General features: G+C 52.2%; 106 protein-coding genes, 1 tRNA gene and 1 pseudogene (2 of these 108 only partly in view). 87 read left to right on the top strand and 21 right to left on the bottom strand.

Annotation, left to right across the window (positions count from 1 at the left end; genetic code table 11):
* From ACOZIO_RS07485 to ACOZIO_RS07435, 11 genes and pseudogenes are all read left to right on the top strand, one after another.
* A pseudogene (locus tag ACOZIO_RS07485) lies at positions 1-87 on the top strand (integrase core domain-containing protein) (its annotated part extends 207 nt beyond the left edge of the window); the annotation flags it as partial.
* Between the two features lie 623 nt (positions 88-710).
* Complete coding sequence (locus ACOZIO_RS07480; RefSeq protein WP_421595149.1) at positions 711-929, top strand: AlpA family phage regulatory protein; 219 nt, start codon at positions 711-713, stop codon at positions 927-929.
* Positions 930-934: 5 nt separating this feature from the next.
* A complete protein-coding gene (locus ACOZIO_RS07475) occupies positions 935-1789 on the top strand; it encodes a hypothetical protein (RefSeq protein ID WP_421595148.1) in 855 nt (284 codons plus the stop codon).
* 18 nt (positions 1790-1807) lie between these two features.
* Entirely contained in the window at positions 1808-2809 is a 1002-nt protein-coding gene (locus tag ACOZIO_RS07470; RefSeq protein WP_421595147.1) for a P2 family phage major capsid protein, read from the top strand.
* 9 nt (positions 2810-2818) lie between these two features.
* Entirely contained in the window at positions 2819-3340 is a 522-nt protein-coding gene (locus ACOZIO_RS07465; RefSeq protein WP_421595146.1) for a GPO family capsid scaffolding protein, read from the top strand.
* Between the two features lie 70 nt (positions 3341-3410).
* The gene (locus tag ACOZIO_RS07460; protein WP_421595145.1) at positions 3411-4247 is read left to right on the top strand and encodes an ash family protein; all 837 of its coding nucleotides are present in this window, start codon (positions 3411-3413) and stop codon (positions 4245-4247) included.
* A complete protein-coding gene (locus tag ACOZIO_RS07455) occupies positions 4234-4647 on the top strand; it encodes a hypothetical protein (protein WP_421595144.1) in 414 nt (137 codons plus the stop codon). The genes ACOZIO_RS07460 and ACOZIO_RS07455 overlap by 14 nt, the downstream gene beginning before the upstream one ends.
* Positions 4644-7328 (top strand): DUF927 domain-containing protein, encoded by a 2685-nt coding sequence (locus ACOZIO_RS07450; protein ID WP_421595143.1) that lies wholly within the window; start codon positions 4644-4646, stop codon positions 7326-7328. Before ACOZIO_RS07455 ends, ACOZIO_RS07450 begins: the two co-directional genes overlap by 4 nt.
* A 299-nt stretch (positions 7329-7627) precedes the next feature.
* Positions 7628-7966 (top strand): ogr/Delta-like zinc finger family protein, encoded by a 339-nt coding sequence (locus tag ACOZIO_RS07445; RefSeq protein ID WP_379671736.1) that lies wholly within the window; start codon positions 7628-7630, stop codon positions 7964-7966.
* A 519-nt stretch (positions 7967-8485) separates the two neighbouring features.
* Complete coding sequence (locus tag ACOZIO_RS07440) at positions 8486-9931, top strand: AAA family ATPase (RefSeq protein ID WP_421595142.1); 1446 nt, start codon at positions 8486-8488, stop codon at positions 9929-9931.
* A complete protein-coding gene (locus tag ACOZIO_RS07435) occupies positions 9928-10770 on the top strand; it encodes a hypothetical protein (RefSeq protein WP_421595141.1) in 843 nt (280 codons plus the stop codon). Before ACOZIO_RS07440 ends, ACOZIO_RS07435 begins: the two co-directional genes overlap by 4 nt.
* Positions 10771-10791: 21 nt before the next feature.
* Here the strand turns inward: ACOZIO_RS07435 and ACOZIO_RS07430 are convergent, their stop codons facing one another.
* From ACOZIO_RS07430 to ACOZIO_RS07420, 3 genes are all read right to left on the bottom strand, one after another.
* On the bottom strand, positions 10792-11964 hold the full coding sequence (locus ACOZIO_RS07430) for a tyrosine-type recombinase/integrase (protein ID WP_421595140.1): 1173 nt from the start codon (positions 11962-11964) through the stop codon (positions 10792-10794).
* A gap of 160 nt (positions 11965-12124) precedes the next feature.
* A tRNA-Arg gene (locus ACOZIO_RS07425) sits at positions 12125-12199 on the bottom strand.
* A gap of 89 nt (positions 12200-12288) precedes the next feature.
* Positions 12289-13206, bottom strand: coding sequence for a formate/nitrite transporter family protein (locus tag ACOZIO_RS07420; protein ID WP_129952270.1), 918 nt, complete (start codon positions 13204-13206; stop codon positions 12289-12291).
* A 247-nt stretch (positions 13207-13453) separates the two neighbouring features.
* Between ACOZIO_RS07420 and ccmA the strand changes: the two genes are divergently transcribed.
* The 10 genes from ccmA to mlaA all read left to right on the top strand — a co-directional run bounded on the left by ccmA (position 13454) and on the right by mlaA (position 21492).
* Complete coding sequence (ccmA, locus tag ACOZIO_RS07415) at positions 13454-14095, top strand: cytochrome c biogenesis heme-transporting ATPase CcmA (RefSeq protein WP_217139010.1); 642 nt, start codon at positions 13454-13456, stop codon at positions 14093-14095.
* Positions 14096-14116: 21 nt separating this feature from the next.
* Complete coding sequence (gene ccmB, locus ACOZIO_RS07410) at positions 14117-14776, top strand: heme exporter protein CcmB (protein WP_129952272.1); 660 nt, start codon at positions 14117-14119, stop codon at positions 14774-14776.
* A gap of 217 nt (positions 14777-14993) precedes the next feature.
* Positions 14994-15731 (top strand): heme ABC transporter permease, encoded by a 738-nt coding sequence (locus ACOZIO_RS07405; protein WP_129952273.1) that lies wholly within the window; start codon positions 14994-14996, stop codon positions 15729-15731.
* A complete protein-coding gene (gene ccmD, locus ACOZIO_RS07400) occupies positions 15728-15988 on the top strand; it encodes a heme exporter protein CcmD (RefSeq protein ID WP_421595139.1) in 261 nt (86 codons plus the stop codon). Before ACOZIO_RS07405 ends, ccmD begins: the two co-directional genes overlap by 4 nt.
* On the top strand, positions 15985-16479 hold the full coding sequence (ccmE, locus tag ACOZIO_RS07395; protein WP_015696400.1) for a cytochrome c maturation protein CcmE: 495 nt from the start codon (positions 15985-15987) through the stop codon (positions 16477-16479). Before ccmD ends, ccmE begins: the two co-directional genes overlap by 4 nt.
* Complete coding sequence (locus ACOZIO_RS07390) at positions 16476-18449, top strand: heme lyase CcmF/NrfE family subunit (protein WP_129952276.1); 1974 nt, start codon at positions 16476-16478, stop codon at positions 18447-18449. The genes ccmE and ACOZIO_RS07390 overlap by 4 nt, the downstream gene beginning before the upstream one ends.
* On the top strand, positions 18446-18997 hold the full coding sequence (locus ACOZIO_RS07385) for a DsbE family thiol:disulfide interchange protein (RefSeq protein WP_129991741.1): 552 nt from the start codon (positions 18446-18448) through the stop codon (positions 18995-18997). Before ACOZIO_RS07390 ends, ACOZIO_RS07385 begins: the two co-directional genes overlap by 4 nt.
* Positions 18994-19479, top strand: a complete 486-nt coding sequence (locus ACOZIO_RS07380) for a cytochrome c-type biogenesis protein (RefSeq protein ID WP_129952278.1) — start codon at positions 18994-18996, stop codon at positions 19477-19479. Before ACOZIO_RS07385 ends, ACOZIO_RS07380 begins: the two co-directional genes overlap by 4 nt.
* Positions 19476-20690, top strand: coding sequence for a c-type cytochrome biogenesis protein CcmI (ccmI, locus tag ACOZIO_RS07375; protein ID WP_421595138.1), 1215 nt, complete (start codon positions 19476-19478; stop codon positions 20688-20690). Before ACOZIO_RS07380 ends, ccmI begins: the two co-directional genes overlap by 4 nt.
* A gap of 34 nt (positions 20691-20724) precedes the next feature.
* The gene (gene mlaA / locus ACOZIO_RS07370; protein ID WP_129952280.1) at positions 20725-21492 is read left to right on the top strand and encodes a phospholipid-binding lipoprotein MlaA; all 768 of its coding nucleotides are present in this window, start codon (positions 20725-20727) and stop codon (positions 21490-21492) included.
* 67 nt (positions 21493-21559) lie between these two features.
* Here mlaA and fadL read toward each other — a convergent pair whose 3' ends face one another.
* Positions 21560-22837 (bottom strand): long-chain fatty acid transporter FadL, encoded by a 1278-nt coding sequence (gene fadL / locus ACOZIO_RS07365; protein WP_129952281.1) that lies wholly within the window; start codon positions 22835-22837, stop codon positions 21560-21562.
* A gap of 417 nt (positions 22838-23254) precedes the next feature.
* On the opposite strand from fadL, the gene ACOZIO_RS07360 reads away from it, so the two are divergent.
* The 4 genes from ACOZIO_RS07360 to sixA all read left to right on the top strand — a co-directional run bounded on the left by ACOZIO_RS07360 (position 23255) and on the right by sixA (position 28332).
* Positions 23255-23587 (top strand): YfcZ/YiiS family protein, encoded by a 333-nt coding sequence (locus tag ACOZIO_RS07360; protein ID WP_129952282.1) that lies wholly within the window; start codon positions 23255-23257, stop codon positions 23585-23587.
* A gap of 332 nt (positions 23588-23919) precedes the next feature.
* Complete coding sequence (gene fadI, locus ACOZIO_RS07355) at positions 23920-25233, top strand: acetyl-CoA C-acyltransferase FadI (RefSeq protein ID WP_421595137.1); 1314 nt, start codon at positions 23920-23922, stop codon at positions 25231-25233.
* Positions 25230-27431 carry a fatty acid oxidation complex subunit alpha FadJ gene (gene fadJ, locus ACOZIO_RS07350; protein WP_421595136.1) on the top strand — a complete coding sequence of 734 codons (2202 nt, stop codon included), beginning with the start codon at positions 25230-25232 and terminating at the stop codon, positions 27429-27431. The genes fadI and fadJ overlap by 4 nt, the downstream gene beginning before the upstream one ends.
* Before the next feature lie 412 nt (positions 27432-27843).
* Positions 27844-28332, top strand: a complete 489-nt coding sequence (sixA, locus tag ACOZIO_RS07345) for a phosphohistidine phosphatase SixA (protein WP_129952285.1) — start codon at positions 27844-27846, stop codon at positions 28330-28332.
* Between the two features lie 210 nt (positions 28333-28542).
* Here sixA and smrB read toward each other — a convergent pair whose 3' ends face one another.
* On the bottom strand, positions 28543-29082 hold the full coding sequence (smrB, locus tag ACOZIO_RS07340) for an endonuclease SmrB (RefSeq protein ID WP_129952776.1): 540 nt from the start codon (positions 29080-29082) through the stop codon (positions 28543-28545).
* A 203-nt stretch (positions 29083-29285) separates the two neighbouring features.
* Between smrB and prmB the strand changes: the two genes are divergently transcribed.
* The 6 genes from prmB (at position 29286) to ACOZIO_RS07310 (ending at position 34052) form a co-directional block, all read left to right on the top strand.
* Positions 29286-30218 (top strand): 50S ribosomal protein L3 N(5)-glutamine methyltransferase, encoded by a 933-nt coding sequence (gene prmB / locus ACOZIO_RS07335; RefSeq protein ID WP_129952286.1) that lies wholly within the window; start codon positions 29286-29288, stop codon positions 30216-30218.
* A gap of 73 nt (positions 30219-30291) precedes the next feature.
* The gene (gene aroC / locus ACOZIO_RS07330) at positions 30292-31377 is read left to right on the top strand and encodes a chorismate synthase (RefSeq protein WP_217139014.1); all 1086 of its coding nucleotides are present in this window, start codon (positions 30292-30294) and stop codon (positions 31375-31377) included.
* A gap of 8 nt (positions 31378-31385) precedes the next feature.
* On the top strand, positions 31386-32237 hold the full coding sequence (mepA, locus tag ACOZIO_RS07325; protein ID WP_165383708.1) for a penicillin-insensitive murein endopeptidase: 852 nt from the start codon (positions 31386-31388) through the stop codon (positions 32235-32237).
* Between the two features lie 45 nt (positions 32238-32282).
* Positions 32283-33083 carry a sulfite exporter TauE/SafE family protein gene (locus tag ACOZIO_RS07320; protein ID WP_129952288.1) on the top strand — a complete coding sequence of 267 codons (801 nt, stop codon included), beginning with the start codon at positions 32283-32285 and terminating at the stop codon, positions 33081-33083.
* Between the two features lie 97 nt (positions 33084-33180).
* On the top strand, positions 33181-33738 hold the full coding sequence (locus ACOZIO_RS07315) for an elongation factor P hydroxylase (protein WP_421595135.1): 558 nt from the start codon (positions 33181-33183) through the stop codon (positions 33736-33738).
* Positions 33739-33770: 32 nt separating this feature from the next.
* The gene (locus ACOZIO_RS07310) at positions 33771-34052 is read left to right on the top strand and encodes a YfcL family protein (RefSeq protein ID WP_129952290.1); all 282 of its coding nucleotides are present in this window, start codon (positions 33771-33773) and stop codon (positions 34050-34052) included.
* A gap of 71 nt (positions 34053-34123) precedes the next feature.
* On the opposite strand, the gene mnmC is transcribed toward ACOZIO_RS07310, so the two are convergent.
* Entirely contained in the window at positions 34124-36154 is a 2031-nt protein-coding gene (gene mnmC, locus ACOZIO_RS07305) for a bifunctional tRNA (5-methylaminomethyl-2-thiouridine)(34)-methyltransferase MnmD/FAD-dependent 5-carboxymethylaminomethyl-2-thiouridine(34) oxidoreductase MnmC (RefSeq protein WP_421595134.1), read from the bottom strand.
* A gap of 169 nt (positions 36155-36323) precedes the next feature.
* Between mnmC and fabB the strand changes: the two genes are divergently transcribed.
* The 4 genes from fabB to ACOZIO_RS07285 all read left to right on the top strand — a co-directional run bounded on the left by fabB (position 36324) and on the right by ACOZIO_RS07285 (position 40931).
* Entirely contained in the window at positions 36324-37544 is a 1221-nt protein-coding gene (gene fabB / locus ACOZIO_RS07300) for a beta-ketoacyl-ACP synthase I (RefSeq protein WP_129952292.1), read from the top strand.
* 205 nt (positions 37545-37749) lie between these two features.
* Positions 37750-38229, top strand: coding sequence for a DUF2946 domain-containing protein (locus ACOZIO_RS07295; protein ID WP_129991750.1), 480 nt, complete (start codon positions 37750-37752; stop codon positions 38227-38229).
* Between the two features lie 85 nt (positions 38230-38314).
* Positions 38315-39787, top strand: a complete 1473-nt coding sequence (locus ACOZIO_RS07290; RefSeq protein ID WP_421595133.1) for a PepSY-associated TM helix domain-containing protein — start codon at positions 38315-38317, stop codon at positions 39785-39787.
* Positions 39788-39803: 16 nt separating this feature from the next.
* Positions 39804-40931 carry an SLC13 family permease gene (locus ACOZIO_RS07285; protein ID WP_421595132.1) on the top strand — a complete coding sequence of 376 codons (1128 nt, stop codon included), beginning with the start codon at positions 39804-39806 and terminating at the stop codon, positions 40929-40931.
* On the opposite strand, the gene ACOZIO_RS07280 is transcribed toward ACOZIO_RS07285, so the two are convergent.
* Positions 40924-42411 carry a PLP-dependent aminotransferase family protein gene (locus tag ACOZIO_RS07280; protein WP_238483379.1) on the bottom strand — a complete coding sequence of 496 codons (1488 nt, stop codon included), beginning with the start codon at positions 42409-42411 and terminating at the stop codon, positions 40924-40926. The genes ACOZIO_RS07285 and ACOZIO_RS07280 overlap by 8 nt on opposite strands.
* 100 nt (positions 42412-42511) lie before the next feature.
* Here ACOZIO_RS07280 and ACOZIO_RS07275 point away from each other — a divergent pair, with 100 nt between their 5' ends.
* Positions 42512-42964 (top strand): rhodanese-like domain-containing protein, encoded by a 453-nt coding sequence (locus tag ACOZIO_RS07275; protein ID WP_129952297.1) that lies wholly within the window; start codon positions 42512-42514, stop codon positions 42962-42964.
* Positions 42965-42983: 19 nt separating this feature from the next.
* Here ACOZIO_RS07275 and flk read toward each other — a convergent pair whose 3' ends face one another.
* Positions 42984-44033, bottom strand: coding sequence for a flagella biosynthesis regulator Flk (flk, locus tag ACOZIO_RS07270; protein ID WP_129952298.1), 1050 nt, complete (start codon positions 44031-44033; stop codon positions 42984-42986).
* Positions 44034-44275: 242 nt separating this feature from the next.
* Positions 44276-45181, bottom strand: a complete 906-nt coding sequence (locus ACOZIO_RS07265) for a DMT family transporter (protein WP_129991754.1) — start codon at positions 45179-45181, stop codon at positions 44276-44278.
* A 128-nt stretch (positions 45182-45309) separates the two neighbouring features.
* On the opposite strand from ACOZIO_RS07265, the gene ACOZIO_RS07260 reads away from it, so the two are divergent.
* The 15 genes from ACOZIO_RS07260 to hisP all read left to right on the top strand — a co-directional run bounded on the left by ACOZIO_RS07260 (position 45310) and on the right by hisP (position 59900).
* Positions 45310-46101: an AraC family transcriptional regulator gene (locus ACOZIO_RS07260; RefSeq protein WP_421595131.1), complete on the top strand. Its 792-nt coding sequence runs from the start codon at positions 45310-45312 to the stop codon at positions 46099-46101.
* A 100-nt stretch (positions 46102-46201) separates the two neighbouring features.
* The gene (gene pdxB, locus ACOZIO_RS07255) at positions 46202-47335 is read left to right on the top strand and encodes a 4-phosphoerythronate dehydrogenase PdxB (protein WP_129952301.1); all 1134 of its coding nucleotides are present in this window, start codon (positions 46202-46204) and stop codon (positions 47333-47335) included.
* A 123-nt stretch (positions 47336-47458) separates the two neighbouring features.
* Entirely contained in the window at positions 47459-48469 is a 1011-nt protein-coding gene (locus tag ACOZIO_RS07250; protein WP_421595130.1) for an aspartate-semialdehyde dehydrogenase, read from the top strand.
* Between the two features lie 2 nt (positions 48470-48471).
* Positions 48472-49302: a tRNA pseudouridine(38-40) synthase TruA gene (truA, locus tag ACOZIO_RS07245; protein ID WP_129952303.1), complete on the top strand. Its 831-nt coding sequence runs from the start codon at positions 48472-48474 to the stop codon at positions 49300-49302.
* A 60-nt stretch (positions 49303-49362) separates the two neighbouring features.
* On the top strand, positions 49363-50031 hold the full coding sequence (locus ACOZIO_RS07240; protein WP_129952304.1) for a DedA family protein: 669 nt from the start codon (positions 49363-49365) through the stop codon (positions 50029-50031).
* A 262-nt stretch (positions 50032-50293) separates the two neighbouring features.
* On the top strand, positions 50294-51208 hold the full coding sequence (gene accD, locus ACOZIO_RS07235; protein ID WP_129952305.1) for an acetyl-CoA carboxylase, carboxyltransferase subunit beta: 915 nt from the start codon (positions 50294-50296) through the stop codon (positions 51206-51208).
* Between the two features lie 204 nt (positions 51209-51412).
* On the top strand, positions 51413-52699 hold the full coding sequence (folC, locus tag ACOZIO_RS07230) for a bifunctional tetrahydrofolate synthase/dihydrofolate synthase (RefSeq protein WP_129991757.1): 1287 nt from the start codon (positions 51413-51415) through the stop codon (positions 52697-52699).
* Positions 52689-53480 (top strand): cell division protein DedD, encoded by a 792-nt coding sequence (dedD, locus tag ACOZIO_RS07225; protein WP_129952307.1) that lies wholly within the window; start codon positions 52689-52691, stop codon positions 53478-53480. Before folC ends, dedD begins: the two co-directional genes overlap by 11 nt.
* Before the next feature lie 267 nt (positions 53481-53747).
* On the top strand, positions 53748-54239 hold the full coding sequence (gene cvpA, locus ACOZIO_RS07220; RefSeq protein ID WP_013574561.1) for a colicin V production protein: 492 nt from the start codon (positions 53748-53750) through the stop codon (positions 54237-54239).
* A 30-nt stretch (positions 54240-54269) separates the two neighbouring features.
* The gene (gene purF / locus ACOZIO_RS07215; protein ID WP_129952308.1) at positions 54270-55787 is read left to right on the top strand and encodes an amidophosphoribosyltransferase; all 1518 of its coding nucleotides are present in this window, start codon (positions 54270-54272) and stop codon (positions 55785-55787) included.
* A gap of 131 nt (positions 55788-55918) precedes the next feature.
* A complete protein-coding gene (locus ACOZIO_RS07210; RefSeq protein WP_129952309.1) occupies positions 55919-56491 on the top strand; it encodes a UbiX family flavin prenyltransferase in 573 nt (190 codons plus the stop codon).
* A 322-nt stretch (positions 56492-56813) separates the two neighbouring features.
* Positions 56814-57596, top strand: coding sequence for a lysine/arginine/ornithine ABC transporter substrate-binding protein ArgT (gene argT / locus ACOZIO_RS07205; RefSeq protein ID WP_129952310.1), 783 nt, complete (start codon positions 56814-56816; stop codon positions 57594-57596).
* A gap of 106 nt (positions 57597-57702) precedes the next feature.
* On the top strand, positions 57703-58389 hold the full coding sequence (locus ACOZIO_RS07200) for a histidine ABC transporter permease HisQ (protein ID WP_129952311.1): 687 nt from the start codon (positions 57703-57705) through the stop codon (positions 58387-58389).
* Positions 58386-59099 carry an ABC transporter permease gene (locus ACOZIO_RS07195; RefSeq protein WP_129952312.1) on the top strand — a complete coding sequence of 238 codons (714 nt, stop codon included), beginning with the start codon at positions 58386-58388 and terminating at the stop codon, positions 59097-59099. The genes ACOZIO_RS07200 and ACOZIO_RS07195 overlap by 4 nt, the downstream gene beginning before the upstream one ends.
* 27 nt (positions 59100-59126) lie before the next feature.
* Entirely contained in the window at positions 59127-59900 is a 774-nt protein-coding gene (gene hisP, locus ACOZIO_RS07190; protein WP_129952313.1) for a histidine ABC transporter ATP-binding protein HisP, read from the top strand.
* A gap of 72 nt (positions 59901-59972) precedes the next feature.
* Here hisP and pepT read toward each other — a convergent pair whose 3' ends face one another.
* A complete protein-coding gene (pepT, locus tag ACOZIO_RS07185) occupies positions 59973-61205 on the bottom strand; it encodes a peptidase T (RefSeq protein WP_421595129.1) in 1233 nt (410 codons plus the stop codon).
* Positions 61206-61364: 159 nt separating this feature from the next.
* On the opposite strand from pepT, the gene ACOZIO_RS07180 reads away from it, so the two are divergent.
* A complete protein-coding gene (locus ACOZIO_RS07180) occupies positions 61365-62960 on the top strand; it encodes an ABC transporter substrate-binding protein (RefSeq protein WP_421595128.1) in 1596 nt (531 codons plus the stop codon).
* 617 nt (positions 62961-63577) lie between these two features.
* Here the strand turns inward: ACOZIO_RS07180 and ACOZIO_RS07175 are convergent.
* Together ACOZIO_RS07175 and yfcG are read right to left on the bottom strand one after the other, a co-directional pair.
* A complete protein-coding gene (locus ACOZIO_RS07175) occupies positions 63578-64474 on the bottom strand; it encodes a TIGR01777 family oxidoreductase (RefSeq protein ID WP_421595127.1) in 897 nt (298 codons plus the stop codon).
* Positions 64475-64616: 142 nt separating this feature from the next.
* A complete protein-coding gene (yfcG, locus tag ACOZIO_RS07170; RefSeq protein ID WP_129952317.1) occupies positions 64617-65246 on the bottom strand; it encodes a GSH-dependent disulfide bond oxidoreductase in 630 nt (209 codons plus the stop codon).
* Between the two features lie 316 nt (positions 65247-65562).
* Here yfcG and yfcD point away from each other — a divergent pair, with 316 nt between their 5' ends.
* Positions 65563-66195: an NUDIX hydrolase YfcD gene (yfcD, locus tag ACOZIO_RS07165; RefSeq protein WP_217156826.1), complete on the top strand. Its 633-nt coding sequence runs from the start codon at positions 65563-65565 to the stop codon at positions 66193-66195.
* 37 nt (positions 66196-66232) lie between these two features.
* On the opposite strand, the gene ACOZIO_RS07160 is transcribed toward yfcD, so the two are convergent.
* On the bottom strand, positions 66233-67249 hold the full coding sequence (locus tag ACOZIO_RS07160) for a LacI family DNA-binding transcriptional regulator (RefSeq protein WP_129952319.1): 1017 nt from the start codon (positions 67247-67249) through the stop codon (positions 66233-66235).
* A gap of 351 nt (positions 67250-67600) precedes the next feature.
* Here ACOZIO_RS07160 and ACOZIO_RS07155 point away from each other — a divergent pair, with 351 nt between their 5' ends.
* The 5 genes from ACOZIO_RS07155 (at position 67601) to ACOZIO_RS07135 (ending at position 71771) form a co-directional block, all read left to right on the top strand.
* Positions 67601-68044: a PTS sugar transporter subunit IIA gene (locus tag ACOZIO_RS07155; protein WP_129952320.1), complete on the top strand. Its 444-nt coding sequence runs from the start codon at positions 67601-67603 to the stop codon at positions 68042-68044.
* A gap of 135 nt (positions 68045-68179) precedes the next feature.
* Entirely contained in the window at positions 68180-68461 is a 282-nt protein-coding gene (locus ACOZIO_RS07150; protein WP_129952321.1) for a PTS sugar transporter subunit IIB, read from the top strand.
* 50 nt (positions 68462-68511) lie between these two features.
* On the top strand, positions 68512-69888 hold the full coding sequence (locus tag ACOZIO_RS07145) for a PTS ascorbate transporter subunit IIC (RefSeq protein ID WP_129952322.1): 1377 nt from the start codon (positions 68512-68514) through the stop codon (positions 69886-69888).
* Positions 69889-69991: 103 nt separating this feature from the next.
* Positions 69992-70825 carry a transketolase gene (locus ACOZIO_RS07140; RefSeq protein ID WP_129991761.1) on the top strand — a complete coding sequence of 278 codons (834 nt, stop codon included), beginning with the start codon at positions 69992-69994 and terminating at the stop codon, positions 70823-70825.
* The gene (locus ACOZIO_RS07135; RefSeq protein WP_217156824.1) at positions 70818-71771 is read left to right on the top strand and encodes a transketolase family protein; all 954 of its coding nucleotides are present in this window, start codon (positions 70818-70820) and stop codon (positions 71769-71771) included. Before ACOZIO_RS07140 ends, ACOZIO_RS07135 begins: the two co-directional genes overlap by 8 nt.
* Before the next feature lie 76 nt (positions 71772-71847).
* Here the strand turns inward: ACOZIO_RS07135 and pta are convergent, their stop codons facing one another.
* Both pta and ackA read right to left on the bottom strand, forming a co-directional pair.
* Positions 71848-73992 (bottom strand): phosphate acetyltransferase, encoded by a 2145-nt coding sequence (pta, locus tag ACOZIO_RS07130; RefSeq protein ID WP_205951578.1) that lies wholly within the window; start codon positions 73990-73992, stop codon positions 71848-71850.
* Positions 73993-74173: 181 nt separating this feature from the next.
* Entirely contained in the window at positions 74174-75376 is a 1203-nt protein-coding gene (gene ackA / locus ACOZIO_RS07125; protein WP_129952326.1) for an acetate kinase, read from the bottom strand.
* Positions 75377-75895: 519 nt separating this feature from the next.
* Here ackA and yfbV point away from each other — a divergent pair.
* From yfbV to ACOZIO_RS07105, 4 genes are all read left to right on the top strand, one after another.
* Positions 75896-76351 (top strand): terminus macrodomain insulation protein YfbV, encoded by a 456-nt coding sequence (yfbV, locus tag ACOZIO_RS07120; RefSeq protein ID WP_129952328.1) that lies wholly within the window; start codon positions 75896-75898, stop codon positions 76349-76351.
* A 192-nt stretch (positions 76352-76543) separates the two neighbouring features.
* A complete protein-coding gene (locus ACOZIO_RS07115; RefSeq protein WP_129952329.1) occupies positions 76544-77038 on the top strand; it encodes a YfbU family protein in 495 nt (164 codons plus the stop codon).
* Positions 77039-77062: 24 nt separating this feature from the next.
* Entirely contained in the window at positions 77063-77716 is a 654-nt protein-coding gene (locus tag ACOZIO_RS07110; RefSeq protein WP_421595126.1) for a sugar phosphatase, read from the top strand.
* A 119-nt stretch (positions 77717-77835) separates the two neighbouring features.
* Positions 77836-79668 carry an SLC13 family permease gene (locus ACOZIO_RS07105; RefSeq protein ID WP_129952331.1) on the top strand — a complete coding sequence of 611 codons (1833 nt, stop codon included), beginning with the start codon at positions 77836-77838 and terminating at the stop codon, positions 79666-79668.
* Positions 79669-79676: 8 nt separating this feature from the next.
* Here ACOZIO_RS07105 and yfbR read toward each other — a convergent pair whose 3' ends face one another.
* Together yfbR and ACOZIO_RS07095 are read right to left on the bottom strand one after the other, a co-directional pair.
* Entirely contained in the window at positions 79677-80276 is a 600-nt protein-coding gene (yfbR, locus tag ACOZIO_RS07100) for a 5'-deoxynucleotidase (protein WP_129952332.1), read from the bottom strand.
* 117 nt (positions 80277-80393) lie between these two features.
* Positions 80394-81608: a pyridoxal phosphate-dependent aminotransferase gene (locus tag ACOZIO_RS07095; RefSeq protein WP_129952333.1), complete on the bottom strand. Its 1215-nt coding sequence runs from the start codon at positions 81606-81608 to the stop codon at positions 80394-80396.
* A gap of 985 nt (positions 81609-82593) precedes the next feature.
* On the opposite strand from ACOZIO_RS07095, the gene lrhA reads away from it, so the two are divergent.
* From lrhA to ACOZIO_RS06975, 24 genes are all read left to right on the top strand, one after another.
* A complete protein-coding gene (lrhA, locus tag ACOZIO_RS07090) occupies positions 82594-83538 on the top strand; it encodes a transcriptional regulator LrhA (protein ID WP_129952334.1) in 945 nt (314 codons plus the stop codon).
* 704 nt (positions 83539-84242) lie between these two features.
* On the top strand, positions 84243-84686 hold the full coding sequence (locus ACOZIO_RS07085) for an NADH-quinone oxidoreductase subunit A (RefSeq protein WP_129952335.1): 444 nt from the start codon (positions 84243-84245) through the stop codon (positions 84684-84686).
* Between the two features lie 22 nt (positions 84687-84708).
* Complete coding sequence (locus ACOZIO_RS07080; protein WP_129952336.1) at positions 84709-85383, top strand: NuoB/complex I 20 kDa subunit family protein; 675 nt, start codon at positions 84709-84711, stop codon at positions 85381-85383.
* An 83-nt stretch (positions 85384-85466) separates the two neighbouring features.
* Entirely contained in the window at positions 85467-87266 is a 1800-nt protein-coding gene (gene nuoC, locus ACOZIO_RS07075) for an NADH-quinone oxidoreductase subunit C/D (protein WP_129991767.1), read from the top strand.
* 2 nt (positions 87267-87268) lie between these two features.
* Positions 87269-87805, top strand: a complete 537-nt coding sequence (gene nuoE, locus ACOZIO_RS07070; protein ID WP_231576087.1) for an NADH-quinone oxidoreductase subunit NuoE — start codon at positions 87269-87271, stop codon at positions 87803-87805.
* A complete protein-coding gene (gene nuoF, locus ACOZIO_RS07065; RefSeq protein WP_129952338.1) occupies positions 87802-89163 on the top strand; it encodes an NADH-quinone oxidoreductase subunit NuoF in 1362 nt (453 codons plus the stop codon). Before nuoE ends, nuoF begins: the two co-directional genes overlap by 4 nt.
* A 140-nt stretch (positions 89164-89303) precedes the next feature.
* Positions 89304-92030: an NADH-quinone oxidoreductase subunit NuoG gene (gene nuoG, locus ACOZIO_RS07060; protein ID WP_217139030.1), complete on the top strand. Its 2727-nt coding sequence runs from the start codon at positions 89304-89306 to the stop codon at positions 92028-92030.
* Positions 92027-93004 carry an NADH-quinone oxidoreductase subunit NuoH gene (nuoH, locus tag ACOZIO_RS07055; RefSeq protein ID WP_129952340.1) on the top strand — a complete coding sequence of 326 codons (978 nt, stop codon included), beginning with the start codon at positions 92027-92029 and terminating at the stop codon, positions 93002-93004. The genes nuoG and nuoH overlap by 4 nt, the downstream gene beginning before the upstream one ends.
* A 14-nt stretch (positions 93005-93018) precedes the next feature.
* A complete protein-coding gene (gene nuoI, locus ACOZIO_RS07050; protein ID WP_013574596.1) occupies positions 93019-93561 on the top strand; it encodes an NADH-quinone oxidoreductase subunit NuoI in 543 nt (180 codons plus the stop codon).
* Between the two features lie 12 nt (positions 93562-93573).
* On the top strand, positions 93574-94134 hold the full coding sequence (gene nuoJ / locus ACOZIO_RS07045) for an NADH-quinone oxidoreductase subunit J (protein WP_129952341.1): 561 nt from the start codon (positions 93574-93576) through the stop codon (positions 94132-94134).
* Positions 94131-94433, top strand: coding sequence for an NADH-quinone oxidoreductase subunit NuoK (gene nuoK, locus ACOZIO_RS07040; RefSeq protein ID WP_004936014.1), 303 nt, complete (start codon positions 94131-94133; stop codon positions 94431-94433). Before nuoJ ends, nuoK begins: the two co-directional genes overlap by 4 nt.
* Positions 94430-96277 (top strand): NADH-quinone oxidoreductase subunit L, encoded by a 1848-nt coding sequence (nuoL, locus tag ACOZIO_RS07035; protein WP_129991769.1) that lies wholly within the window; start codon positions 94430-94432, stop codon positions 96275-96277. Before nuoK ends, nuoL begins: the two co-directional genes overlap by 4 nt.
* 97 nt (positions 96278-96374) lie before the next feature.
* Positions 96375-97904 (top strand): NADH-quinone oxidoreductase subunit M, encoded by a 1530-nt coding sequence (gene nuoM / locus ACOZIO_RS07030; protein ID WP_129952343.1) that lies wholly within the window; start codon positions 96375-96377, stop codon positions 97902-97904.
* Positions 97905-97910: 6 nt separating this feature from the next.
* A complete protein-coding gene (gene nuoN, locus ACOZIO_RS07025) occupies positions 97911-99371 on the top strand; it encodes an NADH-quinone oxidoreductase subunit NuoN (protein WP_015696468.1) in 1461 nt (486 codons plus the stop codon).
* A gap of 193 nt (positions 99372-99564) precedes the next feature.
* On the top strand, positions 99565-100080 hold the full coding sequence (locus ACOZIO_RS07020) for a DUF1097 domain-containing protein (RefSeq protein WP_129952344.1): 516 nt from the start codon (positions 99565-99567) through the stop codon (positions 100078-100080).
* Between the two features lie 112 nt (positions 100081-100192).
* The gene (elaB, locus tag ACOZIO_RS07015) at positions 100193-100501 is read left to right on the top strand and encodes a stress response protein ElaB (RefSeq protein WP_129952345.1); all 309 of its coding nucleotides are present in this window, start codon (positions 100193-100195) and stop codon (positions 100499-100501) included.
* A 230-nt stretch (positions 100502-100731) separates the two neighbouring features.
* Positions 100732-102069, top strand: coding sequence for an isochorismate synthase MenF (menF, locus tag ACOZIO_RS07010; RefSeq protein WP_421595125.1), 1338 nt, complete (start codon positions 100732-100734; stop codon positions 102067-102069).
* A 23-nt stretch (positions 102070-102092) separates the two neighbouring features.
* Complete coding sequence (gene menD, locus ACOZIO_RS07005; protein ID WP_421595124.1) at positions 102093-103766, top strand: 2-succinyl-5-enolpyruvyl-6-hydroxy-3-cyclohexene-1-carboxylic-acid synthase; 1674 nt, start codon at positions 102093-102095, stop codon at positions 103764-103766.
* Entirely contained in the window at positions 103727-104560 is an 834-nt protein-coding gene (menH, locus tag ACOZIO_RS07000; protein WP_370278355.1) for a 2-succinyl-6-hydroxy-2,4-cyclohexadiene-1-carboxylate synthase, read from the top strand. Before menD ends, menH begins: the two co-directional genes overlap by 40 nt.
* The gene (gene menB / locus ACOZIO_RS06995; RefSeq protein ID WP_129952348.1) at positions 104547-105404 is read left to right on the top strand and encodes a 1,4-dihydroxy-2-naphthoyl-CoA synthase; all 858 of its coding nucleotides are present in this window, start codon (positions 104547-104549) and stop codon (positions 105402-105404) included. The genes menH and menB overlap by 14 nt, the downstream gene beginning before the upstream one ends.
* On the top strand, positions 105404-106405 hold the full coding sequence (gene menC, locus ACOZIO_RS06990) for an o-succinylbenzoate synthase (protein ID WP_421595123.1): 1002 nt from the start codon (positions 105404-105406) through the stop codon (positions 106403-106405). Before menB ends, menC begins: the two co-directional genes overlap by 1 nt.
* Positions 106390-107763, top strand: a complete 1374-nt coding sequence (gene menE, locus ACOZIO_RS06985; protein ID WP_129952350.1) for an o-succinylbenzoate--CoA ligase — start codon at positions 106390-106392, stop codon at positions 107761-107763. Before menC ends, menE begins: the two co-directional genes overlap by 16 nt.
* Before the next feature lie 221 nt (positions 107764-107984).
* Complete coding sequence (locus ACOZIO_RS06980; protein ID WP_129952351.1) at positions 107985-108530, top strand: YfaZ family outer membrane protein; 546 nt, start codon at positions 107985-107987, stop codon at positions 108528-108530.
* 126 nt (positions 108531-108656) lie between these two features.
* On the top strand, positions 108657-109862 hold the full coding sequence (locus tag ACOZIO_RS06975; RefSeq protein WP_129952352.1) for a nicotinamide mononucleotide deamidase-related protein YfaY: 1206 nt from the start codon (positions 108657-108659) through the stop codon (positions 109860-109862).
* A 31-nt stretch (positions 109863-109893) separates the two neighbouring features.
* Here ACOZIO_RS06975 and yfaE read toward each other — a convergent pair whose 3' ends face one another.
* From yfaE to ubiG, 4 genes are all read right to left on the bottom strand, one after another.
* Positions 109894-110154, bottom strand: a complete 261-nt coding sequence (gene yfaE, locus ACOZIO_RS06970; protein WP_217220296.1) for a class I ribonucleotide reductase maintenance protein YfaE — start codon at positions 110152-110154, stop codon at positions 109894-109896.
* A complete protein-coding gene (gene nrdB / locus ACOZIO_RS06965; protein ID WP_129952354.1) occupies positions 110155-111285 on the bottom strand; it encodes a class Ia ribonucleoside-diphosphate reductase subunit beta in 1131 nt (376 codons plus the stop codon).
* Positions 111286-111357: 72 nt separating this feature from the next.
* Positions 111358-113640 carry a class 1a ribonucleoside-diphosphate reductase subunit alpha gene (gene nrdA / locus ACOZIO_RS06960; RefSeq protein ID WP_129991776.1) on the bottom strand — a complete coding sequence of 761 codons (2283 nt, stop codon included), beginning with the start codon at positions 113638-113640 and terminating at the stop codon, positions 111358-111360.
* Positions 113641-114217: 577 nt separating this feature from the next.
* On the bottom strand, positions 114218-114940 hold the full coding sequence (gene ubiG / locus ACOZIO_RS06955; RefSeq protein WP_129952356.1) for a bifunctional 2-polyprenyl-6-hydroxyphenol methylase/3-demethylubiquinol 3-O-methyltransferase UbiG: 723 nt from the start codon (positions 114938-114940) through the stop codon (positions 114218-114220).
* A gap of 248 nt (positions 114941-115188) precedes the next feature.
* Between ubiG and gyrA the strand changes: the two genes are divergently transcribed.
* A protein-coding gene (gene gyrA / locus ACOZIO_RS06950; protein ID WP_129952357.1) for a DNA topoisomerase (ATP-hydrolyzing) subunit A crosses the window boundary here: on the top strand, positions 115189-115343 show its start. The gene runs 2497 nt beyond the window's last position; only the first 155 of its 2652 coding nucleotides appear in the window; it begins with the start codon at positions 115189-115191; the stop codon falls past the right edge of the window.

Genomic DNA, 115343 nt, shown 5'->3' with positions numbered 1-115343 from the left:
AGCTCAGTGGGTGATATGCCACACGTTATCTATATCTATGCATCTATGCGAGGCAAAAACGGAGATCCTGATTGGCGATGTTACTAAAACCAGAGGGACGACACTAACTGAAGGGTACTCTAAAGGGACATTTTCGGTAGCACTACCCATCCTTTTTAATGGTTTTGATTGGAATTGAAATCAGGCTTCAAGCCTTGCTGTGTGCGGGTTTGGTGGGTTTTGGCAGGCATTGCAAAGGGTTGAAATGGTGTCCCCTACAGGAATGTATTTTGTGTTATATCCAGCTGTTTAATAAGTGATTGTTTATCTTTTAAGTGTTTTCCTATACATTTTTCTATGCGCATTTAAGTTTGCGCATAAGTCTTATGATCTTTTACCCAATATCACTTAAGCTAGGCTTTCTTAGATAGATGACTCTTGTTTACAATTCTTTACTTATTATTTTTACCACACCTCACCACTTATCAGTATTCCTCACCAGCATACAAATACGAAGAGATACTAACGAATACGAAGGGATACTAATGAATATTACTGAGCACCCTTAATAAGGACTCCTCACCCTTCAAGATATTTAATTGTCAATATTAAATCGCTAACTCCCCCTAATTATCCCATATTTACAACTCAAACTTATAATGGCAGTCTTAGCGCATCCGATAACATCTGAGAATGTCCAATATTAATTTATCTTCTAACTAGGGAGAGTCATGTCTATAAATAGTAGAAACGAATTTCAATCTAACTCATTAAGATTAATAAGGCTCGCTTCTGTACTTAGTGCTACAGGCTTGCCAAGGTCAACACTCTACAAAATGATGAAGTGTGAAAAATTTCCAAAGAACGTAATGATTGGAGAACGCTCTGTTGCGTGGGTTGAAAGTGAAATTGAAGATTGGATTAAAGAGAATATTAAAAGAAGGAGTTAGTTATAATGGGTAGTGAAGATTTAAATTTTTGTAAAGATAGCAATATTGATCAAGTGCTTAACTATAAATCTATCACTTTCAGTGAAGGGCACTCTGATGGTGGTTATGCTATTCGAACTATAGAGATTAAGCGCTTTAATGAAATAAAATCACTGCGTGAGGAATTTAAAAAATTGACAGGGTATGAGGTTCCTTATACTGAGTGTAATGCTTCAGAAATGAATCTATTAGTAGAGCGCGGGTTAAGTGTCATTAATGCAGCTAATAAAGCTTATAAAGATGCTTTGGCTGATGCAAAAAGTATCGATGACGATATTGCCCAAGCCCATAAAGGTAAACGTAGCGGACTTGGTGGCTATGAAAGCTTACGAGCTTATTTGCAGGATCTCGAATACAGAAAAGACCGTATCGATGGGTATATTGCATCTGCCGACAAGCTATTAAATGAGCGTCGAGAGCTTTTAGGCATGTTACGCAAGCAGGCTGAGATGCTATCTGCGAACAATGCGCCTGGTTTGATGCCGGTAATTCTTACGCGAATACCTATGGAATATCTTAAAGGATGTCCGATCAAAGAATCTTACTTTAATAAGTCAGATAGTCCAATTTTATATGCTTGGAAAGAGCTGGATATGCTGGAGACAGCATTGAGAAAAATTATTTCATTATGCACTGTACCTACAAGTAAATATGAAATAGCTAATGGTGGAGAAAGTAAGGCTCGATATTATCGTGAATACTTCAGCAATCTAAATGCCGAGCTACGTCAAAGAATGACGGCCATTGATTATGTAAATAGTAAATGTCTGCATGATCAGCGCATGCATAGAAAAACACACATGATGAATTCATCAATTTGAAATAAGAAGGTATAAGACATGGCAGTACATTTAATTCCTGATATGGCGAAGCAGTTTCATCAACTTTTCACTCGAGGTGCAGAATATTTCAGTAATAATAAAGAAGGGGAATTTACCATATCGACTCCCTCCGAAAATTCTTTGCATATAGCGATGTTAGAATCAGGTTGGATGATGGGAAGTATTACTCTGCGTGATATTGATAGTTCTACCGGGCAAGCTATTGAGATTGGTGATAACTCGTTGCATTCAGGGCGTGTGTTATCAGGGCGTTTTAAAAAGAAACTAACTGTTAATGGCACGCCTTTTGAATTAGTTGAAACAGATTCCTGTGTTTCATTATCTTACGAACAATTGGGGCAGCTCGCTAACATCAATAGCTTTGATAAATTTGTAAGCCTTCTCTCTGATTTTTTTGGTCGTGCTGTTTCTTTAGATATGCTGCGGATTGGGTTTAACGGTGAATATGCCGGACTGCCTACTAATCCCATTGAGAACCCTAAAGGAGAGGATATTAATACCGGCTGGCATGCTATAGCACGAGAGTTTAATAACGGCTCCCAGGTCATCACTGAAAAATTTAGCCTGGGCGAAGGTGGCGACTATCCGCATCTGGATGCTCTGGCTAATCAGCTTATCAAAGATAAAATCCCTGAAGCCTTCCGGGAAGACCCGCGTCTGGTGGTTTTGGTCGGTGCCGAACTGGCAGCAAAAGAACGTCTGTGTTTGTTTAATGCCGCAGATCGCTCACTTTCCGATACTGCTGCGGCGCAGTTGCTGACCAGCTCTATTGCAGGGCGCTTTGCTTTTGTTCCGCCATTCATGCCGGGTACACGTCTGGCTATTACAACGCTTGAAAATCTTCATATCTACACGCAGAAAGGCTCACGCCGCTTCCGCGCTGAGTTTGTGGATGATTCAGCTGAGTATCAGCACGCCTATCTGCGCAATGAAGGCTATGCACTGGGCAATGGATTTTTGTATGCGGCGGCGGATGAAAACGCCATCACGCTGCTGTAGGGGCTAACAATGGAATATTCACCGGTGTCGACGGGGTGGGTGTGTGTGGCTACAGAAGGAGACACAATGGATGGGCGTAAAATAGAACCCTCCTGGATCACTGATTTGGCTGAAACGTACAATCCTAAGTTATATACCGCATTAATTTGGGAAGAACATAATCGTGATCTAGATAATTTGGGTGAAGTCTTGGAAGCGCGTAGTGAGACTTCCGCAGGGTTGAAGAAGCTATATGTCAGAATTAGACCTACAGCAAAGCTAATGAGCTATAACGAACATGGGCAGAAGTTGTTTTGTTCGATAGAAGTTAAAGACGATTTTCCGGACGTTGGTCGTTTTTATCTCAGTGGATTAGCTGTGACTGATAGTCCAGCAAGTATTGGAACCGATCGACTAAAGTTTAGTGTTAATAAACGTTATTTTTCCCGTTTTGATGCCAAGACGCTTATTAGTAACCCTATAGTATTCTCTTTGAAAGATAGTATTACCATGGCCGGTAAAGGCTGGGTTTCTGCAATTTCAAACAATTGATTATATTTCATTTATCTTACCACCCGGTTGAATAAGATCGGGTTAGATAACTATTTTTCGGAAATGAATAATGAATATATTTAAGCGGAAGAATTGGTTTGCAACTAATGCTGTAGAGTTTTCTTTTAACTTTGTAGGTAACAAAAATAGTTTGCCTACAAAGATCTTCTCACGTTATAGTTTTGTTGCTGCCGCAAAATCGGCAGTCGGGCGTAGGAACCCGAATAAGTTACAGGCGACATACGACGCGCCAAGCGTCTTTTTTTGTGTCGTAGCCTCAGTGCACCTGTTTTTTGCGGGCTTGATCCGCGTAGAATCTATGGTGGGCTGGGCGGGGCTGACTTCGGTCAGGCCGGTATCCTGTAACGCCGGTATTCCTACCCCTGTCCAGCTCACCACCCAAGAGTGTAGGAACTCCCGTGGTGAGATTTCATCTCAGTTACAGGAGGTTGCCGCATGGCTTCTGCCCCTCAGTTTGTTTGCCCACAATTCACTTATCTGTTCCTGGCCGTTCGCCGCGCTGACCTTTGCGCCGTACCTTGCCGCCTCAAAATCACAGCATCTTCTGAACGGTATGCCCGGCGTACTCTGGCCAAAGACTTTGTGCTGGCCTTTGCGGGTCGACTGCCTTGCACAACACAGGAGGCGCGTCATGAGCAATAAAGCCCAAAACGTCTTTCCCTATGCCTTCTCAAATGAAGGTCATGACAAAATTCTTAGAGCACATCAGGCATCCGCCTGTCTGGCCGAGCTGTTGGCACTGGCCGCCAGTAACACGCAGTCGAGCATTTCTTTGCAAGGTATGGCCGCCCTTTTTGAGAGCCTGGCGGATCAGTTGGACGGGGCGATCGGATGCAGTGAAATGTTTCAGGGTGAAGCCAACGCGGGGAAAAATGATGCTGAATAAAACGCGGTTAACCTCGGCTGAATTTCGTGCGGCCTTATTACGGCATTATATTTCTCAGGCGTTTATTTCCCTGATGGTCTCTAAACATGGCAACCCGGTATTTATTGCTGATGGTGAAATTATTCCTCTCAGCCTGGATAAGGTCGCTGCCAATATTATTTATCACATTGAGCATCCCTTTATTCAAAAGCTGGGCGCAACTGAGGGCGGACGTTTAGCCGCGCAGGAATTGAATAAGATGCTCAAGCCGGGATTTATGAGCGAAGCCATGCAGCTTTCTTGTTACGGCACGATGCGCCTGAGCCGGGTTTATCAGGATATTATTTACGGTGCGCCGGACGGTGAATTTCCCGCAGGCAGTTGCATCATGGATGAACAGGACGGGGAGGCAACGCTATGAGCCACAAGCCGGTATCAGAGGCGATCAGCGCCGCGAAAGGCCGCTGGCCACACATACTTCCCGCGCTGGGTATCACCGTTCCCGCCAACGGCCAGCACGGAGCCTGTCCAAAATGCGGCGGGAAGGATCGCTTTCGCTTTGATGATAAGGGCGGTCGCGGCACCTGGATTTGTTCGCAGTGTGAACACGGCGACGGGCTGGATTTAGTGCGGCTGGTCAGCGGGACGACTGCGGCTGAAGCCGCCAAAGAAGTGGCGGCGGCGTTGGCGATGGCCTCACCGTCATTACCGACGAACACGCCCGCCAGGAAAGAAGCCTCCCCGGAGCAAAAGCGGGCGACGTGCCTGAAAGCGTATCGTGCGCTGCTGGATCAGTGTATTCAGGGCGAAAGTGAGTATCTGAAAGCGAAGGGGCTAGACAATACCGAGGGAATGCTTACGCAGGTCATGAAACCGTTCGGGGGCTTGGAATTTATCCCCGGATCTCTTTTGTTGCCCTTAACCAACGCGCAGGGGCAGCAAACCGGCGCGCAGCTTATTCACCCCAACGGTGAAAAACGATTGTTACCCCATTCCGCGCTGGCCGGCTCATTCATCAGCGTGGTTGAACCGGGCGATATCGCCCCTGAGCAGGTGACGATCACCGAAGGGTTTGCGACTGCGCTCACCGTGTCCAGGCTGACGGACGGGGTTTGCGTGGCGGCTGTCTCGGCAAATAACCTGCTTAACGTGGCGCAGGCCGTGCGTGAAATGTGGCCGGAGGCGCGGATCATCATTGCCGGGGACAACGACTTTGACGACGGCAAGGAAAACACCGGCAAGCTGTGCGCGCAGAAGGCGGCTAAAGCGGTCAACGGGTGGGTGACGGTGCCGCCCACACGGCATAAGGCCGACTGGGACGATTTCCGCCAGGAGCACGGCATGGATCGCGCTAAAGAGGCGTTTAAAGAAGAACTCGTGCTGTTTGGCAAAGGGAAAACCAAGTTGCCGCAGGGGTTCCGCCTGACGCAGGAATACCTGTGGTACGACAAACAGGTGCAGAAATCCGACGGTGATACGGAAATCCGCAACATCAAGCTGTGCAGCCCGGTGCGCGTCACGGCCATCACCTGCGACGAAGACGGCAGCAACTATGGCCGCCTGCTGGAGTGGGAGGATACCAACGGGATCAGCCGAAAATGGGCAATGCCGATGGAAATGCTGGCGAGTGCCGGGGAAGAGCTGCGCCGCACGCTGCTGGTTAACGGGCTGTCGTACATCAATATTAACGGCCAGGCGCGTGCGCACCTGATGGAATACATTTCTCTGTGCAAGCCAGAGCGCAAAGTCACCTGCGTGACCAAAACCGGATGGCACGGTTCGGTGTACGTTCTCCAGGATGAAGTGATCGGCGTCGGTTCGGAGTCCGTTATTTTGCAGACATCGAGCGTTCAGGGGCGGGATTTTAGAACGGCGGGCACGCTGGAAGACTGGCGGGAGCAGGTTTCACGCTACTGCGTCGGCAACGGGCGGGTGGCTTTTGCCGTGAGCCTGGCGTTTGCCGCGCCGCTGCTTAAACTGGTGGGCGTTGGCGGGGGCGGATATCACCTCAAGGGTGAATCCACGGACGGTAAAACCACTACCATGAAGGTGGCCGCGTCGGTGTGCGGCGGGGCTGACTTTTGGCACACCTGGCGTGCCACCGGCAACGCGCTGGAAGGCACCGCCAGCCGCCGAAACGACGCCACGCTGATGTTGGATGAAATTCGGGAAGTAGACGGCAGAGAGGCGGGAAACATTGCCTACATGCTGGCAAACGGCCAGGGGAAAGCGCGGGCGAGAACGGACGGCAGCGTGCGGGAAACTAACCGCTGGTGCCTGCTGTTCCTGTCCACCGGCGAGCTTTCCCTGGTCGAACACGCCGCCAACGTGGGGGAAAAGACCTACGCCGGGGTTGAGGTGCGGATGATCCAAATTCCCAGCGACACCGGCAAGCACGGCGTTTTTGAGGAGTTGCACGGTTTTGCAGGTGGTAAGGCGCTGGCTGAACACCTTGAGCAGTCCGTGATGCTGAGCCACGGTGCGCCGTTCAGGGAGTGGCTGCGCTGCCTAACGGCCGATCTTTCGGGCATGACCAGCAAAGCCAAGGCCATGTTGAAAGAGTTTACCCGCAGGCTGACGCCCGACAACGCCGGGAACCAGGTCGGACGCGCGGTGACGCGCTTTGCGCTGGTGGCGATGGCGGGCGAGTTGGCCACCGAGGCGGGGATCACCGGCTGGCAACCCGGAGAGGCCTACAACGCGGCCAAAAGCTGTCTGGATGCGTGGATGTATGACCGTGGCCACACGGCGAATCAGGAGGACGCCGCCGCGCTGGAGCAGGTCAGGGACTTCATGACGCGCAACCAGTACAGCCGATTTGCCGACTGGCACGATTCACACAGCCGCCCGGCCAATATGGTGGGCTTTCGCCGCGTAGAGAAAGGCAGCGGTCAGGAGGAAACGGTGACCACCTTCTACGTGCTGCCTACCGGCTGGAAGGAGGTCACCAAAGGCTTTGACGCCAAGAAGGTGGCCAGGCTGTGCGCGACGGCGGGCTATCTCGACGTGCCGGAGGAGGAAGCCAGAACCCAGAAAAGCCTCCGCCTGCCAGAGATGGGGGTTAAACGGGTCTATCAGCTAAACAGCACCGTCTTAGGGTAATACTCTCGCACGAGTCTTATTTATAACTGGTAACAGAGGTAACACTGGTTACAGCCACTCATAGCAAGGCCTCGGCCTGTTACCAGTAAAAAAGGGTCACTGGTAACACTGGTTACAAAGTGCAGAGCGTTACCAGTGGTTACCAGTAATAAACAGGACGAGGTAACAGAATATCTATATACAAAACAACGGGGTAACCAGTGTTACCCCTGTTACCAGTCAAAAACGATAAAGCAAACATGAAACCTCCGGCTTGAGGCTTTTTTCTGGCTGGCTGGGGTTAAGAAGGATAAAACAGGATGCGCATATTAAAAGTAGTTTGCCCAGAGTGTGAGGCGAACGCCACAATCAAAAAAACCAACCGAAAACATAAGCTCCTTTCAGACGTGTATTGTGCATGTGGCGATCTTGAGTGCGGGCATACGTTTGTTCTCACTTTGGCTTACTCCCACACGTTAAGCCCGAGTGCTAAAACTCACTTCGACACGGTTAAAAATTTGGTGGGGAGCATACAAACAGATGAACAAGAAGAAATGGTCAAATATCTCCAGGCATCTGTCATGGCATCCCGTAAAGCTGAGCAGCTCAGTAGGGAGGCAAGAATGCCTGTCGTGCGTAGAAGAAAAACATATGAATGAACTATTGGGTCAATTTGCTGAACATTTTTAGGTGTACATTTTTTTCAGTTTTGATTTTCATTCCTTGTGCTGCCAAGGCACGTGGCGCAAGGGTTCTCACGTTTTATCCCAGCCATATATCACTCCCTTTTCGCTAACTCATTTTCACGTAAAATAGAAAAGTCCTTTTTAAACATTAGGTTAACAAGCATTCAGCAAGATGGACAGAACTCTAAAACTGAAAAATACTGAAATTCATTTCAATCTTTTCAGTTTGGGATTTACGAGAGAACCCCATGCGTGGCGCGGTCTGGCGTATCGGTTTGTAAAAAATGAAAACTGAAAAAATTATGCATTGCAAAAACCGTAGGCGGGTGCGGTGTAGTGCAATTTTTGTGATCTAAGGCTTGAAGTGTTGAAATTTATCAACTTAAATTTATTGGAGAGTTTACGAAAATAGTATTATGTGATTTGCTATTAAAAGTTTCGACGGGGGACATTGCTTGCAGTTAATTTAATGATATTTTTTAGGAGGAGTAAATGAGTGAGCAATTAGTTAAATCTATATATGTCAAAGGTCTATTTGGTCTTTATGAATACTATTTAGGGGAGGGCAACAATTTTGGGAATGCAGTCATCCTTTATGGAGATAATGGCGTAGGGAAAAGTACGATTCTAAGATTGGCTTTTCATCTATTATCTGCAAAAGGGGATAGGGGTCACCGCACAGAATTATTTAAAGCGAAGTTTGAGAGGCTAGAAGTAACTCTTGAATCTGGTATAAAATTTACCGCAACCATAGGAGATAAAAAAGCAAGAAGATCACTTATTTTATTAATACTGGATGAAGAAGGAAAGGAAATTACGGGTTGGGAATATTTCCCTGGTAGCAAATCAGGGCGACGTATTCATACTGAAGACGGAAGTATAATTTATGTTGATGAGGTTTACGATGATAAAGATGAGTTTTCTAGCGTTGGCCTAGAAAGTTTTCAACCCAGAAAAATAGAAAAGCATGATATTAAAAATAAAAGAAGAGGTGAGAGGTATTATATAAATATTTTAAAAGATTTAGCACCTAATGTATTTATACTTAACGCTGATAGAAAGCTAGAATGTGATTTGGTTTCAGATCCAACTGATGAGGTTGAATTACGACAGACAATGAGGTATGGCAATACAAAAAGCATAAATGATTTAGTTGCACGCTCCAGGGAAATAGCATTATCACAAGCTTTAGGTGCTGCTAATAAGTGGATAGCTAGAAAGGCAGTTTTAGGAACCAACCAAGGTTCGGATAATGTACATTCGGTATATATTAAAATTTTAGGGCATTTGGTTTCACCAACTAACAATAAAAAAATAACAATAACTGACAATGAAATTACTGCATTGATAGATGTATTGCAAAAAATTGAGGCTGAAACTACTGATTTAGCTAAATATGAATTCGCTACAGCGCTGGATATGTCTGAGTTTGAGAAAGTACTTTCCAGCCAATATCATAGTCAAAATTCCCTTCCATCGGATTTACTTAAGCCTTATATAGAAAGTCTTGAAGGCCGATTAAAAGCAGTGCGCCCTATATACCAAACAGTTGATAAATTCATTTCAATAGTAAATGAGTTACTTACTGATAAGAAAATTGGCTATCATCTTAGTCAAGGTTTTTATATTAAAAACTCTTTCGGTGAACCATTGACACCGTCTCAACTATCATCTGGCGAACAGCAACTATTATTATTATTTTGTTACGTATTAGTTGCCAAGGATATATCTAGTGTATTTATGATTGATGAGCCTGAGATATCTTTGAATATAAAATGGCAAAGGCAATTAGTGCAAGCTCTTTTAGATATTACTGAGGACTCCAATATACAATTTATATTTGCTTCTCATTCATTGGAAATAATTTCTCAAAATAGAAATAGAGTGGTGAAATTATTCAATAAAAATGAATTATCTCGATTGGTGAATATAGAATGAATGATATTCCTAGAAAAACAATACAATACTTAAAGGACCTGTATTTTTTAGAGCCCACAATAAAAGATATTTTTGTTGAGGGCTGCTATGACGCTAGGATTATATCTAATTGGTGTAAGGATAATAACGATTTAAACGTTGTAGCTTACGACATTGATGCTGTCGATATTTCTTTCGATATTTTGCAAAAATATTCCCTCACTGAAGGTAATAAGCAAAGGGTAATTGCTCTTGCGTATGAGTTGGCCGAGTTAAATAGCAATGCTTACTCATGCTTAGTTGACAAAGATCTTGATCATTGGCTTGACGAATTGGTTGAAGTTCCTAGGTTGTTCTGGACTGATTACTGTAGTTTAGAATTGTATTTTTTTAACGAAGATGATTTAAAGAGGGTGATTATTGATGTGGCACAGTCTAAAATAGTAAACTGGCCTGCATTCTACTCTTCTTTTATTTCTGTTTTAAAAGATTTGTACTCTATTAGACTTGCAGATAAAGAAATTAATTTGAATCTTGAATGGATAAAATTTGAAAGATGCTTGAGTATTAAAAATAACAGTTGGCACTTTGACGTTGAGGAGTATTTTAGACGCGTTTTAATGGCTAATAGGCAAATGAGAAATTTTGAAAACTTTAATGATAGACGTGTTCACTGGCTTGGGGTTTTAAATGGAGATCCTCGTAATTATATTCGAGGTCATGATTTTGTTGAGCTTTTAGCTCTATCAAATGAAAAATTTAAAGGGCTAAAGTCATTTCATGATGTTGATGCTATTACATCTATTTTCGTTTTTCTTTCGAAGAGTGTTGATGAGCTATTAAGAAGGTTAAAAGAGTGAATGCTATATTCTATAATTATTCTATTTCATTAATACTATGTAGTTAGAATACCATTGTATCATTTCATTCCTCCCTTCTAAATATTGCGCATGATTGTAAGTGCCTCGAATTGAGTTCTTATCAACATGCGCAAGTTGTATTTCGATCCAAGCGCTATCAAATCCTTGTTCGTGCAAAATAGTGCTCATGGTATGCCTGAATCCATGTCCTGTGGCTTTCCCGTGATATCCAATAAGTTTAAGTACCTTGTTAATGCTCCCTTCACTCATCGGCTTACTGGCATCATTGCGCCCAGGGAAAATAAGCTGATAACGCCCTGTAAGCTTCTCTAATTGCCGTAGGATATCCACTGCCTGAGTGGATAATGGAACCAGGTGAGGCCGCTTCATTTTCATGCGCTCCGCAGGGATCTCCCATATAGAATTTTCTAAATCAAATTCCTCCCATCTTGCTGCCCTTAATTCGATTGTTCGGGTGCCGGTTAGCATCAGCAGCTGCGTGGCCAATTTAGTGATGATGCTGCCGGAATAGGAATCCAGTGCCTTTATAAAAGCAGGGAGTTCATCCGCCATCAGGAAGGGGTAGTGGTTTCTTTTTGGTGTTTGTAAGGCGCTGGCCAGATCTGGAGCTGGATTATATGTGGCGCGACCAGTAATTACGGCGTAACGGAATACCTCTCCACAGCGTTGGCGTACTTTACTGGCTAATTCGACTGCTCCCCGGCCTTCAATTTTCTGAAGTACAAGCAGTAACTCTAAAGGTTGGATCCCATCAATTGCCCTTTCACCCAAGAAAGGAAATACATTCAACTCAAGAAGGCGGATCACTGACTGAGCGTAATTCTCTGTCCAGGATGCTTTCTTAGCGGCATGCCATTCCAGAGCAATAGCTTTGAAGGTATTGCCAGCAGCGGATAGCTGAGCAAGTTTACCGGCTTTGCGGGCTTCACTCGGATTTATACCTTTGGCGAGTTGGGATTTGGCCTCTTCACGTCTGGCACGCGCATCTGCTAAAGAAACTGCGGGATACACTCCCAAAGAAATCATTTTTGGTTTACCTGCAAAGCGATATCTGAACCGCCAGCCCTTCGCGCCCGAGGTTTCGACGAGTAAAGAAAGCCCATTACCATCATTGAGGGTGAAGGGTTTTTCGGCTGGTTTGGCGCGTTTTATTTGGATATCACTGAGTGGCATGTGTATAGCTCTCTACATCGAACCTGAGTTATACGCAATTATATACACAATTGTGCGAGCTTTTGCTGCAATTTCTTAGATTTGTTGAGACATGGATTTAGTTTATTGATTTGAAATGTATATATTTTTAGACTTTACGAGATGTAATGAGAAGTGAAAATGGTGTCCCCTACAGGAATCGAACCTGTAACTAGCCCTTAGGAGGGGCTTGTTATATCCGTTTAACTAAGGAGACACGGGCGCCTGTGGAAGCGCCCGCGTAGTATACCCATTTTTCTGGTAATAATAAGATACCAAGCTGTCGTTTGGTTGTTTCCTCGCCACTCAGGGCTTCGCGGCCTCTTTTCTGGCGGTTTCCTGTTCCTCTTTTTTCGCTTCGGCTTTCTTCTGATTACTCATGTCGTTACGGATCTGCGCGTGGCTTATCAGCGCGAAGATAAAGGTGCCGCCGAAGATGTTGCCAGCCAGCGTCGGCAGGGCGAACGGCCAGATAAATTCGTACCAGGGGATGGCGCCGGAGAATACCAGATACAGGATTTCAACCGAGCCGACGACGATGTGCGTCAGGTCGCCGATCGCCACCATATAGGTCATCAGCATGATTACCCACAATTTGGCGGTACCGGCGGAGGGGATCATCCAGACCATGGTGGCAATCAGCCAGCCGGACACCATGCCGCCGACAAACATTCCCTGGGGGTCTTTCTTCATGATCTCCATACTGATGGTGCGAAACGCTTCGTCGGTCGCCGTGTCGAAAAAGGGCACCAGATGAAACACCAGCGCCGCCAGTCCGCCGCCGATGACATTACCTGCCAGCACGATGCCCCATAAACGCAGCAGCAGCAGAATGTTTCTGCCTGTCGGTTTTTGCATAATAGGTAAAACAGCAGTCACCGTGTTTTCGGTGAATAACTGCTGACGCGCCATGATCACGATAATGAACCCGACGGTATAACCGATGTTCTCAATGAAGAAGCGTTCCGGTGTATCGGGCAGACGGGCATGAAGAATACCTTTCGCCATCAGCGAGGCGCTGATCGACAATCCGGCGGCAACCGCTGACCACAGCAATGCCTGTCCGTCGCGCTCAAGCTCTTTTTCTCCTTCCATGCGGATAACTTCGTGAACCGCTGCCGCTTTTGACGGCAGGTTCTCTTCGCCGGTCTCGATTTCTTTTCCCTGCGTATGTTCGTCGCTGTCAACATCCTTGTCATCGTGATGCTGTTTTTCTCCGGCCATTATGATTCCCCAAAACTCAAGCAAAGTAATTGCAGATAGGTTCCTGAGTAAGCATAGGCGAGGCAGAGAAATTATGAGCAGGTATACAAAAAAGTTACAAAGCGTTAACCCATGAACCCTATGGAACATTGAGAAGATGTTTGCTGGATTTCAGGGTTTTCAAGCTTGTAAACTGCGCCTCCCTGAGCTGCGGCTCATCGGGTGCCTGTGATATGATACGCACTTGTGAAAAATAAGAGACATCACCATGTTTGAAGCCTTTAATCTGAGCTGTGTTCGTGATGAAAGAACCCTGTTTAGCGGCTTAAGTTTTACTATCGAACCGGGTGATATGGTGCAGATCGAAGGCCGCAACGGTGCCGGTAAAACCAGTTTACTGCGGATCCTTGCCGGATTGTCCTCTCCGGACGCCGGTGAAGTCCGCTGGCAGGGCGTAAGTACCCGCCGTCAGCGCGATATTTTCCATCAGCAGCTTCTCTATCTCGGTCATCAGCCCGGTGTAAAGTCAGTACTTACTGCGTTTGAAAACCTTGCTTTCTATCTGTCCGTGAATGGCCCGACGGTCAAAGGTAACGCCAGCGCAGAAGCGATTTATCAGGCATTGGAAAACGTCGGATTGCTGGGTTATGAAGATGTGACGGTGGCGCAGATGTCCGCCGGACAGCAACGCCGCGTCGCACTGGCGCGTCTGTGGCTGAGTGATGCGCCGTTATGGATCCTCGATGAGCCGCTGACCGCCATTGATAAACAAGGCGTTGCTACCCTGATTACGCTGTTTGAACAGCATGCGCAGCAGGGCGGGATGGTGTTGCTGACAACGCACCAGGATTTACAGGGTGTTAACCGCCACGTGCGGAAACTTCGTCTGACCAGTGCTGAGCCGGTGTGACGCGAAGGGGATACAAAAGGAATGTTTACGAAAGTCCTGCGCCGCGAGCTGAAAATTGCCTTTCGCAAAAGCGCTGAAATTATTAACCCGCTGTGGTTTTTCCTGATTGTGATTACGCTGTTCCCGTTAGGGATCGGCCCTGAGCCTAAACTGCTGGCGCGTATTGCACCCGGCATTGTCTGGGTCGCCGCGTTGTTGTCCTCCCTGCTGGCGCTGGAGCGATTGTTCCGCGATGACTACCTGGACGGCACGCTCGAACAGCTTCTTTTGTTGCCTTCGCCGCTGGCACTCACGGTTCTGGGGAAAGTATGTGCTCACTGGGTGGTAACAGGATTGCCGTTACTGATCCTCTCGCCGCTGATTGCGCTGCTGCTCTCACTGGATTTTGAAACCTGGCAAGCCGTTGCGCTGACGATTTTACTGGGCACGCCGACGCTGAGCTTTATTGGCGCAATTGGTGTGGCGCTGACCGTCGGGCTGCGCAAAGGCGGTGTTCTGCTTAGCCTGCTGGTATTGCCGCTGTATATTCCGGTGTTGATTTTCGCCACCGGCGCGATTGATGCCGCATCAATGGCGATGCCCGTCGGCGGTTATCTGGCCATTCTCGGTGCGATGCTGGCAGGCAGTGCGACATTAGCGCCTTTTGCGACAGCTGCCGCTTTGAGAGTAAGTATCCACTGACACTTTTTGCCGGTAAAAGGCGATAGCACAGCATTATTTTACGTGTCGTTACAATAGAGAAGAAAAAACGCAACCTTTGACTAACATCACACTTCTCTATAGTGAACAATAGAGAGGCCAATAATAAGTGCGGATGATTTATAACCGACCGCGCAAGAGCCCACCGAGGTTCCACGGCATATCACACAGTGACATTTTAGAGTGAGCAACGATAACAATGTGGAAATGGTTACATCAACTCGCAAGGCCTGAACGGCTTTACCACGTCTGCGGGCGGTTCATTCCCTGGCTTGGGATTTTAGGTCTTGCCTGCCTGCTGATTGGCTGGGTATGGGGTTTTGGCTATGCACCACCGGATTACCAGCAAGGTAACAGTTACCGGATTATGTATATTCATGTCCCGGCGGCTATCTGGTCAATGGGGATTTACAGCGGGATGGCGATCGCGGCGTTTATCGGCCTGGTGTGGCAGATGAAAATGTCCGACCTGGCGGTGGCGGCAATGGCGCCGGTCGGGGCTGTATTCACGTTTATTGCCCTGGTGACCGGTTCGGCATGGGGCAAACCGATGTGGGGCACATGGTGGGTGTGGGATGCGCGCCTGACCTCCGAACTGGTGTTGCTGTTCCTGTATCTGGGTGTCATTGCGCTGTATAACGCCTTTGACGACCGTCGTCTGGCCGGGCGTGCCGCCGGTATTCTGGTCCTGGTCGGCGTGGTGAACATTCCCATTATTCATTACTCCGTAGAGTGGTGGAACACGCTGCATCAGGGGTCCACCGACATGCAGCAAACCATCGACCCGAGTATGCGTTATCCGCTGCGCTGGGCGATTTTCGGTTATCTGTTCTTCTTTATTACCCTGACGTTGATGCGTTTACGTAACCTGATTCTGGTTCAGGAACGTCTGCGTCCGTGGGTGGCTGGCCTGGTGAATAAGGAGCGTCGCGGATGAGCCCTGCATTCTCAAGCTGGCATGATTTTTTTGCGATGGGCGGCTATGCCTTTTATGTCTGGCTGTCGGTCGCCGCGACGCTGCTCTCGCTGATTGTGCTGGTGGCGCATACCTTTATTCAGCACCGGCAAATCCTCGGCGAAGTCCGTCGACGCCAGGCGCGCGAAAAACGCATCAGTCAGTCCCAGTCTAAAAAACGGCCAGGCGCACAGACGTCACCGCTGGAACCGGACGCTTCCGGGGAGAAGTTATTGTGAATCCACGTCGTAAAAAGCGGCTGTCGCTGGCGCTGGTGGTGCTGATTGGCCTTGGTCTGAGCATTTCACTGGTGATGTATGCGCTTCGCTCCAATATTGATTTGTTTTATACACCCAGTGAAATCTTGCAGGGCAAAGGCGAAGATCACGAGATGCCGACGGTGGGCCAGCGCCTGCGTATCGGCGGTATGGTGATGCCCGGCTCAGTGAAGCGTGACCCGAAAAGTTTGCAGGTTAGCTTTAAAATTTATGACGCACGGGGAGCGATTGCTGTGACCTATAACGGCATCCTTCCCGACCTGTTCCGTGAAGGGCAGGGTGTGGTGGCGCAGGGTGTGATGGAACCGGGGAATGTGGTGAATGCTATCCAGGTGCTGGCGAAACACGATGAAAAATATGTGCCGCCGGAAGTTGCCGACGCCATGAAAGAAAATCACAAAGGGCCTGCTTCGGCCTACGTGGGTAACAATAAAGGAAACGACCGTTCATGATGCCGGAACTGGGAACATTTGCACTCTGTCTGGCATTAGGTCTGGCGGTGTTACTGAGTATTTATCCGCAGTGGGGCGCGGCCCGTCAGGACAGCCGGATGATGGCGATGGCGCGTCCGTTGTCATACGGCATGTTCGCCTGCATTGCACTGGCCTTTATTATTCTGGTGCATGCGTTTGTGGTGAACGATTTCACCGTCGCCTATGTTGCCAATAATTCCAATACCCGCCTGCCGGTGTATTACCGCGTGGCAGCTACCTGGGGGGCGCACGAAGGGTCGCTGCTGCTGTGGGTGTTATTACTCAGTTGCTGGACGCTTGCCGTGGCGCTGTTCAGCCGCCGTATGCCGCAGGATGCCGTGGCACGCGTGCTGGCGGTGATGGGGATGATCACCGGCGGGTTCCTGCTGTTTATTCTGCTGACGTCCAACCCGTTCATCCGCTCGCTGCCGAATTTCCCTGTCGACGGCAGCGACCTGAATCCGGTGCTGCAGGATATCGGGCTGATTTTCCATCCGCCATTGCTGTACATGGGGTATGTCGGTTTCTCCGTGGCGTTTGCTTTCGCGATAGCGTCGCTGATGGCGGGGCGTCTGGATACCGCCTGGGCACGCTGGTCGCGGCCGTGGACACAAGCCGCGTGGGTATTTCTGACCATCGGTATTGTGCTCGGTTCGGCATGGGCGTATTACGAATTAGGCTGGGGCGGCTGGTGGTTCTGGGACCCGGTTGAAAATGCTTCCTTTATGCCGTGGCTGGCCGGTACGGCGCTGATCCACTCGCTCGCCGTTACCGAAAAGCGCGGGACCTTCAAAGCCTGGACGGTGCTGCTGGCCATCACCGCCTTCTCGCTGTGTCTGCTGGGCACATTCCTGGTGCGCTCCGGTGTGCTGGTCTCGGTTCACTCGTTTGCCTCTGATCCGGCACGCGGCATGTTTATCCTGGCTTACTTAGTGATTGTGATCGGTGGCTCGCTGCTGCTGTACGCTTTCAAAGGGAATTCGGTGCGCGCGCCGGGCCGTCACGAACTGCATTCCCGGGAGAGTTATTTGCTCGGCAATAACGTTCTGCTGGTGGCGGCGATGCTGGTGGTGCTGCTCGGTACGCTGCTGCCGCTTATCCACAAACAGCTCGGGCTGGGCAGTATTTCTATCGGCGAACCCTTCTTCAACACCATGTTTACCTGGCTGATGGCACCGCTGGCGCTGCTGTTAGGTATTGGCCCGCTGGTGCGCTGGCGTCGCGATGAGCCGAGCAAATTGTGGCGTCGTCTGGGCGTGGCGCTGGTGGTGACGCTGGTGCTGTCAATTCTTCTGCCGTGGCTGTTGCAGGATAAAATCGTCGGCATGACCGTAGTGGGTATGCTGATGTCGGTGTGGGTCATTGTGCTGACGCTGATGGAACTGCACGAGCGTGCCACGCACCGTCACTCGTTCTGGCGCGGTCTGACCAAACTTTCCCGCAGCCACTGGGGGATGGTGCTCGGGCACCTCGGGGTCGCGGTGACGGTGATCGGCATCGCCTTCAGCCAGAATTACAGCGTTGAACGTGATGTGCGCATGAAGTCCGGTGATACCGTGGATATTCATGATTATCACTTTATTTTCCGCGATGTCCGTGACATCACCGGACCGAACTATACCGGCGGTGAGGCGAACATTGATGTCACGCAGAACGGCAAAAAAATCACTACGCTGCATGCGGAAAAACGCTTCTACAGCGTGGCGCGCAGTATGATGACTGAGGCGGCGATTGACGGCAATCTGGCGCGCGACCTGTATGCGGCGCTCGGCGAAGAACTGGACGACGGTTCGTGGGCGGTACGGCTGTACTACAAACCTTTTGTCCGCTGGATCTGGCTGGGCGGCCTGTTTATGGCGGCCGGTGGGGTGTTGTGTATTCTTGACCCGCGTTATCGCATGAGTAAAAAACTCAGGAAGCAGGGTCTGGCGGAGGCGGAAGAAGCATGAACCGGAAACTTCTCTTTATTCCGTTGATCCTGTTTCTGGCACTGGCTGCGGCTTTTCTGGTGCAGCTGACCCGCAATGCAAACGGTGATGATCCGACGCTGCTGGAATCGGCTCTGATCGGCAAACCGGTGCCGGTGTTCAAACTGGAATCACTGGCGCAGGCGGGCAAAACCTACGATCAGTCGGTGTTGCGTGACGGTAAACCGATGCTGCTTAATGTCTGGGCGACGTGGTGTCCGACCTGCCGCGCCGAGCATGAATATCTGAATTCGCTGGCAGCAAAAGGTGTACGTGTGGTCGGACTCAATTATAAAGATGACCGGCAGAAAGCGGTAAACTGGCTCAATACGCTGGGCAATCCTTACATGCTCAGCCTGTATGACGGCGACGGCATGCTGGGGTTGGATCTGGGCGTATATGGTGCGCCGGAAACTTTCCTGATCGACGGGCAGGGCATTATCCGCTATCGCCACGCCGGTGACTTGAACGAAAAGGTCTGGCAGACCGAGGTGTTGCCGCTGTACAAAAAATACGGAGGTCACCCATGAAACTGATTTCATCGCTGCCCGCGTTGCTGCTGGGCATGCTGCTGAGTGTCAGCGCGTTCGCTGCCATCGACACGTATCAGTTCAAATCGCCGGAGCAGGAACAGGCTTACCGCGAAATAACGGCGCAGCTGCGTTGCCCGAAATGTCAGAACACTAATATTGCCGCTTCGGATTCGATTATCGCCGCCGATATGCGCACCAAGGTATTTCAGTTACTGAACGAAGGGCAGAACAAACAGCAAATCGTCGCGTATATGGTGGCGCGTTACGGCAATTTCGTCACTTACGAACCGCCGGTCACGCCCTCTACCTTTATTTTGTGGCTCGGGCCGGTGCTGGTCATCGTTATTGGCGCAGGCATGATTTTTATGCGTTCCCGCCGTGGTATTGCGCGCACTGAACATACAACCATATCTATGTCAGAACAAGAGAGACAGCGCCTGGCGCAGTTACTTAAAGACAGTGACGGGAAAGGATCATGAGCATTTTTTGGCTGTGCATTGTGGTGATGCTGGTTATCGCACTGGCGCTGTTTATCGTGCCGGTTATCCGTGGCGACCGCGCAGAACAGACTTCCCGCGATGCGCTGAACAAAGCATTTTACCATCATCGCCTGAGTGAACTGGAAGAAGACGAAGCGCAGGGCGTGGTCGACGAGCGCCCGGCGCATATTCAGGAATTACAGGAAAACTTACTGGCGGATATTCCCGCCGGGCAGATGCCCGTCGCCATGCAGCCGATTGGACGCTGGACGCTGGTGCCGGGCGGCATCTTGCTGGTGATCATCACGTTGGGTGTGTATCTGTATGCCGGTGGTCTGGGGCAGGTCAGTGCATGGAATCAGGTGATGCAGCGTATGCCCGATTTGCGTCAGCGGATTGCCGATGATCACGGTGTGCCACTGACCGCCATGGATGTACAGGATTTAGGGCTCGGATTGCGTACTGATTTGCAGGCAAATCCGGATAATATCCGGGACTGGGTGATGCTTGGCCGTGTCGGAATGGCGCTCAATAATGCCGCTACTGCCACACAGGCCTACGCCCATGCCTATCAGCTTGCACCAGACGATATGTCAGTCAAACTCGGTTATGCCGAAGTATTAACCCGTTCGTCTGATCCGCAGGATAACCTTACCGGCGGAAATCTTTTACGCAGTATGCTGGAAAAGTCTCAGGGTGATCTGCGTGTGTTAAGTCTGCTGGCCTATAATGAATATGAACAGGGGCATTATCCGCAAGCCATTGGTGCGTGGGAAGTTATGCAGAAAATCCTGCCTGCCGGTGACAAACGCCTGGAGATGGTTAACGCCAGCATTGCGCAGGCAAAACAGAAAGCCGGTCTGGATCAGGTTAAACTGACGGTAAATGTCACGCTTTCTGCTGAGGCTCAGCAGAAACTTTCGCAAAATGGCACGGTCTTTATTTCAGTGACTGACGGCAGCAGTCCGGTGCCGGTTGCGGTGAAAAAACTGCCGCTCAGCCGCTTCCCGCTGACGGCCACCGTCGATGACAGCAACGCAATGATGCCGGAACGCTTGCTTTCTTCGCTGCATCAATTAAAAGTACGCGTTCGTATTTCACAAAATGGTCTGGCAACGCCAGCCTCAGGTGACTGGTACGGCGACAGCCCGCTGACCGATTTTGCCGGTAAAGGCCAGGTCAGCATCGACATTAATCAGCAGGTTCCATAATAAGGAACCGACGATCAAAAACAGGGAGACATCCATGAACTTACGCCTGACTGGGCTGGCGTTTGCAACAGTTTTACTGGTCGGTTGTGCCGGCACGTCCGGATCATCGGACAGCGAACAGCAGGGACGTTCTGATCCGCTCGAAGGTTTCAACCGGGTGATGTTCGATTTCAACTATAACTATATGGATCCGTACCTGGTGCGGCCTGTGGCGGTAGCCTGGCGTGATTATGTGCCACAACCGGCGCGTAACGGCACCAGTAACTTCCTGAGCAATCTGGATGAACCGGCCAGCATGGTTAACTCCCTGCTGAAAGGTGATCCGTACCGTGCGGCGATCCACTTCAACCGCTTCTTCCTGAACACGATTTTAGGGATGGGCGGTCTGATCGATGTTGCCGGAATGGCGAACCCGAAACTGGCGCGTGAAGAGGCGCAGGGCTTCGGCAGCACACTGGGTCATTACGGCGTCGGCTACGGTCCGTATGTGGTTCTGCCAGGTTACGGCAGCGCGACCGTCCGTGACGAAGGTGGCGACCTGGTTGATGATTTGTATCCGATGCTCAGCTATCTGACCTTCTGGATGTCAGCCGGTAAATGGGTACTGGAAGGGGTGGAAACCCGTGCGGAACTGCTCGATTCTGATGGCCTGATCCGTAACTCTTCGGATCCGTATCTGTTTATACGTGAGGCTTACTTCCAGCGTCATGATTTCCTGGCAAGAGGCGGTCAGCTGACGCCGCAGGAAAATCCGAACGCGGCACTGATTCAGGGCGACCTGAAAGATATCGACTCGGAATAACCGTTCCGGACATACAAAAAAAGCGCCTTCCGGCGCTTTTTTCATATCAGGCGTATCACTCAGTTCATCAGAAGCTGTAGTTAAAGTTCGCGCCGTACAGCATGGCGGTCCCTTTGGCCTGGTATTCGTAATTCGGTACACCGTTAGCGACTTTCTCACTGATATTCACGGTCTGACCATGCATATAGGAGACACCCACATCCACAGACGCGTCTTTATTGAAGGCGTAAGTCGTACCGGCGGAAACCCAGAAGCGGTCCTGATCCGGAATAGAAATGGTGCGGTTATCTGCCGGAACCGGGCTGTCATCGAAGGCGATACCGGTACGGAACGTCCAGTTATCGTCGTAGTAATAGGTGGTACCCAACGCGATGCGGTAAGCATCATGATAACCTTCGTCTTTCTGGAACAGCGTCTGGCCGTTAGAACCGGTCGCTTTCAGCTCCTGGAACTGGCTCCAGCTGGTGTAAGCCAGGCTGTAGTGAATCGCCCATTTTGGTGCCACGCGGTTATAACCGGACAATTCCCACATTTCAGGCAAGTTCAGGGTCAGGGATCCCGGCACGGTCTGGCCGCCTGTGCCGCCTAACGCTTTCGGAATGCCGTTACGGTATTCGCCGTCGAAGTCAATTTTCACTTCAGAACGGTAGGTGAAGCCGTAGCGGTTATTATCATCCACTTCATACAGGATACCGGCGTTCCAGCCGTAACCCCACTCATTGCCTTTCAGCTTGGCGGCTTCCGTATCCGCAGGCAGCAGACCGCCGGTTTGAATCGGCACCAGTTCACCGGCAGTACGGCGAATTTTCGCTTTCGCGTAAACGGCATCGAAGCCCAGGCCGAAGCTGAAATGCTGGTTCAAACGGTAAGCAACACTTAAGTTAGTGTTAACGGTGGTAAGGTCAGTTTCACCGCCGATCGGGCCAGCCGGATAATTATCGCTGAACTCAGTCGCCAGACCGTAGTTTGACGTAGCCGAGGCACCGACCGCCCATTGATCATTGAGTGGCATAATAAAGTGGATATTAGGCACCCACTGATTCGGCGCAATGTTATCCGCATCAGTGCTCCTGCCTGTAACCGGCGAGTTGCCTGTTACTTTGACATCCGGGTCGACATAAATCGCACCCGCTGAGAAAGAGGGACGATCAAACATGGTCATGGTTGCCGGGTTACGGCTGCCGGATGCGGCAGTATCAGCGATGGCACCTTCACCCGAGAAAGAGCGGCCTAACCCCGCAGCGGTATATTCATTTAACTGAAAACCTGCTGCATAAACGTTGGAGGAAACAATTGCCACTGCAGCTGCCAGAGCAGATCTTTTAAACAGGTTTTTCTGGTTCATGACCAAAACCTCAATTTTATGTTTTTTATCAAACAATGTTACATCAAGTAACAATGAGCGCGGGATTGTAGGGTCCGTTATCAGTCTGACAAATCAGACCAGTGAGCGAAGTATAGGTCTGACCTGTGGTGTAGTTGCAATAATGTTTCATAGATATTTCTTATTTGATGCAAGAAATTGGATCCACTTAACAAAAAACAAACAATAAAAGTTCAATTAAGAAACGTTAAAGTGAGAACAGTGACGAAGTTATAAACGATTACTTACATATACGTGATCTGGATCACCTGAAAGGCACATAATAAGTAAGCACTAGTGTGTTGTCAGAACGGTGGCGTAAAATACAGGCTGGAAATAAAACCTTATTCGCAAACAGGCCAGACGGTGGACGTTGCCGCTGATGCCGGGGAGAAAATTATGTCTGACGTAACCATGTCCTCTAAATCCACCCAACCTCTGCATTCCATCAACAAATGTGGTGCGGAAGAAACCGCAGCCTGCTGCTGTGTCGATGTCGGAACCATCATGGACAATACGGATTGCACCGCTTCTTACAGCCGTGTTTTTGAAACCGAAGCTCAGGCGAACGAAACCCTGCAAGCCCTGACCGAACGCGCACGCGGCGTTGAATCTGAGCCATGTGAAATCAACAGCCGTATCGAAAAAGTGGATGGCGGCGTCGAACTGAATATCGATTTCACATTTAGCTGCCAGGCTGAAACGATGATCTTCCAGTTAGGCTTGAGATAATCCCCGTCATACTTTGAGCCGCAGATGCGTTGGCTGCACTCCGTAACCGAATTACTGATGTATATCAGTTCATCGGAATGGCATTGATTGCCGCGTGACTCATTCTGCGACTCAAATTATTGAGAGGAAGTTCTAAGTTGTCATACCGCTTAAATAAGCGGTATTTCTTTGTCTGCTATTTCTGCCTGCCGCCTTTCTTCTCATTCTTATTTCAGAAAAATTTGCTGTTGCTCGCACTTCACTCCCTTTCGCTTTGCCAAATGTAAATACATAGTTAAAACTGAGTTATCAGGTCTGACCTCTTAAGACCCTATTTTTTCTCAGGAGCTTGTATGAATAAAGTCGTTCCACTGGTGACGCGTGAGGGCGATCGCATTGCGATTGTCGACGGCTTACGTACGCCGTTTGCTAAACAGGCCACCGCCTATCACGGCATTCCTGCTGTCGATCTCGGTAAAATGGTGGTCAGTGAGCTGCTGGCAAAAAGTGGGATTGACCCGAAGGACATCGACCAGCTGGTTTTCGGTCAGGTGGTCCAGATGCCGGAAGCGCCGAATATCGCCCGCGAAATTGTGCTCGGTACCGGCATGGATGTATCGACCGATGCCTATAGCGTCTTGCGTGCCTGTGCCACCAGTTTTCAGGCGGTTGCTAACGTGGCCGAAAGCATCATGAGCGGGATGGTGCAGGTCGGGATCGCGGGCGGAGCGGATTCTTCTTCGGTATTGCCGATAGGTGTCAGCAAACGACTGGCCCGCGCCCTGGTGGATGTTAATAAAGCACGTACGCTGTCGCAGCGTCTCTCCATTTTCAGCAAACTCAAACTGCGCGATTTGCTGCCGGTGCCGCCTGCTGTGGCTGAATATTCTACCGGTCTGCGCATGGGCGATACCGCAGAGCAGATGGCGAAAAGCCATAACATCAGCCGCGTGCAGCAGGATGAGCTGGCGCACCGTTCTCATACGCTGGCCGCGCAGGCATGGGAGCAGGGGTATTTAACCTCGCAGGTCATGGCTGCACAGGTTCCGCCTTACCGTGAAGTGCTGCAAAAAGATAACAACATCCGCCTGAATTCTGAAATCAGTCAGTATGCCAAATTGCGCCCGGCTTTCGACCGTAAACACGGTACCGTCACCGCCGCCACCAGCACGCCGCTGACGGATGGTGCCGCGGCGGTATTAATGATGAGCGAATCCCGCGCACGTGAACTGGGCCTTGAACCTCTCGGCTATCTGAAAAGTTTTGCGTTTGCCGCTATCGGCGTCTGGGAAGACATGCTTCTCGGGCCTGCCTACGCCACGCCGCTGGCGCTGGATCGCGCAGGGTTGACGCTGGACGATTTGGATCTGATCGATATGCATGAAGCGTTTGCTGCACAGACGCTGGCGAATATCAAAATGTTAGCCAGTGATGAGTTCGCCCGTGAAAAACTTGGCCGTAGTCAGGCAGTTGGCGAAATAGACTGGGATAAATTCAATGTTCTGGGCGGTTCACTGGCCTACGGGCATCCTTTTGCGGCAACCGGCGCACGAATGATTACCCAGACGCTGCATGAATTACGTCGTCGTGGCGGGAAATATGGGCTGACCACTGCCTGTGCCGCTGGCGGCTTAGGCGCAGCAATGATCCTGGAGGCCGCGCAATGAGAGAACCTATGGAAAACCTGAATCCGGTAGAAACTCAAGCAACCGAACCGGTCTCTGCTTTTTCACTGATATTTACCACGGAACATGTGGGGATTATCACCATTGATGTTCCCGGCGAAAAAGTGAATACCTTAAAGGCTGAATTTGCTCAACAAATCAGCGATATTTTGCACAAAGCACAGCAGTATCCCGATCTGAAAGGTCTGGTGCTCATTTCGGGCAAAACAGATTCATTCATTGCCGGTGCGGATATCACCATGATTTCGGGCTGTCAGACAGCCGTCCAGGCCAGTGAACTGGCGCAAAAAGGCCAGACGGTGATGGCTCAAATCGCCTCGTTTTCTGTGCCGGTGGTGGCCGCTATTCATGGTGCCTGTCTCGGCGGTGGTCTGGAACTGGCGCTGGCGTGCCATGCCCGTGTGTGTTCGCTGGATGAAAAAACTCAGCTCGGCCTGCCGGAAGTACAGCTGGGTTTACTGCCGGGGTCCGGCGGTACACAGCGGCTTCCGCGGCTTATCGGCGCGCCGAAAGCGCTGGATATGATGCTGACCGGTCGCAGTATTCGCGCGAAACAGGCGCTGAAAATGGGGCTGGTGGATGACGCAGTGCCCTATTCTATTTTGCTGCAAACGGCGCTGGAACGTGTGGCGAAAGGGCGTAAATCACGTCCGCCATTGCCGTGGCAGGCGCGTCTGGCCGGTGGGCCGGTGGGCAAAAGTTTGCTGTTCCATTTTGTGCGTAAACAGACATGGGCGAAAACACATGGCAATTATCCGGCCACCACAAAAATCATCGATGTGGTAAAAACCGGGCTGGACCAAGGCAGCGGTAACGGCTACCAGGCCGAAGCCAAAGCTTTTGGCGAACTGGTGATGACATCAGAATCGGCGGCATTACGCGGCCTGTTTTTCGCCTCCACCGCGCTGAAAAAAGAAAAGGGCGGTGATGCAGAACCTTTGCCGGTGCGCCGTGTGGGCATTCTCGGTGGTGGCCTGATGGGGGGAGGTATCGCTTATGTGACTGCCACCAAAGCCGGACTGCCTGTACGTATTAAAGACATTAATCACGACGGTATCCGCCATGCGCTGAAATACAGCTGGGATTTGCTGGAGAAAAAGGTGCGCAGCCGCAGGCTGACCCGCAGCGAACAGCAACGTCAGATGCTGCTGATTTCCGGTACTACCGGTTACAGCGGTTTTGCGCAGGCTGATATTGTGGTGGAAGCGGTATTTGAGGATTTATCGCTCAAACAGGCGATGGTGGCGGAAATAGAGCAAAACGCCGCACCGCACACGATTTTTGCATCAAACACCTCTTCTTTGCCCATTCATAAGATTGCAGAGCGGGCTGACCGGCCGGAACAGGTGATCGGGCTGCATTATTTCAGCCCGGTCGATAAAATGCCATTGGTTGAAGTCATCCCGCATGCGGGCACCAGTGCACAGACTATTTCAACCACGGTTTCGCTTGCCAGGAAACAGGGGAAAACGGCCATCGTGGTAGGTGACAGCGCCGGATTCTATGTAAATCGTATTCTTGCGCCTTACATCAATGAAGCTGCGCGTTGCTTACTGGGCGGTGAACCGGTCGATCATATTGATAAAGCGCTGGTGAATTTTGGTTTCCCGGTCGGCCCGATCCAGCTGCTGGATGAGGTCGGTATTGATGTCGGCACGAAAATTGGTCCGATACTGATTGATGCTTTTGGTGAGCGTTTTGCCGCTCCCGCCGGTTTTGATGCGGTGCTTAAAGATGACCGTAAAGGCCGTAAAAATGGCAAAGGTTTCTACCTTTACGGGCAGAAAGGGCGGACGGCGAAGAGAAAACAGGTCGACCCGGCGATTTATCGTCTGCTGAATGTCACGCCAAAAGCGCAGCAGTCAGAAGATGAGATTGCACAACGCTGCGTGATGCTGATGCTCAACGAAGCGGTGCGTTGTCTGGACGAAAAAGTCATCCGCAGTGCGCGCGATGGTGATCTTGGCGCTGTGTTCGGAATAGGTTTTCCGCCCTTCCGGGGGGGACCGTTCCGTTACATAGACCAGCTTGGCAGCGCCACTGTGGTGAAAATACTGGAGCAACTGGCGCAGCAGTACGGCGAGCATTTCACGCCATGCGAAGGGTTAATACGACGGGCGCAGCAGGGTGAACGGTTCTGTTCAGGTAACAGGGCGGGCGAAAAGGTCAGTGAAGTGTGATTGTGATCACTGCTTATTGCTGAGTTTCGCGAGAATCTGGAACAGATCCTGCTTAAAGCCAGGTACATGCCGGGGATCATTTTTATGGTGAGAATAACTTTGTACAGAAACAATCCCAAACGATTGATCTACAACCTGAGTGGTTAAATAATCGCCTGAATGGTTTACAAGCGGTAAGGGTTGGTGTAAAAAACAGCGTTTTATTTACGTGAAGTTTCAGGCAAAATGCCCGACCGCTGATGCTCATCATGCAGGGCATGTGGGCACAGCGTGTTAAGTGGATGTAATGCCTGACAGCTATCTTGTAATGAAAAACTTCAATCTGACAGTGATTGAAATGCTGGGCAATGGGTAATACAGCACGCAAGGCGTTTCTGTATAGCGCTATTTTTGTTAACAAAAGCGGTGCAATATGCAAGTTGTAATTATGCGTCACGGTGATGCGGTTCTCGAAGCTGCCAGCGACTCAGTTCGCCCGTTAAGCGAATGCGGATGTGACGAATCAGTACATATGGCTGCCTGGCTGAATGGCCGTGGCATCAAAATTGACCGCATTCTGGTCAGCCCGTACCTGCGTGCGCAGCAGACGCTCGAAAAAGTGCGCCAGTGTCTGGCGCTGCCCGGAAATGTTGAGATTGATATTCTCAAGGAACTGACACCGGGCGGAGATCCTGCTCTGGTCGCCAGTGAACTGCAGCATCTGGCACTGATCGGCGTCAACGCGGTACTGGTGGTGTCGCATCTGCCGCTGGTCGGTTATCTGGTAGCAGAACTGTGTCCGGGCGTTTGCCCGCCAATGTTCGCCACTTCCGCGATGGCAAGTGTTGAACTGAACGGCGAAACCGGGCAAGGCACCTTTGACTGGCAATTCAGCCCATGCCAGGTGATGGCTAAGGTCTAATCCCGTTTACTCGTCATACTTCGAGCCGCAGATGCATTGGCTGCGATAAATTACCCGGATCACTTACCTGAGTAAGCTTATCGGGATAATTTTTCTTGCCGCCTTGCTGCAACTCGAATTATTTAGAGTAAGGCTTCGGTGAACAGCGCCAGACAAAAGAAAGGCACAGCTCCGGCTGTGCCTTTCTCGTTTATGAAGGTGGGGAGGAAGTCAGCTGATTTTATCGTCCAGCTCCACCAGTACCAGCAAAGCGGCGCTGCCACCCAGTTCTTTAGGAGCCTGATGGAAAGCCTCGACGTCCGGATGCTGTGCCAGCCACAGCGGGGTTTGTTGCTTGAGGATATGTTTGCCGTGACCGTGCATCACACAGGCGCAATGCACATGTTCACGGCGGCAGGCGGCGATCAGCGCGCCCAGTTCCTGTTTGGCTTCTCTCTGCGTTAAACCGTGTAAATCCAGAAACAGCTCGGGCGAATAATCGCCGCGACGCAATTTTTTCAATTCAAAATGACTGACATCTGGCCGGATATGGCGAACCGGGCCTTCTTCCTGCAACATTGGCTGGAATTCATCAGAAAAATAATAGCTCGCGTCCACCTGCTCCTGAATCAGCTTTTTAGGCGACAGGGTGACCAGCTTTTTTCGCGGCGGGCGGTGAGTAATCGTATCGTTTTTCAGGCGCTTGATGCCCGGAACAGCCTCGCGGAATAACGCCGCTTCCTCGGGGCTGAGCAGGTGTTTTTTCTTCATCTTTTTATCGTCATTATCGCTCAATACAGACAGTGTACCTTCCGTCACCCTGCGGTTTAAAGAAAACTCAGGGTTAAATTCTTCGGGACATCGCGCAAGTGCGTTGACTAGCTGCTGATTTGTGGCGGGCTTCGTGGCAAACTATGCGGCAAATAATGGGTTAAACGTCTGTTAAAAACCCGTGCACTGCCTGGAGAATAAAATTGGACAAAATTTTCGTCGACGAAGCTGTCAGTGAGCTGCATACCATTCAGGATATGCTGCGCTGGACCGTCAGCCGCCTGAACGCGGCCAATGTCTATTACGGTCACGGCACCGATAACCCGTGGGACGAAGCCGTGCAACTGGTTCTGCCAAGCGTGTTTTTACCGCTGGACATCCCTGAAGATATGCACACCGCACGCCTGACATCCAGCGAGCGCCACCGCATTGTTGAGCGTGTGATCCGCCGCGTCAACGAGCGGGTGCCGGTGGCCTATCTGACCAACAAAGCCTGGTTCTGCGACATGGAATTCTATGTCGATGAACGCGTACTGGTGCCACGTTCGCCTATTGGCGAGCTGATCAGCAACCGTTTCTCCGGCATTCTGAACGAACAGCCGCAGCACATTCTTGATATGTGTACCGGCAGCGGCTGCATTGCTATTGCCTGTGCTTATGCGTTCCCTGAAACCGAAGTTGACGCTGTCGACATTTCTGCCGATGCGCTGGCGGTGGCTGAGCGCAATATCGACACACACGGCATTGAAAACTGGGTCACGCCCATCCGCTCCGACCTGTTCCGTGAATTGCCAGCCTTGCAATATGACCTGATTGTCACCAATCCGCCGTACGTGGACGAAGAAGACATGTCTGATCTGCCGCAGGAATACCGCCACGAGCCGGTTCTGGGGCTGGCTTCCGGCAGCGACGGTCTGAAACTGACCCGTCGCATTTTGGCCTGTGCACCCGATTACCTGACCGATAACGGCGTGCTGATCTGCGAAGTGGGCAACAGCATGGTGCATCTGATGGAGCAGTATCCTGAGATCCCGTTCACCTGGCTGGAGTTTGAAAACGGTGGTGACGGCGTCTTTATGCTGACCAAACAGCAACTTCTCGATTGCGCCGAAGAATTCCGCGCATACAAAGACTAATTCACTTTGACAATAATGACCGGCATTGCGCCGGTCATTGAGCATCCATCAACATAATGGTTAAGGAGCCGTGATGGCAGGGAACAGTATTGGGCAGTTTTTCCGCGTCACCACTTTTGGCGAATCCCACGGTGTGGCACTGGGCTGTATTATTGACGGTGTACCGCCGGGTATTGCCCTGACCGAAGCTGATCTGCAACACGATCTCGACCGTCGTCGTCCGGGCACTTCGCGTTACACCACACAGCGCCGTGAAGCTGATGAAGTAAAAATTCTTTCAGGTGTGTTTGAAGGCGTCACTACCGGCACCAGCATCGGTCTGATTATCCAGAACACCGATCAGCGATCCCAGGATTACAGCGCAATCAAAGATGTGTTCCGCCCGGGACATGCCGATTATACCTACGAGCAAAAATATGGCGTGCGCGATTACCGTGGCGGCGGCCGTTCGTCTGCCCGCGAGACCGCGATGCGTGTGGCCGCTGGCGCGGTGGCTAAGAAATACCTGCTGGAGAAGTTCGGTGTCAAAGTACGCGGTTATATGTCGCAAATGGGTGATATCACCTGCGAGCTGAAAGACTGGGATCTGGTGGACACTAACCCGTTCTTCTGCCCGGATGAAAGCAAGCTGGAAGCGCTGGATGAGCTGATGCGTGCGCTGAAAAAAGAGGGTGATTCGATCGGTGCCAAAATCACTGTGGTGGCGGATCATGTGCCTGTCGGCCTGGGTGAGCCTGTGTTTGATCGTCTGGATGCGGATCTGGCGCATGCACTGATGAGCATTAATGCCGTGAAAGGTGTGGAAATCGGCGATGGTTTTGCGGTTGTCGCCAAACGTGGCAGTGAAAACCGGGACGAAATTACGCCGGGCGGTTTCGAAAGCAACCACGCGGGTGGGATTCTCGGCGGCATCAGCAGCGGCCAGCCGGTTATCGCCCATCTGGCGCTGAAGCCGACCTCGAGTATCACTGTACCGGGTCGTACGATTAACCGCGACGGTGAGCAGGTCGAGATGATCACCAAAGGGCGTCATGATCCGTGCGTCGGTATCCGTGCGGTACCGATTGCCGAAGCAATGATGGCGATCGTACTGATGGATCATTTACTGCGTCAGCGTGCTCAGAACGGCGACGTCCATTCCACCGTGCCACGCTGGTAATCTGTCCGATGAAACCTTTACGCACGTTCCCGGCGTTTCGTGCTGTTTGCGCCAGTCTTCTGGCGCTTGCACTTTGCGCACCTGCGATGGCGGCAACGCCGTGGCAGAAAATTACTCAGCCGATTTCCGGCACGCCGGAAGCGATTGGCAGTTATGCCAACGGTTGTCAGGTTGGCGCACAGCCCTTGCCGCTGAACTCTCCGGCCTATCAGGTGATGCGTACCGACCAGCGCCGCTATTTCGGCCAGCCTGATTTACTGGCATTTATCACCCGTCTGGGCACGCAGGCTCAACAAAAAGGACTGGGTACCCTGCTGGTCGGTGATATGGCGATGCCGGCTGGCGGGCGCTTCAGCAGTGGTCACGCCAGCCATCAGTCCGGGCTGGATGTGGATATCTGGCTGCAACTGCCGCGTCAGCGCTGGAGCGAACAGATGTTGCTCAGGCCGCAGCCTATCGATCTGGTCAGCGCCAACGGTAAATCCATTGTGCCCTCTCAGTGGCAGCCACGGATCGAAACGCTGATCAAAATGGCAGCACAGGATAAAGATGTGGTGCGGATCTTCGTCAATCCGGCTATCAAACAACAGCTCTGTCTTGATGCAGGAACGGATCGCGAATGGCTGCATAAGGTACGTCCGTGGTTTGGTCATCGCGCGCATATGCACGTTCGTCTGCGTTGCCCGGTAGGTAACCTCGAATGTGAGAATCAGGCACCACCGCCTGCGGGTGATGGTTGTGGCGCAGAGCTGCAAAGCTGGTTCCTGCCACCTAAGCCGGGCAGCGGAAACCCGGTGAAAAAAGAGCCCCCTCCGTTGCCGCCTTCTTGTCAGGCGTTGCTGGATAAACACGTTCTTTAACAGGTTTTACTTACTCTTCGCCACGCATAGCGAGCTGACAGAAAAATGGACTGGTTGATTGTTGCCCCGTGGGTTTTGGTTGTTTTATTTTTCGTTGCACTGTTTGCCGGTTTCATTGATTCCATTGCCGGTGGTGGCGGGCTGATCAGCCTGCCGGCGCTGCTTGCGGCAGGTGTGTCACCGGCACAGGCCATTGCGACCAATAAGCTGTCATCGATAGGCGGATCCTTCTCCGCCAGTCTTTACTTTGTACGGCGTGGTGTGGTGAATCTCAACGATCAAAAACTGAATATTGCCTGTACCTTTACGGGATCAGTGATCGGCGCGATCCTTATCCAGCATCTGCGCGCTGATATGTTACGTCAGGTTTTACCGCTGCTGATCATCTGCATTGGGTTGTATTTTTTGCTGACGCCGCGTCTGGGCGAAAGCGACCGGGCAAGGCGCTTAAATGCACTGCCGTATGCGCTGGTAGGCGGCGGTTGTGTCGGGTTCTACGATGGTTTTTTCGGTCCCGGTGCCGGTTCTTTTTACGCGCTGGCTTTTGTGACGTTATGCGGGTTTAATCTGGCAAAAGCCACGGCACATGCAAAAGTCCTGAATTTCACCTCCAACTTTGGCGGCCTGCTGTTTTTCATACTTGGCGGCAAAGTGGTGTGGGTGCTGGGATTTGTGATGATGGCGGGGCAGTTTATCGGTGCACGTCTGGGCGCGCGTATGGTGCTGAGCAAAGGTCAGAAAATCATTCGTCCGATGGTGGTCATTGTTTCCGTGGTGATGAGCTGCAAGCTGATTTATGACAATCATGGCGCTGAAATCCATCAATGGATAAGCCTGCATTTATAATGGCAGGCGCTGCAAAATGCTTGCCTGAGGTCATGAAATCGGGTGTGTAAACAAGGGTATATTGTCGCCTTTCCCACTTACTGAGTTTTACCGTTTTATGTCAGATTCGACTGCAACACATAACTATCATCAACTGATCGACATTTTTGATTCCTGCTTCTTTGAGGAATTTAACGTTCGCCTGGTCAAAGGCGACGACGAGCCGATCTATTTGCCTGCTGATGAGCAGACCCCTTTTAACCGGATTGTGTTTGCACACGGTTATTATGCCAGCGGCATGCATGAAATTTCCCACTGGTGTGTGGCTGGCGCTGAGCGCCGCAAACGGGTGGATTTCGGTTACTGGTACTGCCCGGACGGCCGCGATGCGCAAACGCAAAGTGAATTCGAGAAAGTGGAAATCAAACCACAATCTTACGAATGGCTGTTCTGTGTGGCAGCAGGTTTTCGTTTCAACGTCAGTTGTGACAACCTGAGCGGCGATTGCGAACCTGACCGCGTGGGTTTTCAGAACAAAGTACGCGAAGAAGTGCTGCGTATGCTGGAACTGGGTATTCCTGAAAGACCGGCACGCTTTATTAAAGCGTTACAATCGTTTTACAATACGCCCCCATTGACGCCTGCAGATTTCCCTGCGTTGCAGCCGATCGAATAAGACCCCGAATACCTGTTACGAGAGGAAGAGTAATGATCGCAGAATTTGAAACGCGGATTTTAACGCTGATCGACGATATGGTCGAAAGCGCCAGTGACGACGAATTGTTTGCCAGTGGCTATCTGCGGGGCCATCTGACGGTCGCCGTGGCAGAAGCGGAAGAAAACGGTGAACACACTGCTGAAGCACTGAAAATCCGTGTTCAGGATGGCCTGGACAAAGCCATCAAAGCCGGTGAGTTGTCACCACGCGATCAGGCTTTAGTGCAGGGCATGTGGGAAAATCTGTATCAGGCTTCCCTGCCTCAGTTTTAGGGGACGCTATTTTGTGAAAAAGCGCAGCGACGGGTCAACCGGCTGCGCTTTTTTATTGCCTCAGTGGCCGGTTAATGTGATTCGACCGGGCGGCCTTTCAGCAGTTTTCTGACCCACATCCGGTTTGGATTCAGCGCCGCCAGTGTGTCGCTGTCGAGCGGCAATGGTTCACCGGCAATCTGTGCAGCCAGTATTTCTGCCCCCAGGGGGGCGGAGCTGAGGCCACGGGAGCCGAACGCGCCAAACAGAAACAGGTTTTCATACACCGGCGCGTCTGCAATCGGGCGATGGCGCTGAATATCCAGATCCAGTTTTTTATAGCTTTCCAGCAACGCGTCGTAATCGGACACCGAACCGATCATCGGCAGATGATCCCGCGTTGCACAACGCACGCCGTTCCTCGCCTCACTCTGACTGACATCCACCTCATGTGGCCATGGTTGTTCCGGCAGGCAGTTCAGCAGCCGCTGGCGGTTTTCCTGCTGATCGTCTTCACGGTAATCCGTGCATTTATCCGCACGGTGATAGCTTGCGCCAATGCAATGATGCTGATTTTGCGGACTGACCGGGGTCATATAACCGTCATAACACAAGACCTGTTTAAGTTTGCTCAGTACAGGTGTGGTCGGAATATGCGAAACCTGACCGCTGACCGCGTAAACCGGCAGTTTTTCGGTCTGGCTGAAATCAGTGATGTCCGCGCCGTTGGCCAGGACAACGCCCTGATGACGGGCAACATGGCCATCGGCAAAGGTCAGCACCCACTGTGAATCTGCATCATAATTTAATGCGGTTGCGCGCTGGCGATAATGCACGGTTAAGCCCCGGGTTTCGGCAAGCGAAATCAGGGACGCGGTCAGTTCAGCCGGACACAGCCAGGCACCGAGCGGATAAGTTACGCCGCCGCTGCCGCACGGCAATCCGCATAGTGCTTCCACGTCTTCTTCACTCAATCCTGTTGCCAGTTCTCCCGGCCAGCCACCGTTAATGATGCCGTCAATTTTGCCCTGACTTTTTTCGTCATACCCGAGTTGCGTGACGCCACTCCAGCCGTGATCGAAAGACACATCCGCCTTTTCAAGTTGCGCATACTGGCGGCGGGCGAAAGTGAAAGCATGGGCAAAGAAGTTCTCCAGTGTATCGCCGCGGCCGTTGAGCAACGGATAAACAGCCCCCTGACGGTTGCCGGAAGCACCGAGTGCCGGTTTTTCATCGGCGCAATACAGCGTGACCGCAAAACCACGTCGAAGTAATGCCAGCGATAACACAGCACTGGCGACGCCGCCGCCGAGAAGGGCAAATTCAGTGACATTTTTCGCCGCCGGACGCACATACCACGGTGCGGGATGAGGTACGTCAATTCCTGCGGGCAGCACACCGGCTAACATATGTCGCTTTTCGCCGAACCCCGGTACCTTACTGATGTCAAAACCTGCGCTTTGCAATCCGCGGCGGACAAAACCCGCCACGGTGAAGGTGGCGAATGTACCCTGCGGTCGGGTCATTTTCGCCATTGAACGGAATAAATCCTCTGTCCACATGTCCGGATTTTTGGACGGGGCAAATCCGTCGAGAAACCAGGCGTCGATCTGTTGATTCATACTGGTGTCACATGCCGGAAGCAGGGTAGTGACATCGCCGAACCACAGGTCAAGCGTGATACGCCCGTCTGCGAGCAGCAGGCGGTGACAGCCGGGAAAGGGCATTGGCCATTGTTCGCAAAGTTGTGCCGAATACGCGGCCAGCTCGGGCCATTGTGTGTGTGCTGTCGCCAGATCACGGGCGGACAACGGAAATTTCTCGTAGCTGATGAAATGCAGACGTTGCAGCGTGGCGTCGGGCTGCGCTTCGCGGAATGTCCCGAAGGCTTGCCACAGCGACATAAAGTTCAGACCGGTGCCAAAACCGGTTTCGGCGATAATGCACAGCGGGCGAGGGTGACCGGCAAAACGTGCCGGAAAATGATTGCCATTGAGAAAAACATGTCGTGTTTCCAGCAGGCCGTTCTGATTGGAAAAATAGACGTCATCAAAATGTCGGGAAACAGGTGTACCCTGTTCGTTCCAGCTTAATTCTGCGGGCGTGATCGGGTTGTGGCTCACGTGAAACTCTCTCAGTTCAAGGCGATGCCGAAGTTTAACGCTGCCTTAGAACCCGCGCAAATTTACCACGATTTACACAAGGAATTGCTGATCGGACTTGTTCGGCGTACAACTGTACGCTAGAGTGCGTGACGAAATCCCAAATGGTGAATAGTACAAGAGGTATTAAATGAAACGTGCAGTGATTACTGGCCTGGGTATCATCTCGAGCATCGGTAACAACAAGCAGGAAGTTCTTGCATCTCTGCAGGAAGGTCGCTCTGGGATCACCTTCTCGCAAGAGCTGAAAGATGCCGGGATGCGTAGTCACGTCTGGGGTGATGTCAAATTAGACACCGCAGGCCTTATCGATCGTAAGATTGTGCGTTTCATGAGTGATGCCTCGATCTACGCTTATTTATCCATGCAACAGGCGATTGAAGACTCCGGTCTGACCCCTGAAATGGTATCCAACGAACGTACCGGCCTGATCGCAGGTTCCGGCGGCGGTTCTCCGCGCAATCAGGTCGCGGGCTCTGACGGTATGCGTGCCAAAGGCCTGCGCGGCGTAGGTCCTTACATGGTGACCAAAGCGATGGCTTCCGGCGTGTCTGCCTGCCTCGCAACGCCGTTCAAAATTCGCGGCGTTAACTATTCCATCAGTTCTGCCTGCGCCACCTCTGCACACTGCATCGGTAACGCGGTAGAAATGATTCAGCTGGGCAAACAGGATGTGGTGTTTGCCGGTGGCGGTGAAGAACTGTGCTGGGAAATGGCGTGTGAATTTGACGCGATGGGCGCACTGTCCACCAGCTACAACGAAACGCCGGACAAAGCATCCCGTACCTACGACAAAGCGCGTGACGGTTTCGTTATCGCAGGTGGCGGCGGTATGGTTGTTGTCGAAGAGCTGGAACACGCTCTGGCACGTGGCGCGCATATCTATGCAGAAATCGTTGGCTACGGCGCAACATCTGACGGCGCAGATATGGTGGCTCCTTCTGGCGAAGGCGCAGTGCGTTGCATGAAAATGGCAATGAACGGTGTAGATACTCCAATCGATTACGTTAACGTTCATGGGACTTCTACCCCGGTCGGCGACGTTAAAGAACTGGGCGCTATCCGTGAAGTGTTCGGTGACAAAACGCCGGCGCTGTCTTCGACCAAAGCCATGACCGGTCACTCTCTGGGTGCCGCAGGCGTTCAGGAAGCGATCTACACCTTGCTGATGGCTGAATACGGCTTCATCGCGCCAAGCATCAACATCGAAAACCTTGATGAGCAGGCCGAAGGTATGGATATCATCACTCAGCCAACGCAGCGTGAACTGACGACGGTGATGTCTAACAGCTTCGGTTTCGGTGGCACCAACGCCACGCTGGTGATGCGTAAGCTGAAAAACGACAAATAATACTGTCCGTTAATGTCTGTATAAAAGCCTGCTTCCGAGCGGGCTTTTTTGTCTCCGCCATCCTTCAGGCCGCCTCTGCGTTGGCGTGCCGGGTTTCTGAGGAATTATTCGCCCGCGGCCGTGATAGAACCTGAATGATTTCGGGTGTATATCTCAACAATTCAGGTACAATTTCGCCGCTTCTTATTTTCACCTTGTTGACATAATGCTCTCACTCCGACACATCCATCATCGACATTTGCACTTCCCGGCCTGGCTCGGGATGGTGGCGATACTGATGTTGTTTATTGCGCCAGTGGTGTCTAAATCGCTGGTGGCAGAGGGTGTGCAGCATAGGATGATGCCCGGCATGATGATGTCCGGGATGGACATGTCGGACGGGGAAATGGCTGACATGGATATGTCAGTGCATTCTGTATTATCGGAAGAGCATTGCCAGACGCCCGCCTGTCAGTCTGCGCCGCAGGATACCGTGAAAGCTATGCTTTCTGGCGACATGAGCGATGCCGCGTGCGGTTATTGTGTGTTGCTGGTGCATTTACCCCTGCTCGATTTGCAGGCTATGCCCATGCAGTGGTCGCTGGATGTTTCCAGCCGTGCTCCACCGTGCGCTGCCATACCGCATCTTATTCCTTCGCTGATATTCACGGATTCCCAACCCCGCGCACCGCCTGTTTTTCTGTAACTGCCTCTGAATAATTTCTTTCAAGTTAACCGCGATTTTTATCGCTGTTGACAGCGTGTTATTTGAAATTCAGGAAACCAGATTTATGAATCAACCTGCAAACCTGCCTTCCAGCGCGGGTAAAAAAATGCCTGCGCAAGCGGCCTTTATGGCGTTGCTGCGCCGTGTGCATTTTTACATTGGCCTGTTCGTCGGACCCTTTATTTTTGTCGCTGCGCTGACCGGTACACTGTATGTACTGACACCTCAGTTGGAAAATTATCTCTATGCCGGCGCATTATTTACCGCCTCAAAAGGAGAGGCGCAGCCGCTCTCCCGTCAGATAGATGCGGCGCTACAGGTTGCCGGTCAGGATAAAAAAATCTACGCCGTCAGACCGGCCCCCTCTGCGGGGGAAACGACGCGCGTGATGTTTTCTGATCCGCAACTCGGAGCATCTAAGAGCCGTGCAATTTTCATCGACCCCATCACGCTGGCGGTGAAAGGCGACATGACGGTGTACGGCACCAGCGGCATTTTGCCTTTCCGCACCTGGCTGGATGATTTACATCGCGGCTTATTGCTGGGTGATACAGGCCGGATATACAGCGAGCTGGCCGCCTCCTGGTTGTGGGTGGCGGCATCGGGTGGCGTCGTGCTCTGGTTCAGCGGTCGCCGGAAACCCCGACCACTGCGTAAGGTCAGTGGCAAGGTACAACAGCAGCAAAACAGCCGTCGCTGGCACAGTTCGCTCGGCCTGGTTTTGCTCGCCGGTTTACTGTTTTTCTCCGCCACCGGCCTGACCTGGTCACAATGGGCGGGGGACAATATCGGCGTGTTACGTGCCCATATGGGCTGGATGACGCCCGGCGTGAAAACCAGTCTGGATCCACAGACGGTCGCCGGACCGGTCAGTGAACATGCCGGGCATCAAGCGCCGATGGCTGATATGCCTGATATGCCGGGAATGAACATGTCGGCACACAGCATGCCTGCTGCATCACCAGCCGCCGTTGTTTCTGTACAGACTTTTGATGCGGTAGTACAGGCAGCGCGTGAGGCGGGTATTGCGGCGAACAAGATTGAAATCCGTCCGGCGTATAACACGGGGAAAGCCTGGACAGTGACCGAAGTTGATCGCAGCTGGCCAACGCAGGTGGATGCGGTATCGGTCAATCCCCGTTCCCTGCAAATCGTCGATCACGTGCGGTTTGCTGATTTCCCGCTGCTTGCCAAACTCACCCGCTGGGGTGTGGATGCGCATATGGGCATTCTGTTTGGCATCTGGAATCAGGCCATTCTGGTGATTTTTGGTGCCGGGCTTTGTGTGATGATTGCCTGGGGATATCGCCTGTGGTGGCTGCGCCGCAGCGTCAACAGTACCGACAGTCATCCGGCCACGACATTGCTACAAACCTGGCGGTCTGTGCCGTTCAGGCTGCAATGCCCGATTTTGGTGATCACGATCGGTCTGGCAATTTCATTGCCCGTGATGGGCGCGAGCTTACTTATTTTCCTGCTGATTGATGTTATCCGCTGGCAGCGGCGCAATTCTTCGCGTAACGTCAGCGAATTCTGAACAGTGAAGAAAAGACATGTTGATGGCGGCGTTCGGCTCTGTATTTAAGCCTTTTTTACGTGACAGGTTTTTGCATCTGTTAATTCTGCTTGGTGTCATTCTGACCCTGTTTCAGCCTGAGGAAATCAGCCGGTTTCCGCAGTTTGTGGACTGGGACACGATCGTCACGTTGCTGGGTTTACTGATGCTGACCAAGGGCGTTGAGGTCAGCGGTTACTTTGATTTTGTAGGCCGTAAGATGATTAACGCCATCGACAATGAGCGGTGGCTGGCGCTGTTTCTGGTCACTGCTGCAGCACTGTTGTCCACGTTTATGACCAATGACGTCGCGTTATTTATCATCATCCCGCTGACGATCACGCTGAAGAAACTGACGTCGTTACCGGTGACGCGGCTGATTATCTTTGAAGCACTGGCGGTGAATGCCGGTTCACTGCTTACGCCGATCGGTAACCCGCAAAATATTCTGTTATGGAATAAATCCGGTCAGTCCTTCCTGCATTTTATCGGACAGATGACACCGCTGGCGCTGGTCACTCTGGCTGCCTTATTGCTGGTGACCTGGTTTTGTTTTCCGTCGCACAGCCTGAAAAAAATTGAGAACAATCAGGGATATCCTTTTCAAAAAGGTCTGCTGGTGAGCTGTGTTGTGCTCTACGCGGTATTTATCGCCTGTGTTGATCTGGGGCTGGCCCTGTATGGTTTGCTGGCGGTGATCCTGTGTTTTTTACTGCTGGCGCGAAATGTCCTGCTGCGCATCGACTGGCCGCTGATCCTGGTGTTTATCGTGATGTTTATCGATGTGCGTTTACTGGTCGGGATGAATGTCCTGCAGCCAGCGTTTACGCATATTCACGGGCTACCGGATTACGGTCATTATCTGCTGAGCATCGGGCTTTCTCAGGTCATCAGTAACGTGCCCGCGACAATCCTGATGATTAATTATTTACCCTCCGGACCGTTGCTGGCCTACGCCGTCAATGCCGGTGGTTTCGGGCTGGCGATAGGATCGCTGGCCAATCTTATTGCGCTGCGCATGGCGAATGACAAGAAGATCTGGCTGCGGTTTCACTATTATTCTTTCCCGTTCCTGTTGTTCAGCGGCGGCGCGGGCTGGTTGTTATTGACGCTGTTTGTTAAATGACTGGCACCTTCAGCGACGCCAGACGGTTTACTGCGGTGGTGATTTCAGCCGGGGTTAATGCCGAGAAACCGAGCAGCCAGCCGTCCTGATGTTGGGTCACTAAACCGGCGCTGGCGGTAAACAGAGGTGAAAGCCGTGGCGTTTCGACACCGGCCTGGGCGGCAAGCGCGCTGAAATGCTGTTCCTGTCCGGCAGGCAGACGGGCGGCGAGTTGTAACCCCCCGGCGGCAACCTGAGGGCTCAGCCATTCAATTTTTTGCTTAATTTGCGTCAGCAGATGGTCACGTCGGCTGTGGTAAAGCTGACGCGAAAAGCGCAGATGTGAAGCGAAATGCCCGGCCTGCATAAATTCCGCCGTGACGGCCTGCATCAGCTGTGAAGAATGACCGTCATTCACGGTGCGCAGCGTCACCATCGGTGCCACCAGCGCAGGCGGTAAGACGGCATAGGCCAGCCGCAAAGACGGGAATAAAACTTTCGAGAAGGTTCCCAGATAAATGACCTGCTGATGTTTATCCAGCCCTTGCATAGCCGGAAGCGGCCGCCCGTCGTAATGCAGTTCACTATCGTAATCATCTTCGATGATCCAACTGCCGTGACGTTTCGCATAGCCGAGCAGATGTAAACGGCGTGACAAACTCAGGCTGACACCGGTCGGATAATGGTGCGACGGCGTCAGGTATATCAGGCGCGGCACAGGTGAATCAGCGCCCGGCACCATTCCCTGTTCATCAACCTCAATGGCGCAAATATCGGCTCCGGCGCTGGCAAACGCGTTGCGTGCACCCGGATAACCCGGCTGCTCAAGCCACACCGTATCTGCGGGATCAATCAGGAGCATCGCCAGCAATTGCAGTGCCTGTTGCGAACTGGTGGTGATAAGGATTTGTCCGGCGCTGCAAATGACCCCGCGTGACTGCTGAAGATAGCTGGCAAGCGCCTCGCGCAAGGGCAAATACCCCTGCGGGTCGCCATATCCCAGCAGGCGTTCGCCCTGAGTCCGCAGCTGTCTGGCGGTTATTTGCTTCCAGATTTTCAGCGGGAAGGCGCGCAGATCAGGCGAACCGGCTGCAAAGGCGACGGGCGCTTGCGGGTCACGACAGCCGCCGTTGGCGATAATTTTCTCACCCCGCGCTGACAAGCGCGCAAACCCAGGCGATAAGACCTGGCTGTTTCGGGAGGACAGGGCGGTGGGCAGTGAGCGGCTGACAAAAGTCCCCTTGCCGGTATGGCGCTGAAGATAACCCTCTGCTTCTATCTGTGCGTAGGCGGCTTCTACGGTGACCCGTGAGAGTTTCAGGTCAGAGGCCAGAATACGCGAAGACGGCAGGCGTTCTCCTCCGGTCAGCGCACCGGTATGAATAGCCTTGCGCAACGCTGAACACAGCCGGTCACGCAAACCTGCCGCAGCGTCTGAACCGGTGATGGCTGTGTTTTCGAAAAGCGTAATCAGTGCAGAGGGCTGAGACAAGATGCGCATAATGGGTCTTATGATTGGCTTGAAATTGGCATTAATCATAAGACCAAAAACGGCGATGATGGAACTGTTTTCAGTCATATCATTTAACGAGGAAGTGTTTATGCAACCAGAGTCTTATGTTTTAGGATTTGCACCACCATCACCTGAAATCAGTGCTGCATATCTGTTGTCGAAACTGAGCTTTTATACCGATGCCGCCGATGTCGCTGCGGATTTACAAAACGGTGTGAACACAATCGTGGTGATTGATACCCGCTCTGCTGAACATTATGCAGGTGGCCATGTGCCGGGCGCGGTCAGTTTTCCGCATAAACTGATGACGGCAGAAAGTACCTGCGAACTCAGTAAAGACGTGGTTTACGTAACCTATTGTGACGGAATCGGATGCAACGGTTCGACGCAGGGCGCGTATAAACTGGCCCGGCTTGGATTCAGGGTGAAGGAAATGATTGGCGGACTGGATTTCTGGATCCGCGATCAACACCCGGTTGCGGTGGGTGAAGAACGCGGACAGTATTCACGGAAACAGGCACCGCCAGATTGCAGTTGCTGAAAAGAGGTTAACGGCGTGCTTAAAACAGTAACCACAGCAGAAGCAGAACCACCACGAACGCAATAAATACCAGCGGCTTGCCGCCCATCGCCTGCATGGAAGGGGGCAACATCGCGATAAACGGGTTCATGATCGGTTGCGGATCGGTACGTGTCACCGTGGTGAAGGTATCGTCTATGTCTTCTGTGCGCGCAGAGCGGTCAACCCGCTGGCTGAACAGAACGCCAATCAGATCACTGACCTGAACCTGCGTCAGCGGCGTGGACAGCGTCGCGCTGAAACGATTTTCGGCATATTCCGTCAGTTGATGAATTTCATGGGTGCTGGCCGGCTGCTTGAGCACGCTCAGCAACGTGGTCAGCGTCGGTGCGGTGGTCTGCTGGCTGAGCGACGCTTTCACCTGCATAAACTGGCTGAGCACCTGAAAATGCTTCGCCGGTATCGGTTCGCCCACTTTCACACCAACCAGCGTAAACAGTTCCTGCCAGACTTTCACAGGGGCTTCGCCGGTAGCAGCGCTGAGACGGGTTACCAGTTGTTGCAGGCTGTTATGCTCGGCAGGCAGCAACGGACGATCGGTGACCGGTGTCTGCTGGGGCTGCGGAATATTCATCTGACGGGTCTGGATCAGATCCAGCACCTGTTGCAGCTGCGGATGTGTCAGCTGACTCAGTACGGTATGACCAAAATTCTGGCGGATAAAATCGCTCACCGCCTGACGGTTGTTACCCTGCGGCAGCAGCTCGGTCAGTTGCAGCATCAGCTGGCGTGAGGCAAGGCTGTCCTGGGCCTGTGTAAGTTTTCCCTGTAACAGCGCTTCGGCCTGCGGGAATTGCTGAGAGGTGATTTCCGCACCGTTTGGCAACGCAAGTTCGTGGCGCAGATTGGCCCAGATCTCAGCAGATTTGATGGGCGTCAGCGCCATCAGTTTGACGATCAGTTTTTCCAGCGTGGTGCGCTGTACCGGCGTTAAGGGCAGTTCAGCGCCCGTTTTAGCCGGAACGGTCTGACCCTGCGGTTGTGTTCTGTTGTCGCCAACCGGCATGCCCGGGCCGCTCAAAGGTTGCATATCACCGTCCTTCGCTGGAAATTTAAAACGTCGCTTAAACTCAATGATAAGTCAAAAGCACGGCGCAGAGCGCGGAAGCGCCTCATCATACCTGCAAAGTGTTTTAATCGACACCGTGAATAGCAGGCTGAGAAAGATTCTTCAGAATATTGTTTCCTAAAACAGCAGAGAAAAACGTCTGGCGGGGCGCGAAAGCAGAAAGTGGGGGAGGTGCCACCCTCTTATTAAGGATGGTATACCCTTTAGCGAATTTTGTTTTGTTCCGCAGGCGCGGCGCGGGTGAACAGCGGTTTACGCAAACGCTGCGCCAGAATGACCCCGACAAGCGTGATACCGCCGCCAATCAGATGGTAGCTGTGCAGGTGCTCGTGCAGGAACAGCACGGCGATCACTGCCGTGAAAATCGGCGACAGGTTCATGAAAATAGACGCTTTGTTGGCACCCAAACGGATCACACCCTGGATCCACAAAAACGGCGCGATGATCGACGCCGGGATCCCCGCGAAAAGCACCAGCGGAATATTATGTGCGGTCAGGCTGACATCCTTCGCGAGCAGAAAGTTTGGCAGCAATAATAAAACGCCGAAAATGATCTGCACATATAACGATTGCCAGTTCGGCAGCGGGATCGCCCAGCGCTTGGTCAGCACCCCATACAGCGCATAGGAGGCCGAAGCCGCAAACATCATCAGCTCACCGGTGCCGATACCGTGTTGCAGCAGCTGCGCCGGCGAACCGGCACTGACCAGCCAGACTAAACCGCCGAGTGAAATAATACTGCCCAGTGCGACGCCCACTGTTGGCACTACGCTCAGCACAAACAGGCCAATCAGCACGGTCAGCAGCGGGATCAGCGAATTCAGGATGCCCATAAACAGCGCACTGACGCTATGTGCGGCGTAGTATGCCAGACTCTGATACAGCACCATGCCCAGCAAGCCCAGGATCAGCAGTTTCCACCCGTATTGTTTCACCGCCTGGAGGTTACGCAGCACGCCGGGCAGCACGAAAGGTGTCAGCGTCAGCAGTGCCAGAAGCCAGCGGTAGAACGAAATGGCAGCAGGATCAATTGCGCTGGCCGAGGCTTTACTGACCACAGCATTCAGTGACCAGATCAGGACGGCAAGCAGGGGAAAGAGCACATTCATTGAGTCGTATTCCTGAATAAATCGTCACGCCAGTGTACGGTTGTCTTGTTTGTTATATATAACGATAATCAGACAACACATTGCGTAATTCAGACAATCCCCGTTTGGCGCACAGACAAAAGGTTTTTATGCCCGCACCGCGTTCTTCTTTACCCCGATATTACCCGCCGTTACCTGAGAAGATGCCGGTTACTCTGCTTTTTCGGGGTGAAATTGTGGAGGGGAATTCTGAGTATGTTGAGCATTCTCATCCGTGGAGCCAGATTATCTGCGTAAAATCCGGCGTTCTTGCCATGCGCGTAGCCGGACAGCGCTATCTGGCCCCGCGTGAATTCGCCATCTGGATACCTGCCGGGGTTGAGCATTCAAGCTATAACCGCAAAACCACACGTTTTTGCGTCATTGATATCGCCCCTGCGCTGGATATCCATCTGCCTGTTGAGCCTTGCCTGCTGACGCCGACAGCCATTTTTAACGCCATTGCTGATGACTGCTTCTCACGAAATATGACTGAACCTCAGAGTGAAACGGATCTGCGTATGTGTCGCGTTTTGCTGGATCAAATCAGTCTGGCACCCCGTCAGAACACTTATTTACCCACATCGGAAAATAAATTACTGTCCCCCGTGCTGAGCGCACTGGAAAAGAATCCGGCGGATAACACGTCGCTGGCACAATGGGCGAAGCAGGTGTATACCACCGAACGAACCCTGTCGCGGCGTTGCCAGCAGGAACTGGGGATGAGTTTTGCCCAATGGCGTCAGCGGCTGCGCTTCCTGCATGCTGTCTCTTTGCTGGAGCAGGGGAAAACGGTACAGGAGGTCTCACTCGAACTGGGTTACAGCTCGTCTTCGGCCTTTATCGCCATGTTCCAGCAGGTGTCGGGCACCACACCGCAGCGTTTTCGTAACGACAGGTAAACCCGTGCCCTGAAAGTTGGGATCTGACCCTGTATCGTGGCAAAATCAATGCCCTCTTTATTTTCTATTCTTTCTTTAGGCCATGCTGCCGGAGACAAACGTGAAAATCCTGGTTGATGAAAATATGCCGTATGCCGTCGAGCTTTTTAGCCGGCTGGGCAACGTGCAGGCCGTTCCTGGCCGTCCTATCCCGCAAGATGCGCTCAATGATGCCGATGCGCTGATGGTGCGGTCTGTGACCAAAGTGAACGAGAGTTTGCTGGCGGGAAAACCGGTGAAATTCGTGGGGACTGCCACGGCGGGCACCGATCATGTCGATGATGCATGGCTTGCCAGCGCAGGGATCGGTTTCTCGGCCGCGCCTGGCTGTAATGCGATTGCCGTGGTGGAATATGTCTTTTCTTCATTGCTGATCCTCGCACAGCGCGATGGTTTCCAACTGCGCGATAAAACGGTCGGGATCATTGGTGTCGGTAACGTCGGGTCACGCCTGCATGCCCGCCTCGAGGCACTGGGGGTCCGCACGCTGCTGTGCGATCCGCCGCGTGCCGATCGGGGTGATGCCGGTGAATTCTGGCCGCTTGAGAAACTGGTCGCCGAAGCCGATATCCTGACATTCCATACGCCACTGAATATGTCCGGCCCTTATGCCACATATCATCTGGTGGATGCGGATTTACTGGCGCGTCTGCCTGCTGAGCGCATCCTCATCAACGCCTGTCGTGGCGAAGTGGTGGATAACACTGCGCTGCTCGGCGCACTGAACGGCAGCAAAAAGCTGACCGCTGTGCTGGATGTCTGGGAACCGGAACCCGATTTGTCGCTGGCGTTGCTGGATAAAGTTGCCATCGGCACGGCACATATCGCCGGTTACAGCCTGGAAGGGAAGGCACGCGGCACCACGCAGGTGTTCGAAGCATTCAGCCAGTTTATCGGTCAGCCACAAACGGTGCCGCTGGAATCGTTACTGCCCGCGCCTGAATTTGCCGAAGTGACACTGAGTGGCGCGCTGAGCGAAGCCAAACTGCTGCGTCTTATTCACTTAGTGTATGATGTGCGCCGCGATGACCGGCCTTTGCGCCGTGTAGCCGGAAAACCGGGCGAATTCGACAAGCTGCGTAAGTTCTATGAAGAACGTCGTGAATGGTCATCTTTACGGGTGATTTGCGACGATGCAGCGACCGCCGGTGTGCTGAAAAAACTGGGTTTTAACAGCCAGTTAGCCACGGCGTAAATCATTGAGTTCCTGCCCTGATATTTCACGTTGAAATATGACGGGTAAAACGCGTTAAAACAGGGCGGTGATGTTCATCGCCCCTTTGTATTTTGTACTTTATATTTTCTGGAGAATACCAACATGTCTGATGGCTGGAATATTGCGCTGCTTGGCGCAACGGGCGCAGTCGGTGATGCGTTACTGGAATTATTGGCTGATCGTCAGTTCCCGGTTGGTGAGCTCTTCCCGCTGGCCAGTGAACGCAGTGCCGGTCAGACCGTGCGCTTTAATGGCAAAAGCCTGCGCGTACAACAGGCATCTGAGTTCGACTGGTCTCAGGTTCAGCTGGCATTCTTTGTTGCAGGCTCTGAAGCCTCTGCCTTGTATGCTGAGGAAGCTGCAAATCAGGGATGTCTGGTGATTGACAGCAGTGGCCTGTTCTCGCTTGAACATGACATTCCTCTGGTGGTGCCGGGCGTGAACCCTGATGCGCTTTCTCATTACCGCAATCGTAATATCGTGGCCGTGGCTGACAGCCTGACCAGCCAGTTGCTGACTGCCATCAAACCACTGACCGAACAGGCGGGTTTGTCCCGTCTGCACGTGACCTCTTTGCTGTCTGTTTCTGCGCTGGGCAAAGCCGCTGTTGACGATCTGGCCGGGCAAAGTGCCCGTCTGCTTAACGGAATTCCGGCAGAAGAGGGTATCTTCAGTAAACAGCTGGCGTTTAACCTTTTGCCGCTGGTCAGCGATGAAGAGGGCAGTGTGCGTCAGGAACGCCGTCTGGTGGATCAGGTTCGCAAAGTGTTGCAGGACGATGGCCTGCCGGTTTCCGTCAGCTGCGTGCAGTCGCCGGTGTTCTACGGTCATGCGCAGGTGGTACATATGGAAGGTCTGCGTTCGCTGTCAGCAGAAGAAGCACGCGCTGAACTTGAACGCATTGATGATATCAATCTGAGCGATGAAGATGATTTCCCGACGCAGGTCAGCGATGCATCCGGCAATGCCAATCTGAGCATCGGGTGTATCCGTAATGACTACGGCATTCCTGAGTTACTGCAATTCTGGTCAGTGGCTGACAACGTTCGTTTTGGCGGCGCACTGATGGCGGTGGAAACCGCAGAGAAGCTGATTAATGAGTACTGGTACTGATTATGTCCGATGAAGTGATCGCTGACGTCAGTACCGCACCGGTTGCCGGGCGTGTGGCGTTAGGCATTGAATATGACGGCAGTGCTTATTTTGGCTGGCAGCGTCAGCAGGGTGTTGCCAGTGTGCAGGAGTGTCTGGAAAAGGCACTGAGCCGGGTGGCCAATTCACCGATCGTGGTGTTTTGCGCCGGACGGACAGACGCAGGCGTCAGCGCGACGGGGCAGGTGGTGCATTTTGACACGCCGGTGCTGCGCAAAGACGCGGCGTGGACGATGGGGGTGAATACCCATTTACCCAAAGATATTGCTGTGCGCTGGTGCGCGAATGTGGGCGAAGATTTTCACGCCCGTTTCAGCGCCACTGCCCGCCGCTATCGCTACGTTATTTACAATAACCGTTACCGTTCAGCAATTTTGCATGCCGGCGTGACGCATGTTCACATGCCACTCGACGTCGGAAAAATGCAGATTGCCGGCCAGGCGCTACTGGGTGAGAACGATTTCACGTCTTTTCGTGCATCTCAGTGCCAGTCGCGTACACCGTGGCGTTATGTGATGCATGTGAATGTGAGCCGTCACGGCAGTTATGTGGTGGTGGATATCAAGGCTAATGCATTTGTTCATCATATGGTGCGCAATATCGTGGGCAGTCTGGTGGAAATCGGTGCCGGTAACCAGCCTGTTGGCTGGATGGGAGAACTGCTGGCAGCGAAAGATCGCAATCTTGCGGCAGCCACCGGCAAGCCGGAAGGGTTGTATCTGGTTTCAGTCGATTACCCTGAGAAGTTTGCGCTGCCTCAGGTGAATATGGGACCCCTGTTCCTCGAAGACTAAGGAACGGATAAAGCGATTGTTTAAATGGGCTGTTAAACCGAAAAAGGGGGAGTAAATCAAATGGGTTTTATTCACTTTGTCATTGATTTTATTTTGCATATTGACGTGCATTTAGCGGAGCTGGTTGCGCAGTATGGCATCTGGGTTTACGGCATTTTATTCCTGATTTTGTTTTGCGAAACCGGTCTGGTGGTGACACCTTTCCTGCCAGGGGACTCATTATTGTTTGTGGCAGGCGCGCTGGCGGCGTTGCCGGGCAATGACATTAACGTCCATCTGATGGCATTCCTGATGGCCATTGCGGCGATCCTGGGCGATGCGGTGAACTACACTATCGGACGGGTATTTGGTGAACGTCTGTTCAGTAATCCTGATTCAAAGATTTTCCGTCGCAGTTATTTGGACAAGACGCATAAGTTTTACGAGAAACATGGCGGTAAAACGATTATTCTTGCGCGCTTCGTGCCGATCGTCCGCACGTTTGCACCGTTTGTGGCCGGTATGGGACATATGTCTTACCGCCATTTTGCTGCGTATAACGTGATTGGTGCACTGGTTTGGGTACTGTTATTTACCTATGCTGGCTACCTTTTCGGTGATCTGCCGATTGTTCAGGAAAATCTGAAATTACTGATCGTGGCGATCATTGTGGTTTCCATCCTGCCGGGTGTGGTTGAAATCTGGCGGCACAAACGCGCAGCGGCCAAAGAAAAGCGTCAGCAGGATTAATTCCGCACGTTTTTTACGCAAGCGCTTTAAAATTTAAGGCATTAAACCTGAGGGTAAGACCAGTTTTTTATCCACAGTGTCTGGCCGTTATGGTTTAATGAGCGACAATTTATGGTCTGTTCCTGCGAACAACCCTTCTGTGGCGCGGTGTGTGAGGTTTTTTATCACCCCGCACACAGGTGATTTTGGGTAGGTTTCAGGGGACTTGTTACAGCATGAACAGCGGACTGGCTTCGGCCGGGTTCAAACAGAAAGGTTATCGATGAGCTGGATTGAACGAATTCTTAGTAAGAGCACTGACTCGCAGACCCGTAAGGCAAGTATTCCTGAGGGCGTCTGGACTAAATGTGATAGCTGCGGGCAGGTTCTTTACCGCGCCGAGCTTGAGCGCAACCTCATGGTGTGCCCTAAGTGTGACCACCATATGCGCCTCAGTGCGCGTATGCGTCTGTCCACTTTCATGGACGAGGGCAGTGAGGTTGAATTAGGCAGCGAGCTTGAGCCTAAAGATGTTCTGAAGTTTAAAGATTCCAAAAAATACAAAGATCGTCTGGTTGCAGCACAAAAAGAAACCAACGAAAAAGACGCCATGGTCGTCATGAAAGGTACGCTGTTTGGCATGCCAATCGTGGTCGCGTCCTTTGAGTTTGCCTTCATGGGCGGATCAATGGCGTCTGTGGTCGGGGCCCGTTTTGTACGTGCCGTTGAGCAGGCGCTGGAAGATAATTGCCCGCTGGTCTGTTTCTCTGCCAGTGGCGGCGCCCGTATGCAGGAAGCGCTGATGTCGCTGATGCAGATGGCGAAAACCAGTGCAGCACTGGCGAAATTACAGGAACGCGGCTTGCCGTACATTTCTGTACTGACTGACCCGACCATGGGCGGTGTTTCTGCCAGTCTGGCAATGCTGGGCGACATTAACGTCGCTGAGCCGAAAGCGCTGATCGGTTTTGCCGGTCCACGCGTTATCGAGCAAACCGTGCGTGAAAAACTGCCGCCGGGCTTCCAGCGCAGTGAATTCCTGATCGAAAAAGGTGCGATTGATATGATCGTACGCCGTCCGGAAATGCGAGCTAAACTGGGCAGCGTTCTGGCGAAATTAACCGGGCAACCGGAGCCGAACGTGGCTGACGTCCATGTTGCTGTCAACGGTTCTGCCGCTGACAATCAGGATGCCTGATCGAACAGGGTAAACGCCGGTCAGTTATTCGGGCGGCCATCGTGTATTGTGCCGCCCACACTGTTTTTCTGCAAAACTGTTTTTCTGCAAAAAAGACAGCCGTGCTTTTACTCTGTTGGTATGATCTGACAAAGAGGGCATTGCCTGCTGTCACAGTCTGGTGATGTAGCGTCGAAGTGAACCTGACAAGGTTGAACGGGACTCATGCAAAATCAACTTATTCCCCAAGCCACGTCGCCTTTGGCCACGTGGCTTTATTATCTCGAACATCTTCACTCTCAGGCGATTGAGCTTGGTCTTGATCGGGTTAAAGCGGTAGCCGCGAAACTCGATTTACTGACGCCTGCGCCACAAGTTTTCACTGTGGCCGGAACCAACGGTAAAGGCACCACCTGTGCAACGCTGGAATCCATCCTGATGGCAGCGGGCTACCGTGTGGGCGTTTACAGTTCCCCGCATCTGGTGCGCTACACCGAACGTGTCCGTATCCAGGGTGAAGAATTAGCAGAATCTGCGCATTGTGAATCTTTTGCGCTGCTGGAAGCTGGCCGTGGTGATATTTCGCTGACCTATTTTGAGTACGGCACATTGTCGGCGTTGCAGCTGTTTAAACAGGCTAAGCTGGATGTGGTGATCCTTGAAGTCGGGCTGGGCGGGCGTCTGGACGCGACCAATATTGTCGATGCCAGTGTGGCAGTCGTGACCAGTATTGCGCTGGACCATACTGACTGGCTGGGATCTGACCGCGAAAGCATTGGCCGTGAAAAAGCCGGTATTTTCCGCGCCGGTAAACCGGCCGTGGTCGGTGAACCGGATATGCCGCAATCTATTGCTGCCGTTGCGCAGGAAAAACACGCGGATTTATACCGCCGTGAGGTGAACTGGCATTTTTCTGCGGATGCCGGACAGTGGCGCTGGGCAGCACTGGAAGAAGGCCATGAGGTTAACGTGCTGGAAGGTTTACCGTTGCCGAATGTGCCACTCGCCAACGCCGCGACCGCGCTGGCCGCGCTGCATTATTCCACTCTGGATATTCCTGAAGCCGCGTTGCGCACTGGTTTACAGCGCGCGGCACTGCCGGGACGTTTCCAGACGGTGAGTGAATCACCTCGTCTGATCCTGGATGTCGCGCACAACCCGCATGCGGCGGCGTATCTGGCCGGACGTCTGGCGGAACAGCCACGAAATGGCGGTAAAGTGCGTGCTGTCGTCGGAATGTTGAAAGACAAAGATATTGCCGGTACGCTGGCTTGCCTGTCGCCTCAGGTGGACGAATGGTATTGCGCGCCGCTGGAAGGTCCGCGCGGGGCCAGTGTTGAAGAGCTGACGGCACACCTGCCGCAGGCGCACCAGTTTGACGATGTGGAGTCTGCCTGGAAACAGGCTATGCAGGAGGCTGCTCCTCAGGATATTGTGATTGTCTGCGGCTCGTTCCATACCGTAGCTCACGTAATGGATGCTATAGACACGGGGAAAACCAGTGGCAAGTAAGTTTCAAAATCGTCTGGTCGGGACGGTCATTCTGGTGGCGCTGGGCGTCATTATTTTGCCCGGTTTACTCGACGGCAAGAAAAAGCATTACGAAGACGAATTTGCGTCTATTCCATTGGTGCCAAAACCGGGTGATGTTGAGGAACAGGACTCGGTGCCACCGGTCACGCAATCTTTGCCGGCTCAGCCACCGGAAGGTGCGGATCAGGCGATGAACGGTGCTGCGCAGGAGTCGGAAGGTTCGGCGAATAACACGAATGCCGCGAATAAGGGCAATGTTGCACCGGGCAATACCACGATAGAAGCACCGCCGGTCACCACATTGCCTGAGCAGAAAAAAACGGTGCAGACTGCACCGGTAAAACCTGCGGCGCAGAAACCTAAAGTCATCGAACCTAAACCGATGGTGGAAGCGAAGCCAACGGTGAAACCGAAGGTCGTCGAGCAACCAAAACCGGTCGAGCAGCCGAAGGCCGTGGCTGAACAGCCAAAACCGGCAGAACAGCCGAAGCCTGCGCCGGAAGAAAAAGCGCCGGCAGGGCAGTCCTACGTGGTGCAGCTTGGCGCACTGAAAAATGCTGCTAAAGCCAATGAGATTGTGGCGAATCTGCGTTTGTCTGGTTTCCGCGCTTATACGGTTCCGTCAACGCCGGTACAGGGGCAGATTACGCGCCTGTACGTCGGGCCGGATGCGTCGAAGCAGAAGCTTGAGGCTTCACTTCCGCAACTGCAACAGCTGAGTGGATTAGGCGGGCAGGTTCGCGCCTATTCTGCTCACTGACTTTGCACCTCCTCTTGCGAAGGGGGGAGGTGGCCGTTAAAACATAAAAAATACCACGGAGGGCACAAGCGATTGGTGCCCTTTTTCTATAAGATCCTCTGGTTGAGTTTTTATAGGTTTATGCTGCGATTGAGGTTTTTTTAATCGCTATTATTAATTTGTCTGACCGGCTGATTTCCCCTACGCAAACGTTTTCTTTTTCTGTTAGAATTCGCCGCGAACGGGATGCCGGGGCAGATGTGACTGGATTAGACACTGGAATAGTTAATGGTCTGGATTGATTACGTCATTATTGCGGTTATCGGATTTTCTGCTTTAGTCAGTTTAATCCGTGGCTTTGTTCGTGAGGCTTTATCGCTGGTAACCTGGGCTTGCGCCTTTTTTGTTGCCAGCCATTATTACCCTTACCTCGCCATCTACTTCACACGTTTCGAAGATGAATTAGTTCGAAACGGGATCGCAATTGCCATCTTGTTCATCGCGACGTTGATCGTAGGTGCAATTGTCAACTATGTGATTGGTTCACTGGTTGAAAGAACCGGGTTGTCCGGCACTGACAGGGTGTTAGGTGTGTGCTTCGGCGCACTGCGTGGGGTGTTAATCGTTTCCGCGATGCTGTTCTTCCTCGATACTTTTACCGGTTTTTCGCAAAGTGAAGACTGGAAACAATCCCAGTTGATCCCACAATTCAGTTATATCATCAGGTGGTTCTTTGACTACCTGCAGAGCACGTCGAGTTTCTTGCCAAAACATATTTAGTTCTGGCAGCGCTGAAGAGGAAAAGACAACATGTGCGGTATTGTCGGTATCGCCGGTTTCATGCCGGTAAACCAGTCGATTTATGACGCGTTAACGGTGTTACAACACCGTGGTCAGGATGCCGCAGGCATCACCACCATCGACGCGAATAATAACTTCCGTTTACGTAAAGCCAATGGCCTGGTGAAGGATGTTTTCGAAGCCCGCCATATGCAACGCTTACAGGGCAACATGGGTATAGGCCATGTGCGCTACCCAACGGCTGGCAGTTCCAGCGCTTCAGAAGCTCAACCTTTTTACGTCAACTCTCCGTTCGGCATCACCCTTGCCCATAACGGTAACCTGACCAATGCTCACGAATTGCGAAGCAATCTGTTCGAAGGCCAACGCCGTCATGTGAACACCACTTCCGATTCTGAGATTTTGCTGAATATCCTGGCGAGTGAGTTGGATCGTTTCCAGCACTACCCACTGGAAGCTGACAACATTTTTGCTGCGGTTGCTGCAGTGAATCTGAAAATCCGCGGTGCTTACGCTTGTGTGGCGATGATCATCGGTCATGGCATGCTGGCGTTTCGTGACCCGCATGGCATTCGTCCGCTGGTGATTGGTAAACGTACGCTGGCAGATGGTCGTAATGAGTACATGGTGGCCTCTGAGAGCGTGGCACTTGATACGCTGGGCTTTGAGTTCCTGCGTGACGTTGCGCCGGGCGAAGCGGTGTACATCACTGAAAAAGGTCAGCTGTTCACCCGTATGTGTGCTGAGAACCCGCAGTACAATCCTTGCCTGTTCGAATACGTCTATTTTGCACGTCCGGATTCCTTCATCGACAAAATTTCCGTCTACAGCGCCCGTGTACGTATGGGTGAAAAGCTGGGCGCGAAAATTGCCCGTGAATGGGAAGACATGGATATCGACGTGGTGATCCCGATCCCGGAAACTTCCTGCGATATCGCGCTGGAAATTGCCCGTATTTTGGATAAACCGTACCGTCAGGGGTTTGTAAAAAACCGCTATGTGGGCCGTACCTTTATCATGCCGGGTCAGCAGGAGCGCCGTAAATCAGTACGACGTAAACTGAACGCTAACCGCGCTGAGTTCCGTGATAAAAATGTCTTACTGGTCGATGATTCCATCGTGCGTGGTACCACTTCTCAGCAGATTGTTGAGATGGCGCGTGAAGCCGGGGCAAAACGCGTTTATCTGGCCTCTGCGGCACCGGAAATCCGCTTCCCGAATGTTTACGGTATCGATATGCCAAGCGCGAACGAGCTGATTGCCCATGGCCGTGAAGTCAGTGAAATCAATCAGATGATTGGGGCTGATGCGTTAATCTTCCAGGATCTGAGCGACCTTATCGCCGCAGTGAAAGAAGACAATATGGATATCGAGAAATTCGAATGTTCAGTCTTCGACGGTGTTTACGTCACCAAAGATGTGGACCAGAACTATCTGGAATATCTTGAAGCGCTGCGCAACGACGATGCTCAGGCATTGCGTGGCCAGCAGGAAGCTGAAAATCTCGAGATGCACAACGAAGGCTGATCAGCCGGTTGCTGACATTCTCTCTGGCGCGCCCCTCCGGTGAACACCGGGCGGGCGCGTTTTTTTATGCCTGAATTTATGTCAGTATTGGCACCACCGGATCCGGGTTTATTTTTTCTAAGGCAGTGTTGATGAAACGACTTATTGTCGGTATTTCCGGCGCCAGCGGCGCAATCTATGGTGTCAGGCTCTTGCAGGTATTGCAGAGTGTGCCTGATATTGAAACTCATCTGGTGATGAGCAATGCAGCCCGTCAGACACTGACACTGGAAACGGATCTCACCCTGCGTGATGTTCAGGCACTGGCAGATGTGGTGCATGATTCCCGCGATATCGCGGCCAGCATCTCCTCCGGTTCTTTTAAAACTGCCGGCATGGTGATTTTGCCTTGCTCGATCAAAACGCTCTCCGGCATCGTGAACAGTTATACCGACGGTTTGCTGACCCGTGCGGCTGACGTAGTGATGAAAGAACGCCGACGTCTGGTGTTATGTGTGCGCGAAACGCCGTTGCATCTGGGCCATTTACGACTGATGACACAGGCGGCTGAACTGGGCGCAATCATCATGCCGCCGGTTCCGGCGTTTTATCACCGCCCTGTTTCTGTGGAAGATATTATTGATCAGACGGTAAACCGGGTGATCGATCAGTTTGATATCGAGCTGCCGGAAGACTTATTTGTTCGATGGCAGGGCAGTCGTTAAACTTTCACGTCCCAATACGCACTTATTTCGCGCACTTTCGTTACATTGCACCAACAATGATCACAATTTGATTCATTGGGGTGCAGTGTCCAACCTTGCTTCGGCTATCCTTCCTTCAGACCTTTGAAAACTTTGATTATCCCGATGCTTTTTTGACCGGTTTTCACTCTCTCGCTGTGCAAAACGGCTATGCAGAGAAACGGCACGAAAAGTGCATGAGAAAATCTGGCAAAAAGCCATTTGCATCGTTCAGCAAACTATAAAAAGACGTTCATTCACGCACACGCAACCACAACAGATGAATAATCACTGAGGCTAATGTATGAAAAAGTTGTTCAAGGTTCTTCCGCTGGTTCTGGTTTTAGCCAGCGCAGGTAGTGCATTTGCTGCCGCGCCTAAAGCAATTAACATCGGTACTGATCCGACTTACGCCCCCTTTGAATCGAAAGACTCCAGCGGTAAGCTGGTGGGTTTTGATATCGACCTGGCAAACGAGATGTGTAAACGTGCAGCCATTAAATGTACCTACGTTGAAAGCGATTTTGATGCGCTGATCCCGTCCCTGAAAGCGAAAAAGATTGATGCGATTATTTCCTCATTATCCATCACTGAAAAACGTCAGCAGGAGATTGATTTCACAGAGAAACTTTACGCTGCTAACGCCCGTCTGATTGCGCCTAAAGGCTCTAAAGTTCTGCCCACTCTGGATGCGCTGAAAGGCAAAAACGTCGGTGTTCTGCAGGGGTCCACTCAGGAAGCTTATGCGAATGCCATGTGGCAGCCAAAAGGCATCAATGTGGTGGCTTACCAGAACCAGGATCTGATTTATGCGGATCTGGCTTCCGGTCGTCTTGACGCAGCATTCCAGGACGAAGTGGCAGGCAGCGAAGGCTTCCTGAAACAGGCAGCGGGTAAAGATTATGCGTTTGCGGGGCCGTCGGTTAAAGATGATAAGTTCTTCGGCGTAGGTACCGGCATGGGCCTGCGTAAGAATGAAACGGACCTGAAAGATGCGCTGAACAAGGCATTTGACAGCATGCGTAAAGACGGCACTTACGACAAACTGGCGAAAAAATACTTCGACTTTGATGTTTACGGCGGCTGATATTCGTCGTGAGACATGCCAAAGGGGGCGGTACGCCGCTCCCTGCGGTTCTGACGCCGGTGGTCGTGTTGCCTGCGCAGGGATCCACTAAAGACAGGAAAAAACCATGCTGTATGGGTATTCCCAGGTAATTATCCAGGGCACGTTAGTGACACTGGAGCTGGCGATTTCGTCAGTCATTCTGGCGCTGGTGATAGGGTTAATCGGCGCGGGCGGGAAACTGTCAAAGAACCGGATCGTTTCTGGTTTTTTTGGTTGCTACACCACGCTCATTCGCGGCGTACCTGATCTGGTATTGATGTTATTGATTTTCTACGGTTTGCAGATTGCGCTTAACAGCATTACAGAATCACTGGGGCTGACACAAATTGATATCGACCCGATGAGCGCCGGTATTATCACCCTGGGCTTTATCTACGGGGCATATTTCACTGAAACGTTCCGCGGTGCGTTTATGGCGGTCCCGCGTGGACAAATCGAAGCTGCGACGGCTTTCGGGTTCAGCGGTTCACAAATCTTTCGTCGAATTTTATTCCCGGCCATGATGCGTTTTGCGCTGCCGGGCATTGCCAATAACTGGCAGGTTATTCTCAAAGCCACCGCACTGGTGTCGTTGCTGGGTCTCAATGATGTGGTGAAAGCCACGCAACTGGCCGGGAAGGGGACATATCAGCCGTTCTATTTTGCGATTGTGGCCGGTGTGGTTTATCTGATTTTCACCACGCTGTCGAACGGCGTGCTGGTGTGGCTTGATCGCCGTTATTCGCTGGGTGTGAAGAGGGCTGATCTATGATCGAAATTTTACAACAGTACGGTATGTCCCTGCTTTACAGCGACGGCTACCGTTTCACCGGTCTGGCTATCACCTTATGGTTACTGATCAGTTCCGTTGTGATAGGCGGATTACTGGCTGTGCCGATGGCGGTGGGGCGTGTGTCTTCCAACAAATTCCTTCGCTATCCGATCTGGCTGTATACCTATGTTTTCCGCGGGACGCCGTTGTATGTGCAGTTACTGGTATTTTATTCCGGCATGTACAGCCTGGAGATCGTGCGTGGCACCGACTTCCTGAATGCTTTTTTCCGCAGCGGGCTCAATTGTACGATTCTGGCACTGACGCTCAACACCTGTGCATACACCACCGAAATTTTTGCGGGTGCGATCCGCGCGGTGCCGCACGGCGAAATTGAAGCGGCCAACGCTTACGGGTTTTCACGTTTTAAATTGTATACCTGCATTATTTTACCGTCGGCATTACGCACGGCACTGCCTGCGTACAGTAATGAAGTCATTCTGATGTTGCACTCCACCGCGCTGGCGTTTACCGCCACAGTACCGGACGTGCTGAAAATAGCCCGCGACATTAACTCGGCAACGTATCAGCCGTTTTATGCCTTCGGGATTGCTGCGGTTATTTATCTTTGCATCTCTTTTATATTGATTGGGCTGTTCCGCATGGCGGAAAAACGCTGGCTGGCACATGTAAAGCCTCAAACTCACTAATAAGAATTATTTTTGCGGAATCACGTTATGCCAGAAAACAAATTAGCGGTTCTCGATCTCCACAAACGCTATGGCGACCATGAGGTGTTGAAAGGCGTTTCATTGTCGGCGAATGCGGGTGATGTGATCAGTATTATCGGTTCATCAGGATCCGGTAAAAGTACCTTCCTGCGCTGCATTAACTTCCTTGAGAAACCAAGCGAAGGCTCGATCAGTGTCAATAATCAGGATATCCGGATGGTGCGCGACACCGATGGTCAGCTGAAAGTGTTTGATAAAAAGCAGCTGCAACTGTTACGTACCAAACTGACGATGGTGTTTCAGCACTTCAACCTGTGGAGCCACATGACGGTGCTGGAAAATGTCATGGAAGCACCGGTTCAGGTGCTGGGGTTGAGTAAGGCAGAAGCGCGGGAACGCGCGGTGAAATACCTCGATAAAGTGGGTATTGATGCCCGCGCACAAGGGAAATATCCGGTGAATTTGTCCGGTGGCCAGCAGCAGCGCGTGTCCATTGCCCGTGCGCTGGCGATGGAACCGGAAGTGTTACTGTTTGACGAACCGACCTCCGCCCTTGACCCTGAACTGGTCGGCGAAGTACTGCGCATCATGCAAAAGCTGGCGGAAGAGGGGAAAACCATGGTGGTAGTGACACATGAAATGGAGTTTGCCCGTCACGTCTCCAGCCACGTCATTTTCCTGCATCAGGGGGTGATTGAAGAGCAGGGCGAGCCTTCCGAGGTGTTCGGTAACCCGAAAAGTGCGCGGCTGCAACAATTCCTCTCAGGTGCTTTGAAGTGATTTCCGTGCTCCTTCCCCTCTCACGAGGGGAAGGCTGGGATGGGGTGTGGGTTTTGCTCAGCTAAAATAGCATCAGCCTTTCGCGGCCAGCAGGCACAGCTGAACGGTCAGCTCGTAGGATTTCACAAACGAATTCACCGGCAGGAACTCAAATTTTGAGTGGAAATTATGCGCGCCGGTAAAGTAGTTCGGCGTCAGCAATCCTTTGGCCGACAATGCCGCACCATCGGTGCCGCCGCGCATCGGGATCACTTTGGGCTCCACGCCAATTTCTTTCAGTCCTGCAAAAATCAGGTCGATCGCCCGGCGATCTTCGCCGATGGCACTGCTGATATTGCTGTAGGTGTCGCTGATCTCCACCGAGACTTTTGCGCTCGGATACTGCGCGGCAATCTCTTGTGCCACGTCCTGAATTTTCTGCTTACGGGCGGCAAAACTGACGTTGTCAAAATCACGGATTGAGGCTTTCAGTTCTGCTCCCTGCTGGGATGCGCTCATGCCGTTGAACCAGATATAACCTTCCCGGCCTTCGGTGTTTTCAGGGGTTTCAGCACGGTCAAAATGGCTGATGAAATCCTGTGCCATCAACAGCGGATTCACCAGTACGCCTTTGGCCGACATCGGATGCGCTGTCACGCCGGTGAAGGTAATTTCTGCCGCCGCCGCATTGAAGTTTTCATACACCACTTCGCCCAGTTCGCAGCAATCGATGGTATAAGCAAAGTCCACATCGAAGCGGGCGAGATCCAACGCCTTGGCACCGCGCAGGCCGATTTCTTCGTCTGGCACGAACGCCACCACGATATCGCCGTATTCCTGCTCAGTCGTCAGGTTTTCCAACAGTGTCATCACTACCGTGACCGCCGCTTTATTGTCCGCGCCCAGCACGCTGGTGCCGTCGCTGAAAATAATGTCCTCACCTTTATACGGCAGGATTTCCGGGCGTTCGGAAGGGCGCAGCCAGATATCCAGTTCTTTGTTCAGACACACATCCTCACCGGTAAAACGCAACGTCTGGGGATGAATATCCGGACGCAGGCCGACATCGACCGTATCTATATGCGTAATGAACCCGATGCGCGGACCGCCTTTTTTGGTGCCGGGTTTTACTGCCGTCACGGTCGCCTGTTCGTCGATCTGAATATTTTTCAGGCCCAGCTGATGCAGTTCCTCAGCCAGTAGCCGCGCCATATCATGCTGGCCTGCCGTGCTTGGCAGGGTGGTCGCGCTGGCATCACTCTGTGATGTTACGCTGAGATAACGGTAGAAACGTTCGGTAAGCTGTTTTGCGATTGTTGTCGACATCTTGACCTCTGAATGTGCGCAAATATTGTTCCCTGTTATAAGATTTTCATATATAACAAAGTATTACTACGTGTTATCCAGATGTTAATCTGTTTTTGCTTTAGGTTCCACGATGAAGAAGATCTAAACACTCTCCGGACAGGGAAAATAGGGAAAAGAATGAAACACAACATCTTAAAAATAAGCACAGGCTTACTGGCGTTAACTCTCACTGGCGGCGTTTGTGCTAAAACGCTGGTTTACTGTTCCGAAGGTTCGCCTGAGCAATTCAACCCGCAGCTTTATACGTCGGGCACCTCTGTGGATGCCAGCGCCGCGCCAATTTATAACCGTCTGGTGGATTTCAAAATCGGTACCACTGAACTGGTGCCGGGTCTGGCAGAAAGCTGGGAGGTCAGTGCGGACGGTAAAACCTATACCTTCCACCTGCGCAAGGGCGTGAAATTTCAGAGCAGCAAGCTGTTCAAACCGACCCGTGATTTCAACGCTGACGACGTGATCTTCTCGTTCATGCGCCAGAAAGACGAAAATAATCCTTATCATAAAATTTCCGGCGGTACTTACCTTAACTTCGACAGCCTGAAAATGGGTGACCTGATCGGCAGTATTGATAAGGTGGATGATTACACCGTGCGCTTCAACCTGACGCGCCCTGAAGCGCCGTTCGTGGCCGATCTGGCATGGTATTTTGCTTCCATCCTCTCGGCGGAATATGCCGATCAGATGCTCAAAGCCGGCACGCCGGAAAAAGTCGATCAGGAGCCGATTGGTACCGGGCCGTTTGAACTGGTGCAATACCAGAAAGACACGCGTCTGCTGTACAAAGCTTTCCCGGACTACTGGCAGGGTAAATCCAAAATTGACCGTCTGGTGTATACCATTACGCCTGATGCCTCAATGCGTCTGGCCAAACTCGAGAAGAATGAATGTCAGGTGATGCCATTCCCGAATCCGGCTGATCTGGAGCGTATGCGTGCCAATAAAGACATCAATCTGATGAGTAAGGCTGGCCTGAACACCGGTTTCCTGTCCTTCAACACTCAGAAACCCCCGCTGGATAATGTGAAAGTGCGTCAGGCGCTGACCATGGCGATCAACAAACCGCAAATCATAGAAGCCGTATTCCATGGTACGGGAACCGTGGCGAAAACACTGCTGCCGACCGGTGTATGGAGCTATAACGACAAACTGGTGGACTACGATTATTCACCGGAGAAAGCCAAAGCCCTGCTGGCCGAAGCGGGTATGCCGAATGGTTTTGATATCGATTTGTGGGCGATGCCGGTTCAGCGTCCGTATAACCCGAACGCCCGGCGTATGGCGGAAATGATCCAGGCTGACTGGGCCAAAATCGGCGTGAAGGCGCATATCGTCAGTTACGAATGGGGCGAGTATCAGACCCGTATCCGTAACGGTGAACACATGGCGGCGCTGATGGGCTGGACGACGGCGAACGGCGATCCGGATAACTTCTTCGGCCCGCTGTTTACCTGTAATGCCGCGAAGGGCGGTTCAAACTCAGCCAAATGGTGTTATGCGCCGTTTGATAAGCTGATCACCGAAGCCAAAGAAACGACCGATCATGCAAAACGTGTAGCGCTTTACGAGCAGGCCCAGCAAATGATGCACGATCAGGCACCGGCGGTAATGATTGCTCACTCGACCATTTTCGAACCGGTACGTAAAGAAGTGACCGGCTATGAAGTGGATCCGTTTGGGAAACATGTGTTTTATCAGGCTGATATTAAGGAGTAAATCCTGAGCGGGATTAGAACGGATGAAAATTGAAACTGTGAAAGTTTCGGTTTCTCAATAGCAGTTCTCATACGAGATATTTTGCCGAAACCGAGCAGAGGGGAAAGGCTTTTCCCCTCTGCACTCCCCTCGCTTTTTCACTGCGCGCTGTCGCTGGAACGAAGGACATGTTCTGGTCGTTCTGAGTGTGGCGCAAAATGTCATCGCTCCGCGATTCCCTCATTTCAGGCTTCGAGCCTTAGGTCTCGAACCGTTCATTCGGTGCCATTTTTGAGCACGCCAATCAACATTTCTAAAAGATAAAAAAACAATCTGCCTTTGAATTTAAGATCGCACGGGCGTTTCAGAAAGCTTGCTGAATGAGAGGTTGCAGACCCAAGGCTGCAATCCCGAAATGAAGGCACCGCGCAGCGGCAAGATTTCCAGCCTGTCGCAGTGATACCTGAAACATAGCTAGCGAGCGTTATCGCTTGTTGAAAAAGCGAGGAGGAATCCAAAGGAGGAAAAGCACTTTCCTCCTTTGGGCGGTTTCGGCGCAGAAAGTTAAGTAATCTCAGTTATTGAGAAACCGAAACATCCCCAGTCTGGTACGGCAGGGTGAAGGGCTGCAAGACCCGTCACCCGAGCAAATCCTCCAGCGCCTCTTTCAGCTCCTGATGCTTAAATATAAACCCTGCGGCTTCCAGCCTGCGCGGGACGGCACGCTGTCCGCCGAGTACCAGCACGGCTGATTCCCCCATCAGTAACCTTATTACCGGCGCGGGTGCCCGCATAAATGCCGGACGGTGCAATACTTCGCCAAGCAGAGCGCTGAATTGCTCGTTACGTGCCGGGTACGGCGACACCATATTGAACGGGCCGGAAAGTGTTTCGTGTTCCAGCAGGAAAATAATCGCGTCAATCATGTCGCTGATGTGGATCCAGGGCATGTATTGCTGACCATCACCGAGCGGGCCACCGAGACCGGCACGGTAGGGCAGAACTATTTTTGCCAGCGCACCGCCTTTTTCAGCCAGGACGATGCCGGTACGCAGCAAACAAACACGCGTTGCCGGGCTTTGTGCTGACATCGCCAGTGCTTCCCAGCGGGCACATAACTGCCAGGTAAACTGCTTATTAGGTGGCTCGTCTTCCGGCACGAGCGCCTGACCCTGATCGCCGTAATATCCGACCGCTGAGCCGGAGATAAACACAGAAGGCGGCTTTTCACTGGCATTAATCAGCGTTGCCAGTTGTTCGGTCAGTTTCCAGCGGCTTTCACAAAGCAATGCTTTATGCTCTTTGGTCCAGCGTTTGTCGGCAATCGGTTCACCGGCAAGATTAATTACGGCATCGAAACCATCGAGTGAGGTTTTTCCTTGCAGCGTTTCCCAGACGGAAACCTGAGTGTCGAGTAACTTCGCCGCGCGTTCAGGTGCACGGCTCAGGGCGGTGATCTGATGAGATTGCGCAAGCAGCCGTTCGGTGAGTTTCCTTCCGATGAGGCCGGTGGCGCCGGTAATCAAGATCTTCATATCGTGATCCTTAACTGTCTGAATACGCGGATGAACTGCCTTTAATCATAGATGAGTCATCGCTATTAACGCGCGATATGGAGCACAATTAAGGGTTTTTTATTTTGAGACATTCACAATACTGCCGGCAAACTGAAGGGGCTTACGGAACCTGCGCCAGCGCGTAGGCTTTTTGTGTCGCCGGGCGGCTTTTAACCCTTTCGAACCAATTGCGCACGGCCGGGTATTGTGCGAGATCAATTCGCTGACGTTCATGAGCCGCTACCCACGGATAAGTGGCTATGTCGGCGATACTGTAATTCTCCCCGGCGATATACGCGTTTTTCTCTAACTGGCGGTTCAGCACACCATACAGACGCTGAGTTTCCTGTAAATAACGCTCAATGGCATAAGGGACCGGTTGCGGCGCGTAGTGCGTAAAATGGTGGTTCTGACCCAGCATCGGACCAAAGCTGGCTACCTGCCAGGTGAGCCATTCCAGTGTCGCAGTCCGCTCGCGCAACTCTTTGCTGAGAAATTTTCCGGTTTTTTCTGCCAGATATTGCAAAATTGCGCCAGACTCAAAAATACCGATCGGTGCGCCGCCGTCAACGGGCTGACTGTCAACAATCGCCGGGATTTTGTTGTTTGGCGAAATGGCCAGAAATTCAGGTTTGAACTGTTCTCCGGCGCTGATATCAACGCGATGGAGCCGGTATTGCAGGCCACTCTCTTCAAGAAAAAGAGAAATTTTATGGCCATTCGGTGTGGGAGCGTAATAAAGATCGATCATATTGCCTCCTGCGTTGTTTTAATCACTGTCGCGACTGGCGGGGACGGGATACGCCAATAGGGAACGGGTAATCACAAACTTCTTATCCGGTTTATTAGGTTATCATAATGTAGATGTTTAGAAGTCTATGTCAGACTTGTCTGATGGCGAACTTTGCGGGGTAACATAGCTTTTAGGTTGCATCAACGCATCCATAGCTATTGAAGCTAACCAGCAGACCCAGATAGAATCTCAGCACATTATCGACGTGTTGCAAAATCACAGCGCACAGACTTATTGCGCACAGATCAGCGCTTAAAAGAGAAGGTTCCAGCGGATGTCAGAACAAGAGCAAAACATCAGTACGGATGAGTGGGTGGATATCGTCAACGAAGACAACGAGGTCATTGCCCAGGCCAGCCGACAACAAATGCGTGCTCAGGTCCTGCGTCACCGTGCCAGCTATATTGTGGTTCATGATGGAATGGGGAATATTTTGGTTCAGCGTCGGACTGAAACCAAAGACTTCTATCCGGGCTGGCTTGATGCAACGGCCGGTGGTGTGGTGCAAAGCGGTGAAAATATTCTTGATTCTGCCCGCCGTGAAGCCGAGGAAGAACTGGGCATCGCCGGTGTGCCGTTTGCAGAGCACGGTCAGTTCTACTTTGAAGAAGAGAACAAATGCCGCGTATGGGGTGCACTGTTCAGTTGTGTATCCCACGGTCCGTTTGCCCTGCAGGAAGAAGAAATTGATGCCGTGCGCTGGATGACACCGGAAGAAATTACCGCGCGCTGTGATGAATTTACGCCAGACTCGCTGAAAGCACTTTCTCTGTGGATGACGCGCAACAATGAAAAAGAACACGGTAAGCCTCTGACCCGTGAAGCCGCCGCTCCTGTGGCTGACGCGTCTGTCTCTGAAGACCCTAAAAACGATGCCGTGGTGTCGTTACCAAAAGACGCTATCTGAGACACACTTACGGGCGAGCTCATATCGCCCGTTTTCTTTAGCAACTCTCCCGCTTGCACAACGACGAAGCGATCATCACTTCTTCCCACTCCTCGTCATTAATCCTCGCCAGTAGCGCCTGGGCAGCCCGTATCCCGATTTCTTTATGCGGTATGGCAATGGTGGTCAGCGGTGGCTGGCATACTTTACTGACATCGGCGTTGCCAAAGCCGACCACGGCAAGATCGTCCGGCACTTTGATGCGTCTGCGCTGACATTCATACAATGCGCCACAGGCGAGATCGTCGGAAACACACACCAGCGCGTCAATTTCCGGCCAGGCGAGCAGAAATTCCGGCAATTGCTGAGCGCCGGTGGAGAAGCTGGCTGGCTCAGCGGCGTTTATCACCCGGTGCGGAGACATGTGCGCTTTTAACATGGCCTTGCGCCAACCCTGAAGGTGTTGCTGGAAAATCCACTGCTCCTGATTAGCACACAACATGCCGATATTCTGATACCCCCTGGCGATCACCGTCCGGGTTAGCTGAAACATCGCCTCGACATAATCAATGCCGATATTCATGTCGATCGGCGAATCGGTCAGCGCGCCGATTTCCAGCACCGGTATGGTCAGGTTATCCAGCCATTGCCGTACGTTGGCCGAATGCTCAACGGACAGCAAAATCGCCGCCGCCAGATTATAGGAAAGCAGCGTTTCCAGCAGTTTTTCTTCCCGCTCAATACGATGCTGAGATTCCGCCAGCATGATCTGATAACCCGCCGGTTGCAGCACTTTCTGTAACCCGGCAAACATCTCGGCGCAGCCCGCTTCGGAAAGGCTCGGTACAATCATCGCAATGGTATTTGATGAAGCAGAAGCCAGCGAACTGGCGGCCTGATTGGGCAGGTATCCGAGCTGGCTCACGGCCTCTTCGATCTTCTCCCGCAGCTTGTCGGAGACCTGTTCAGGTGTTCGCAGTGCACGGGAGACGGTCATACTGCCCACGCCTGCCAGCTGCGCAACATCGGCCAGCGTCACTCTTCCGGTACTGCGTCTCTTCTTGTTAATGGACATTCACGATCCTGACCTTAACTGCGCATCTTGCGCACAATGTATACCCATGGGTATAGCGAAAAAAGCGGGCCGCAGCAGGACCGGCAAAACGGGAACCACGGCAGAATTCGGTAAATTATCGGCAATTTCCAGACAAAGTATACCGTTATTTATGTGATCCACGGGACGGTGGTACCGCCGCGCGATTATTTTTGATAGCGCTATCACAGTTCTCAATGATAGAAGTTTGGTAGCGCTATCTTTGAGATGTGTGTCACAGATGTTAACGCTATCGCTGAAGTAGAGTCAGGATCGTTGGTGCGGTCTGGGGGAAATTTGACCGGCCATCTTAAAAAAATACGGAGCCTGACTATGTTAAATGATTGGCTGACATCTGAACGAATTCAGATCAGAACGGATATCACGGACTGGCGGCAGGCGGTGGAGGTCAGTGCACAACCCCTGCTGAAAGAAGGGACCATAACCCCGGATTACCTGACGGCAATTTTCGCTCAACGGGAAAAGCTGGGGCCGTATTTTGTTCTGGCACCGGGTATTGCCATGCCGCATGCCAGACCAGAAGAAGGGGCGAACGGGTTGGGACTCTCGTTACTGACACTGCCACACGGCGTGGTGTTTAATTCAGAGGATAACGACCCGGTCTATACGGTGGTGATGTTATCGGCTGCTGATAAACACAGTCATGTTGAACTGATTTCTGAACTGGCGGAATTATTTTCCAGTGAAGAAGATATGCAGAAAATACATCAGGCAAAAACGATCAGAGAAATTCAGGACATTATATCCCGCTATTAGTCTGCCTTTATATCAGAAGGGCATGGGGTTCAAGCCTAAAGAAATCCTGAAATTCAGGGGCATGAATATGTGCAACTGAACTGTGATCCTACGCAATGTAAACTTTTAAAAAACAGATAAAGAACAGGTGAAAAAATGAAAATCATGGCGATTTGTGGCTCCGGTTTAGGCAGCAGTTTTATGGTTGAAATGAACATCAAGAAGGTTCTGAAAAAACTTAATATTCAGGCAGATGTTCAGCACTCCGATTTGTCCTCAGCCATTCCGGGCGAGGCCGATCTGTTTGTGATGGCAAAGGACATCGCTGCCAGCGCCAGTATTCCTGAAAACCAGCTGGTGGTGATCACTAACATCATTGATATTAATGAACTTGAAACAAAACTGATGGCTCACTTTGAAAAGCATCCGGTGTCCTGACCGGCACGGAATAACCCTACAAATAAAACAAATAGACAAACGAGGTGGATATGTTTATCCAGGAAACGCTCAAGTTTGTGGTCGATATATTAAAAGTGCCTTCTATACTGGTGGGGCTCATCGCATTAATCGGTCTGGTAGCGCAAAAGAAAAACTTTTCTGATGTGGTGAAAGGCACGGTTAAAACAATACTGGGCTTTTTAGTCTTAGGCGGTGGTGCCACAGTATTAGTCGGTTCATTAAATCCTTTAGGCGGCATGTTTGAACATGCCTTTAATATCCAGGGTATTATTCCTAATAACGAAGCGATTGTTTCCATTGCGCTGGAGAAATTCGGTGCACCGACAGCGTTAATTATGGCGTTTGGTATGGTGGCAAACCTGATCGTGGCCCGTTTCACCCGTCTTAAATATGTGTTTCTGACCGGTCACCATACGTTTTATATGGCCTGTATGATCAGCGTTATTCTGACAGTGGCCGGTTTCGAAGGCGTTTCACTGGTGTTCACCGGCTCCCTGACGCTCGGGCTTATCATGGCGTTCTTCCCGGCGCTGGCGCAACGCTATATGCGCAAAATTACCGGTAGCGATGACGTCGCATTCGGTCATTTCGGCACTATCGGTTATGTCTTATCGGGCTGGATAGGCAGCAAGGTCGGTAAAGGTTCACGTTCTACGGAAGAAATGAATTTGCCGAAAAACCTCAGCTTCCTGCGGGACAGCTCCATTTCTATCTCGCTTACCATGATTATCATTTATCTGATTATGGCGGTGTTTGCGGGGCAGGTCTTTGTTGAAGCCACTTACAGCGCAGGTCAGAACTATCTGGTGTACGCCATTATTATGGCAATTACTTTCGCGGCGGGCGTGTTCATCATTCTGCAAGGGGTGCGTCTGATCCTGGCTGAAATCGTTCCGGCATTCGTCGGCTTCTCCGAGAAACTGGTGCCTAATGCCCGCCCGGCGCTGGATTGCCCGGTGGTGTATCCGTACGCGCCGAATGCGGTGCTGATTGGCTTCCTGTTCAGCTTCCTCGGGGGGCTGGTGGGGCTGTTCCTGTTAGGGCAGATGCATCTGGTGCTGATCCTGCCCGGTGTAGTGCCGCACTTCTTCACCGGTGCAACGGCGGGCGTGTTTGGTAATGCCACCGGCGGGCGTCGCGGGGCGATGGTCGGTGCATTTGCCAACGGCGTGCTGATTACCTTCCTGCCGGTTCTGTTGTTACCGGTACTCGGCGCGCTGGGCTTTGCCAATGCAACCTTCTCTGATGCGGATTTCGGCGTTATTGGCATTCTGCTGGGTAACCTGGCCCGCTTCATGTCGAAGGAAGGCATCATGGCGCTGATTGTCGGAATCTTCGCGGTACTGGTTGCCTGGAACTATCTCGGTAAAAAACCGGTGGCTGAGAAAGAAGCCACTGAGAAGTAATAGCCTGCATCACTGCGTTTTTAACTCCATCCGGGAAACACTGTCCTGCCTGTTAGAAATAACAGGTCAGGATAAGCATTCATTAAAATAAGGACCCATGAAGATGAAAGATGTCCAGAAGGTTCGTGATCTTGCCCGCCATATCCGCATCGAGACGCTGAAAATGCTGACCGGTCTGGGATTCGGGCATTATGGCGGCAGCATGTCCGTGGTGGAGACGCTGGCCGTGTTGTATGGCGATGTGATGCGCATCGATCCGGAAAAACCAGACTGGCAAGATCGTGATTATTTCGTGCTGTCAAAAGGCCATGCGGGGCCGGCGCTGTATGCCACGCTGGCACTGAAAGGTTATTTCCCGGTCAGCGAATTACACACACTCAACCAGAACGGAACCCGTCTGCCGAGCCATCCGGACCGGCTGCGCACCACGGGCGTGGATGCGACCACCGGCTCGCTGGGACAAGGCGTGTCCATTGCGGCGGGCATGGCGCTTTCGCATAAGCTGGCCGGTCGCAGCAACCGTGTATTCTGCATTCTTGGCGACGGCGAACTCAACGAAGGACAGTGCTGGGAAGCCTTCCAGTTTATTGCACACCACAACCTGCACAATCTGACGCTGTTCATTGATTACAACAAACAGCAACTCGACGGCACGCTGGATGAAGTCATCAAGCCGTTTGATCTGGCCGGAAAATTCAGTGCATTTGGCTTTGATGTGCAGACCATTAAAGGCGATGACATTGCAGCGATAAGTGAGGCGGTCACACCGGTTCGTCATGCTGAGCAACGTCCGCTGGTGGTGATACTCGACAGCATCAAAGGGCAGGGCGTGAAGTATCTCGAACAACTGGCGAACTCGCACCATCTGCGTCTAACGCCGGATGTGAAACTGGAAATCGAAAATGCTATCGCTGAGCTGGAGGCCACCCATGTTTGAAGTCTCTCTGGAATTACAAAAAGACGCGGTGGAAATGCGTAAAGTTTACGCCAATACCGTGCGTCAAAAGATCGTAGAGAACACGCCGGTTATCGCGCTGGAAGCCGACCTGATGAGCTCGATGGCGATGGACGGCGTGCATAAAGATCACCCTGATCATGTGATTAACTGCGGCATCATGGAAGCCAACGTGATCGGTGTGGCGGCGGGCTTATCCCTGACTGGTCGCGTGCCTTTTGTGCATACTTTTACCGCATTCGCCAGTCGCCGCTGCTTTGATCAGCTGTTTATGTCACTGGATTATCAGAAAAATAATGTGAAGATTATTGCGTCCGATGCGGGCGTCAGCGCCTGCCATAACGGTGGTACGCATATGTCGTTTGAGGATATGGGTATCGTGCGCGGGCTGGCGAGTTCGGTGGTGATGGAAGTTACCGACGCCGTAATGTTCCGCGATATCCTGTTGCAACTGATGGATTTGAAAGGCTTTTACTGGGTGCGCACCATCCGTAAACAGGCCACGCAGGTTTATCAGGAAGGTTCGACATTCACCATCGGCAAAGCCAATGTGCTGCGCGATGGCAAAGACGTGACGCTGATTGCCAACGGCATTATGGTCGCTGAAGCACTGAAAGCGGCAGAAATGCTCGGGCGCGAAGGCGTGAGTGCGGCGGTCATTGACATGTTCACCCTCAAGCCGATTGATAAAGACATCATCATTCAATACGCCGCGAAAACCGGCAAAATAGTGACCTGCGAAAACCACAGTATTCACAACGGGCTGGGATCTGCGGTGGCGGAAGTACTGGTAGAAAATCAGCCGGTGCCGATGCGCCGTGTCGGCGTGAAGGAACGTTACGGTCAGGTGGGCACGCAGGAGTTTTTACAGCAGGAATATGGCCTGACGGCTGAGCATATTCTGGAAGCCGCGAAAACATTGCTCTGAATTTTTATCGAAAGAAATGCGACCCAAAAAAAACGCCGGATATTAAGTCCGGCGTCTTACCTTCAGAAGTTCTGACTTATTTAGCCGGAACAGCCGCTTCTGCCTGAGCAGACTGAATCGCTGTCAGTGCAACGGTGTAGACGATATCGTCTACCAGTGCGCCACGTGACAGGTCATTGACCGGTTTACGCATACCCTGCAACATCGGTCCGATTGAGACCAGATCCGCAGAACGCTGTACCGCTTTGTACGTGGTGTTACCGGTATTCAGGTCAGGGAAGATGAACACGGTCGCTTTACCCGCAACCGGCGAGTTTGGCGCTTTGGACTGAGCAACGTCAGCCATGATAGCGGCGTCATATTGCAGCGGGCCATCGATGATCAAATCCGGGCGTTTTTCCTGTGCCAGACGGGTCGCTTCACGCACTTTTTCAACATCGCTACCTGCGCCGGAATTACCGGTTGAGTAGGAGATCATCGCAACGCGTGGTTCGATACCGAACGCCGCAGCAGAATCCGCAGACTGGATTGCGATTTCAGACAGCTGTTCAGCGGTAGGATCCGGGTTGATCGCGCAGTCGCCGTAAACCAGAACCTGGTCAGGCAGCAGCATGAAGAATACAGAGGAAACCAGCGAGCTACCCGGTGCGGTTTTGATCAGCTGCAACGGCGGGCGGATGGTGTTTGCTGTGGTGTGAACCGCACCGGAAACCAGACCGTCAACGTTACCTTGTTCCAGCATCAGAGTGCCCAGAACCACGTTGTCTTCGAGTTGTTCACGTGCAACCACTTCGGTCATGCCTTTGTTTTTGCGCAGTTCAACCAGACGGGCTACATATTCTTCACGGACAGCCACCGGATCAACGATTTCGATGCCTTTACCCAGCGTCACGCCCTGAGCTGCTGCAACGCGTTTGATTTCGTCAGGATTACCCAACAGTACGCATTCAGCGATACCACGTTCAGCACACAGCGCTGCCGCTTTTACGGTACGTGGTTCGTCGCCTTCCGGCAGAACAATACGTTTACCGGCTTTACGGGCCAGTTCGGTCAGCTGATAGCGGAATGCCGGCGGTGACAGACGGCGTGAACGTTCGGAATGTGCGCTCAGGGAGTTGATCCAGTCAGCGTTAATGTGAGACGCCACGTACTGTTGCAGTTTCTCTACACGCTGATGGTCATCTGCAGGTACTTCCAGATTAAAGCTCTGCAGGCTCAGGGAGGTCTGCCAGGTGTTGGTTTCTACCATAAAGACAGGCAGGCCGGTCTGGAAGGCACGTTCACACAGGCTGTTGATGCGTTCGTCGATTTCATAACCACCGGTCAGCAGGATAGCGCCAATTTCCACGCCGTTCATGGCGGCCAGACAGGCTGAAACCAACACGTCAGGACGATCAGCAGAGGTCACCAGCAGAGAGCCCGGACGGAAATGCTCCAGCATATGCGGAATGCTGCGTGCACAGAATGTTACGGATTTCACGCGGCGGGTTTTCACATCGCCTTCGTTGATAATACGTGCGTTCAGATGCTTAGCCATGTCGATTGCGCGGGTGGCAATCAGCTCGAAGCTCCAGGGAATGCAGCCAAGAACCGGTAGCGGGCTGTTAGCGAACAACTGGGTCGGGTCGATATTCGCCACGCTGGCTTTGGTGGAATCATCAAAGATTTCGGACAGGTCAGGACGTGTACGACCCTGATCGTCAACCGGCGCATTCAGTTTGTTAATGATTACGCCGGTGATATTTTTGTTCTTGCTGCCACCGAAGCTGGAACGGGCCAGTTCGATACGTTCTTTCAACTGTGCAGGAGAATCATTGCCCAGCGCCAGCACAAAGACGATTTCTGCATTCAGGGTTTTGGCAATTTCATAGTTCAGCGCATTGGCGAACTGGTGTTTACGGGTAGGCACTAAGCCTTCAACCAGCACCACTTCCGCATCTTTGGTATTTTCATGATAACGCGCGATGATTTCTTCCATCAGTACGTCTTGCTGGTTTGAGCTCAGCAAGGTTTCCACATGGCTCATTTTCAGCGGTTCTGCAGCGGTCACGCTGGAGTTAGCACGAATAATGGTGGTGGTTTGGTCAGGAGCATCTCCGCCAGTACGCGGTTGGGCGATAGGCTTGAAGATACTCAGGCTGACGCCTTTTTGTTCCATGGCACGGATCACGCCCAGGCTGACGCTGGTCAGACCGACGCTGGTGCCTGTAGGGATCAACATAATTGTACGGGACACGGCTAAACCTCTTTAACGGTTGCCAGGCAGGGACCTTCGCAGGTTTGTACAGAGAGGATAATGATCAGCATAAGCGCGATGATTATCCTGCGCGGTGCGTCCAAACGGGCGGCGTTTGCCTATAAGTGAAAAATTGCCCGCATTACGCGGGCAGTCTTGAATCGAATTATGCAGTCAGACGCGCGGCGTCTTGTGCAATCACCAGCTCTTCGTTGGTTGGAATAACCAGAGCGGCACGGGTGCCTTCTTTGTTGATCGCCCCGGATTTGCCAAAACGCGCAGCCAGGTTACGTTCGTGATCCACTTCAAAGCCCAGCAGACCCAGTTTAGCCAGCGACAGTTCGCGAACCATTGCAGCGTTTTCACCGATACCACCGGTGAAAACGACGGCATCCAGACGGCCTTCCATCAATGAGGTATACGCACCGATGTATTTCGCCAGGCGGTGGCAGAAGACATCCATGGCACGTTTAGCATCTGCTTTGGTGGTGTAGTTATCTTCAACATAACGGCAGTCACTGGTGACTTCAGTCAGGCCCAGCAGACCTGATTCTTTGGTCAACATTTTGTTGATTTGATCAACGCTCATGCCCAGTGAATCGTGCAGATGGAAGATGATGGCCGGGTCGATGTCACCGCTGCGGGTACCCATCACCAGACCTTCCAGCGGGGTCAGGCCCATGGAGGTATCAACACATTGACCGTTACGGATTGCACTGACAGAACCGCCGTTACCCAGGTGGCAAGTGATCAGGTTCACTTCTTCCACGGGTTTGTTCAACATTTTTGCGGCTTCCTGTGTCACGTAAAAGTGACTGGTGCCGTGTGCGCCATAACGACGGACGTGATGATCTTTATACAGGCTGTACGGCAGTGCGTAGAGGTAGGATTCTTCTGGCATTGTCTGATGGAAAGCCGTGTCGAAAACGGCAACGTTTTTATCAGCCAGTTTAGGGAATGATTTCAGGGCTTCATCGATACCGATCAGGTGAGCCGGATTATGCAGCGGCGCAAACGGAATAGATTCTTTGATACCCTCAATAACCGCGTCGTTGATCAGCATTGATTTGGTCAGCTTTTCGCCGCCATGAACGATGCGGTGGCCGATCGCAACCAGTTCTGCGGACAGCTCAGGTTTTTTGCTCAGAATGTTATTAACGATGAATTTCAACGCTTCACTGTGTGCGGCACCCGCACCCAAAGCGGCTTCTTCTTTGCCACCGTCCATTTTCCATTTAATGCGCGCTTCTGGCAGATGGAAACATTCGGCTAAACCTGAAATGTGCTCTTCGCCGTTTGCAGCATCAATGATGGCAAACTTGAGGGAAGAACTACCACAGTTAAGAACCAGTACAAGCTTACTCGACATGGAAGTACCTATTTATTGTTGGTGCTGTTTAAAAAAACAATACACGTGGTTAATAAATCGTCAGTCTGACATCAAGCGTAGCGCATAATGGCGGCGACAATTATGATTAACATCATGCCAGAGAGCCAAAACGGACATGACGATGAAAAAGCTGAAGAATCGCCGGGCTTTGGTTTTTTTAAGCGTCCGGATAACAGAAATAAATCAGTAAACAGCACTGTATATTTCGGTTTACACGTCTTCAGGATGTTACTAATCAGTAAAAACACTAACAAAAAATACAATAACTAATTACAAATCCTCTCAGACCGAGGCACTATGCTTATTATGGGGATGAAAGATTGCAATTCACCGCTTTCACCCCAACTTTATATTGATCCCGTTACCTGAGAGGGTTGCGAGGCTGCGATAGAATACCGACAGGTGCCAGCAAAAACAAAATATATTTTATCGTGGTAAACTCCAGTTTGTGTTTTACAACTATTTTTTAAATTTTATACGCGAAGTTGAGGTGCAATGATGACGAGTAAGCCAACAGGCTCCGTAGGCTGGTTCCAGGTATTCCAGCGCGGGCAGCACTATATGAAGACATGGCCGTCAGATAAGCGCCTGGCTCCGATGTTTCCCGAGAACCGGATTTCTACGGCTACGCGTTTCGCCGTGCGCATCATGCCGCCGGTAGCGGTCTTTACCCTGACGTGGCAAATCGCTTTAGGTGGACAACTCGGTCTGGCCGTCGCCACGGCGATTTTTGCCTGCAGCCTGCCGATGCAAGGATTATGGTGGCTGGGTCGCCGTTCTCTGACGCCGCTGCCGCCGGGATTACTCGGCTGGTTCCATGATGTACGCAACAAGCTCGCTGAATCCGGACTGGCACTGGCACCGATTGAAGGTACGCCGACGTACCAGTCACTGGCTGATGTCCTTAAGCGCGCGTTCAAACAGCTGGACAAAACCTTCTTAGACGATCTGTAAGCCTGTTTTCTCCGATTGCTGCGCCTGTCATCAATGACAATCTTTCATAAGTCGTATCTCGCCGGGGAAATCTCCCCGGTGATTATTTCAGGTGAGATCCCGACTCAAATCAAAGAATGGTGTGCTTGCGATTTCGCAGAACTTTGCGCTATGCCATGCTTTGCGCATTATGCAGACATGAGGATTTTCACGATGGAAATGACGAACGCTCAACGCCTGATTTTGTCCAATCAATACAAAATGATGACCATGCTGGATCCCGATAATGCGGAACGCTATCGCCGGTTACAAACCGTTGTAGAACGGGGTTTTGGTTTGCAAATGCGCGAGCTGGACAGAGATTTCGGCGAATTGCCGGAGGAAACCTGTCGCACAGTGATTAATATTATGGAAATGCATCATGCGATGCAGGTGTCCTGGACCCATTTGAAAGATACGCAAGATTTGGATCGCCGCCGTATTGATTTTCTGGGTTTTGATGCCGCAACGGAATCCCGCTATTTAAGCTATGTTCGCTTTATGGTGAACACCGAAGGACGTTACACCGATTTTGATGCAGGCACTCACGGGTTTAACTCGCAGACCAAAATGTGGGATAAATACCAGCGTATGCTGGCGGTCTGGCAGTCGTGCCCGCGTCAGTATCATCTGAGTGCGGTAGAGATCGCGCAAATTATCAATGCCTGATGTCAATACTTAAAGGAGTCGCCTGTGCTTTGTAAGGGTTTTTTGTTCGACCTTGATGGAACGTTAGTTGATTCATTACCTGCAGTTGAGCGTGCCTGGGTGAACTGGGCGCTTAGCCGGGGCATCAGCCCCCAGGAGGTACTGGCGTTTATTCATGGCAAGCAGGCGATCACTTCTTTGCGTCATTTTATGGCGGGTGAAAGTGAAGAAGCGATTCAAAAAGAGTTTCTGAAGCTGGAACAGATTGAAGCCACGGACACCGAGGGGGTAGCCGCGCTTCCCGGTGCCCATTTGCTGTTAAGTGAACTCAACCGGCAGAATATTCCCTGGGCAATTGTGACATCCGGTTCCTTGCCTGTCGCCAGCGCGCGCCATAAAGCGGCGCATTTGCCTGAGCCTGAAGTGTTTATCACCGCTGAACAGGTCAAACATGGCAAACCACAGCCTGACGCCTATTTGCTGGGAGCAGAACGTTTGGGTCTGGCACCGGAAGATTGCGTGGTGGTTGAAGATGCCGCCGCCGGTGTGATGGCCGGGCTGGTCGCGGGCTGCAAAGTCATTGCTGTAAACGCACCGGACGATACGCCCGGGATTGAAAATGTCGATTTCGACCTGACGACATTGGAAGTTCTGCTGATCAGCCGTACCGGCGAAGGTGTGAAAGTCAGTCTGCGTTAAGGTCAGAAAAAACACAATTTCCCTGTTTAAATTGATATAAACCCCGCCTGTGCGGGGTTTTTTTATGCCATTCTGGTACCCGTTCCTGCCTCTCAATCTCAACGCAAATGGAGTGTGTTTTGACCGGTGAATTGCTTTGGGTCGTCACGTTGCTGGCTATTGCGATGGTGCTGTTTGCACGCAATACGCTGCGAATGGATATTGTTGCTTTACTGGTCATTATTGCTTTTGTGCTCAGCGGCACGCTGACTATCAATGAAGCACTGGCCGGATTCAGTGATCCGAACGTTATTTTGATCGCGGCGCTGTTTGTGGTCGGCCACGGGCTGGTGAGAACCGGTGTGGCGTATCAGGTCGGTGACTGGCTGATGAAAGTGGCGGGCAACAGTGAAACGCGGATGCTGGTTTTGCTGATGCTTACCGTCGCAGGTCTGGGCGCTTTTATGAGTTCAACCGGCGTGGTCGCGATCTTCATTCCTGTGGTGATGAGCGTCTCGGCGCGCATGAAAACCTCTCCCGCACGACTGATGATGCCGCTGAGTTTCGCCGGGCTTATCAGCGGTATGATGACATTAGTCGCTACGCCGCCGAATATGGTAGTCAACAGTGAATTGTTGCGTGAGGGATTCGACGGTTTTGGTTTCTTCGGCGTCACCCCGGTGGGACTGGTGGTACTGATAATGGGTATCGGATATATGCTGATTGCCCGTCGCTGGCTGTCATCAGAAGATGCGGCACGAGGTCAGCAACACTGGAAGCGGCGAACTTTCCGGGATTTGATCCGTGATTATCATCTGACCGGCCGTGCGCGTCGCGTCACTATTCGCCCCGGTTCGCCTTTGGTCGGGCGTACACTTGATGATGTGCATCTGCGTTCCCGTTACGGCGCGAACGTCGTAGGCATTGAACGCTGGCGTAAATTTCGCCGTGTGATGGTCAGCGCGACGGGGAATACGGAACTGTTTGCCCGCGATGTGTTACTGCTCGATATGTCGGATCCTGACATCTCCATCAGACAATTTTGCACTGACGAAATGCTCGAGCCTATGGTGCTACGTGGTGAGTATTTTTCTGAGCAATCGCGGGATGTCGGGATGGCCGAAGTGTCATTAATTCCCGATTCCGAACTGCTCGGCAAAACGCTGCGTGATGTGGCATTCCGCTCCACCTATGGCTTAAATGTTGTGGGCATCCGCCGCCAGGGTGAAGCACTGGAGGGAAAACTGGTGGATGAGGAATTGCAGCTGGGCGATATGCTGCTGGTGATTGGCGACTGGAAACTGATCCGCCAGCTTCAGCAACAAATGCATGATTTCATTGTACTTAATCTTCCCGCTGAAGTGGATGAAGTCGCGCCCGCTCTGAGCCAGGCACCCCATGCGCTGTTTTGTCTGGCGCTGATGGTGGCGCTGATGCTCACCGATGATGTGCCTAACGCTATCGCCGCCATTATTGCCTGTATTCTGATGGGTAAATTCCGTTGCATCACGATGGAAAGTGCTTATAAAGCCATTCACTGGCCAAGTTTGCTGCTGATCGTCGGGATGATGCCCTTTGCGCTGGCTCTGCAGAAAACCGGCGGTGTGGCACTGATTGTGAAGGGATTAATGGAGATAAGCGGCGGCTATGGCCCGTATGTAATGTTGCTGAGCTTATTCATTCTCTGTGCAAGCATCGGGCTGTTTATTTCTAATACTGCAACGGCTGTCCTGATGGCGCCGATTGCTATTGCGGCGGCACACCAGATGGGGGTATCACCGTATCCGTTCACCATGATTATTGCTATTGCGGCTTCTGCCGCTTTTATGACACCGGTATCGTCACCGGTAAATACGCTGGTTATGGTGCCGGGCAACTATCAGTTTGGCGACTTTCTCCGCATCGGTGTACCGTTCACTTTGCTGGTGATGGTCGTCAGCATATTTCTGGTACCTGTCTTATTCCCGTTCTGATCGCAGGTTCAGAGCGGCGAATCGAGACTGATTTCGTCCAGCGAGAGGCTGAAACTCGGAATGAAGACTTCCATAAAGTAATCCATTTCCGGGCTTTTTCTGTCTGCCAGCGTTTTCTCCAGACGGGCTTTCGCCAGGGTGAATTCGTTATTGCCTGCCGATAATTCCTCCAGACATTTCAGATAGGCGCACAGCGCATCAGCCTGTTTTACGGTCAGTTTTTCTTCTTCCGTATAATAATGTTCGTCAATCAGCGGGCGGAAATCCTCCTGTAATTCCTTCGGCAGCATTTCAATCAGTTTTTGCTGGGCAATTTTCTCAATCTTTTTGTACTCATGGGCAATCTGCGGATTGTAATACTTGATTGGCGTCGGCATATCGCCGGTAAGCACTTCGCTGGCATCGTGGTACATGGCGAGCAGAGCAACGCGTTCCGCACTCAGATTGCCATTGAATTTACGGTTCTTGATCACGGCTAAAGCATGGGCGACGAAAGCGACTTGCAGACTGTGCTCCGACACGTTTTCAGTACGGACATTGCGCATCAGCGGCCAGCGGCTGATCAGTTTAAGGCGGGAAAGGTGGGCGAAAAAATGGCTCTGATTCATAACACTCTCGATTACTGCGGTGAATGAATGACTATTGTGAGCAGTGCGAAACCGTTATGCAAATGCGGAAATTGAAAGGAAAGGCGAAAGGGCGCTGTCGTCAGCGCCCTGATTTCATCACTGGCGATAGGTTTCGAGGAAACGTCCCAGTTTATTGACAGCCATTTCCAACTCATCCACACGTGGCAGCGTCACGATACGTACATGATCCGGATACGGCCAGTTGAACGCAGAACCCTGAACCAGCAATACCTTTTGCTGTAACAGTAAGTCGAGCACCATTTTCTGATCGTCATGGATGTTGAAACGTTTGGCGTCAATGCGCGGGAACATATACAGGGCGCCCTTTGGTTTCACGCAGGAAACGCCTGGAATTTCATTGATCAGTTCCCATGCACGATCGCGTTGTTCGACCAGGCGTCCGCCCGGCTGAATAAACTCGCTGATGCTCTGATAGCCGCCCAGTGCAGTCTGAATGGCATGTTGCATCGGCACATTGGCGCAAAGGCGCATCGAGGCCAACATTTCCAGACCTTCAATATAACCTTTCGCATGTTTCTTCGGTCCGTTCAGAACCATCCAGCCCTGACGGAAACCGGCTACGCGGTAGGTTTTTGACAGACCGTTAAAGGTGACCGTCAGTAAATCCGGTGCCAGGGAGGCGATGGAGATGTGCCGGGCTTCGTCATACAGGATCTTGTCGTAAATTTCGTCGGCAAAAATAATCAGATTATGTTCCCGGGCGATGTCCACAATCTGCATCAGTAATTCTTTACTGTATACGGCGCCGGTCGGGTTATTCGGGTTGATAATCACAATGCCACGGGTACGCGGTGTGATTTTGTCACGAATATCGGCAATGTCAGGGAACCAGTCCGCCCCTTCATCACACAGATAATGCACAGCATTACCGCCTGATAACGAAACGGCTGCTGTCCACAACGGGTAGTCGGGCGCAGGGACTAACATTTCATCACCGGTATTAAGCAGTGCCTGCATGGACTGAACAATCAGCTCTGAAACACCGTTGCCGATATAGATATCTTCAACCGTGATGTCACGCATATCGCGCGCCTGATAATGCTGCATGATCGCTTTACGTGCAGAAAACAGGCCTTTCGAATCACAATAACCTTGCGCGGTTGGCAGATTGCGGATGACATCGACCAGGATTTCATCAGGCGCATCAAAACCGAATGGCGCGGGGTTGCCGATGTTCAGCTTGAGGACTTTATTACCTTCTTCTTCAAGACGTTTTGCTTCTTTGAGCACCGGGCCGCGAATGTCATAACAGACGTTGTCCAGTTTGCGGGATTTTTCAATCGGGGACATGTAAGTGAGAGCCTTTTGCAGTAAAGCCTGTTCTTCCCTGGTGCCGAGCGACCGTAGAACAGTGCGAAGGGGTCAATTTACTCTCCCGCAAAGGGCATGAGAAGGGCTGTGCACCGTTTTGGTGAAAAACAGTATTAAAGCGGTCTGTGGTGGGGTATTACCGTATAGCACCTGAGTCTTAATGGTTAATTGTGCTAATTTATAGAGATATAACGATTTTATATGTTGTGATTGTGGGTTTTTTGTACAATAAATTCACTGTTTTTGCTGCCCTGCGCGCGTCCCCTGACCGACCATTTCATTGCCTTTAGGCACAGAACATCACGAAATCTTACCAAAGCTCGACAAATTCTGAAAAAAATTCAGGAAGCTTTGTTTTTCCGCTAAAAAACCTTAGCAAGAATTAGTTTTATTTATCTAATCATTAATAGTGAATGCTGGATGAATGATCATGTTCTAAGTAAAGTCTCAAACGTATTTCCTTTGATTATGTAAATGCTTTTGCTGCATATATTTCAGCAGGTCAGTGTAAACTAAATTTGATGAAACAAGAAAAATCTTAATGTTACTTAAAGATAAGCCTTGGGGCTTAAAATGATTATTCATGTGACTTAATGAATTTATTGAATTATATTTCCAGTAGTCACTTTTATCGGTTAATTTGGCTTATGTTTGCGCATGATAATATTGCCGAATGTCGGCTTTATGTTAGCAGCAGGCGGTATTGCAAGGGATATGGAACGGTTGGCGGCAACAGGCTATATTAAATAAGTAAATCTAATCATTTAGCCTTTGTGGGGAATTATTATGCACAGGTTTAATGACCGAATGCCCACAATGTTGAAAACTTGCATGCACAAATATTTCTCAATTTAGGTTATCAAATGAGTGAGTATCCGACATATCTGGTATTCTGCTTTTTGCGGGTACTTTGACGCACCATCAGGGTAGCTTGTTATTAGATTCTATAAAGTGAAGAAAAACTATGACAATTGCAAATCGTCCAATCCTCAATCTCGATCTTGATCTGTTGAGGACATTTGTAGCTGTTGCTGATTTAAATACGTTCGCTGCGGCTGCTGCTGCGGTGTGTCGTACTCAGTCGGCGGTAAGCCAGCAAATGCAACGTCTAGAACAACTCGTTGGAAAAGAACTGTTTGCCAGACATGGACGCAATAAATTATTAACTGAACACGGTATTCAGTTGTTGGGTTACGCACGCAAAATCCTTCGTTTTAATGATGAAGCCTGCACATCTTTGATGTATAGCAATGTTCAGGGTGGGATAACGATTGGCGCGTCAGATGATACGGCTGACACCATTTTACCCTTCCTGCTCAGTCGTGTGACATCCGTATATCCGAAGTTGTCTATTGATGTCCGCGTTAAACGCAGTCCTTTCATGTTGTCGATGCTCGAAAGTGAAGAAGTGGATTTGGCCATCACGACGATGACGAATACCGATCACCCGCACATCGTTCTGCGTACATCGCCCACACTCTGGTACTGCTCAGCTGATTTTGCGTATCCTTCCGGCGATAGTGTTCCGCTGGTGGTGCTTGATGAGCCAAGTCCGTACCGGATGATGGCAATAGAGCATCTGAGTCAGGCAGGGATCCCGTGGCGTATTGCTTATGTCGCCTCGACATTATCGGCAATTCGTGCGGCCGTGCGTGCGGGACTGGGCGTGACAGCCCGTCCTATCGAAATGATGAGCCCGGAGTTGCGTGTTTTGGGTGAACAGGATGGTTTACCACGTTTGCCGGATACGCAGTATGTGTTGTACAAAAATGCCCGTTGTGAAAATGAACTGGCAATGGCGATTTTCAATGCCGTTGAGCAAGGGAATGATCCATATTCTCTCAGTGCCTATGGTCCCCGTCCGGTAGCGGATGACGATCATGAGTTCCTGGCAGACTCTCAAAGTTAAGATAATCCCCCGGCTTTACCTTCCGCCTCCGTCTGACGGGGCGGGGGTAAAGGTTTCTCCCTCTTTAGAAGTAGCAAAATGATTACTTTTAGTGATTTTGTTTACTATCCTTTCTAAAACCCCTGTTTTGATTTGTTTACCTTCCGTGTCCCCCGCAACGACTGTTATCATCATCAACTATCACCGCAGTAAACCACGCAAAATGCTGGCTTTTCCAGGTTAAAAAAAAGCATAAAATTTTTCCGTAAATCGCTTGTCGTTTTTTGAAAATCAATAAAACTTGTTAAATGTATGGCTTTTTTTCTCTCAAAATTGACAGAACTCTGACATGGATCAAAAAAATAACCCTATTAAGAGAGTGGAAGCGGTGTCTATTCCTGCGACAATAGTAAAGTACGTAAGATGTCATCACTCCCGACACAGGCCCATGCTTTATCTCAGTATTTAACTGACACGATTTAGCTTAAGTTCCGGCGCATGATATGTTAATTAAATGATAAGCATGTAAACTAATGTGGAGATACTTTTGTCAAAGTTGACAAAAGGTTATAGAAAGGGGTAAAAAGCCCACAACAAATCACTGGCTTAATCCCTTGTTGAGCCGTGAACTGTGTGGTTTTTAATCCTTCCCTTGAATCGATGTGGTGCGCAAGCTGCCGACCTTACAGAGCAGATGCCAAAGTGCCACTTTTGATGAGTAAGCAATGAGTATGTCAACAGCCACTGAAGTCATCGCTCAACACTGGGCGTTCGCCGTTTTTCTTATCGTCGCAATGGGCATGTGCTGCCTGATGTTACTGGGCGCCGCGTTTCTTGGCGGGAGAGCCAGAGCGCGCTATAAAAACACGCCTTTTGAGTCAGGTATCGCCTCTGTCGGTACTGCCCGGCTGCGCCTTTCCGCCAAGTTTTATCTGGTCGCCATGTTCTTCGTCATTTTCGATGTTGAAGCCTTGTATCTCTATGCATGGTCAACGTCTATTCGCGAAAGCGGCTGGACCGGATTCGTTGAAGCCACCATTTTCATTTTGGTACTGCTGGCTGGTTTGTTCTATCTGGTGCGAATTGGCGCACTCGACTGGACACCAACACGTTCGAAAGGACCTGTTAAACCAAGCCCGGCGATTAATACCAACAGTCACCCTCAGTAAGCAGTCATAGCGAGGCATTAAGATGGACTATACGCTCACCCGCATAGACCCGGACGGTGAGAACGACCGTTACCCCCTGCAGTCTCAGGAGGTCGTCGGCGATCCTCTTCAGGAGCAGGTTAAACGCAGCGTCTTCATGGGAAATCTCCAGGAGTCACTGCATGGCATGGTGAACTGGGGTCGCAAAAACTCCCTTTGGCCCTACAACTTCGGTCTTTCCTGCTGTTATGTCGAAATGGTGACGTCATTCACTGCGGTGCATGACGTTGCGCGTTTTGGCGCAGAAGTGCTGCGTGCGTCACCACGCCAGGCTGACTTTATGGTGATAGCAGGAACCTGCTTCACCAAAATGGCTCCGGTTATTCAGCGTTTATACGATCAGATGCTGGAACCCAAATGGGTTATTTCGATGGGCGCCTGTGCGAACTCCGGCGGCATGTACGATATTTACTCTGTGGTGCAGGGCGTGGATAAGTTCCTGCCGGTCGATGTGTACATCCCGGGATGTCCGCCACGTCCGGAAGCCTACATGCAGGCTCTGCTGCTGTTGCAGGAGTCCATTGGTAAAGAACGTCGCCCGTTGTCATGGGTTGTTGGCGATCAGGGTGTTTACCGCGCGAATATGCAGTCTGAAAAAGAGCGTAAACGTGCTGAGCGTATTGCTGTGACAAATCTGCGTTCGCCGGACGAGATTTAACACTGCGGTCTGAGAGTCAACCCTGAGGGGGTATAAATATCCCCCTTACGGCATAAATGACCATTTAGTGTGGTGAAAAAAATATGACAGATTTGACGACGCAAGATTCTGCCCTGCCAGCATGGCATACCCGTGATCATCTCGATGACCCGGTTATCGGCGAATTGCGTAACCGTTTTGGGCCAGAGGCCTTTACTGTTCAGGCGACCCGTACCGGCATTCCGGTAGTCTGGTTCAAGCGTGAACAGTTACTGGAAGCGATTACCTTTTTACGAAAACAGCCAAAACCTTATGTCATGCTTTTTGATTTGCATGGCTTTGATGAGCGTTTACGTACACACCGCGACGGTTTACCGGCCGCGGATTTTTCCGTTTTCTACCATCTGCTCTCGGTTGAGCGTAACCGCGACATCATGATCAAGGTGGCATTATCAGAAAACGATCTTCATGTTCCGACCATCACCAAAGTGTTCCCGAATGCTAACTGGTATGAGCGTGAAACATGGGAAATGTTCGGTATTACCTTCGATGGCCACCCGCATCTGACGCGCATTATGATGCCGCAGACCTGGGAAGGGCATCCGCTGCGTAAAGATTATCCGGCGCGTGCCACTGAGTTCGATCCCTACGAACTGACCAGGCAGAAAGAAGAACTTGAGATGGAATCGCTGACCTTCAAGCCTGAAGACTGGGGCATGAAGCGCGGTACCAACAACGAAGACTTTATGTTCCTCAACCTCGGCCCTAACCACCCGTCTGCGCACGGCGCATTTCGCATCATCCTGCAGCTTGATGGTGAAGAAATTGTCGATTGCGTGCCTGACGTCGGTTACCACCACCGTGGTGCTGAGAAAATGGGTGAACGGCAGTCCTGGCACAGCTACATTCCTTACACTGACCGTATCGAATATCTCGGCGGTTGCGTAAATGAAATGCCTTACGTGCTGGCTGTTGAAAAACTCGCCGGTATCGTGACGCCGGACCGCGTGAACACTATACGTGTCATGTTATCTGAGCTGTTTCGCATCAACAGCCATTTGTTGTACATCTCTACGTTTATCCAGGACGTGGGCGCGATGACCCCGGTGTTCTTCGCCTTTACCGATCGTCAGAAAATTTACGATCTGGTGGAAGCGATTACCGGTTTCCGTATGCACCCGGCCTGGTTCCGTATTGGTGGCGTTGCGCATGATCTGCCGAAAGGGTGGGATCGTCTGCTGCGTGAATTCCTTGACTGGATGCCAGCCCGTCTGGATTCCTATGTTAAAGCGGCGCTGAAAAACACCATTCTGATTGGCCGTTCCAAAGGCGTGGCTGCGTATAACGCAGATGATGCCCTGGCCTGGGGCACCACCGGCGCTGGCCTGCGCGCAACGGGTATTCCGTTTGACGTGCGTAAATGGCGTCCGTATTCCGGCTACGAAAACTTTGACTTTGAAGTGCCGACCGGTGATGGCGTCAGCGACTGCTATTCCCGTGTGATGCTGAAAGTAGAAGAACTTCGTCAGAGCCTGCGCATTCTGGAACAGTGTTACAAAAATATGCCGGAAGGTCCGTTCAAAGCAGATCACCCGCTGACCACGCCACCACCGAAAGAGCGCACGCTGCAACACATTGAGACCCTGATCACTCACTTCCTGCAAGTGTCGTGGGGGCCGGTTATGCCTGCGCAAGAATCTTTCCAGATGGTTGAAGCCACCAAAGGGATCAACAGCTATTACCTGACCAGTGACGGCAGCACCATGAGCTACCGCACCCGTGTCCGTACGCCAAGCTTCCCGCATTTGCAACAGATCCCGTCCGTAATCCGTGGCAGCCTGGTATCCGACCTGATCGTGTATCTGGGCAGTATCGATTTTGTAATGTCAGATGTGGACCGCTAACGATGACAGATATCAATAAAGACTCAGAAGTTCAGTACATCAATATCAGCGAGCCTGTTGCGCCGCCGGTATTTGTGCTGAGTGACGCTGAACGCGAAGCGATTGAGCACGAAAAACATCACTACGAAGATGCCCGCGCGGCCTCTATCGAAGCGTTGAAAATCGTGCAAAAAGCGCGTGGCTGGGTGCCTGATGGCGCTATCTACGCAATCTCCGATGTTCTGGGTATTCCTGCCAGTGATGTTGAAGGTGTGGCGACATTCTACAGCCAGATCTTCCGTCAGCCGGTCGGACGCCATGTGATCCGCTACTGTGACAGCGTGGTGTGCCACATCACCGGTTATCAGGGGATCCAGGCCGCACTGGAACAACAGTTGCATATTAAGCCGGGCGAAACGACCGAAGACGGACGCTTTACTCTGCTGCCGACCTGCTGTCTTGGTAACTGTGACAAAGGTCCGTCAATGATGATTGATGAGGACACGCACAGCCATCTGACGCCGGAAGCGATCGGCTCGCTACTGGAGCGTTACGCATGACATATATTCCCCGACACATTGAACGTACACCCGAGATGCATCCGCTGACCTGGCGTATGCGTGATGATAAGCAGCCCGTCTGGATCGACGAGTACCGCAGCAAAAACGGTTATGTGGGTGCGGAAAAAGCCCTCAAAGGCATGGCGCAGGAAGAAATCGTTAATCTGGTAAAAGACGCTGGCCTGAAAGGGCGTGGCGGCGCAGGTTTCTCCACCGGTCTGAAGTGGAGTCTGATGCCGAAAGACGAAAGCATGAACATCCGCTATCTGCTGTGTAACGCCGATGAGATGGAACCCGGTACTTATAAAGACCGCATGCTGATGGAACAAATGCCACACCTGCTGGTGGAAGGCATGCTGATTTCGGCCTTCGCGCTGAAATCTTATCGTGGCTACATCTTCCTGCGTGGCGAATACATTGAAGCCGCTGTGAACCTGCGCCGTGCAATCGAAGAAGCCAAAGCCGCTGGCCTGCTGGGTAAAAATATCCTGGGTACCGGTTTTGACTTTGAACTGATTGTGCATACCGGTGCCGGTCGTTATATCTGCGGTGAAGAAACGGCGCTCATCAACTCACTGGAAGGCCGCCGTGCCAACCCGCGTTCCAAGCCGCCATTCCCGGCCTCTGCCGGTGTATGGGGTAAACCGACTTGTGTCAACAACGTCGAAACGTTGTGCAACGTACCTGCAATCCTTGAGCACGGGGTGGACTGGTACAAAGGTATTTCGGCGGGCAAAAGTGAAGATGCCGGCACCAAGCTGATGGGCTTCTCCGGCCGGGTGAAAAATCCGGGCGTCTGGGAGCTACCGTTTGGGACCACCGCACGTGAAATCCTTGAAGAGTACGCCGGTGGCATGCGTGACGGCCTGAAATTTAAAGCCTGGCAGCCGGGCGGGGCAGGGACCGACTTCCTGACCGCTGATCATCTGGATCTGCCGATGGACTTTGCCAGCATTGGTAAAGCTGGCAGCCGTCTGGGGACTGCGCTGGCCATGGCCGTTGATAATGAAATCGGCATGGTCCCGCTGGTGCGTAACCTGGAAGAGTTTTTCGCCCGCGAATCTTGTGGCTGGTGTACGCCATGCCGTGATGGTCTGCCGTGGAGTGTGAAAATTCTTCGTGCGCTGGAGCGCGGTGAAGGCCAGCCGGGAGATATCGAAACTCTCCAACAGCTTTGCCGCCAGCTTGGCCCGGGCAAAACCTTCTGCGCACACGCGCCGGGTGCCGTGGAGCCATTGCAGAGTGCGATTAAATATTTCCGGGAAGAGTTTGAGGCGGGTATCGCCAAACAGCATTTCAACAACGCACGCGCGATTGGCGGAATTCAGCCAAACAATCTGCTGAAAGAACGCTGGTAGTGAAGGCAACAGGCAGCGGACGTGAGCCCGCTGTGCGCGAATTCCCGGAACAAGGGACGCGCTGTCGAATGATATACGCCAACCCGGCAAGAATTTTTGATTAACGCCCACTAAGTGGGCCACGTGGAAGCATGCTGACTATGGCTACGATTCATGTAGACGGCAAAGAATACGATGTAGACGGAGCGGACAACCTGTTACAGGCTTGCCTCTCTCTCGGCCTCGATATTCCTTATTTTTGCTGGCATCCGGCGCTGGGAAGCGTCGGCGCTTGTCGCCAATGTGCGGTTAAGCAATACCAAAATGCGGAAGACACGCGCGGTCGTCTGGTGATGTCATGTATGACACCCGCGTCTGATGGCACCTTCATTTCCATCGATGACGGCGAAGCGAAAGAATTTCGTGAAAGCGTTGTGGAATGGCTGATGACCAACCATCCGCACGACTGTCCGGTGTGTGAGGAAGGCGGTAACTGTCACCTGCAGGATATGACGGTGATGACCGGCCACAGTATGCGCCGTTACCGCTTTACCAAACGAACCCATAACAACCAGGATCTCGGCCCGTTCATTTCTCATGAAATGAACCGCTGTATCGCCTGTTACCGTTGTGTCCGTTACTACAAGGATTACGCGGACGGCACCGATCTGGGCGTTTATGGCGCACACGACAACGTCTATTTCGGCCGCCCGGAAGATGGACCGCTGGAAAGTGAGTTCTCCGGTAACCTGGTTGAAGTCTGTCCGACCGGTGTTTTCACCGATAAAACGCATTCCGAACGCTACAACCGTAAATGGGACATGCAGTTTGCGCCAAGCATCTGTCAGCAATGTTCTGTTGGCTGTAACACCAGCCCGGGTGAACGTTACGGCGAACTGCGTCGTATCGAAAACCGTTATAACGGTACCGTAAACCATTACTTCCTGTGCGATCGTGGTCGTTTCGGGTATGGCTACGTGAACCTCAAAGATCGACCGAAGAAGCCATTGCAACTGCGGGGCAACGACTGGATCGAACTTAACGCTGAACAGGCGATGCAGGGCGCGGCAGACATTATCCGTCAGGCGAAGAAAACGATCGGTATCGGCTCGCCACGTGCCAGCCTTGAAAGCAACTTTGCCCTGCGTGAGCTGGTCGGCGCTGAAAATTTCTATACGGGTATCAACGCGGCAGAGCAGGGGCGTTTGCAACTGATGCTGAACATTCTGCGCAACAGCGGTGTGCGTACACCGGCGCTGCGTGAAATTGAAGATTACGATGCCGTTCTGGTGCTGGGCGAAGATTTAACCCAGACCGGTGCGCGTATCGCACTGTCTGTTCGTCAGGCTGTAAAAGGTAAAGCCCGCGCGATGGCAGCGGCTCAGCGTGTTGCCGACTGGCAAATCGCGGCTGTACAGAATATCGGTCAGCATGCCAAACATCCGTTGTTTATCACCAATGTGGATAACACGAAGCTCGACGATATCGCCGCTTACAATTACCGCGCCCCGGTTGATGAGCAGGCGCGTTTCGGCTTTGCTATCGCCCATGCGCTGGATAATTCTGCGCCAGCAGTCAGCGACCTTGCTGATGGTCTGAACAAGAAAATCGACGTGATTGTGCAGGCGCTGACCGGTGCACGCAAGCCGCTGATCATCACCGGTACAAGCGCCGGTTCAGATGCCATCATTGAAGCGGCTGCTAACATCGCGAAAGCGCTGAAAGGTGCAGGCAGCGATGTCGGTATTACCTTTGTGGCTTCCGCAGCTAACAGCATCGGTCTTTCGATGATTGGTGGCGGCTCGCTGGACGAAGCACTCGCGTTGCTGACCCGGGGTGAAGCTGACAGCGCCATCGTGATGGAAAATGACCTTTACCGTCAGGCGCCTGAAGCGGAAGTGAATGCGGCATTAGCTAACGTGCAGAACCTGCTGGTCGTTGACCATCAGCGCACGCGCATCATGGATCAAGCCAGCCTGATCCTGCCTGCGGCAAGCTTTGCGGAAAGCGACGGTACTTTGGTGAATCAGGAAGGCCGTGCTCAGCGCTTCTTCCAGGTTTACGATCCTGCCTACTACGACACTACCATCACCATGCTGGAAAGCTGGCGCTGGATGCATTCGCTGCATTCCACCATCAACAGCCGCCATGTTGACTGGACGCAACTGGATCACGTCATTCAGGCGTGTGTTGCTGCGTTGCCACAACTGACAGGCATTGTTGAAGCTGCGCCTGATGCCACTTTCCGTATTCGTGGTCAGAAACTGGCACGTTCTCCTATCCGTTCGAGTGGTCGTACTGCGGCACGTGCAAATATCAGCGTGCACGAGCCGCGTCAGCCGCAAGATAAAGACACTATGTTTGCCTTCTCTATGGAAGGGAACAACAGTCCGACAGCCCACCGCAATCAGATACCCTTTGCCTGGGCACCGGGCTGGAACTCCCCGCAAGCCTGGAACAAATTCCAGAGTGAAGTCGGTGGCAGCCTGCGCTTCGGCGATCCGGGTGTACGTCTGATTGAAGCTGGCGAAGCCCGTCTTGAATACTTCACCGCCATTCCGGCTGCGTTTACCGCACAGAGCGATAGCTGGCGCGTTGCGCCTTATTATCACCTGTTCGGCAGTGAGGAAATGACACAGCGTTCAACGGTGATCCAGCAGCGTATGCCACAGGCGTATGTGATGGTTAACCCGGCAGATGCTGCACAGTTAGGCGTGAACGCAGGTTCACAGGTGGAGTTCACCTGTGCCGGTCAGACACTGAAATTGCCGGTTCGTCTGAGTGAAACATTGAACCAGGGCCAGGTCGGCCTGCCGCTGGGCTTACCGGGTATTCCGCCGGTGCTGGTTGGCGCAACGGTTGAAAATCTGCGGGAGGCAGCACAATGAGCTGGTTTACACCTGTCGTGATTGATTCGTTGATCGCCATTCTGAAAGCTGTCGTGATCCTGCTGGTCGTGGTGATTTGCGGGGCCTTCATGAGCTTCGGCGAACGCCGTTTGCTGGGGCTGTTCCAGAACCGTTACGGACCAAACCGTGTCGGCTGGGGCGGTTCCCTGCAGCTTGTGGCTGACATGATCAAGATGTTCTTCAAGGAAGACTGGGTTCCTAACTTCACCGACAAAGCCATCTTTACGCTGGCACCGATGATTGCGTTTACGTCCCTGTTGATCTCCTTTGCGATCGTTCCGGTCAGTCCGACCTGGTTCGCCGCCGATCTGAACATCGGTATTTTGTTCTTCCTGATGATGGCCGGTCTGACCGTCTATGCGGTGTTGTTCGCTGGCTGGTCCAGTAACAACAAATACTCGCTGCTGGGTGCAATGCGTGCCTCTGCCCAGACGCTGAGCTATGAAGTCTTCCTCGGTTTATCACTGATGGGCGTCGTGGCGCAGGCGGGTTCTTTCAATCTGCAAGACATCGTCAATTCGCAGGCGCATGTGTGGAACATCATTCCGCAGTTCTTTGGCTTCGTGACCTTTGCGATTGCCGGCGTTGCTGTTTGCCACCGTCACCCGTTTGACCAGCCGGAAGCCGAGCAGGAACTGGCCGATGGTTACCACATTGAATATTCCGGTATGAAATTCGGCCTGTTCTTCGTGGGGGAATACATCGGTATCGTGACGGTCTCGGCGTTGATCGTCACTTTGTTCTTCGGTGGCTGGCAGGGCCCGTTCCTGCCGCCGTTTATCTGGTTTGCGCTGAAAACTGCTTTCTTCATGGTGATGTTCATTTTGATCCGTGCTGCTTTGCCGCGTCCCCGCTACGACCAGGTGATGTCATTTGGCTGGAAAGTTTGCCTGCCACTGACGTTGCTTAATCTGCTGGCGACCGCTGCGGTCATCTTGTACAACGCGCAATAAGGGGTGATGAAACCATGACATTGAAAGACATAGTGGTCGGGTTCGGTACCCAGGTTCGCAGCTTGTGGATGATAGGCATGCATGCCTTCGCCAAGCGCGAAACCCAGATGTATCCTGAAGTTCCGGTTAACCCGCCTCCACGTTATCGTGGCCGTATCGTGCTGACGCGCGACCCGGACGGTGAAGAGCGCTGCGTTGCCTGTAACCTGTGTGCCGTAGCGTGTCCGGTAGGTTGTATTTCTCTGCAAAAAGCAGAAATGAAAGATGGCCGCTGGTATCCGGAATTCTTCCGCATCAACTTCTCACGTTGCATTTTCTGCGGACTGTGTGAAGAAGCTTGCCCGACAACAGCCATTCAGCTGACGCCGGACTTCGAGCTGGGTGAATTCAAACGCCAGGACCTGGTATACGAAAAAGAAGATCTGTTGATTTCGGGGCCGGGTAAATATCCGGAATATAATTTCTACCGGATGGCCGGTATGGCGATTGACGGCAAGTCGAAAGGCGAAGCTGAAAACGAAGCCAAACCGATCAACGTCAAAGGTCTGATGCCTTAAGGAGCCGCAAGCATGGAATTTGCATTTTATATTGCAGCCCTGGTGGCCGTGTTGGCGACATTGCGTGTGATCACGCATACCAACCCGGTTCATGCACTGCTGTACCTGATCGTCTCTCTGCTGGCGATTGCTGCGGTTTTCTTCTCGCTCGGTGCGTATTTCGCCGGTGCCCTGGAGATCATCGTGTACGCCGGTGCCATTATGGTGCTGTTCGTCTTTGTGGTGATGATGCTCAACCTGGGTAACGTGCAGGAGCAGGAACGTGCATGGCTTAAACCTGCCACCTGGATCGGACCTTCAATTCTGTCGGTCATCCTGCTGGTGGTGATGATCATGTCAATCCTCGGGTTGCATGCTCACGGTATCAAAGGCGACATGATTGATGCGAAAGCCGTCGGTATCGCGCTGTTTGGACCTTACGTTCTGGCGGTTGAACTGGCATCAATGTTGCTGCTGGCCGGTCTGGTCGTGGCATTCCATATCGGACGTGAACACAAACCAGGTGAAGTCTTTGGTGACGCACCGGTAACGACCGAAATGGCAACAAAAAGAAAAACGGAGGAGAGAGCATGATCCCTCTACAACATGGTCTTATTTTGGCCGCCATCCTCTTTGTGTTGGGGCTGACCGGGCTGCTGGTTCGTCGTAACCTGCTGTTTATGTTGATCAGCCTTGAAGTGATGATCAACGCAGCGGCGCTGGCGTTCATCGTGGCAGGAAGCTACTGGGGTCAGGCGGACGGGCAGGTGATGTACATTCTGGCTATCAGCCTGGCTGCGGCGGAGGCCAGTATTGGTCTGGCGTTGCTGCTGCAACTGTATCGCCGTCGCCACACTCTCAATATTGATACTGTCAGTGAGATGCGCGGATGAACTTACTCTATTTAACAATTCTGTTCCCGCTGATTGGCTTCCTGTTACTGGCCTTTTCACGCGGTCGCTGGTCTGAAAATACCTCCGCTACCGTAGGTGTCGGGTCGATTGGTCTGGCAGCGCTGACCACCCTTTATGTGGGTATCAATTTCCTCAGCCAGAAAGCGGCGGGGGTTGAAGTCTTTAACCAGAATCTGTGGAACTGGATGCAGGTCGGGGATTTCAATATTCCTGTCACGCTGACGCTCGATGGTTTGTCGATGACCATGCTGTCCGTGGTCACCGGCGTCGGTTTCTTCATCCACATGTTTGCTTCCTGGTACATGCGCGGTGAAGAAGGCTATTCACGCTTCTTTGCTTACACCAACCTGTTTATCGCCAGCATGGTCGTTCTGGTACTGGCCGATAACCTGTTGCTGATGTACCTCGGCTGGGAAGGCGTGGGCCTGTGCAGTTACCTGTTGATCGGCTTCTATTACACCCATCCGGCAAACGGTGCGGCCGCAATGAAAGCATTCATTGTGACCCGTGTCGGTGACGTGTTCCTGGCTTTCGCATTGTTTATTCTGTACCGCGAACTGGGTACCCTGAACTTCCGTGAACTGATGATCCTGGCACCACAGAAACTGGCCGTTGGCGATACGGCTATCACCTGGGCGACCCTGATGTTACTGGGTGGCGCAGTGGGTAAATCCGCACAGCTTCCGCTCCAGACCTGGCTGGCAGATGCTATGGCTGGCCCGACGCCGGTTTCTGCGCTGATCCACGCCGCAACCATGGTGACCGCCGGTGTTTACCTGATTGCACGTACGCACGGCCTGTTCCTGATGGCACCGGAAATTCTGCATCTGGTGGGCATTATCGGCGCGGTAACACTGGTACTGGCAGGCTTTGCTGCGCTGGTGCAGACCGACATCAAACGTGTTCTCGCGTACTCTACCATGAGCCAGATTGGTTACATGTTCCTGGCGCTGGGCGTTCAGGCGTGGGATGCCGCCATCTTCCACCTGATGACGCACGCGTTCTTCAAAGCACTGCTGTTCCTTTCTTCCGGTTCGGTCATTCTGGCCTGCCACCACGAACAGAACATCTTCAAAATGGGTGGATTACGTAAGTCCATTCCGCTGGTGTATATCTGCTTCCTGGTCGGCGGTGCTGCACTGTCCGCCTTGCCAATCATCACTGCGGGCTTCTTCAGTAAAGATGAAATCCTCGCGGGTGCGCTGGCTAACGGCCACCTGAATCTGATGGTTGCGGGTCTGGTCGGGGCGTTTATGACCTCGCTGTACACCTTCCGCATGATCTTCATCGTCTTCCATGGCGAAGAAAAAATCAAAGCACATGCGGGTAAAGGCATCACTCACCACCTGCCGCTGCTGGTGTTACTGGTTCTGTCCACCTTCATTGGCGCGATGATTGTTCCGCCACTGAAAGGCGTACTGCCGGATACCACTGAACTGGCGCACGGCAGTGTGCTGACGCTGGAAATCACATCAGGCGTGATTGCAATTGTTGGGATTCTGCTGGCGGCGGCCCTGTATCTGGGTAAACGCTCGCTGGTCAACAGCATTGCGAAAAGCGCACCGGGCCGTTTCTTCACGACCTGGTGGTTCCATGCCTGGGGCTTCGACTGGCTGTACGACATGATTTTCGTGAAACCTTATCTGCTGGTCGCGAAACTCCTGCAACGTGATCCGCTGAACTCAATGATGAATCTGCCTGCGCTGTTTGCCCGTCTGGGTAACCGTGGTCTGACTCTCAGCGAAAACGGCCAGGTGCGTTGGTACGTTGCGTCAATGGGGCTCGGTGCAGTTGTCGTTCTGGCGCTGCTGCTGGTGATTTAAGCCTGCATTCCAGGTGTAGTTATCAATGCCGGTCTGTTCCCGTAACGGGCCGGCAAGTGAAATAGCCTTCGGGCATAAAAGAAGGGAACGACACGCCATGCTATTACCTTGGCTAATATTTATCCCCTTTATCGGCGGGCTGCTGTGCTGGCAGACTGAGCGCTTTGGGAGCAAAGTACCGCGCTGGATCGCGTTGATTGCGATGGGGCTGACGCTGGCTCTTTCCGTGCAATTGTGGTTGCAGGGAGGATATTCATTAACGACGCCTGCGGGGATTCCGCAGTGGCAATCCGAGTTTTCGTTGCCATGGATCCCACGTTTTGGCATCAGTTTCCATCTGGCACTGGACGGTTTGTCCCTGCTGATGGTGGTACTGACCGGTTTGCTGGGTGTGCTGGCGATCCTCTGTTCGTGGCGTGAAATCCAGAAATATCAGGGTTTCTTCCACCTGAATTTATTGTGGATCCTCGGCGGCGTTATCGGCGTGTTCCTCGCCATCGACATGTTCCTGTTCTTCTTCTTCTGGGAAATGATGCTGGTGCCGATGTACTTCCTGATTGCTTTGTGGGGCCACAAAGCGTCAGACGGTAAAACACGTATCAGCGCAGCAACCAAATTCTTCATCTATACACAGTCCAGCGGACTGGTGATGTTGATTGCGATCCTCGGCCTGGTGTTCGTGCATTACAACGCCACTGGTGTATGGACATTCAACTACGCTGACCTGCTGAAAACGCCGATGTCGCACGGTGTTGAATATCTGCTGATGCTCGGTTTCTTTATCGCGTTTGCGGTGAAAATGCCGGTTGTGCCATTGCACGGCTGGTTGCCGGATGCACACAGTCAGGCACCGACAGCCGGTTCCGTTGACTTAGCCGGTATCTTGCTGAAAACCGCGGCCTACGGGATGTTACGTTTCTGTCTGCCGCTGTTCCCGGAAGCCTCGCACCAGTTCGCACCGATTGCTATGTGGTTGGGTGTGATTGGTATCTTCTACGGTGCGTGGATGGCGTTCTGCCAGACCGATATTAAACGTCTGATCGCATACACCTCCGTTTCGCACATGGGCTTCGTACTGATTGCTATCTACACCGGCAGCCACCTGGCATACCAGGGCGCAGTCATTCAGATGATTGCACACGGTCTGTCCGCCGCCGGGATGTTCATCATTTGTGGTCAGCTCTACGAACGTCTGCATACCCGTGATATGCGCCAGATGGGAGGATTGTGGGGGCGTATTAAATACCTGCCAGCGTTGTCTCTGTTCTTCGCTGTCGCCACGTTAGGGATGCCGGGTACAGGTAACTTCGTTGGTGAATTCCAGATCCTGTTTGGCAGCTTCCCGGTTGTGCCGGTGATCACTGTCATCTCAACCTTTGGTCTGGTATTCGCTTCGGTTTACTCACTGGTGATGATGCAGCGCGCTTACTATGGCAAAGCAAAATCTGACGAACCGCTGCAGGGTATGACCTCACGCGAACTGTCGATCATCCTGTTGCTGGTGGTATTGCTGGTGGTGCTGGGCATCTTCCCGCAGCCAATTCTGGATACTTCGAGTGCTGCGATGAGTAACATCCAGCACGGGTTCGGGTCTTCAGTTTCCACTATTTCAACGACAAGGCCGTAACTCGCCATGACATTTACACTTCAAAATCTGATCGCACTATTACCGCTGATGATCGTCGGATTGACGGTGGTGGTGGTGATGCTGTCCATTGCGTGGCGACGCGACCATTTTCTCAATGCCACACTGACAGTCATCGGGCTGAACGTTGCCTTACTTTCCCTTTACTACGTCGGGCAGGTCGGTCCGCAGGATGTCACACCGCTGCTGCGCGTTGACGGCTACTCGATGTTCTACATCGGTCTGGTCTTGCTGGCGAGTCTGGCCACCAGTACGTTTGCTTACCCCTGGCTGGCCGGTTATCCGGACAACCGCGAAGAGTTCTATCTGTTAGTTCTCATTGCGGCCATGGGCGGCATTCTGCTGGCATGTTCTAACCATCTGGCGTCAATGTTCCTCGGGATCGAACTGATTTCCCTGCCATTGTTCGGCCTGATTGGTTACGCCTACCGCCAGAAACGCTCGCTGGAAGCGGCTATCAAATACATGCTGCTGTCGGCTGCTGCGTCTTCTTTCCTGCTGTTTGGTATGGCGCTGCTGTACGCACAGTCCGGTGATTTGTCCTTCGCGTCTTTGGGCAAAAATCTGGGCGATGGCGTAATGCTGCATCAGCCTTTGCTGATGGCCGGTCTCGGAATGATGATTGTGGGGCTGGGCTTCAAACTGTCGCTGGTTCCGTTCCACCTGTGGACGCCAGACGTGTATCAGGGCGCACCTGCACCGGTCTCGACTTTCCTGGCAACCGCCAGCAAGATCGCTATCTTTGCGGTGGTCATGCGTTTGTTCCTGTATGCGCCTGTGGCTGACAGTGAATCAATCCGCATCGTGCTGAGCATCATTGCCTTCTGTTCGATTCTGGTCGGTAACCTGATGGCTATCAGCCAGAGCAACATTAAACGTCTGCTCGGTTATTCCTCCATCGCTCACCTTGGTTATCTGCTGGTGGCACTGATTGCGGTACAAACGCACCAGTTGTCGATGGAAACCGTTGGTGTGTATCTGGCCGGTTATCTGTTCAGCAGCCTCGGCGCTTTCGGTGTGGTCAGTCTGATGTCCAGCCCGTACAAAGGCCCGGACGCAGAATCACTGTTCTCTTACCGTGGCCTGTTCTGGCATAAGCCAATCCTGTCTGCGGTGATGACCGTGATGATGTTGTCACTGGCCGGTATTCCGATGACGCTGGGCTTTATCGGTAAGTTCTACGTGATTGCGACCGGTGTGACCGCCCATCTGTGGTGGCTGACCGGTGCTGTAGTGGTGGGTTCTGCGATTGGTCTTTATTACTATCTGCGCGTCACCGTGAGCCTGTACCTGAGTGCACCGGAAACGCTGGTACGTGATACCCCGAACAACTGGGCACTGACCGCAGGCGGTGTCGTGGTGCTGATTTCTGCGATTTTAGTGCTGTTGCTGGGTATCTTCCCGCAACCGCTGATTTCGCTGGTACAGATGGCCCAACCGCTGCTCTGAGAGCATCTGCAAAACCTGACAAAGCCGCTCACATGAGCGGCTTTTTTAATCGTATTGATTGATTTATGTGATGTGAATCACATTTATATGTACGTTCAGATAATTATTACATTGGTTTTGTGATCTCTCCCATTTCATTATTCCTGCCAATGCGTACACTGCGCGCTTGTTCAGATTCGTACAGGTTCACACCATGAATGTTTTAGTGATGATCGCCATCACCACCGGCATCCTCTCTGGTATCTGGGGTTGGGTGGCGATAAGCCTTGGCCTGATAAGCTGGGCGGGTTTCCTGGGATGCACAGCGTATTTCGCATGCCCGCAGGGCGGATTACGCGGGTTGCTGATCAGCACCCTGACCTGTCTCAGCGGTGTATTTTGGGCGGTCGTGATTATTGCAGGCAGCGCCATGCGTCCCGAATGGAACATTCTGGGTTACCTGCTGACTGGCGTAGTGGCATTCCTGATGTGTATTCAGGCTCGGCAGCAATGGCTGGCCTTTGTGCCGGGCACCTTTATCGGTGCCTGCGCGACCTTCGCCGCGCAAGGTGACTGGCGTCAGGTGGTGGTGTCTTTGCTGGTGGGGTTAGTGTTCGGTTACGCGATGAAAAACAGTGGATTGTGGCTGGCCAAACAGCGTGAAAAGCAGCAAAACGAGGCCGTGAAAAGAACCGTTTTTACTGAAACTAAAGGGTCGGAAGGTTCTTAAAACCTCGATTTTTCGGCAGTTTAGGGCGGATCCTTCAGGCAATTACTCCCGATATGCGCTAGGGTTAAAGGCAGTCTATGCTTTTACACGAACCCATCATAAGGAGATAACCATGGCTGAACAATTTGAGACACAGCAGAATTCGTTGGATGACGATTTACGCATGTTGACTGAAACGCTGGAGGAAGTACTCAAATCCTCGGGTGACAAAGCGGATGAGAAATACATTCAGGTCAAAGCACGTGCAGAAAATGCACTGAAAGATATTAAATCACGTATTGACCCGGCGGCACGTTCTTACTGCAAGAAAGCCCGTCAGGTTGCAGAAAGAACTGATGATTATGTGCATGAAAATCCATGGCATGGCGTCGGCGTCGGTGCTGCCGTAGGTCTGGTTGTCGGCCTGCTTCTGCGTCGTTAATCTCACTGAACAGGGGCAGCGTCTGCTGCTCCTGTTTCTGCCCGGTGACTTACACCTTTCTCCCTTCTTCTACTCCTTCTTAGCTAACGGCACTCACTTCAGCTTGATCTGTCGCATATTTTCATTTTTCGTATCGCCGCATAATTCTTCCGTTATTGATCCAACCCGTTTTTTGATCCAGAGGGGTATTTCTGCCCGTCACTAAACATCCGGTATGGTCCGAGGTAGCGGTGAAACAAATCTCAGCAATCATTGAACAGCTTGATACGAGGCTGGCAGGCAAATGGCCTGCTGCTGCGGGGATCCGGCAATTCAGTTATTCCCTGCAAAAACAGCCTGACACTGGCCTGCTCGAATGGCTGGCTGCGCAGCCTTGTTACCCGAAATTTTACTGGCAACAACGTGACGGAAATGAAGAAGCTGCCGTTTGTGGCGATGCTTATTCTTTTGGGCATATTGCGCAAGCGCAGGCGTTTATTCGCCAGTTTCCTGAGGTTCCCGATTTGCATATCTGGGGGCTGAATGCGTTTAACGGTACGGCGGATGATGCATCCGCTGCCAACGCACTGTTTCTTCCCCGCATCGAACTTTGCCGTCAGGGCAATACCTGGTGGCTGCGTTGTACCCTTTTCAGTCCGTATTCTTTACAGGATGAGGCACGCCGCACACGCTTGTTCCTGCGTTCACTGGTGGCCAGTCGCACCTTACCACCGCTTACCTCCCACGTATTACAGCATCAGCATTTACCGGCCGAGTCGCAGTGGAAGGCGCTGGTTGAACGTGCGCTTTCAGGTATTGAACAGCATCAGTTCGATAAAGTCGTGCTGGCACGCAAAACAACCTTAACGCTCAGTCAGCCACTGAATGCCTGTGCATTTCTTGCTGCCAGCCGCAGCGTTAATCATCACTGCTATCATTTTATGCTGGCGTTCACCGCACAACAGGCGTTTCTGGGTTCCAGCCCGGAACGTTTATTTCTGCGTGATAACACCGAACTCTATACCGAAGCGCTGGCGGGAACCGTGGCCAATCATCCCGATGATCAGCAAGCGCAGGCACTGGGTGACTGGCTGCTCAGCGATGGCAAAAATCAGCGTGAAAATTTACTGGTCGTTGACGACATCTGTCAGCGTTTACAGGGCGGGGCGCATTCGCTGGATGTCACACCGGCAGAGGTTTTACGTCTGCGCAAAGTGCAGCATTTACGCCGCAATATTCACGGTGAACTGACCGGGCCTGATGATGCCGGTTGTCTGCAACGCCTGCAACCGACCGCAGCCGTGGCCGGATTACCGAGACAGGCTGCACGCAAGTTCATTGCTGAATTTGAACCTTTTGATCGTGAATGGTATGCCGGTTCTGCCGGATATCTCAGTGCTGAACAAAGTGAATTTACCGTCGCGCTGCGTTCTGCCATGGTGAAAGGACATCATCTTGAACTCTATGCCGGTGCGGGGATTGTCGCCGGTTCTGACGCCGCACAGGAATGGCTGGAAATCGAAAACAAAGCCGCGGGTTTGCGCACTTTGCTGGAAGAGCATTACACGCCTGCCGTTCAGGCCGGATAACCCTTTGCCGGAGTGAGTTGAACATGTCTGTAGCCGTTTTTAACCGCCGTTGGGCGACGCTTATCCTCGAAGCCGTAACCCGCCATCAGGTGCAGCATGTGTGCATCGCACCCGGTTCCCGGTCTACGCCGTTAACGCTGGCCGCCGCCGCACATCCGCATCTTATCTGCCATACTCATTTTGATGAACGCGGCCTCGGCCATCTGGCACTCGGGCTGGCAAAAGCCAGCGGGCAGCGCGTGGCGATTATCGTTACCTCCGGTACGGCGGTGGCAAATTTGTATCCTGCGTTGATCGAAGCCGGGCTGACCGGCGAAAAACTGGTATTGCTCACCGCTGACCGTCCCCCGGAACTCATCGGTTGCGGTGCTAATCAGGCTATCCGCCAGACCGGTATGTTCGCCAGTCATCCGGTCGGGTCGCTGGAATTACCCCGTCCGACACCGGAAATCAGTGCGAGCTGGCTGGTTTCCGCGCTGGATAATGTGCTGGCGCAGCAGACACACGGCGCCGTGCACATTAACTGCCCGTTCGCTGAACCGCTGTATGGCGAGGACAATGGCGAACATCTGGACTGGCTGCAAACGCTGGGCGACTGGTGGCAGGGACAACAGCCGTGGCTGAAGTATTCTCAGGTTTTGCCGGTGACCGAACAGCCGGACTGGTTTTCATGGCGGCAAAAACGCGGCGTCATTATCGCAGGCCGCCTTTCGGGACGTGAAAGTGAACGGGTGGCACACTGGGCGGAGCAACTGGGCTGGCCGCTGATCAGTGATGTGCAGGCATCAACCGGTAATCCGCTCCCTTGCGCGGATTTGTGGCTGGCGTCACCTCAGGCACAGGCAATACTGGCGCATGCTCAACTGGTGATCCAGTTCGGCGCAGGTCTGACCGGTAAGCGCCTGCTGCAATGGCAGGCGGCCTGCCAACCTGATGAGTACTGGCTGATTGATCCGCTGCCTGGCCGTCAGGATCCGGCACAACATCGTGGTCGTCGGATACAGGCCAGCGTCAGTGAATGGTTGCAGTCTCATCCGGCTCAGCCTCAGGGGGACTGGGCCCAAGCCCTTGAACATTGCTCGCAGCGCGCGTTACATGCCGTGGAAACCCGTCTCGAAGGTGTATTTGGCGAGGCCGCCGCTGCGTGGCAGCTACCGGCTTTATTACCTGAGCAGGGCCAGCTATTTCTCGGCAACAGCCTGATTGTGCGTCTGGCCGATGCCTTTGCTCAACTTCCCGCCGGTTATCCTGTTTTCGCCAATCGCGGCGCAAGCGGTATTGACGGGCTGCTGTCGACCGCTGCGGGCGTACAGCGCGCAACCTGCAAACCGACGCTGGCGCTGCTGGGTGATATCTCCGCGCTTTATGATTTAAACGCACTGGCGCTGATGCGTCAGTGTTCTGCACCGACGGTGATTATTGTGGTGAATAACAATGGCGGGCAGATTTTCTCGTTGTTACCGACACCGGAAGCCGAGCGGCAGCGCTTTTACTGTATGCCGCAGAATGTGAGTTTCAGCCACGCAGCGGCAATGTTTGGTCTGGATTATGCCTGTCCGGTGTCGATGTCTGAGCTGCATCATGCAGTCAGTCAATGCTGGCAGCATGGGGGCGTGAAACTGATCGAGCTAAAAGTCAGTGAAACAGAAGGGGCAGAATGCCTGCGTTCGCTGGTACAGGAGATGAGCGCATCATGACGCTGGCCTGTCAGGTTCTCAACGCCGGGGTCACAGACCGTCCGTGGCTGGTGTTTCTCCATGGCCTGCTGGGCAGTGCAGACGACTGGCAGCCCTTGCTTCCTGCGCTTGGTGGCTGGCCTTGTCTGTTTGTGGATTTGCCGGGACATGGCCGTTCTGCGTCGCTGACGGCTGCCGGTTTTGCGGATGTCAGCCAGCAGTTAACCGACACCTTGCGTGTGAAAAACGTCGCCGCGTATTGGCTGATTGGCTACTCGCTGGGCGGGCGCATCAGTCTGTATCACGCCTGCCAGGGCGATCGTACCGGTTTACAGGGCCTGCTGGTCGAAGGCGCACATCCGGGGCTGACCTGTCAGGCCGAAAGGGCACAACGCCGCCATCATGACCAGCAATGGGCGGCTCGCTTTTTGCAAATGCCGTGGAAACAGGCGCTGGACATCTGGTATCAGCAACCGGTGTTTTCCAGCCTGTCCCGTTCGCAACGCCAGCAAATGATTATGTTGCGTGAGAACAATAATCCGCACACTGTCGCCGCCGTGCTGACCGCTACGTCGCTTTCGGTACAACCTGATTTACGCGAACAATTGCTGCGGATTTCCCTGCCGGTTGTCTGGCTGTGTGGCAACCAGGACATCAAATTTATTCATCTTGCGCAGCAGTCCGGTTTCGGGCTGCGCACTGTCGCCAATGCCGGGCATAACGCACACCGTGATAATCCGGCCGAATATGCCCGTCAGGCGCTGGAATTTATTACTTCACCTGTCTTAAAGGAAGTTAAGCATGATTTATCCTGATGAAAAACAATTGTATGCACCTGTCGAATGGCGTGAGTGCACCGGCGAGTTTGAAGATATCCGTTATCACAAATCCACTGACGGCATCGCTAAAATCACCATCAACCGGCCGCAGGTTCGCAACGCGTTTCGTCCGCTGACCGTCAAAGAAATGATCCGTGCACTCGACGACGCCCGTAATGACGAAGGCATCGGTGTGATCGTGCTGACCGGTGAAGGTGAAAAAGCCTTCTGCGCGGGGGGCGATCAGAAAGTCCGTGGCGATTACGGCGGTTATCAGGATGCCAGCGGTGTGCATCATCTTAACGTGCTGGATTTCCAGCGTCAGATCCGCACTTGTCCGAAACCTGTGGTCGCGATGGTAGCCGGTTATTCCATTGGCGGCGGTCATGTACTGCATATGATGTGCGACCTGACCATCGCAGCAGATAACGCCATCTTCGGCCAGACCGGCCCGAAAGTCGGCTCTTTCGATGGCGGCTGGGGCGCGTCCTATATGGCGCGTATCGTCGGTCAGAAAAAGGCCCGTGAAATATGGTTCCTGTGCCGCCAGTACGATGCCAACGCGGCACTGGAAATGGGGCTGGTGAACACCGTGGTTCCTCTGGCTGATCTGGAAAAAGAAACTGTGCGCTGGTGTCGTGAAATGCTGGAAAACAGTCCGATGGCACTGCGTTGCCTGAAAGCCGCACTGAACGCCGATTGCGATGGTCAGGCGGGGCTTCAGGAGCTGGCCGGGAACGCCACGATGTTGTTCTACATGACCGATGAAGGTCAGGAAGGCCGCAACGCGTTTAATGAAAAACGTCAGCCGGACTTCAGCAAATTTAAGCGTAATCCATAATGCGTCGCGCCACGGTGTACCGGTACAGCGTGCCGATGGAGGCTGGGGTGGTGCTGCGCAATCAGCGCCTGAAAACCCGCGACGGTTTTCTCGTGTCACTGTGGCAGGATGAAAAAACAGGCTGGGGTGAAATTGCACCGCTGCCGGGGTTCAGTCTGGAAGATATGTCTCAGGCGCAGGAGGCCGTTCAGCATGGTCTGAGCCAGTGGGTGCAAGGTGCGTCGCTCCCGGCAGTTGCCTCGGCCTTCAGCGCCTTGCCTTCTGTGGCATTTGGGCTAAGTTGCGCGGATGCCGAACTGCGCGATGAACTGCCGCCGGTATTGAGCACGCGCTGTGCGCCGCTGTGTCATGGTGATCCGAATGAACTTTATGCCCGTCTCGGTGCACTGCCGGGCGATTTTCGTGGCAGGAAAGTTGCGAAAGTAAAAGTGGGGTTGTACGAATCCGTCGGCGATGGTCTGAATGTCAGTATGCTGCTGGAAGCCTTACCGGAACTGCATTTACGCCTTGATGCTAACCGCAGCTGGACGCCGGTTAAAGCCGAAGGATTTGCCCGCCATGTGGCACCTGAACTGCGTTCGCGTATTGCGTTTATTGAAGAGCCGTGTCTGACCCGCGGGCAGTCCCGTGATTTCGCCCGTCTGACCGGTATCGCGATCGCCTGGGATGAAAGTGTGCGCGAAACCGGTTTTACCGTGCTGGCCGAACCCGGGCTGGCGGCAATTATCATCAAACCTACACTTACCGGCAGCCTGATGCGCTGTCGCCAGTTGATCGCGCAGGCGCATGCCGCAGGGCTGGAAGCAGTGATCAGTTCCTCCCTCGAATCCAGCCTCGGGTTGACGCAACTGGCGCGCATTGCCCAGTGGCTGACGCCGGACACCATTCCCGGACTGGACACGCTGGATCTCATGCACACGCAGCTTATCCGTCGCTGGCCGGGCTCTGCATTACCGCTGACTGACGCGTCTGATCTGGAGATCGTATGGCAGAGCAAATGATCAACGACTGGCCATGGCGTGAAAGGGCAAACCTTTCACCTTTTGCCGTGGCGCTGAAAGCGGGAGATATCACCTGGTGCTGGCGTGATTTACAGCACCGTATTGATACGCTGGCAGCCGGTTTTATGGCACAGGGCGTGGGAGAAGGTGCGGGTGTTGTTCTGCGCAGTAAAAATACCCTGGATGCTGTACTCAGCTATCTGGCGTTATTACAAACTGGCGCACGCCTGTTGCCGCTTAATCCGCAACTGCCTCAGGCATTATGTGACGAACTGCTTTCACAGCTTGATATCGCTTTTATGCTGGATCTGGCAGAGCCGGGGCTGCTGCTGAATATCCCCGCGCTGACCCTGCAGAATGCCTGCTGGATCAGTTCTGCCGGATGGCAACCGCAGCGCATCGCCACACTGACGCTGACATCAGGTTCCAGCGGGTTACCGAAAGCTGCCGCGCACACGGTTGCCGCACACCTGGCCAGTGCGGCGGGTGTGCTGAAGGTGATCCCTTTCACCTGCAACGACAGCTGGCTGCTTTCCCTGCCGCTGTTTCATGTTTCCGGGCAGGGCATTCTCTGGCGCTGGCTGACGGCGGGCGCCACGCTGGTGCTGACTGAAGGGCAGCCGTTTGAACTGGCCCTGGCCAGCTGCAGCCACGCTTCGCTGGTACCCACGCAGCTCTGGCGCTTGCTGCAAGGGACTGCGGTGCCTGAAAAGCTGAAAGACGTTTTGCTTGGCGGCGCGCAAATTCCTCCTGAACTCACCGGACAGGCTGAAAGCGCGGGAATACGCTGCTGGTGCGGCTACGGGCTGACCGAAACCGCGTCTACCGTCACGGCGAAACGCGCTGATGGCCGCGCCGGTGTCGGTCAGGCACTGGCGGGAAAGGAAGTTAAAATTGCGGATCAGGAGATCCTGATCCGCACTGACAGCCTGGCCAGTGGTTACTGGAAAAACGGTCAGTTATCGCCGGTAGCCGACGCCGGTGGCTGGTTGCATACCCGTGACCGCGGAGAATGGCGTGATGGCGAACTGCTGATCGCCGGGCGGCTGGATAATCTGTTTTTCAGCGGCGGGGAAGGGATCCAGCCTGAAGATATCGAAAAAGTGCTGGTCAGCCATCCGCAGGTTTTGCAGGCGTTTGTTGTGCCGGTGGAGGATGAGCAATTTGGTCAGCGGCCGGTCGCTGTGCTCGACGCACAAGCCGGGCTGCGGTATGAGGAACTTAACCTCTGGCTGAGCAATAAGATCCCGCGCTTCCAGTGGCCGGTGGCCTATTATCCGCTGCCCGTAGCCCTGTCGCAGGGCGGGATTAAAATCTCGCGGGCCAGCGTCCGGCGATGGATAGAAAGGCTTGCGTAATACAGAGTACTGAAATAAACCTGATATTAATCAGGGGTAAATAGGCGGGGGTTATCATTTCAACGGGAAAGCTTCGTTTCATTAATGAAAACGATGTTCCTTACAATTTTCCCGGCTTGACTGAACGTTTAAAAGATCCAAAACGTTGTGACAACAGAGTAAATTGCTTTAGACTTCGGGCGGAAGATTTAATGTTGTTTAGCAATTATTTGGGAAAAATAATGAAAAAGATCCTTGTCGCTGGCGCCGCTGCCAGTTTGATGTTCGCGGCTGCTGCCGCGAACGCGATCAGTGTAAATGGTGAAGTCGGTGAACATTACACGCATCTGGGTGTGGGCTTTGGCACCACGTCTCCGGGCCTGGCACTGAGCGGTGACTGGACGCATAACGACGATGACGGCGACGTGGCAGGTGTAGGGCTGGGATACAACATTCCGCTCGGCCCGTTCATGGCAACGGTTGGCGGTAAAGGTCTGTATACCAATCCGAAAGACGGTGACGAAGGTTATGCTGCGGCTGTCGGCGGTGGTCTGCAACTGCCAATCGCGAAAATGTTCACCCTGTACGGTGACTACTACTATTCTCCGGATTCACTGTCGAGCGGCATTGGCAACTACAAAGAAGCTAACGCCGGCGTGCGTCTGACCGCCATCCCGCTGGTTACTGTGAGCGTGGGTTACCGCTACATGGCGATGGATGGTAAAGACGGCAACCGCGATAACGTGGTGGCAGATGGTGCTTATGTAGGCGGCGCAGTGAATTTCTGATGTTGTCTGAAGCAAGATCTGAGGCTCGCATTCGTGCGGGCCTTTTTGTTTTCTGCCGTAGAGAGATTGTTTTTCTTGCCCAGCCTTTCTACAGTGGAATAACAAAAAATACAGAAGGAGAACGGGATGCTTAGGGTTGAGATGCTGAGTACGGGTGATGAAGTACTGCATGGCCAGATTGTAGATACCAATTCGGCGTGGCTGGCGAATTATCTGTTTGAGCAAGGTTTACCGATGACCAGCCGTGAAACGGTGGGCGACAGCCTGGATGCGCTGGTTGCTGTTCTCAAAGAACGTAGCCACATCGCTGATGTGCTTATCGTGAACGGCGGCCTGGGGCCAACGACCGATGATTTAAGTGCGCTGGCGGCGGCTAAAGCCTGTGGGGTGGAGTTGGTAGAAGATGCCGGCTGGATTGAAACCATGCAGGCGTTCTTCAGGGAACGCGGCCGTCCGATGGCTGAATCCAACCGTAAACAGGCCCAGATCCCCGCCAATGCCGAGTTGTTGGATAATCCGGTCGGGACTGCCTGCGGCTTCAGTGTGCGACTTAACCGTTGCCAGATATTCTTTACGCCTGGCGTACCCTCTGAATTTAAAGTGATGGTGGAACAACAAATCGTTCCGCGTCTGCACAAACAATTTCCGGCGCTGGAAGCCCCGTTATGTCTGCGTCTGACCACCTTCGGACGGGGTGAAAGTGATCTTGCCACCGAACTGGATAAACTCGAACTGCCCGAAGGCGTGGTGATGGGGTACCGTTCGTCATCGCCTATCATTGAACTGAAAGTGACCGGTCCGCGTTCGCAGGAAAACGCGATGCACAAAGCATTCGAACGTGTGCGGGAAGTGGCCGGGGAAAGCACTATTTTCGAAGGACAGGGCAGCCTGCCGGATCGTCTTGCTGAACGTCTGCTGGCACAGGATTTACGTCTGGCGGTCAGCGAAAGTTTTACCGGTGGCCTGTTGAACTGGCGTTTGCAAAGTGCAGGAGTCCCGCTGACCAATGGTGAATTATTGCCACAGGACAACGAAGCTTCCCCGGAGAAATCCCTCGAATGCCTGCTGGCACGCGCACAGACGCTGGCCGAAACTACCGGTGCCCAACTGGCGCTGGCTGTCGGGGCGCTGTCTGGTGAAGAGTTAAGTCTGGCACTGCATACCCCGGCCGGCACCCGTGGCCTGACGATCCGTTATACCGCGACGCGTCACGGGCTGGCATTACGGCAGGAGACGATGGCGATGGTGGCGATGGATATGTTGCGGCGCTATCTGAATGGCTGGGAGCCGGTGGCGGATTACCCGTGGCTGGATCGGGTTGCTAAGGTCTGAGTTTTAGCTCCTCCCCTGCGAAGGGGAGGAGCTAAAACTCGACTTCAATATCCCCGGCCGGCATGCAACAGCACGGCAAAATTTCGCCGTCTGAGATGAAGGCTAAAGGTTTTTCACTGTAAGTGACTTCCCCGCTGATAAGCTTCATCCGGCACGATCCGCAATAACCTTCCCGGCACTGGTATTCCACTTCAACCTGATGATGTTCAAACACTTCCAGCAAATTGCGGTGCCCGGCTTTACAGACCAGTTGCTGTCCGTTGGCTGAAAGTGTGAGTATCCTGTCGGTCATTTAAAGCTCAAAATCACTCAGGTCATCGGCGTTAACTTCAGAGTCGATCTGACCGACCAGATACGAACTGACTTCCACTTCCTGCGGCGCAACTTGCACGTTATCGGACACCAGCCAGGCGTTGATCCACGGGATTGGGTTCGAGCGGGTTTTGAACGGCGCATCCAGCCCGACAGCCTGCATACGGATATTGGTGATGTATTCGACGTACTGGCAAAGAATGTCTTTGTTCAGGCCGATCATGGAACCGTCTTTGAACAGGTATTCTGCCCAGTCTTTTTCCTGTTGTGCCGCCAGAACAAACAGGTCGTGGCATTCCTGCTGGCATTCCCGCGCAATTTCAGCCATTTCCGGATCGTCCTGGCCTGAACGCAGCAGGTTCAGCGCGTGCTGAGTGCCGGTCAGATGCAGCGCTTCGTCGCGGGCGATCATCTTGATAATTTTCGCGTTGCCTTCCATCAGTTCACGTTCAGCGAACGCAAATGAACAGGCGAAACTGACGTAGAAACGTACCGCCTCCAGCGCGTTAACGCTCATCAGACAGATGTAGAGCTTCTTCTTCAGCTCACGCAGATTAACCACGACCGTTTTGCCGTTGACCTGATGCGTGCCTTCCCCCAGCAGATGGTAGTAGCTGGTCATTTCAATCAGCGTGTCGTAATAACCGGAAATGTCTTTCGCGCGTTTGAGGATTTCTTCGTTGGTCACGATATCGTCAAATACCATTGCCGGATCGTTAACGATATTACGGATGATATGAGTATAAGACCGTGAATGAATCGTTTCTGAAAACGCCCAGGTCTCGACCCAGGTTTCCAGTTCCGGAATGGAAATCAGCGGTAGCAGTGCGACGTTCGGGCTGCGGCCCTGAATGGAATCCAGCAGCGTCTGGTATTTCAGGTTGCTCAGGAAGATGTGCTTTTCATGTTCCGGCAGCGCCTGGAAATCGATACGGTCACGGGAAACATCAATCTCTTCCGGACGCCAGAAAAATGACAGTTGCTTTTCGATCAGTTTTTCAAAAATTTCATGCTTCTGTTGGTCGAAACGGGCAACGTTAACCGACTGGCCAAAGAACATTGGCTCAAGAAGCTGATCGTTTTTATTCTGGGAAAAAGTACTGTAGGCCATAACTTCCTCGACATTCTCGGCAAAAACCCCCTGACGGGGGTTTTGAATAATATTTTTAATTAAAACAGAAGATTAGATTTTGCAGGCGCCGCTTTCACAGTCATCAGCCACCTCGGCTTTCATGTCTTCCTGTACATCATCGGCACCGTCACGGGTGTTCTGATAGTACAGAGTTTTCACGCCAAATTTGTAGGCGGTCAGCAAGTCTTTCAACAACTGTTTCATCGGCACTTTGCTGTTCGGGAAGCGCGACGGATCGTAGTTGGTGTTTGAAGAAATCGCCTGGTCGATGAATTTCTGCATCACGCCCACCAGTTGCAGATAACCGTCGTTGTTCGGCATATCCCACAGCAGCTCATACTGATCTTTGAGACGCTCATACTCAGGCACAACCTGACGCAGGATGCCGTCTTTCGAGGCTTTAATACTGATATGGCCGCGCGGTGGCTCGATGCCGTTGGTGGCGTTGGAGATCTGCGAAGAGGTCTCAGACGGCATCAGCGCAGACAGCGTCGAGTTACGCAGGCCGTGCGTTTTAATGCTTTCGCGCAGTGTATCCCAGTCCAGATGCAGCGGCTCATCGCAAATGGCATCCAGATCCTTCTTGTAGGTATCCACAGGCATGATGCCTTGCGAATAAGTGGTTTCATTGAACCACTGGCATGCGCCTTGTTCTTTCGCCAGCTCGTTGGAAGCTTTCAGCAGGTAATATTGGATGGCTTCAAAGGTTTTGTGGGTCAGGTTGTTGGCACTGCCGTCGGAATAACGCACGCCATTTTTTGCCAGATAATACGCGTAGTTAATCACGCCGATACCCAGGGTACGACGGCCCATCGCACCGCGTTTTGCGGCTTTAATCGGGTAATCCTGATAATCGAGCAAGGCGTCCAGCGCACGAACCGCCAGTACCGCCAGTTCTTCCAGATCGTCGAGGCTGTCGATAGCGCCGAGGTTAAAGGCAGAGAGCGTACACAGTGCGATTTCGCCGTTTTCGTCGTTCACGTCATCCAGCGGTTTGGTTGGCAGCGCGATTTCCAGACAGAGGTTGGACTGGCGAACAGGCGCGATAGCCGGATCAAACGGGCTGTGGGTGTTGCAGTGATCAACATGCTGAATGTAGATGCGGCCGGTTGAGGCACGTTCCTGCATCATCAGGGAGAACAGTTCAACTGCTTTCACTTTCTGTTTACGGATGCTGGCGTCCTGCTCGTATTTCTCATACAGGCGTTCGAACTCGTCCTGATCGGCAAAGAATGCATCGTACAGGCCCGGCACGTCAGACGGGCTGAACAGGGTAATGTCGCCACCTTTCACCAGACGCTGATACATCAGTTTGTTGATCTGCACACCGTAGTCCATATGACGGACGCGGTTGCCTTCAACACCACGGTTGTTTTTCAGTACCAGCAGGCTTTCCACTTCCAGATGCCACATCGGGTAGAACAAGGTGGCTGCACCGCCGCGAACGCCACCCTGAGAACAGGATTTCACCGCAGTCTGGAAATGTTTGTAGAAAGGGATACAACCGGTGTGGAAGGCTTCCCCGCCACGGATCGGGCTGCCCAGTGCACGGATACGACCGGCGTTAATGCCGATACCGGCGCGTTGTGAAACGTATTTCACGATGGCGCTGGAGGTGGCGTTAATGGAATCGAGACTGTCGCCACATTCGATCAGAACGCATGAGCTGAACTGACGGGTCGGGGTACGCACGCCGGACATAATGGGCGTAGGCAGAGAAATCTTGAAAGTTGAAATCGCGTCGTAGAAACGTTTGATGTAATCCAGACGGGTTTCGCGCGGATAGCCGGAGAACAGGCAGGCCGCGACCAGAATGTAGAGGAACTGTGCGCTTTCGTAGATATCGCCGGTCACACGGTTCTGCGCCAGATATTTCCCTTCCAGCTGCTTAACCGCCGCGTAAGAGAAATTCATGTCGCGCCAGTGGTCAATAAAACTGTCCATCTGCTCGAACTCTTCAGCCGTGTAGTCTTCCAGCAGATGTTTGTCGTATTTACCCATTTCAACCATGCGGGTCACCTGGTCGATCAGTTTTGGAGGTTCAAACTGGCCGTAGGCTTTTTTACGCAGATGGAAGATGGCCAGTCGCGCCGCCAGATATTGATAATCCGGTGCATCCTTAGAAATCAGATCAGCAGCGGCTTTGATGATGGTTTCATGAATATCGGCGGTTTTAATCCCGTCATAGAACTGGATGTGTGAACGGAGCTCTACTTGAGAAACTGATACGTTTTGAAGACCTTCCGCTGCCCAGTCAATGACACGGTGGATTTTATCAAGGTTAATGCGTTCTGTGCGGCCATCACGTTTAGTAACAAGCAGACTTTGGTTCATGGGGTGCGATACCTTAAAGGTTTATAAAAGGTCTGACCCGACCGCGTTAAACACGCGCGGCAGCACAAGAGGTCCCTAGTGTGCTGGTCAGGATATAAACACAATATATTGTGGGTTTGTTATTTTCTGATGACAAGATAGTGACTGAATGTCCCTTTTGCAAGTGAACAAAATCGGCAGATTTGTGGATAAGTTGGGGAGAAATTTTACGCTCCCGTCTGAGGAGTCCGCCATTGCTGGTGCGACAATCCTGTCAATATCTGAGATACGATTTTCTTATATTTTTACGAAAGGTGATCGACTGCCGGTTTATTAAACGTTAGAAAAAAACGCTATATTGATCTGAATAACTATTCTAAAAAATCATGTTGCGGCGTCACTATTCACCAAAGCCCTAAAAACTAACGTTTTAACCCCGGTATGACCTGTTGCTTAACGCAAATTCAGCAAAAGCCGATGAAAAAAGGGCTTGCAACCGCAGAGGGTTTGACGTTGCCCGCACAGCGGCAGACTGGCTGACACGCGCCTTGACCTGACAGAGGACAGTATTAGCTGTCCTCTTTTTACCGGTAGAATTTTATAACGCCTGGGTGTGGATCATGTAATTTACATCCACATTCGGACCGAGCTTGAAATGGTCGGTCAGCGGATTGTAGTGCAGGCCAATGATGTGGCGCTCGGACAAGGACGTGCGGTCAATCATCCCCAGTAACTCAGACGGTTTGATAAATTTTTTAATATCATGCGTGCCTTTTGGCACCATTTTCAGCACATACTCAGCGCCGAAAATCGCCATCAGCCAGGCTTTATTATTGCGGTTGATCGTGGAGAAAAATACATGGCCGCCGGGTTTCACCAGACGCGCACAGGCGGCAACAACAGAAGCCGGATCAGGAACGTGCTCCAGCATTTCCATACAGGTCACCACATCGTATTGCTGTGGATGTGCATCGGCATGTGCCTCAACGGTTTCCTGTACGTAATCGACTTTTACGCCGCTTTCCAGCGCATGCAAACGTGCCACCTGTAAGGGTTCGCCCCCCATATCCAGCCCGGTGACTTTCGCCCCTGCCACCGCCATGCTTTCACTCAAAATACCGCCACCGCAACCGACATCAAGAACATTTTTCCCGAACAGGCCACCGGCGCGTTCGAGAATATAGTTCAGACGCAGCGGATTGATGCGATGCAGCGGTTTGAATTCACCTTCCAGATCCCACCAGCGCGAGGCAACAGCCTCGAATTTGGCAATCTCTTCATGGTCGATGTTTTGGGGTGTTGCTGACGGTGTGGTTGTCATGAGCGTGATGAACTCCTTATAACTTGATTAGCGGATTATACATATTCCATCTGCTTTGGCTCAGTTTTGTCGTTCTGGTTAATGTTTATACGAAATGATGCCGATTGTGCAAGGGTTTGAATCGTGTTGAGTAATAGTACGCAAAAGGGGGCGGTTGTTTTCCACGTTTCGCTGGTTTGTGGTATAGTTTTACACCTTTGCCTATACAGGCAGCGGCCATGAATAATCAGTAGAGGGATAGCAGCTCCATGAGCGACCTTGCCAGAGAAATCACACCGATTAACATCGAAGAAGAGCTGAAAAACTCTTATTTGGATTATGCGATGTCCGTTATTGTCGGACGTGCGCTACCAGATGTGCGCGATGGTTTGAAACCGGTGCACCGCCGCGTACTTTTCGCAAT

This window comes from Rahnella sp. PD4 (assembly GCF_049199325.1).
Taxonomy (GTDB): Bacteria; Pseudomonadota; Gammaproteobacteria; order Enterobacterales; family Enterobacteriaceae; genus Rahnella; species Rahnella perminowiae.
This window is presented reverse-complemented; position numbering and strand designations above follow the sequence as displayed.

Excerpts from the sequence above, each read along its gene's own strand:
- nuoI (WP_013574596.1), top strand. The coding sequence starts at position 93,019 with ATGACATTGAAAGACATAGTGGTCGGGTTCGGTACCCAGGTTCGCAGC.
- nuoN (WP_015696468.1), top strand. The coding sequence starts at position 97,911 with ATGACATTTACACTTCAAAATCTGATCGCACTATTACCGCTGATGATC.
- ACOZIO_RS07140 (WP_129991761.1), top strand. The coding sequence starts at position 69,992 with ATGAAAGATGTCCAGAAGGTTCGTGATCTTGCCCGCCATATCCGCATC.
- ackA (WP_129952326.1), bottom strand. The coding sequence starts at position 75,376 with ATGTCGAGTAAGCTTGTACTGGTTCTTAACTGTGGTAGTTCTTCCCTC.
- ACOZIO_RS07385 (WP_129991741.1), top strand. The coding sequence starts at position 18,446 with ATGAACCGGAAACTTCTCTTTATTCCGTTGATCCTGTTTCTGGCACTG.
- ACOZIO_RS07465 (WP_421595146.1), top strand. The coding sequence starts at position 2,819 with ATGGAATATTCACCGGTGTCGACGGGGTGGGTGTGTGTGGCTACAGAA.
- yfaE (WP_217220296.1), bottom strand. The coding sequence starts at position 110,154 with ATGACCGACAGGATACTCACACTTTCAGCCAACGGACAGCAACTGGTC.
- ACOZIO_RS07080 (WP_129952336.1), top strand. The coding sequence starts at position 84,709 with ATGGACTATACGCTCACCCGCATAGACCCGGACGGTGAGAACGACCGT.
- ACOZIO_RS07455 (WP_421595144.1), top strand. The coding sequence starts at position 4,234 with ATGATGCTGAATAAAACGCGGTTAACCTCGGCTGAATTTCGTGCGGCC.
- sixA (WP_129952285.1), top strand. The coding sequence starts at position 27,844 with ATGCAAGTTGTAATTATGCGTCACGGTGATGCGGTTCTCGAAGCTGCC.
- purF (WP_129952308.1), top strand. The coding sequence starts at position 54,270 with ATGTGCGGTATTGTCGGTATCGCCGGTTTCATGCCGGTAAACCAGTCG.
- ACOZIO_RS06975 (WP_129952352.1), top strand. The coding sequence starts at position 108,657 with ATGCTTAGGGTTGAGATGCTGAGTACGGGTGATGAAGTACTGCATGGC.
- ACOZIO_RS07310 (WP_129952290.1), top strand. The coding sequence starts at position 33,771 with ATGATCGCAGAATTTGAAACGCGGATTTTAACGCTGATCGACGATATG.
- ACOZIO_RS07445 (WP_379671736.1), top strand. The coding sequence starts at position 7,628 with ATGCGCATATTAAAAGTAGTTTGCCCAGAGTGTGAGGCGAACGCCACA.
- fadL (WP_129952281.1), bottom strand. The coding sequence starts at position 22,837 with ATGAACCAGAAAAACCTGTTTAAAAGATCTGCTCTGGCAGCTGCAGTG.
- nrdB (WP_129952354.1), bottom strand. The coding sequence starts at position 111,285 with ATGGCCTACAGTACTTTTTCCCAGAATAAAAACGATCAGCTTCTTGAG.
- ACOZIO_RS07265 (WP_129991754.1), bottom strand. The coding sequence starts at position 45,181 with ATGAATGTGCTCTTTCCCCTGCTTGCCGTCCTGATCTGGTCACTGAAT.
- ACOZIO_RS07240 (WP_129952304.1), top strand. The coding sequence starts at position 49,363 with ATGGGTTTTATTCACTTTGTCATTGATTTTATTTTGCATATTGACGTG.
- ACOZIO_RS07020 (WP_129952344.1), top strand. The coding sequence starts at position 99,565 with ATGAATGTTTTAGTGATGATCGCCATCACCACCGGCATCCTCTCTGGT.
- nuoF (WP_129952338.1), top strand. The coding sequence starts at position 87,802 with ATGACATATATTCCCCGACACATTGAACGTACACCCGAGATGCATCCG.
- menH (WP_370278355.1), top strand. The coding sequence starts at position 103,727 with ATGCCTGCGTTCGCTGGTACAGGAGATGAGCGCATCATGACGCTGGCC.
- ACOZIO_RS07155 (WP_129952320.1), top strand. The coding sequence starts at position 67,601 with ATGTTAAATGATTGGCTGACATCTGAACGAATTCAGATCAGAACGGAT.
- ACOZIO_RS07390 (WP_129952276.1), top strand. The coding sequence starts at position 16,476 with ATGATGCCGGAACTGGGAACATTTGCACTCTGTCTGGCATTAGGTCTG.
- accD (WP_129952305.1), top strand. The coding sequence starts at position 50,294 with ATGAGCTGGATTGAACGAATTCTTAGTAAGAGCACTGACTCGCAGACC.
- yfbR (WP_129952332.1), bottom strand. The coding sequence starts at position 80,276 with ATGAATCAGAGCCATTTTTTCGCCCACCTTTCCCGCCTTAAACTGATC.
- ccmI (WP_421595138.1), top strand. The coding sequence starts at position 19,476 with ATGAGCATTTTTTGGCTGTGCATTGTGGTGATGCTGGTTATCGCACTG.
- ACOZIO_RS06980 (WP_129952351.1), top strand. The coding sequence starts at position 107,985 with ATGAAAAAGATCCTTGTCGCTGGCGCCGCTGCCAGTTTGATGTTCGCG.
- argT (WP_129952310.1), top strand. The coding sequence starts at position 56,814 with ATGAAAAAGTTGTTCAAGGTTCTTCCGCTGGTTCTGGTTTTAGCCAGC.
- ACOZIO_RS07285 (WP_421595132.1), top strand. The coding sequence starts at position 39,804 with ATGTTGATGGCGGCGTTCGGCTCTGTATTTAAGCCTTTTTTACGTGAC.
- ACOZIO_RS07435 (WP_421595141.1), top strand. The coding sequence starts at position 9,928 with ATGAATGATATTCCTAGAAAAACAATACAATACTTAAAGGACCTGTAT.
- ACOZIO_RS07180 (WP_421595128.1), top strand. The coding sequence starts at position 61,365 with ATGAAACACAACATCTTAAAAATAAGCACAGGCTTACTGGCGTTAACT.
- ACOZIO_RS07450 (WP_421595143.1), top strand. The coding sequence starts at position 4,644 with ATGAGCCACAAGCCGGTATCAGAGGCGATCAGCGCCGCGAAAGGCCGC.
- ccmA (WP_217139010.1), top strand. The coding sequence starts at position 13,454 with ATGTTTGAAGCCTTTAATCTGAGCTGTGTTCGTGATGAAAGAACCCTG.
- ACOZIO_RS07095 (WP_129952333.1), bottom strand. The coding sequence starts at position 81,608 with ATGTCCCCGATTGAAAAATCCCGCAAACTGGACAACGTCTGTTATGAC.
- pepT (WP_421595129.1), bottom strand. The coding sequence starts at position 61,205 with ATGTCGACAACAATCGCAAAACAGCTTACCGAACGTTTCTACCGTTAT.
- ACOZIO_RS07295 (WP_129991750.1), top strand. The coding sequence starts at position 37,750 with ATGCTCTCACTCCGACACATCCATCATCGACATTTGCACTTCCCGGCC.
- ACOZIO_RS07200 (WP_129952311.1), top strand. The coding sequence starts at position 57,703 with ATGCTGTATGGGTATTCCCAGGTAATTATCCAGGGCACGTTAGTGACA.
- nrdA (WP_129991776.1), bottom strand. The coding sequence starts at position 113,640 with ATGAACCAAAGTCTGCTTGTTACTAAACGTGATGGCCGCACAGAACGC.
- ccmB (WP_129952272.1), top strand. The coding sequence starts at position 14,117 with ATGTTTACGAAAGTCCTGCGCCGCGAGCTGAAAATTGCCTTTCGCAAA.
- elaB (WP_129952345.1), top strand. The coding sequence starts at position 100,193 with ATGGCTGAACAATTTGAGACACAGCAGAATTCGTTGGATGACGATTTA.
- mlaA (WP_129952280.1), top strand. The coding sequence starts at position 20,725 with ATGAACTTACGCCTGACTGGGCTGGCGTTTGCAACAGTTTTACTGGTC.
- ACOZIO_RS07210 (WP_129952309.1), top strand. The coding sequence starts at position 55,919 with ATGAAACGACTTATTGTCGGTATTTCCGGCGCCAGCGGCGCAATCTAT.
- fadI (WP_421595137.1), top strand. The coding sequence starts at position 23,920 with ATGAATAAAGTCGTTCCACTGGTGACGCGTGAGGGCGATCGCATTGCG.
- hisP (WP_129952313.1), top strand. The coding sequence starts at position 59,127 with ATGCCAGAAAACAAATTAGCGGTTCTCGATCTCCACAAACGCTATGGC.
- ACOZIO_RS07085 (WP_129952335.1), top strand. The coding sequence starts at position 84,243 with ATGAGTATGTCAACAGCCACTGAAGTCATCGCTCAACACTGGGCGTTC.
- nuoM (WP_129952343.1), top strand. The coding sequence starts at position 96,375 with ATGCTATTACCTTGGCTAATATTTATCCCCTTTATCGGCGGGCTGCTG.
- ACOZIO_RS07380 (WP_129952278.1), top strand. The coding sequence starts at position 18,994 with ATGAAACTGATTTCATCGCTGCCCGCGTTGCTGCTGGGCATGCTGCTG.
- ACOZIO_RS07320 (WP_129952288.1), top strand. The coding sequence starts at position 32,283 with ATGGACTGGTTGATTGTTGCCCCGTGGGTTTTGGTTGTTTTATTTTTC.
- menE (WP_129952350.1), top strand. The coding sequence starts at position 106,390 with ATGGCAGAGCAAATGATCAACGACTGGCCATGGCGTGAAAGGGCAAAC.
- folC (WP_129991757.1), top strand. The coding sequence starts at position 51,413 with ATGCAAAATCAACTTATTCCCCAAGCCACGTCGCCTTTGGCCACGTGG.
- ACOZIO_RS07470 (WP_421595147.1), top strand. The coding sequence starts at position 1,808 with ATGGCAGTACATTTAATTCCTGATATGGCGAAGCAGTTTCATCAACTT.
- ACOZIO_RS07405 (WP_129952273.1), top strand. The coding sequence starts at position 14,994 with ATGTGGAAATGGTTACATCAACTCGCAAGGCCTGAACGGCTTTACCAC.
- aroC (WP_217139014.1), top strand. The coding sequence starts at position 30,292 with ATGGCAGGGAACAGTATTGGGCAGTTTTTCCGCGTCACCACTTTTGGC.
- yfcD (WP_217156826.1), top strand. The coding sequence starts at position 65,563 with ATGTCAGAACAAGAGCAAAACATCAGTACGGATGAGTGGGTGGATATC.
- ACOZIO_RS07475 (WP_421595148.1), top strand. The coding sequence starts at position 935 with ATGGGTAGTGAAGATTTAAATTTTTGTAAAGATAGCAATATTGATCAA.
- ACOZIO_RS07115 (WP_129952329.1), top strand. The coding sequence starts at position 76,544 with ATGGAAATGACGAACGCTCAACGCCTGATTTTGTCCAATCAATACAAA.
- ACOZIO_RS07420 (WP_129952270.1), bottom strand. The coding sequence starts at position 13,206 with ATGGCCGGAGAAAAACAGCATCACGATGACAAGGATGTTGACAGCGAC.
- ubiG (WP_129952356.1), bottom strand. The coding sequence starts at position 114,940 with ATGACAACCACACCGTCAGCAACACCCCAAAACATCGACCATGAAGAG.
- menB (WP_129952348.1), top strand. The coding sequence starts at position 104,547 with ATGATTTATCCTGATGAAAAACAATTGTATGCACCTGTCGAATGGCGT.
- ACOZIO_RS07275 (WP_129952297.1), top strand. The coding sequence starts at position 42,512 with ATGCAACCAGAGTCTTATGTTTTAGGATTTGCACCACCATCACCTGAA.
- ACOZIO_RS07290 (WP_421595133.1), top strand. The coding sequence starts at position 38,315 with ATGAATCAACCTGCAAACCTGCCTTCCAGCGCGGGTAAAAAAATGCCT.
- ACOZIO_RS07135 (WP_217156824.1), top strand. The coding sequence starts at position 70,818 with ATGTTTGAAGTCTCTCTGGAATTACAAAAAGACGCGGTGGAAATGCGT.
- ACOZIO_RS07430 (WP_421595140.1), bottom strand. The coding sequence starts at position 11,964 with ATGCCACTCAGTGATATCCAAATAAAACGCGCCAAACCAGCCGAAAAA.
- pta (WP_205951578.1), bottom strand. The coding sequence starts at position 73,992 with ATGTTGATCCCTACAGGCACCAGCGTCGGTCTGACCAGCGTCAGCCTG.
- ACOZIO_RS07360 (WP_129952282.1), top strand. The coding sequence starts at position 23,255 with ATGTCTGACGTAACCATGTCCTCTAAATCCACCCAACCTCTGCATTCC.
- truA (WP_129952303.1), top strand. The coding sequence starts at position 48,472 with ATGTCCGATGAAGTGATCGCTGACGTCAGTACCGCACCGGTTGCCGGG.
- ACOZIO_RS07150 (WP_129952321.1), top strand. The coding sequence starts at position 68,180 with ATGAAAATCATGGCGATTTGTGGCTCCGGTTTAGGCAGCAGTTTTATG.
- smrB (WP_129952776.1), bottom strand. The coding sequence starts at position 29,082 with ATGAAGAAAAAACACCTGCTCAGCCCCGAGGAAGCGGCGTTATTCCGC.
- yfbV (WP_129952328.1), top strand. The coding sequence starts at position 75,896 with ATGACGAGTAAGCCAACAGGCTCCGTAGGCTGGTTCCAGGTATTCCAG.
- ccmD (WP_421595139.1), top strand. The coding sequence starts at position 15,728 with ATGAGCCCTGCATTCTCAAGCTGGCATGATTTTTTTGCGATGGGCGGC.
- menD (WP_421595124.1), top strand. The coding sequence starts at position 102,093 with ATGTCTGTAGCCGTTTTTAACCGCCGTTGGGCGACGCTTATCCTCGAA.
- ACOZIO_RS07315 (WP_421595135.1), top strand. The coding sequence starts at position 33,181 with ATGTCAGATTCGACTGCAACACATAACTATCATCAACTGATCGACATT.
- ACOZIO_RS07440 (WP_421595142.1), top strand. The coding sequence starts at position 8,486 with ATGAGTGAGCAATTAGTTAAATCTATATATGTCAAAGGTCTATTTGGT.
- ACOZIO_RS07260 (WP_421595131.1), top strand. The coding sequence starts at position 45,310 with ATGCCCGCACCGCGTTCTTCTTTACCCCGATATTACCCGCCGTTACCT.
- ACOZIO_RS07480 (WP_421595149.1), top strand. The coding sequence starts at position 711 with ATGTCTATAAATAGTAGAAACGAATTTCAATCTAACTCATTAAGATTA.
- ACOZIO_RS07175 (WP_421595127.1), bottom strand. The coding sequence starts at position 64,474 with ATGAAGATCTTGATTACCGGCGCCACCGGCCTCATCGGAAGGAAACTC.
- yfcG (WP_129952317.1), bottom strand. The coding sequence starts at position 65,246 with ATGATCGATCTTTATTACGCTCCCACACCGAATGGCCATAAAATTTCT.
- nuoJ (WP_129952341.1), top strand. The coding sequence starts at position 93,574 with ATGGAATTTGCATTTTATATTGCAGCCCTGGTGGCCGTGTTGGCGACA.
- fadJ (WP_421595136.1), top strand. The coding sequence starts at position 25,230 with ATGAGAGAACCTATGGAAAACCTGAATCCGGTAGAAACTCAAGCAACC.
- cvpA (WP_013574561.1), top strand. The coding sequence starts at position 53,748 with ATGGTCTGGATTGATTACGTCATTATTGCGGTTATCGGATTTTCTGCT.
- flk (WP_129952298.1), bottom strand. The coding sequence starts at position 44,033 with ATGCAACCTTTGAGCGGCCCGGGCATGCCGGTTGGCGACAACAGAACA.
- nuoK (WP_004936014.1), top strand. The coding sequence starts at position 94,131 with ATGATCCCTCTACAACATGGTCTTATTTTGGCCGCCATCCTCTTTGTG.
- ACOZIO_RS07145 (WP_129952322.1), top strand. The coding sequence starts at position 68,512 with ATGTTTATCCAGGAAACGCTCAAGTTTGTGGTCGATATATTAAAAGTG.
- ACOZIO_RS07195 (WP_129952312.1), top strand. The coding sequence starts at position 58,386 with ATGATCGAAATTTTACAACAGTACGGTATGTCCCTGCTTTACAGCGAC.
- nuoE (WP_231576087.1), top strand. The coding sequence starts at position 87,269 with ATGACAGATATCAATAAAGACTCAGAAGTTCAGTACATCAATATCAGC.
- nuoH (WP_129952340.1), top strand. The coding sequence starts at position 92,027 with ATGAGCTGGTTTACACCTGTCGTGATTGATTCGTTGATCGCCATTCTG.
- ACOZIO_RS07250 (WP_421595130.1), top strand. The coding sequence starts at position 47,459 with ATGTCTGATGGCTGGAATATTGCGCTGCTTGGCGCAACGGGCGCAGTC.
- lrhA (WP_129952334.1), top strand. The coding sequence starts at position 82,594 with ATGACAATTGCAAATCGTCCAATCCTCAATCTCGATCTTGATCTGTTG.
- nuoC (WP_129991767.1), top strand. The coding sequence starts at position 85,467 with ATGACAGATTTGACGACGCAAGATTCTGCCCTGCCAGCATGGCATACC.
- menC (WP_421595123.1), top strand. The coding sequence starts at position 105,404 with ATGCGTCGCGCCACGGTGTACCGGTACAGCGTGCCGATGGAGGCTGGG.
- ACOZIO_RS07460 (WP_421595145.1), top strand. The coding sequence starts at position 3,411 with ATGAATATATTTAAGCGGAAGAATTGGTTTGCAACTAATGCTGTAGAG.
- fabB (WP_129952292.1), top strand. The coding sequence starts at position 36,324 with ATGAAACGTGCAGTGATTACTGGCCTGGGTATCATCTCGAGCATCGGT.
- ACOZIO_RS07280 (WP_238483379.1), bottom strand. The coding sequence starts at position 42,411 with ATGCGCATCTTGTCTCAGCCCTCTGCACTGATTACGCTTTTCGAAAAC.
- nuoL (WP_129991769.1), top strand. The coding sequence starts at position 94,430 with ATGAACTTACTCTATTTAACAATTCTGTTCCCGCTGATTGGCTTCCTG.
- ACOZIO_RS07160 (WP_129952319.1), bottom strand. The coding sequence starts at position 67,249 with ATGTCCATTAACAAGAAGAGACGCAGTACCGGAAGAGTGACGCTGGCC.
- mepA (WP_165383708.1), top strand. The coding sequence starts at position 31,386 with ATGAAACCTTTACGCACGTTCCCGGCGTTTCGTGCTGTTTGCGCCAGT.
- nuoG (WP_217139030.1), top strand. The coding sequence starts at position 89,304 with ATGGCTACGATTCATGTAGACGGCAAAGAATACGATGTAGACGGAGCG.